General features: G+C 38.6%; 96 protein-coding genes (1 of these 96 running past the window's edge). 60 read left to right on the top strand and 36 right to left on the bottom strand.

Annotated features, from left to right (window positions below; translation table 11 throughout):
* Positions 1–256: 256 nt before the first annotated feature.
* The 4 genes from L3V46_RS17725 to L3V46_RS17710 all read left to right on the top strand — a co-directional run bounded on the left by L3V46_RS17725 (position 257) and on the right by L3V46_RS17710 (position 4170).
* Positions 257–1234 (top strand): DUF1852 domain-containing protein, encoded by a 978-nt coding sequence (locus L3V46_RS17725; protein ID WP_034610135.1) that lies wholly within the window; start codon positions 257–259, stop codon positions 1232–1234.
* A 28-nt stretch (positions 1235–1262) separates the two neighbouring features.
* Complete coding sequence (locus L3V46_RS17720) at positions 1263–2291, top strand: methionine synthase (RefSeq protein WP_004722875.1); 1029 nt, start codon at positions 1263–1265, stop codon at positions 2289–2291.
* A 195-nt stretch (positions 2292–2486) separates the two neighbouring features.
* The gene (locus L3V46_RS17715; protein WP_004722874.1) at positions 2487–2978 is read left to right on the top strand and encodes a flavin reductase; all 492 of its coding nucleotides are present in this window, start codon (positions 2487–2489) and stop codon (positions 2976–2978) included.
* A gap of 637 nt (positions 2979–3615) precedes the next feature.
* Positions 3616–4170 carry a TetR/AcrR family transcriptional regulator gene (locus L3V46_RS17710; RefSeq protein WP_239046386.1) on the top strand — a complete coding sequence of 185 codons (555 nt, stop codon included), beginning with the start codon at positions 3616–3618 and terminating at the stop codon, positions 4168–4170.
* Between the two features lie 158 nt (positions 4171–4328).
* Here L3V46_RS17710 and L3V46_RS17705 read toward each other — a convergent pair whose 3' ends face one another.
* Complete coding sequence (locus L3V46_RS17705; protein ID WP_239046385.1) at positions 4329–8264, bottom strand: hypothetical protein; 3936 nt, start codon at positions 8262–8264, stop codon at positions 4329–4331.
* A 114-nt stretch (positions 8265–8378) separates the two neighbouring features.
* Here L3V46_RS17705 and L3V46_RS17700 point away from each other — a divergent pair, with 114 nt between their 5' ends.
* The 3 genes from L3V46_RS17700 (at position 8379) to L3V46_RS17690 (ending at position 10973) form a co-directional block, all read left to right on the top strand.
* Entirely contained in the window at positions 8379–9314 is a 936-nt protein-coding gene (locus L3V46_RS17700) for a hypothetical protein (RefSeq protein ID WP_239046384.1), read from the top strand.
* A 304-nt stretch (positions 9315–9618) separates the two neighbouring features.
* Positions 9619–10131: a helix-turn-helix domain-containing protein gene (locus L3V46_RS17695; protein WP_239045450.1), complete on the top strand. Its 513-nt coding sequence runs from the start codon at positions 9619–9621 to the stop codon at positions 10129–10131.
* Positions 10128–10973, top strand: coding sequence for an IS3 family transposase (locus tag L3V46_RS17690; RefSeq protein ID WP_239045449.1), 846 nt, complete (start codon positions 10128–10130; stop codon positions 10971–10973). Before L3V46_RS17695 ends, L3V46_RS17690 begins: the two co-directional genes overlap by 4 nt.
* A gap of 65 nt (positions 10974–11038) precedes the next feature.
* Here L3V46_RS17690 and L3V46_RS17685 read toward each other — a convergent pair whose 3' ends face one another.
* From L3V46_RS17685 to L3V46_RS17675, 3 genes are all read right to left on the bottom strand, one after another.
* On the bottom strand, positions 11039–12322 hold the full coding sequence (locus tag L3V46_RS17685; protein ID WP_004722861.1) for a ribonucleotide-diphosphate reductase subunit beta: 1284 nt from the start codon (positions 12320–12322) through the stop codon (positions 11039–11041).
* A gap of 141 nt (positions 12323–12463) precedes the next feature.
* The gene (locus tag L3V46_RS17680; protein WP_004722859.1) at positions 12464–12595 is read right to left on the bottom strand and encodes a preprotein translocase subunit YajC; all 132 of its coding nucleotides are present in this window, start codon (positions 12593–12595) and stop codon (positions 12464–12466) included.
* A 99-nt stretch (positions 12596–12694) separates the two neighbouring features.
* Positions 12695–15565, bottom strand: a complete 2871-nt coding sequence (locus L3V46_RS17675) for a ribonucleoside-diphosphate reductase subunit alpha (RefSeq protein WP_081407422.1) — start codon at positions 15563–15565, stop codon at positions 12695–12697.
* Between the two features lie 555 nt (positions 15566–16120).
* On the opposite strand from L3V46_RS17675, the gene bfmR reads away from it, so the two are divergent.
* The 4 genes from bfmR to L3V46_RS17655 all read left to right on the top strand — a co-directional run bounded on the left by bfmR (position 16121) and on the right by L3V46_RS17655 (position 19606).
* Positions 16121–16834: a response regulator transcription factor BfmR gene (gene bfmR / locus L3V46_RS17670; RefSeq protein WP_004722855.1), complete on the top strand. Its 714-nt coding sequence runs from the start codon at positions 16121–16123 to the stop codon at positions 16832–16834.
* A gap of 64 nt (positions 16835–16898) precedes the next feature.
* Positions 16899–18527, top strand: a complete 1629-nt coding sequence (gene bfmS, locus L3V46_RS17665) for a sensor histidine kinase BfmS (RefSeq protein WP_239046383.1) — start codon at positions 16899–16901, stop codon at positions 18525–18527.
* Between the two features lie 233 nt (positions 18528–18760).
* Positions 18761–19135 carry a hypothetical protein gene (locus L3V46_RS17660; protein ID WP_239046382.1) on the top strand — a complete coding sequence of 125 codons (375 nt, stop codon included), beginning with the start codon at positions 18761–18763 and terminating at the stop codon, positions 19133–19135.
* A 141-nt stretch (positions 19136–19276) separates the two neighbouring features.
* Positions 19277–19606 carry a hypothetical protein gene (locus L3V46_RS17655; protein ID WP_239046381.1) on the top strand — a complete coding sequence of 110 codons (330 nt, stop codon included), beginning with the start codon at positions 19277–19279 and terminating at the stop codon, positions 19604–19606.
* Positions 19607–19931: 325 nt separating this feature from the next.
* Here L3V46_RS17655 and L3V46_RS17650 read toward each other — a convergent pair whose 3' ends face one another.
* Positions 19932–20282 (bottom strand): hypothetical protein, encoded by a 351-nt coding sequence (locus tag L3V46_RS17650; protein ID WP_004722847.1) that lies wholly within the window; start codon positions 20280–20282, stop codon positions 19932–19934.
* Positions 20283–21179: 897 nt separating this feature from the next.
* Between L3V46_RS17650 and L3V46_RS17645 the strand changes: the two genes are divergently transcribed.
* The 16 genes from L3V46_RS17645 to L3V46_RS17570 all read left to right on the top strand — a co-directional run bounded on the left by L3V46_RS17645 (position 21180) and on the right by L3V46_RS17570 (position 38981).
* Positions 21180–21728 carry an NADH-quinone oxidoreductase subunit A gene (locus tag L3V46_RS17645; RefSeq protein ID WP_004722844.1) on the top strand — a complete coding sequence of 183 codons (549 nt, stop codon included), beginning with the start codon at positions 21180–21182 and terminating at the stop codon, positions 21726–21728.
* A 7-nt stretch (positions 21729–21735) separates the two neighbouring features.
* On the top strand, positions 21736–22413 hold the full coding sequence (locus L3V46_RS17640; RefSeq protein ID WP_004722842.1) for an NADH-quinone oxidoreductase subunit B: 678 nt from the start codon (positions 21736–21738) through the stop codon (positions 22411–22413).
* An 86-nt stretch (positions 22414–22499) separates the two neighbouring features.
* Positions 22500–24287 carry an NADH-quinone oxidoreductase subunit C/D gene (gene nuoC / locus L3V46_RS17635; protein WP_004722840.1) on the top strand — a complete coding sequence of 596 codons (1788 nt, stop codon included), beginning with the start codon at positions 22500–22502 and terminating at the stop codon, positions 24285–24287.
* Positions 24288–24301: 14 nt separating this feature from the next.
* Positions 24302–24811, top strand: a complete 510-nt coding sequence (gene nuoE / locus L3V46_RS17630) for an NADH-quinone oxidoreductase subunit NuoE (protein WP_004722839.1) — start codon at positions 24302–24304, stop codon at positions 24809–24811.
* Complete coding sequence (gene nuoF / locus L3V46_RS17625) at positions 24808–26139, top strand: NADH-quinone oxidoreductase subunit NuoF (RefSeq protein ID WP_034611088.1); 1332 nt, start codon at positions 24808–24810, stop codon at positions 26137–26139. Before nuoE ends, nuoF begins: the two co-directional genes overlap by 4 nt.
* A gap of 11 nt (positions 26140–26150) precedes the next feature.
* On the top strand, positions 26151–28835 hold the full coding sequence (gene nuoG, locus L3V46_RS17620; protein ID WP_239046380.1) for an NADH-quinone oxidoreductase subunit NuoG: 2685 nt from the start codon (positions 26151–26153) through the stop codon (positions 28833–28835).
* A gap of 2 nt (positions 28836–28837) precedes the next feature.
* On the top strand, positions 28838–29851 hold the full coding sequence (nuoH, locus tag L3V46_RS17615; protein WP_004819331.1) for an NADH-quinone oxidoreductase subunit NuoH: 1014 nt from the start codon (positions 28838–28840) through the stop codon (positions 29849–29851).
* Positions 29852–29869: 18 nt separating this feature from the next.
* Positions 29870–30412, top strand: a complete 543-nt coding sequence (gene nuoI / locus L3V46_RS17610) for an NADH-quinone oxidoreductase subunit NuoI (protein ID WP_004722835.1) — start codon at positions 29870–29872, stop codon at positions 30410–30412.
* Positions 30412–30930, top strand: a complete 519-nt coding sequence (gene nuoJ / locus L3V46_RS17605; protein WP_171066894.1) for an NADH-quinone oxidoreductase subunit J — start codon at positions 30412–30414, stop codon at positions 30928–30930. Before nuoI ends, nuoJ begins: the two co-directional genes overlap by 1 nt.
* Positions 30930–31238, top strand: coding sequence for an NADH-quinone oxidoreductase subunit NuoK (nuoK, locus tag L3V46_RS17600; protein WP_004722831.1), 309 nt, complete (start codon positions 30930–30932; stop codon positions 31236–31238). Before nuoJ ends, nuoK begins: the two co-directional genes overlap by 1 nt.
* A complete protein-coding gene (gene nuoL, locus L3V46_RS17595) occupies positions 31235–33124 on the top strand; it encodes an NADH-quinone oxidoreductase subunit L (protein ID WP_004722828.1) in 1890 nt (629 codons plus the stop codon). The genes nuoK and nuoL overlap by 4 nt, the downstream gene beginning before the upstream one ends.
* A 7-nt stretch (positions 33125–33131) precedes the next feature.
* A complete protein-coding gene (nuoM, locus tag L3V46_RS17590; protein ID WP_171066895.1) occupies positions 33132–34736 on the top strand; it encodes an NADH-quinone oxidoreductase subunit M in 1605 nt (534 codons plus the stop codon).
* A 2-nt stretch (positions 34737–34738) separates the two neighbouring features.
* Positions 34739–36295 carry an NADH-quinone oxidoreductase subunit NuoN gene (nuoN, locus tag L3V46_RS17585; RefSeq protein ID WP_004819337.1) on the top strand — a complete coding sequence of 519 codons (1557 nt, stop codon included), beginning with the start codon at positions 34739–34741 and terminating at the stop codon, positions 36293–36295.
* Between the two features lie 121 nt (positions 36296–36416).
* Positions 36417–37052 (top strand): uracil phosphoribosyltransferase, encoded by a 636-nt coding sequence (gene upp / locus L3V46_RS17580; RefSeq protein ID WP_004722821.1) that lies wholly within the window; start codon positions 36417–36419, stop codon positions 37050–37052.
* A 61-nt stretch (positions 37053–37113) separates the two neighbouring features.
* The gene (locus tag L3V46_RS17575) at positions 37114–38181 is read left to right on the top strand and encodes a hypothetical protein (RefSeq protein WP_239046379.1); all 1068 of its coding nucleotides are present in this window, start codon (positions 37114–37116) and stop codon (positions 38179–38181) included.
* A 59-nt stretch (positions 38182–38240) separates the two neighbouring features.
* Positions 38241–38981: an excalibur calcium-binding domain-containing protein gene (locus L3V46_RS17570; RefSeq protein WP_239046378.1), complete on the top strand. Its 741-nt coding sequence runs from the start codon at positions 38241–38243 to the stop codon at positions 38979–38981.
* A 46-nt stretch (positions 38982–39027) separates the two neighbouring features.
* On the opposite strand, the gene gigC is transcribed toward L3V46_RS17570, so the two are convergent.
* Positions 39028–39909 (bottom strand): LysR family transcriptional regulator GigC, encoded by an 882-nt coding sequence (gene gigC, locus L3V46_RS17565; RefSeq protein WP_004722815.1) that lies wholly within the window; start codon positions 39907–39909, stop codon positions 39028–39030.
* Positions 39910–39991: 82 nt separating this feature from the next.
* Here gigC and L3V46_RS17560 point away from each other — a divergent pair, with 82 nt between their 5' ends.
* The gene (locus L3V46_RS17560; protein ID WP_239046377.1) at positions 39992–40753 is read left to right on the top strand and encodes a ferredoxin--NADP reductase; all 762 of its coding nucleotides are present in this window, start codon (positions 39992–39994) and stop codon (positions 40751–40753) included.
* 99 nt (positions 40754–40852) lie between these two features.
* Here L3V46_RS17560 and thiO read toward each other — a convergent pair whose 3' ends face one another.
* The gene (thiO, locus tag L3V46_RS17555; protein WP_239046376.1) at positions 40853–41989 is read right to left on the bottom strand and encodes a glycine oxidase ThiO; all 1137 of its coding nucleotides are present in this window, start codon (positions 41987–41989) and stop codon (positions 40853–40855) included.
* Between the two features lie 158 nt (positions 41990–42147).
* Positions 42148–43161 carry a porphobilinogen synthase gene (hemB, locus tag L3V46_RS17550; protein ID WP_016539219.1) on the bottom strand — a complete coding sequence of 338 codons (1014 nt, stop codon included), beginning with the start codon at positions 43159–43161 and terminating at the stop codon, positions 42148–42150.
* Positions 43162–43260: 99 nt separating this feature from the next.
* On the opposite strand from hemB, the gene L3V46_RS17545 reads away from it, so the two are divergent.
* The 5 genes from L3V46_RS17545 (at position 43261) to L3V46_RS17525 (ending at position 47889) form a co-directional block, all read left to right on the top strand.
* Complete coding sequence (locus L3V46_RS17545; RefSeq protein ID WP_004722808.1) at positions 43261–43794, top strand: thioesterase family protein; 534 nt, start codon at positions 43261–43263, stop codon at positions 43792–43794.
* A gap of 325 nt (positions 43795–44119) precedes the next feature.
* Positions 44120–45277, top strand: coding sequence for an HlyD family efflux transporter periplasmic adaptor subunit (locus L3V46_RS17540; protein ID WP_004722805.1), 1158 nt, complete (start codon positions 44120–44122; stop codon positions 45275–45277).
* Positions 45278–45283: 6 nt separating this feature from the next.
* Positions 45284–46810: a DHA2 family efflux MFS transporter permease subunit gene (locus L3V46_RS17535; protein WP_239046375.1), complete on the top strand. Its 1527-nt coding sequence runs from the start codon at positions 45284–45286 to the stop codon at positions 46808–46810.
* 144 nt (positions 46811–46954) lie between these two features.
* The gene (locus L3V46_RS17530) at positions 46955–47248 is read left to right on the top strand and encodes a cold shock domain-containing protein (RefSeq protein WP_004819352.1); all 294 of its coding nucleotides are present in this window, start codon (positions 46955–46957) and stop codon (positions 47246–47248) included.
* Between the two features lie 272 nt (positions 47249–47520).
* On the top strand, positions 47521–47889 hold the full coding sequence (locus L3V46_RS17525; protein ID WP_239046374.1) for an endonuclease domain-containing protein: 369 nt from the start codon (positions 47521–47523) through the stop codon (positions 47887–47889).
* A 100-nt stretch (positions 47890–47989) separates the two neighbouring features.
* Here the strand turns inward: L3V46_RS17525 and L3V46_RS17520 are convergent, their stop codons facing one another.
* Positions 47990–48991, bottom strand: a complete 1002-nt coding sequence (locus tag L3V46_RS17520; RefSeq protein ID WP_239046373.1) for a DUF2971 domain-containing protein — start codon at positions 48989–48991, stop codon at positions 47990–47992.
* Between the two features lie 223 nt (positions 48992–49214).
* Entirely contained in the window at positions 49215–52904 is a 3690-nt protein-coding gene (metH, locus tag L3V46_RS17515) for a methionine synthase (RefSeq protein WP_034611049.1), read from the bottom strand.
* A gap of 259 nt (positions 52905–53163) precedes the next feature.
* Between metH and L3V46_RS17510 the strand changes: the two genes are divergently transcribed.
* The 3 genes from L3V46_RS17510 (at position 53164) to L3V46_RS17500 (ending at position 62107) form a co-directional block, all read left to right on the top strand.
* On the top strand, positions 53164–58188 hold the full coding sequence (locus L3V46_RS17510; protein WP_239046372.1) for a YadA-like family protein: 5025 nt from the start codon (positions 53164–53166) through the stop codon (positions 58186–58188).
* A gap of 638 nt (positions 58189–58826) precedes the next feature.
* A complete protein-coding gene (locus L3V46_RS17505) occupies positions 58827–60449 on the top strand; it encodes an inorganic phosphate transporter (RefSeq protein WP_096733332.1) in 1623 nt (540 codons plus the stop codon).
* Positions 60450–60649: 200 nt separating this feature from the next.
* Complete coding sequence (locus L3V46_RS17500; RefSeq protein WP_239046371.1) at positions 60650–62107, top strand: capsule assembly Wzi family protein; 1458 nt, start codon at positions 60650–60652, stop codon at positions 62105–62107.
* 181 nt (positions 62108–62288) lie between these two features.
* On the opposite strand, the gene L3V46_RS17495 is transcribed toward L3V46_RS17500, so the two are convergent.
* Complete coding sequence (locus tag L3V46_RS17495; protein ID WP_239046370.1) at positions 62289–62735, bottom strand: GNAT family N-acetyltransferase; 447 nt, start codon at positions 62733–62735, stop codon at positions 62289–62291.
* 147 nt (positions 62736–62882) lie between these two features.
* Between L3V46_RS17495 and cysD the strand changes: the two genes are divergently transcribed.
* From cysD to L3V46_RS17480, 3 genes are all read left to right on the top strand, one after another.
* The gene (gene cysD, locus L3V46_RS17490) at positions 62883–63791 is read left to right on the top strand and encodes a sulfate adenylyltransferase subunit CysD (protein WP_171066897.1); all 909 of its coding nucleotides are present in this window, start codon (positions 62883–62885) and stop codon (positions 63789–63791) included.
* 129 nt (positions 63792–63920) lie between these two features.
* Positions 63921–65534 (top strand): sulfate adenylyltransferase subunit CysN, encoded by a 1614-nt coding sequence (gene cysN / locus L3V46_RS17485; RefSeq protein ID WP_239046369.1) that lies wholly within the window; start codon positions 63921–63923, stop codon positions 65532–65534.
* A 373-nt stretch (positions 65535–65907) separates the two neighbouring features.
* Positions 65908–66090 (top strand): hypothetical protein, encoded by a 183-nt coding sequence (locus L3V46_RS17480; RefSeq protein WP_239046792.1) that lies wholly within the window; start codon positions 65908–65910, stop codon positions 66088–66090.
* Positions 66091–66183: 93 nt separating this feature from the next.
* On the opposite strand, the gene L3V46_RS17475 is transcribed toward L3V46_RS17480, so the two are convergent.
* Together L3V46_RS17475 and L3V46_RS17470 are read right to left on the bottom strand one after the other, a co-directional pair.
* Entirely contained in the window at positions 66184–66732 is a 549-nt protein-coding gene (locus tag L3V46_RS17475; RefSeq protein WP_239046368.1) for a DUF2239 family protein, read from the bottom strand.
* 179 nt (positions 66733–66911) lie between these two features.
* Positions 66912–68399, bottom strand: a complete 1488-nt coding sequence (locus L3V46_RS17470; RefSeq protein ID WP_239046791.1) for a long-chain fatty acid transporter — start codon at positions 68397–68399, stop codon at positions 66912–66914.
* Between the two features lie 344 nt (positions 68400–68743).
* Between L3V46_RS17470 and L3V46_RS17465 the strand changes: the two genes are divergently transcribed.
* Complete coding sequence (locus L3V46_RS17465) at positions 68744–69736, top strand: NAD(P)H-quinone oxidoreductase (protein WP_239046367.1); 993 nt, start codon at positions 68744–68746, stop codon at positions 69734–69736.
* A gap of 106 nt (positions 69737–69842) precedes the next feature.
* On the opposite strand, the gene L3V46_RS17460 is transcribed toward L3V46_RS17465, so the two are convergent.
* Both L3V46_RS17460 and L3V46_RS17455 read right to left on the bottom strand, forming a co-directional pair.
* Positions 69843–70853 (bottom strand): zinc-binding alcohol dehydrogenase family protein, encoded by a 1011-nt coding sequence (locus L3V46_RS17460; RefSeq protein WP_239046366.1) that lies wholly within the window; start codon positions 70851–70853, stop codon positions 69843–69845.
* Positions 70854–70960: 107 nt separating this feature from the next.
* A complete protein-coding gene (locus L3V46_RS17455; protein ID WP_239046365.1) occupies positions 70961–71236 on the bottom strand; it encodes a hypothetical protein in 276 nt (91 codons plus the stop codon).
* Positions 71237–71363: 127 nt separating this feature from the next.
* Between L3V46_RS17455 and L3V46_RS17450 the strand changes: the two genes are divergently transcribed.
* Positions 71364–71864, top strand: a complete 501-nt coding sequence (locus L3V46_RS17450; RefSeq protein ID WP_004819381.1) for a hypothetical protein — start codon at positions 71364–71366, stop codon at positions 71862–71864.
* 101 nt (positions 71865–71965) lie between these two features.
* Here L3V46_RS17450 and L3V46_RS17445 read toward each other — a convergent pair whose 3' ends face one another.
* The 3 genes from L3V46_RS17445 to L3V46_RS17435 all read right to left on the bottom strand — a co-directional run bounded on the left by L3V46_RS17445 (position 71966) and on the right by L3V46_RS17435 (position 76149).
* On the bottom strand, positions 71966–73306 hold the full coding sequence (locus tag L3V46_RS17445) for a CitMHS family transporter (RefSeq protein ID WP_004722773.1): 1341 nt from the start codon (positions 73304–73306) through the stop codon (positions 71966–71968).
* Between the two features lie 396 nt (positions 73307–73702).
* Positions 73703–75031 carry a hemolysin family protein gene (locus L3V46_RS17440; RefSeq protein WP_034610998.1) on the bottom strand — a complete coding sequence of 443 codons (1329 nt, stop codon included), beginning with the start codon at positions 75029–75031 and terminating at the stop codon, positions 73703–73705.
* A 128-nt stretch (positions 75032–75159) separates the two neighbouring features.
* Positions 75160–76149: a LysR family transcriptional regulator gene (locus L3V46_RS17435; protein ID WP_004722769.1), complete on the bottom strand. Its 990-nt coding sequence runs from the start codon at positions 76147–76149 to the stop codon at positions 75160–75162.
* A gap of 625 nt (positions 76150–76774) precedes the next feature.
* On the opposite strand from L3V46_RS17435, the gene L3V46_RS17430 reads away from it, so the two are divergent.
* On the top strand, positions 76775–78379 hold the full coding sequence (locus L3V46_RS17430) for an isocitrate lyase (RefSeq protein ID WP_004722767.1): 1605 nt from the start codon (positions 76775–76777) through the stop codon (positions 78377–78379).
* Between the two features lie 357 nt (positions 78380–78736).
* Here L3V46_RS17430 and L3V46_RS17425 read toward each other — a convergent pair whose 3' ends face one another.
* The 6 genes from L3V46_RS17425 to L3V46_RS17400 form a co-directional block, all read right to left on the bottom strand.
* Entirely contained in the window at positions 78737–79024 is a 288-nt protein-coding gene (locus L3V46_RS17425; protein WP_004722766.1) for a PA4642 family protein, read from the bottom strand.
* Positions 79025–79246: 222 nt separating this feature from the next.
* Positions 79247–79519 carry a cell division topological specificity factor MinE gene (minE, locus tag L3V46_RS17420; protein ID WP_004722763.1) on the bottom strand — a complete coding sequence of 91 codons (273 nt, stop codon included), beginning with the start codon at positions 79517–79519 and terminating at the stop codon, positions 79247–79249.
* A 2-nt stretch (positions 79520–79521) separates the two neighbouring features.
* Positions 79522–80334 carry a septum site-determining protein MinD gene (gene minD / locus L3V46_RS17415; protein ID WP_004722761.1) on the bottom strand — a complete coding sequence of 271 codons (813 nt, stop codon included), beginning with the start codon at positions 80332–80334 and terminating at the stop codon, positions 79522–79524.
* Between the two features lie 66 nt (positions 80335–80400).
* A complete protein-coding gene (minC, locus tag L3V46_RS17410) occupies positions 80401–81120 on the bottom strand; it encodes a septum site-determining protein MinC (protein WP_004819387.1) in 720 nt (239 codons plus the stop codon).
* A gap of 140 nt (positions 81121–81260) precedes the next feature.
* Positions 81261–82262, bottom strand: a complete 1002-nt coding sequence (locus tag L3V46_RS17405) for a hypothetical protein (protein WP_085942769.1) — start codon at positions 82260–82262, stop codon at positions 81261–81263.
* Positions 82263–82349: 87 nt separating this feature from the next.
* A complete protein-coding gene (locus L3V46_RS17400; protein WP_004722754.1) occupies positions 82350–83267 on the bottom strand; it encodes an acyltransferase in 918 nt (305 codons plus the stop codon).
* Between the two features lie 382 nt (positions 83268–83649).
* Here L3V46_RS17400 and L3V46_RS17395 point away from each other — a divergent pair, with 382 nt between their 5' ends.
* The 10 genes from L3V46_RS17395 to L3V46_RS17350 all read left to right on the top strand — a co-directional run bounded on the left by L3V46_RS17395 (position 83650) and on the right by L3V46_RS17350 (position 95141).
* Positions 83650–84300, top strand: a complete 651-nt coding sequence (locus L3V46_RS17395; RefSeq protein WP_004722751.1) for an OmpA family protein — start codon at positions 83650–83652, stop codon at positions 84298–84300.
* A gap of 465 nt (positions 84301–84765) precedes the next feature.
* Positions 84766–86805, top strand: a complete 2040-nt coding sequence (locus L3V46_RS17390; protein ID WP_004722749.1) for a UvrD-helicase domain-containing protein — start codon at positions 84766–84768, stop codon at positions 86803–86805.
* A 101-nt stretch (positions 86806–86906) separates the two neighbouring features.
* Positions 86907–87359: a dUTP diphosphatase gene (gene dut / locus L3V46_RS17385; protein ID WP_004722748.1), complete on the top strand. Its 453-nt coding sequence runs from the start codon at positions 86907–86909 to the stop codon at positions 87357–87359.
* Between the two features lie 230 nt (positions 87360–87589).
* The gene (locus L3V46_RS17380) at positions 87590–89029 is read left to right on the top strand and encodes a phosphomannomutase/phosphoglucomutase (protein WP_239046364.1); all 1440 of its coding nucleotides are present in this window, start codon (positions 87590–87592) and stop codon (positions 89027–89029) included.
* 58 nt (positions 89030–89087) lie between these two features.
* A complete protein-coding gene (gene argB / locus L3V46_RS17375; protein WP_004722746.1) occupies positions 89088–89993 on the top strand; it encodes an acetylglutamate kinase in 906 nt (301 codons plus the stop codon).
* Positions 89994–90169: 176 nt separating this feature from the next.
* Complete coding sequence (locus tag L3V46_RS17370; RefSeq protein WP_004819394.1) at positions 90170–90955, top strand: GNAT family N-acyltransferase; 786 nt, start codon at positions 90170–90172, stop codon at positions 90953–90955.
* 185 nt (positions 90956–91140) lie between these two features.
* Positions 91141–91989, top strand: coding sequence for a class II glutamine amidotransferase (locus L3V46_RS17365; RefSeq protein ID WP_016539214.1), 849 nt, complete (start codon positions 91141–91143; stop codon positions 91987–91989).
* A gap of 1072 nt (positions 91990–93061) precedes the next feature.
* Positions 93062–93517 carry a bacteriohemerythrin gene (locus L3V46_RS17360; protein ID WP_004819397.1) on the top strand — a complete coding sequence of 152 codons (456 nt, stop codon included), beginning with the start codon at positions 93062–93064 and terminating at the stop codon, positions 93515–93517.
* 203 nt (positions 93518–93720) lie between these two features.
* The gene (locus L3V46_RS17355; protein ID WP_239046363.1) at positions 93721–94803 is read left to right on the top strand and encodes a hypothetical protein; all 1083 of its coding nucleotides are present in this window, start codon (positions 93721–93723) and stop codon (positions 94801–94803) included.
* An 8-nt stretch (positions 94804–94811) separates the two neighbouring features.
* Complete coding sequence (locus tag L3V46_RS17350) at positions 94812–95141, top strand: RnfH family protein (RefSeq protein ID WP_035371671.1); 330 nt, start codon at positions 94812–94814, stop codon at positions 95139–95141.
* Positions 95142–95225: 84 nt separating this feature from the next.
* Here L3V46_RS17350 and bamE read toward each other — a convergent pair whose 3' ends face one another.
* A complete protein-coding gene (gene bamE / locus L3V46_RS17345) occupies positions 95226–95624 on the bottom strand; it encodes an outer membrane protein assembly factor BamE (RefSeq protein ID WP_004722739.1) in 399 nt (132 codons plus the stop codon).
* Positions 95625–95736: 112 nt separating this feature from the next.
* Between bamE and fur the strand changes: the two genes are divergently transcribed.
* Positions 95737–96174, top strand: coding sequence for a ferric iron uptake transcriptional regulator (gene fur / locus L3V46_RS17340; protein WP_004722737.1), 438 nt, complete (start codon positions 95737–95739; stop codon positions 96172–96174).
* A 79-nt stretch (positions 96175–96253) separates the two neighbouring features.
* Here the strand turns inward: fur and L3V46_RS17335 are convergent, their stop codons facing one another.
* Positions 96254–97372 (bottom strand): PilT/PilU family type 4a pilus ATPase, encoded by a 1119-nt coding sequence (locus L3V46_RS17335; RefSeq protein ID WP_004722736.1) that lies wholly within the window; start codon positions 97370–97372, stop codon positions 96254–96256.
* A gap of 25 nt (positions 97373–97397) precedes the next feature.
* On the bottom strand, positions 97398–98435 hold the full coding sequence (locus tag L3V46_RS17330; protein ID WP_004722735.1) for a type IV pilus twitching motility protein PilT: 1038 nt from the start codon (positions 98433–98435) through the stop codon (positions 97398–97400).
* 123 nt (positions 98436–98558) lie between these two features.
* Here L3V46_RS17330 and L3V46_RS17325 point away from each other — a divergent pair, with 123 nt between their 5' ends.
* The 6 genes from L3V46_RS17325 to L3V46_RS17300 all read left to right on the top strand — a co-directional run bounded on the left by L3V46_RS17325 (position 98559) and on the right by L3V46_RS17300 (position 103691).
* A complete protein-coding gene (locus L3V46_RS17325; protein WP_239046362.1) occupies positions 98559–99251 on the top strand; it encodes a YggS family pyridoxal phosphate-dependent enzyme in 693 nt (230 codons plus the stop codon).
* Between the two features lie 122 nt (positions 99252–99373).
* Positions 99374–100207: an undecaprenyl-diphosphate phosphatase gene (locus tag L3V46_RS17320; protein WP_004819404.1), complete on the top strand. Its 834-nt coding sequence runs from the start codon at positions 99374–99376 to the stop codon at positions 100205–100207.
* 204 nt (positions 100208–100411) lie between these two features.
* Positions 100412–101215, top strand: a complete 804-nt coding sequence (locus L3V46_RS17315) for a thioesterase family protein (RefSeq protein ID WP_239046361.1) — start codon at positions 100412–100414, stop codon at positions 101213–101215.
* Positions 101216–101511: 296 nt separating this feature from the next.
* Positions 101512–102303: a hypothetical protein gene (locus L3V46_RS17310; protein WP_034610965.1), complete on the top strand. Its 792-nt coding sequence runs from the start codon at positions 101512–101514 to the stop codon at positions 102301–102303.
* Between the two features lie 167 nt (positions 102304–102470).
* Entirely contained in the window at positions 102471–103226 is a 756-nt protein-coding gene (locus tag L3V46_RS17305; RefSeq protein ID WP_239046360.1) for a hypothetical protein, read from the top strand.
* A 57-nt stretch (positions 103227–103283) separates the two neighbouring features.
* A complete protein-coding gene (locus L3V46_RS17300) occupies positions 103284–103691 on the top strand; it encodes a hypothetical protein (RefSeq protein ID WP_239046359.1) in 408 nt (135 codons plus the stop codon).
* 17 nt (positions 103692–103708) lie between these two features.
* On the opposite strand, the gene L3V46_RS17295 is transcribed toward L3V46_RS17300, so the two are convergent.
* The 3 genes from L3V46_RS17295 to L3V46_RS17285 all read right to left on the bottom strand — a co-directional run bounded on the left by L3V46_RS17295 (position 103709) and on the right by L3V46_RS17285 (position 109136).
* Positions 103709–107287, bottom strand: coding sequence for an SbcC/MukB-like Walker B domain-containing protein (locus L3V46_RS17295; protein ID WP_239046358.1), 3579 nt, complete (start codon positions 107285–107287; stop codon positions 103709–103711).
* Between the two features lie 9 nt (positions 107288–107296).
* Positions 107297–108550 carry an exonuclease SbcCD subunit D gene (locus L3V46_RS17290; protein ID WP_239046357.1) on the bottom strand — a complete coding sequence of 418 codons (1254 nt, stop codon included), beginning with the start codon at positions 108548–108550 and terminating at the stop codon, positions 107297–107299.
* A gap of 208 nt (positions 108551–108758) precedes the next feature.
* Positions 108759–109136, bottom strand: a complete 378-nt coding sequence (locus L3V46_RS17285; RefSeq protein ID WP_004722716.1) for a VOC family protein — start codon at positions 109134–109136, stop codon at positions 108759–108761.
* Between the two features lie 106 nt (positions 109137–109242).
* Between L3V46_RS17285 and L3V46_RS17280 the strand changes: the two genes are divergently transcribed.
* Positions 109243–109872, top strand: a complete 630-nt coding sequence (locus L3V46_RS17280) for a hypothetical protein (protein ID WP_004819421.1) — start codon at positions 109243–109245, stop codon at positions 109870–109872.
* Between the two features lie 40 nt (positions 109873–109912).
* On the opposite strand, the gene L3V46_RS17275 is transcribed toward L3V46_RS17280, so the two are convergent.
* The 6 genes from L3V46_RS17275 to L3V46_RS17250 all read right to left on the bottom strand — a co-directional run.
* Entirely contained in the window at positions 109913–110485 is a 573-nt protein-coding gene (locus L3V46_RS17275) for a hypothetical protein (protein ID WP_004819422.1), read from the bottom strand.
* Between the two features lie 17 nt (positions 110486–110502).
* Positions 110503–111165, bottom strand: a complete 663-nt coding sequence (locus L3V46_RS17270; RefSeq protein WP_004819425.1) for a DUF2625 domain-containing protein — start codon at positions 111163–111165, stop codon at positions 110503–110505.
* Positions 111166–111196: 31 nt separating this feature from the next.
* Complete coding sequence (locus tag L3V46_RS17265; protein WP_004819426.1) at positions 111197–111937, bottom strand: NUDIX domain-containing protein; 741 nt, start codon at positions 111935–111937, stop codon at positions 111197–111199.
* A 165-nt stretch (positions 111938–112102) separates the two neighbouring features.
* Positions 112103–113599, bottom strand: coding sequence for a nicotinate phosphoribosyltransferase (locus L3V46_RS17260; RefSeq protein WP_004819428.1), 1497 nt, complete (start codon positions 113597–113599; stop codon positions 112103–112105).
* 18 nt (positions 113600–113617) lie between these two features.
* Complete coding sequence (locus L3V46_RS17255; protein WP_096733362.1) at positions 113618–114511, bottom strand: phosphoribosyltransferase family protein; 894 nt, start codon at positions 114509–114511, stop codon at positions 113618–113620.
* 582 nt (positions 114512–115093) lie between these two features.
* On the bottom strand, positions 115094–115343 hold the end of the coding sequence (locus L3V46_RS17250; protein ID WP_239046356.1) for a nitroreductase. It continues 455 nt past the right edge of the window; 250 of the gene's 705 nt are visible here — the last part of the coding sequence; the start codon falls outside the window, past its right edge; the stop codon is at positions 115094–115096.

Raw genomic sequence — 115343 nt, 5'->3', positions numbered from 1 at the left:
TCACCTCTAAACATGAATTTGGTTCACTTTTTTGTGAAATTATATCATTTTTATTCATGTACGGATTGCGGTATAAATTACACCAAGCGCTTCACGATAGACAAGATTATCGTTGATTCTGAATTGAGCGACCAAGTACAAGTCAGAAAATACGGGAAATACTATTGACTGGATAGATCCAAAAAGAAATTGGATGGTTCAGAAAGAGCATGAAAAAAATTCAGGTTTATTTCAGAAATTAGGGTATCAGATCATCATGAGTAAAGATTTTACATTTACGATTAAGAGCATTAGTTTCGACGAAAACTATCATCCCTCTAATAATACGCGTATCACAACCAACTTTGCCAATTTAGCAAGAGGTGAGAGTCGCCATGACAATTTGCGCAATACCCTAACGATGATTGACAATCGTTTTAATGCCTTAGCGCATTGGGATAATCCAGAAGCAGATCGTTATTCTGTTGAGCTCGAAATCATTTCAGTTGATATTGATATCGAAGGCAACGGTGAGACTTTCCCTACGATTGAAATATTGAAAACCAATATTGTTGATCACAAAAATAATCAACGTATTGAAGGTATTGTGGGCAACAATTTTTCTTCTTATGTGCGTGATTATGATTTTAGCGTATTGCTGTTAGAACATAATAAAAATAAAGATCAATTTAGCCTGCCAGAAAATTATGGTGAGCTTCATGGGAAGATTTTCAACGCATTTGTAAATTCAAATGCGTATAAAGAAAACTTTAAAAAGTCACCTGTGATTTGTCTTAGTGTTTCAAGTAGCAAGGTGTATCACCGTACTGCAAATGTACATCCAGTATTGGGTGTTGAATATCTGCAAGATGAATATTCATTAACAGATGAATACTTCGGAAAAATGGGTTTGCAGGTTCGTTATTTTATGCCGCCTAATAGTGTTGCGCCTTTGGCATTTTACTTCCGTGGTGATTTGTTGAGTGATTACACTAACCTTGAGTTGATCGGTACCATCAGCACCATGGAAACTTTCCAAAAGATTTACCGACCTGAGATTTACAATGCGAATTCTGTGGCAGGTAAATCTTACCAACCAAGTTTAAAGCATCAGGATTATTCACTTACTCGTATTGTGTATGATCGAGAAGAGCGTGGTCAGTTGGCGATTAAGCAAGGGAAATTTACTGAAGAGCAGTTCATCAAGCCATACAAACATATCCTTGAGCAGTGGTCTGCAAATTACGTTGCTTAATTTACCTAGATAGACAAGATTATTGATTATGAAAATATTATTACCGACTTCAACTGCTGGCAGCCTACCAAAACCTTCTTGGCTTGCCGAGCCTGAAAAACTTTGGTCACCTTGGAAATTACAAGATGAGCAATTAATTGAAGGCAAACAAGATGCTTTACGCTTGTCATTGCAAGAGCAACAACACGCAGGGATCGATATTGTCAGTGATGGCGAACAAACCCGCCAACACTTTGTCACCACGTTTATTGAACATCTGAATGGTGTTGATTTTGAGAAACGTGAGACTGTACGCATTCGTAATCGCTATGATGCAAGCGTACCAACTGTTGTCGGTGCGGTGTCTCGTCAAAAGCCTGTTTTTGTTGATGATGCCAAGTTTTTACGTCAACAAACCAATCAGCCGATTAAATGGGCGTTGCCTGGTCCAATGACGATGATTGATACGCTGTATGATGCGCATTACAAAAGTCGTGAAAAACTTGCTTGGGAATTTGCCAAAATCCTCAATGAAGAAGCCAAAGAGTTAGAAGCTGCGGGTGTGGATATTATTCAATTTGATGAACCTGCATTTAATGTGTTTTTTGATGAAGTCAACGACTGGGGTGTTGCGACTTTAGAAAGAGCGCTTGAAGGGCTTAAGTGTGAAACTGCGGTGCATATTTGCTATGGCTATGGTATCAAAGCCAATACAGATTGGAAAAAGACCTTAGGTTCAGAATGGCGCCAATATGAAGAAGCATTCCCTAAACTTCAACAATCTAAAATTGATATCGTGTCTTTAGAATGCCAGAACTCTCGTGTGCCAATGGATCTGATTGAATTGATCCGTGGTAAGAAAGTAATGGTTGGTGCTATTGATGTGGCAACCAATACCGTTGAGACAGCAGAAGAAGTTGCCAACACATTACGAAAAGCACTTCAGTTTGTAGATGCAGATAAGCTTTATCCATCGACCAACTGTGGTATGGCTCCTTTATCTCGTGAAGTTGCAAGAGGTAAACTTAATGCCTTAAGTGCTGGCGCAGAAATCGTTCGTAAAGAACTTAGCCGCTAGTATTCAATGATATTGTGGTGTAAAAAGGGTGACCTGTTTGGGTGAATGGATATCCAAGATCCAACGGGAAACCCTGATCACAATTTAGAGAACATCAGTTCTACTGAGAAACTCATCCAGATGCAGTGCCTACATGACGGAATAGCAGGGTAATGCTAAATCTAAAAAAGTACGGTTCAATTTAGGAACAATGAAATGATTGAAGCAACAGACTTTAGAAATGCAATGTCTTTGTTGACCAGTGCAGTCAGTGTCATTACCACGACAGGTTTGTCTGGTCGTTACGGATTTACTGCGTCTGCCGTATGTAGTGTGACGGATTCACCTCCGACTTTATTGGTCTGTATGAATAAAGCGGCGAGTTCTCATGTGCATTTTGTTGAAAATAAAATTTTAACTGTAAATGTTTTAAGTGCACATCATCAGCATATTTCTAAAGCGTTTTCGTCTAAATTAAGCCCAGAAGAACGATTTAAACATGGCGTTTGGACGGAATTAGAAACTGGTGCACCGGTTTTAGATGATGCTTTGGTGAATTTTGATTGTGAGATTGAGCAAATTCAAGAAGTTGGAACACATACGATTTTTATTTGTCGTATCGTGGCTATTCAACAAAGTGAACATGATCAAAGCTTGGTTTATTTTAATCGTTCTTATCATCATGTTGGGCAGACTGAAGTTGCTTAAAGCCAGTTTGCTTATGGGTTTACGCCTTATGCCAGAGCTAAAAATAATAAGGCGTGTTGATCGGTTGAATTGATCAAATACGCTGGTTTAATATAATCATAATCAATTATTTAATTGATTGAAAAATAATAATAATTTTAATGTTTTGCACAAAATCCGACATTGACACCCGAAAAATCTCCGATTATTCTTTGCTGGCTGGCCTACATTGCCAGTCGGTTTTGACAGACCGTTGCCTAAGTGCATTGAAAAAACTTGTTTTTTTAATGTAGACTCGTTCGTCCCTCTTTTTGTTGCGGTAGGACGGGAGGGGGACGCCTTCGGGCGTGCTGATTCTTAGGTTCAGTCTGTCAACCCTCTTTCGTTCTGCCACCATAATTTTTATACATTGGCAGAATTTTGAATTGTTCAGGAGTTGGCCATGTATTTTATTCGTATACCTTCAGATTAGTGTTTAGCACGGTTTAACAGCCTTTGGGCTTTTAGGCATTGGCTGGTTATACCTCAAAAAATATCAACAATAAAACTTGAGATACACGCTGCTTACCTTTTGAAGCCTTTGATGCTTCTTTGCTTATAACAAGATCGAGTGTGGTTTTTATCTCATTAAAACAAAAAATATTTATAGGGAAGATATATGTCAAATTTAGATATTTCATTTCGAGCTTTAAGGGTACTCGATACATCTCGAAGACTCTTTAACCTATACGGTTTTCATCATGTTGGGGTAAACCGTATTATTGAGTCTGCCAGAATTCCCAAAGCCTCGTTTTATAAATACTTTTATTCTAAAGAGCGTTTGATTGAAATGAGTTTAACCTTTCAGAAAGATGCACTGAAAGAAGAAGTATTTACGATGATTTATAAACAGAAAGACTTTACTGTTTATGAAAAGCTTAAGCATATTTTCTTTTTACATGCCAATCTGGAAGGGTTTTATCATCTACCGTTTAAGGCTATTTTTGAGATTGAAAAGCGCTATCCCAATGCTTATCAAATCGTGGTTGATTATAGAAACTGGCTGATTGATGAAATTTATAAACTGCTTTTAACCAGCAATACAAATGCCTCAAAACAAGATGCACATATGTTCTTGTTTGTGATTGATGGGGCAATGGTTCAGCTTCAGGGTGAAAACAGTGTGGATGATCGAGAACGATTAGTGGGGTGTTTTTTGGGTGGGTTGGGGTAGTGTTATTTGGGGCTTATAGAGATATTTTTTCAATAGAAAGGCTGATATGGAAAAGTAATATAAGCCTGAGTTTCCTTAGATAAATTTACGATCTTTTTTAGGGTGTTATAAAAATGAGAAATTTAATAAATTTAAGTGTATGTGAAATATTATTTGTTCTACATTGTTTTGATTTCCATTACAACAATTTTAACATTCCCTTCCTGAGCTGATCGATTATTTGCAATCAACATTTCTTGTAATTCTATAGGAGTATTAGGAACTGGTTTTCCTCGACCTAACGTTTTTAGCTTTTTATTATCAGATCTCTTACCAAACCAAAGCACTAAATAAATACCCCTACCTTCGGCTCTCCAATCAGTGGTATATAATTTATCAAGTTGTTGGTCAGCTCCAGTCCAAAGGTCACGATGCCACTGACCTTTTATTTCAATTGGTAGACGGAGTTTACCTACAGAGCAAGTGATATCAACTTCTTTATCTTCTGCTACATGTGCTTCAGGTTCATATGTGATTGTATTATCACCTTGACGAAGCAAACCAATTAAATGGTCACGACATCGTTCCTCATCAAAAGGCTTACCTTGATCATTTAAAAAACCACGCCAAGATTCAGCATCGTCACTCTTGATTTTTGCCTGAACAATATTCAATTCATCTAATACAAATGTTTGTAAATCAATAATTGTTTGAGGATGTTGATCATCCGTAATTGCTTTAATTGATTGAATAGTAGGAACAGAGTAGAAGCTTTCAGCTCGCATTTGCTTTTGTTCAAATAGCATTGTTTTGATTAAATCTGTGTAGTCATCGGTAGATGAATCTTTAAGTTTTTGAAGTGTATCACAGGCTTGATCACTATGGTTTTTGGCTAATTGTTGAATAATGCAGATAATAAATTCAGAAGCATCCCATGCATTTCTATCTCCACCTGAAACACCATTAGGGTGACCTACATTAGGATAGAGTTTTCTAAAAGTTGAAATAATCCAAAAAAATAGATCTATATCTAATATAGCGTGAGATTTATTCTCTCTATACCTCCCATCAAGACGATCTCTAAGTTTCCATATTAAGTTTGGATCAATAGGCTGGGATTCCAATCTTTTTACTGTTTTGTCGAAATCAACGATAAGGTTGATTGCTATCCAATTTAGTTGTTGTTCGTCATTTGTTATTATTTTCTGAGTTCGAGTTAGTTCACGTATAGCATTAAATTGCCTTGTTTGAATTAAGCAATCTAAAAGTTCAGTTTCTATGTTTACAGGCATATCTGGATAGTTTTTTAGCCACTGTTTGGCTAGATCAGTTGCAATAGCATTGTTCTCGCTCATCCTCATTAAACGGGATAAACCATCTATATGCTCGGATCTAGCTGAAAACTGAGGTTCATAAAAAGTTTTTAATCCTTCTACAAAAATTTCTCTATGTTTAATTTCATTTTCAATAATTTCAAAAATACTTGGTATACCTGCGTGTGTATCATGACGAATATGTAGTAGTGAGTAATATCCAGCCAATAATCTTTCATTGGGAAGATCGGCTAAGCCTTTTTCTTTTCTAATACGTTCTGCTATAGCAACAATTAAAATATGGCTAGCCTCATAAAACTTTCCTTGAGGTAAAATATTTACAATATCTTGTGCAGTAACTTTTGGTGGAGTTTGCATTAGAAAAGCTTCGAAACCTTCCATACATACTTCTGATATATCAACTCCTATCCAATCAGAAATACGCTGATGGGGTGGAGTTTCTTTACTGATATCTGAAAAAAGTTGTAGGTATACTTTTGCAGGTTTGAGTATCACTCCATACTCACCATGGCGCAATCGTTCAATGTTTTGAAGATAGAATGATCTTTGTTCTGACCGTGATACTGATTTTTTTTCTTCTATTTGTTTTTTCCGTTTAAGATCATTAATCTCCCAATCTGCTTGCCGTCTGATCGCAACTTGGTTAAGCCAATTCTTATTATCTGGATCATTAATAGTGAATGGAAAACCTGCTTCTCGCACATCTTGTCCAATTTTACCATCGTGGTGTGCTAATTGAACAAATTCCTTCCATCTAAGATCATTTTTATTCTCTGTATATAACCTCTTCAGTAATACGATGATATCTTCTGATGTGACTGATAGACCTTTTGAGCAATAGTGTAGTAAGTAATTCTTTTGCCATATATTTTTTTTACTTGGTTGTTTGAGTAGAACAAGATATTGAATAGCGTGTCTTAAATCGTGATTTTTCCTAAAGTACTCTGCAAGTTTATTAATATATTCATCATGATATCCAAAGGTATTGTGGAACGGCTCAAGCCAATTCAAAAGTTTTTCTGCTGAAATATCATAATTTTCTAAAAAACGTAAAATTAAGTGACATGCAAAATTTTTAGCTTCATTCTTAATTTCTGAATCACTAGAGATATCCATCATTTCGATTCGAGAAACAAAAAAGTTTAGGACATTTTCAATTTGCTCTTTAGGTAAATTTTCTTGTAAGAACCATAATGGTCCAACGATATGATCACTCATTTCCAAGTGGGATATTGCTAGACTAGCTATTAACTCATCATTAGCTTTATCGTAACCAGTGTCTTCTAATAGTTCTATTGCCAGTCTGATAGATGATTCGTCTCCTAACTTAGAAAGATGAAGATAAATGTTATGCCAATCGATAACTTGCTCCTGAATAGCCAAAGCTTCACCAGCAGATTTACGAATTGCAAATTCTATATTGGAATCATTAACAAGTCGTTTAAGTATTTCAATAAAATCTTTTGGCAGTTGATTTCCTTTAATAACATCAACTAAAAAAACTCTAAAGCTAAAGGGTATATCAGGTTGACTTAGAATCTTTTGGATTAGTGATAATAATGTTGGTGTTGCAAATGCTCGAATGTAGTAGGTGTCTTTATTGTGAAAATTATAAAATCGAGGGTTGTTTTCAGCTAAAAGATAAATACTGTCTAGTAAAATTTTGGCTTGATCCGTTGTTAAGCTATCTACATCGCCATACTCAAGAATACCAATAGGATCTTTTTTAATTATAGCTGAAGCTAGAGCAGGATCATCCATTAACCATGAATGTAAACCACGTAAGTTAGTGGGTACAAACTCATAACTATGAAATAAGGATAAAAGACGCTTACGCTTTCGATCAGTATTTGCTTGTTTTAATAACCATTTCGCACCTAAGAACTCTCCAATTCGGCGGTGAAGGTAGCTGAAACGCTCTATTCCATTAGATCGAAAAAGACGAGAGCCTAGTATAAATTCAATTTTCTCAGTATCAGGGAGTAATTTAATCTCGCTTATAGGTAATTCACCATCAATTATATTTGCAATTGTTTTTCGAGAAATTGCTTCATTACCAGTTAAAATTAGACTTGCAAATACTGCTCCTGCAGCATCAAGTGCAATTGCACTTGGTAGTTGTCCTTCGGCTTTAAATTCTGAATGTTCTATTATTAATAACTCAATAGCTTGTTCAAATAATTGAGTAATAGATTCAGGTAGTTTTCCTTTTTTTGCAACAGCCGCAATGAAGCTAAGTGTCTGAGGATTACCTAATAATTCATTGAGTCCTCGATCTATAAAATGATCAATAATTTCCTTCGCTCTTTCTTTACTAAAATTAAATTCTAGGAATTCAATCATATCCTTTTGAGTAAAAGGCTCTAAATGAAGTTCTAAGGGGATTTCCGAGTATTGTTCTTGTATGGTTCTTAAACCAGTTGCACTTCTCCAATCTGCTACACGACAGGCTAGAATAAATTTTGGATATCCTAAAACCTCAAGTTTCTGTAATACTCTATCTACACTGTCCCCATCATTTTTAGAACTTACTTCATCAAGTGCATCAATAACTAATACATTATTGCTGCCGAGAAGAAGACTTGGATTTGCTCGATTTAGTAGTTGACCAGCAGTACAGTAAGCATAATTTTCTAAATTTCCTAGCCATTCTAAAAGGCTAGATTTTCCCATTCCTGCCTCACCTACAATAACTAATGGATTAGTTATTTCAAGTATTTCATGTTGATTAATTTTTTTTTGAGTATCATGTAACTGATACCACAGGCTTCTAGGAATCATGATCTAAATTTAATTAATATTGTGGTGTAGTGAATAGATTTGCCATAATCTTAACATGAATGATTTGTTTAATAAAAATTGATTTGAAATGAAAAATCATAAAATGGGTGATCAGTGAAATTTACTCTTTTTTTAATTCAAAAAATTAAAATGCTTGTTGATAATAGCGGATTCATTGCCAAATTTATCATCGGTATTGGTATATGTTTTATTCTTTTGTATTTTATGCATATTGAATACTTTCCTACAGATTTATCATTAGGGGATGGCCTTTTATTCTTCTTAATCACAATAAAGTTTCTATTTATCTATCTAATTTTTTTGGGTTCAAATTATGCACTTGGAAGTGTTTTTATATTTTTTCTAAAAGTAATAAAATATTTTTTTAATTTTTTGTGTTCATTAAGAATAAATCTATCTAAAGGCTTAATTGATCTGATTTTTCTAAAAATAGACTTTAAAAATATTTTTAACCAAATAGGTAAGGGTTTTATCAAACTTTTGTTTTGTATTTTTGGTCTTTTTTTTAGTTTTTTATTTTACAGTGGGAAATCCATAAATTTATTAATAATGGTGTTTCTAAGTATTTTATTGAAAGTATGTATTGATGAGTTTATAAAAAAATTAAGAGTAAATAATGAAAAATTAACCGAAGTAGAAAGTAAAGAAAAAAATATAAAGCTCTCGATGATATTACTATATATACTATTTACCCCAAGTGTGGTGTATGTTTTTTATGCAGAAAGAGAAAATAATGTTTTCATAAATAAGATATTAGGATCTGTGCGAGAGGATGAGAAAAATAGTTTGATTTTTATTAAAGCTGGATTTGAAGACTTTTTCCCTAAATCACAAATTGGGCAAAAAAAGGGTGAATATATTGAGGTTAAAGGGGCTGAAGTACTCTTAAGAGGAGTTGGTAAAAATGCTTTAATTCAATATATTACTGAAGCTGAAGATCAAATGGGAAGTGAAGTAAAAATTAAAGTTAAAGTTGAAATTCCAAATGAATCGCTTTTAATTGTAAGAAGATCTCAATATAAAGATTAATTGGGATAAGAGTGCAGTATGGATTGAATATCTATTGATTTTTTACATACTTTTTTGTAAAAAATTAATTTTAAGTTTAGATTAAAAACTAAAAATTTAGAAATGGTTTGTAATGTAGAGTTTTTCCTGAACCATTTTTTATAAAATAGTTAATACCTTTTAAAGTAATTACAGTTGGTTTTTCTCAAAATAATTGAAAATTACTAACTCTTAATATATCTAAATTCATTCTCTTTATATTAAAGAAAAACCGCCATAAATGAACTGAACCCTATAAGTTGGACACAACTTATAGGGTATTTTTATGAAATACGATTTAAAGTTTAAACAAGCAGTCATTGCTTATTATGCTCAAGGTCATTCTAGCTTATCAACAGCCAAGCATTTTTCGATTAGTGATAAGGATGTCTCTAAATGGTTGGCTCAATTCGATTTAGGTGGAATTGATGCAATAAAGCCAAAACAGAATAAGACAATTTATACAGCTGAATTTAAATATTACGTATTAAAAACTATGCAGAATGAGCGATTAAGTTTATCTAATACTGCTCTTCGTTTTGGTATTTCTTCCCCGAGTTTGATCAGTGTATGGCGTAAAATCTATCAAACCGATGGTATGCTTGGACTAGAACCAAAGTCTAAAGGAAGAGTATCCATGTCTAAAAATAAACATAAATATATTGTTGATAAACCAGATCATGAAAAAACAACTGCTGAACTTCAACGGGAACTACTCTATTTACGTGCTGAGAATGCCTACTTAAAAAAGCTCGACGCCTTGCTGAATCCACCCAAAAAGGACAACAAGCAAGGTTGATTGATCAGATGAGTACTGAGTTTGCTTTGCCATTGCTTTTAGATATTGCTGAGTTATCGAGGAGTAGTTTCTACTATCATAAAGCCAAGCTAAATGCCGTAGATAAATATGCAGAACTCAAGCAACGGATTTGCCAAATTTATGATGAGCATAAAGGTAGATATGGTTATAGACGAATCACTTTAGCCTTGAAGCAACAAGGTCTTCATCATAACCATAAATTGATTGCTAGGTTGATGAGAGGCTTTGGTTTAATTTCACTGATTCGGCGTAAAAAGTACAATGCTTACAAAGGTACATCCAATAAAATAGTCAAAAATAAACTCAAACGTAACTTTGAAGCGAAGCGACCCAATAAGCGTTGGCTGACAGATATAACCGAATTTAAAGTTGCTGATACGAAGTTATATTTATCTCCGATCTTAGACTGCTATAACAATGAGATTGTGAGCTATACACTTTCAAGACGTCCAGTATTTCAACTTGTTAAAGATATGCTTGATCAAGCCATAAGTCATTTACCAAACTCACGAAAACACAAGCTTATGCTTCATTCAGATCAAGGTTGGCATTATCAAATGAGCCAATTTAGGAGTACGCTTAAAGCGAATAAGATTAAGCAAAGTATGAGTAGAAAAGGGAATTGTTGGGACAATGCTTTGATGGAGAGTTTCTTTGGTACATTAAAATCAGAGACGATTTATCTAGAGAAACCAGAAAACATTGAGGTCTTAGAGCAACAAATTCATGATTACATCCATTACTATAACCATGAGAGAATACAAATTAAACTAAAAGGATTGAGCCCTGTTCAATTCAGAACTCAATCCAGTGTTAACTAAACTGTCCAGGATTTGGGGTTCAGTTCATAAAAAGGCGGTTTTCTTTACTGAGTCGGGTATTAATATTACCAGCTCAACGCACCACCAGTTTGATAATCAGTTACACGCGTTTCAAAGAAGTTCTTCTCTTTACGCAAGTCCATCATTTCAGACATCCACTGGAATGGGTTATTTACACCAGCAAACTGTTCAGGTAAACCTAACTGTGCCAAACGACGGTTACAGATGAATTTCAAATATTCTTCCATCATCGCTGCGTTCATACCCAATACACCACGTGGCATTGTGTCACGCGCATATTCGATTTCAAGCATAGTACCTTCAAGAATCATCTGAATGATTTCTTCTTGGAATTCAGCCGTCCACAAGTTTGGATTTTCGATCTTGATTTGGTTAATCATGTCGATACCAAAGTTCAAGTGCATAGACTCATCACGTAAGATGTACTGGAATTGCTCAGCAACACCATTCATCTTGTTACGACGACCCATAGACAAGATCTGGCTGAAACCACAGTAGAAGAAGATCCCTTCAAGTACGCAATAGAATGCGATCAAGTTACGCAGTAAGATTTGATCGTTTTCAGGTGTACCTGTTTGGAAGGTTGGATCACATAAAGACTGAGTATATTTCAAGCCCCACGCTGCTTTACGAGCAACTGACGGAACTTCACGGTACATGTTGAAGACTTCGCCTTCATCCATACCTAAAGATTCGATACAGTATTGGTAAGCATGTGTGTGAATCGCTTCTTCAAATGCTTGACGTAAGATGTATTGACGGCATTCTGGGTTGGTAATGTGACGGTAAATCGCCAACACCAAGTTGTTTGCAACCAAAGAATCCGCAGTAGAGAAGAAACCTAATGAACGCATCACGATGGTACGCTCATCTTCGGTTAAGCCATTTTCAGACTTCCAAAGTGCGATATCGTGGTTCATGTTAACTTCTTGCGGCATCCAGTGGTTTGCACACCCGTCTAGATACTTTTGCCAAGCCCACTCGTATTTGAACGGTACAAGTTGGTTTAAGTCAGCGCGACAGTTGATCATGGCTTTATCATCAACTTGTACACGTTGCGCACCCATTTCAAGCTCTTCTAAGCCAGGTGCAACATCTAACTTTTCTAAGGCGTGAGATGCTCTTGCCAACGAATCGGTTGGATTTGTTGATCTTGCTGTATAGGTTCCAGCGGATTGTGTAGTTGCCACATTCTGCGATGACTGCTTTGTATCAGATACCACTTGCGAATCAGTCGTTTTTTTCTGTTCGACGGGCGCAGGCTGGTGAGCTTGTGCAGCTTGTTTCTGTTCATCATCTTCAAAATCGTCCCAACTTAGGATAGACATCGTTGTTCTCTCTTCGTTGTTAATATCTATGTTCGACATCTCACAATGGAAGATGTCACTACTATACGCTTATTCTGTGCAAGCAAAATTAAGTTTTGCCGATAGTTGTTTTGTTCTTGTTCGAAAGAACAGATACCCACACTACTTATTTTGCTTACGCTTTTGCTGCTTACGGATCGCAAAGAATGCATAGACCGCAGGCACGTAAAAAACTAAAAAGGCTAAGATCAGCACGATTACGCCTAACTCATAGTTATGACTTAAATGGAACATTTCTTCGCCTTTTATAATTTCAGATTTTTTGAATCCCCCTAAATCCCCCTTTTTTTTAAAGGGGGGACTTTATTCCCCTTGAGGATTGGGGAGGATTACTTACTGACAAGCTTCACAATCTGGATTGTCGATTGAACATGCTTGTGGTACTGGTGCTGCTTGAGCGAAACCATCTTCTTCAGCAGGTGCTTCAGGTTTAGTTTCTTGAGCAACCGCAGCCACTGGTGCAGCAACAGTTGTTGCTTTTACTGCGTTTAAAGCACCCGTGTTAATGGTTGATTTTTCCGCAGAGGTTGCACCTAATGCACGGAGGTAATAAGTGGTTTTAAGACCACGTAACCAAGCCATCTTATAAGTGATGTCTAGTTTCTTACCATTTGCACCAGCGATATAAAGGTTCAATGACTGTGCTTGGTCGATCCATTTTTGACGACGTGATGCAGCATCTACGATCCAACGTGTATCGACTTCAAATGCAGTCGCAAAAATTGCTTTTAACTCTTCAGGGATACGTGCAATTTTTTGTACTGAACCCTCGAAGTGTTTCAAGTCGTTAACCATCACAGAGTCCCAAAGACCACGATCTTTTAACGCACGTACCAAGTACGGGTTGATCACTGTAAATTCACCAGAAAGGTTAGATTTTACATAAAGGTTTTGGAACGTCGGTTCGATAGACTGTGAAACGCCACAAATATTTGAAATGGTTGCTGTAGGTGCAATCGCCATCACATTTGAGTTACGCATACCGTCTTTTTGAACTTTAGTACGTAATGTATCCCAGTCCAAACGTTGTGTACGGTCAACTTCAAACATACGCTCTGGACGTGATTTTGCAACGATATCTAAAGAGTCGATTGGTAAGATACCTTGATCCCACAATGAGCCTTTAAATGTTGAATACACACCACGTTCAACAGCAAGGTCGCTTGATGTTTGAATCGCGTAGTAGCTGATCACTTCCATTGATTCATCAGCAAAATCTACCGCTGCATCAGAACCATAACCCATACCCAATTCATATAAAGCATCTTGGAAGCCCATGATACCCATACCGACAGGGCGGTGTTTCATATTTGAATTACGTGCTTGTTCAACTGCGTAGTAGTTGATGTCAATTACGTTGTCGAGCATACGAACAGCAGTTTTAACTGTACGCGCTAATTTTTCACGGTCTAATGCGCCGCCTTGAACATGTTGTACAAGGTTGATCGAACCTAAGTTACATACTGCGATTTCATCTTTATTGGTATTTAAAGTGATTTCAGTACATAAGTTAGATGAATGCACTACACCTACGTGTTGTTGTGGTGAGCGTAAGTTACATACGTCTTTGAATGTGATCCAAGGATGACCTGTTTCAAACAACATCGATAACATTTTGCGCCATAAGTCTTTCGCACGGATTTTCTTATGTAGCATGTTGTTTTCTTTTGCAATGCCTTCGTAGTAAGCATAGCGTTCAGCAAATTCACCGCCAGTTAAATCATGTAAATCAGGTGTTTCAGATGGTGTGAATAGTGTCCATTCAGCATCTTCAATCACACGTTGCATAAACAAATCTGGAACCCAGTTAGCCGTGTTCATGTCATGGGTACGACGACGGTCATCACCAGTGTTTTTACGAAGCTCTAGGAATTCTTCAATGTCCAAGTGCCAAGTTTCTAGGTATGCACATACTGCACCTTTACGTTTACCACCTTGGTTTACTGCAACAGCAGTATCGTTGGCAACTTTAAGGAAAGGTACAACACCTTGTGACTTACCGTTGGTACCTTTGATATATGAGTTCAAGGCACGTACTGGTGTCCAGTCATTACCTAAACCGCCTGCCCATTTAGAAAGAAGGGCATTGTCACGCATCGCACCATAGATGTCATAAAGATCATCTTGAATCGTAGTTAAGTAACAGCTCGACAATTGTGGACGTAATGTACCTGAGTTAAACAGGGTCGGTGTAGACGCCATATAATCGAAGCTAGACAATAAGTCATAGAATTCGATTGCACGGTCTTCACGCTGTTCTTCATTTAATGCAAGTCCCATTGAAACACGCATAAAGAACAATTGCGGAAGTTCGAAACGTACATCATTTGAATGAATGAAGTAACGGTCAAATAAAGTCTGTAAACCTAAATAGGTAAATTGGTTTGAGCGTTCTGGTTTGATCGCAGCTGCCAATTTTGCAAGGTCAAAGTTTAAAAGCTCAGGAGAGAGAAGCTCAAGCTCAATACCTTTGTTTAAATAAGTTTCGAGTGCATCGCCTTCAATAGTATCTGTCGCTAAACCTAAGAATTTTAAACCTGTTGCAACCAAGTCATCACGTAATAGGCGGGCAGTTACATAAGTATAGTTTGGTTCTTGTTCGATACGGGTACGTGTCGCCATCATCATTGTGGTTGAGATGTCTGACTGTTTTACACCGTTATATAAGTTTTTAACTGTTTCATCGACAATGGCTTGAACATTGATGCCTTCTAAGCCTTCACTTGCTTTTTCAATCGTGGCTTGAAGTTTACCCAAATCTAGAGGCTGAAGCTGACCGTTCGCATCTGTGATTTGTAAGGTTGGGTGATGATGAGCACCGGTTTGTTTACGTGCATCAGAACGTTGTTCACGATAGATCACATATGCACGTGCAACTTTTTGTTCGCCTGTACGCATAAGCGCCAATTCAACTTGGTCTTGAATTTCTTCAATATGAATTGTTCCGCCAGAAGGTAAACGACGATTAAAAGTATTCATCACCATCTCTGTGAGCTGAGTGATGCGATCATGAATACGGCTTGAATCTGCACTTTGTTGACCTTCTACAGCCAAAAAAGCTTTACCAATTGCTACAGAGATTTTATCTGCATCAAAAGCGGCAACATCACCAGTGCGTTTAATCACTTGTAGTTGACCAGGGGTTGTAATGGCGTTCATTGTCAGCGTAGCTCCATTGTCATCATTGTTATGTTTATGGACCATTTGAATCGGACAAACTGCAAAAATTGTTGTCACGATGTTTGAGGACTAAACACAATACTTAGTGGTTTAATTTAATTTAGAACACAAGATACGGTAATTTTAAGGGTAGATCAATATTGACATTTCAAGAATATTTTATCCCTGAAAAGTAAATTTTTATTTGCATCTTTTTACATCAAAGCGTCATTTTTCTTATATGCCTTATGAGACAAGCACATAGCATAGCAAAGACTCCGCAGAGTGCTTATAGATAAGTGTGTGGATAACTCAAAAAACGATAAACTGATGAGACAGAATATGAACAATGAAATATTTTGTATAAAAATTAGTCCAGCTATTGATTGTCTTGAAGAAATTTAAAAATGATGTGTATTGATTTTATAAAACTGCCTACAATTCAATAGTTAATAAAAATATAACAAATTGATACGCTCATGTATCAGTTTGGTGAATGAGGTCTTGTTTACATTGTAAACGTGTGTATATTGCAAAACATAGTGTGTTGAATCTGCGAGATTTGTAGCAGACTCCAAAATCAAATATAGGGGCAAATAGATGAGCCAAGAAGAAAAGTTACCAAAGATTCTGATTGTTGAAGATGACGAGCGCCTAGCTCGCTTAACTCAGGAATACTTAATTCGCAATGGATTGGAAGTTGGGGTAGAGCCAGATGGTAACCGTGCAATTCGCCGCATCATTGCTGAACAACCAGACTTGGTTGTGTTAGATGTGATGTTGCCGGGTGCAGATGGTTTAACCGTTTGTCGTGAAGTTCGTCCACATTATCATCAACCGATTTTGATGTTGACTGCACGTACTGAAGATATGGACCAAGTTCTTGGTTTAGAAATGGGTGCGGACGACTATGTTGCTAAACCTGTTCAACCGCGTGTATTGCTTGCACGTATTCGTGCATTATTACGTCGTACAGACAAAGCGCCTGAAGATGAAGTTGCACAACGTATTGAATTTGACGATCTTGTGATCGACAATGGCGGTCGTTCAGTGACACTTAATGGTGAGTTGGTTGACTTCACCAGTGCTGAATATGATCTACTTTGGTTATTGGCATCGAATGCAGGGCGTATCTTGTCACGTGAAGACATCTTTGAACGTCTGCGTGGTATTGAATATGATGGTCAAGACCGTTCGATTGATGTACGTATTTCACGTATTCGTCCAAAAATTGGTGATGATCCTGAAAATCCGAAACGTATTAAAACTGTACGTAGTAAAGGTTATTTGTTTGTTAAAGAGACTGGTCTATAAACGATGGGTCAGTCATCTAAGATGCTTGTCCATCACAGGACAGGCATAAAGAAGGTTAGTTTGCGTGTCTAAACACAGTATATTTTTGCGCATCTATGCAGGATTAGTCATTCTTGTTGTGTTGGTTGCCTTGTTTGGATATTTACTTGTCCAAATAATTAATTATCAACGTGCGCAGGAATATCGTGAGTCTCTCACAGATGGAATTTCATTTGTGATCAGTGAAGGTGTGGCACGTCAGCAAACTGAGCAGCAGCGCCTAGATTGGATTTCAGATGCGTCTGATCTATTAGAACTTCCCATTTATTATCTCGAAGCGCGCAAAGTTGACTTATCTCGTACTGAAGAAAAACGTATAGAAAGTCAAAAAGCGGTGGTGCGTTATGATGCAGAACAAGGGATTGCCTATCTGGTGATAGGGATCAGAAATGACCCTAAACACTATTTATATATCAAAGTCGATCAAATTGGCGAACGCCAAATGAAGGCGCTTCCAGTATTTATTCTGGATTATTTGGTCTATTATCCCGGTCAAGAACAAGAATATCTTAAGAAAATTCAACAACATTTCTCTTATCATGTTGGTGTGGAAAAGATTTCTCAGCTCAATCTCGATTCCGAGCAAATTGGTCGTTTAAGATCAGATCAAAGTGTGATTTTATGGCGTGACAGTGCAACTGTACGTGGTACCACCATTTCGATTGTTTCACCTTTACCAAACTCACCTACAGATGTGTTGGTGCTTGGCCCCGTTCCAATGTTTAACTGGATGCCGGTCAAATTGGCAGCCGGAATTACATTGCTGAGTATGTTCTTACTCTGTTTGGGGGTGTATGGCTTGATTGTGCCGATGCAACGCAAGTTGAAACAGGTGAATGAAGCCTTGGATGTGATGAGAACAGGGGATATGTCGCAACGTGTACCTGTTGAGGGTTATGACGAAATGGCCAGTCTAGCCACCAGTTATAACAGCATGTCTGACCATATACAGCGTTTGATTGAAGCACAGCGTGAGTTGATGCGTGCGGTATCACATGAGTTACGTACACCTGTGGCGCGAATCCGTTTTGGTATGGAAATGCTGGCAGATGAAGATGACCATGAATATCGTTTGCAACAGGTCGAGATGATTGATAAAGACATCGAAGCGTTAAATACGCTGATTGATGAAATCATGACCTATGCGAAATTAGAGCAAGGTACACCTTCATTAGATTTTGAAAAAATTGTATTGATTGATGTATTAAAGCAAGTTGCGGTAGAAACTGAAGCATTAAAAACGCAAAAGATTATCCACATCAACCCACTTTCATCTGATGTCATTGTCGATGCAGAACGTCGTTATTTACATCGTGTTGTACAAAACTTGGTGGGAAATGCGATACGTTACTGTGATCATCAAGTCAATATCAGTGGTGGTGTCAATCACCAGACCAATATGGCCTATGTCTGTGTAGAAGATGATGGTCCGGGGATTCCAGAGGAAGACCGTAAACGTGTATTTGAGGCATTTGCACGTTTAGATGATAGCCGTACTCGTGCTTCGGGTGGTTATGGTTTAGGACTTTCAATTGTTAGTCGTATTGCGTATTGGTTTGGCGGGACGATTGAAGTTGATCAAAGCTCAGATTTGGGTGGTGCAAGATTTACCATGTCTTGGCCTGTAGAGCGTTTTAAAAAGAAAAAAGCTTAACTGTTAAATCATGCTGTTAAGTATTATCAATTAAGCGCTATTTGACTTGGTTTATCAGTCATCTTTAAAGTCATTATTTAAGATAAAACAACCCTCATCCTAACCTTCTCCCAATGGGAGAAGGGACGTTCAATACAAAAATTCACTCAAAAATGTTGGATGCCTTTTGATCTATATTTTCAGAAGATTGGAATTACTCCATCCACGGCAATGCGAGAAGTTGGGAACAGAAAATGACAAATGAAAATATTTTTCTAAGAGAATTTCCAATATATAAAGAATCAATGATAAAAATATTGAATCTTATGATTTCTGATGACTATGAGGAATTGGTAAAAAATAAACTGGCCTATCCATCAACGGCAAATGAATATAGAGTTGCTGTAAATGAATTTGCGCATTTAAGTGGATTTGTGAAAATGACACAAATCCCTGACGATGTACTGGGGGATACAGAGGTTTTCTCTCTCAAAGGAGATCGTGTTAATAAACATATAATTGAGGTCCAATTATGGTTTGATGATTCTGAATCAGATTTATATGCTGTTTTTTGTGCGCCAATAAATGCAGGTAAACTATTACATTTGTATGATATTCGCGTTATGTAAAAATAACGATATCTATCGGAACATCAAAACGTACTCTTTGTCAGACCTTTCTAAACATAATTACGCAGACCAAACTAAATAGCTTGAGCATTGATGTTGATATTGATATTGATATTGATAATATTCATTAAGGAAATTTGAATGGTGAACGCTAATTTTGATACTACTATTGATCATGCATTTAATGGGAATGGGCATCCTGCATTTATAATAAAAATTGCCAACCAATTTATTGAGATTAATATTTATATTTCAATTGACCAAGTGGAAGAATTGAAAAAAATAACAACAGATTCTGTTACTTGTATAAAGGCAGGAGAATCTGCCAACAGCCCAGTTCATTGGAAAAAAGCTGATGATGGCGAGATTTATATTTTGATCGGGGAGGATTGTGAATCTTGGGATATCGTATTAACCATCAGTATTGATTTAATTGCAGAAATTATTACAGGTATTAATGATCTTATATAAAATTGAGTTTTTCAGAAGATTTTGAAGTCACTCCGAATGATCAAGGTTTATTTTTGCGTCTTCGTTTTCAAAGGCCATTGGCAGTGTTGGTCTATACTGCCGCCAGTAAACTGATCCATACCATCAACCTAGTACGCGATACTGGGTTCAAGTCATCAGCTTCGAGCACGACACCATGGGGCAGCGATCCAGTTGGGCTTCGTGTAGTGTGGAATACTGGATGAATAAGAAGAATGCTATTGTGGACTGAAGGCTTGGTTTCAAATAAAAAAACCACCGAAAATTTCGGTGGTTTTTTATGTCTGGGTGTTGCTTAGTCTAGATCTTATTGTTGAAGCGTTGCATCAGGTGCAATGATTGGCTTGCTGTCTCGCAATGCTTGTAATGCATCATGATTAAAGTCAATCAATAAGCTATTTTGTTCAGCGTCAATTTTATAACTGCTAATGATTTTTTGGTCACCTTGAATAGTATCAATACGATATTCATCCGCGATATTTAAAATCCCTTCTAGATTTGTCGTGGTTGCGGCAAGATCTTGACGGAAAAGTTCATAAACATCTCTTAGATCAAAAATTGCATTTTGTGCATCAGCGTGTTTTTTGACGTAATTTTCAATATGACGAATCAGTAATTGTGCAAATAAAAAATAGTTTGGCTTGCTGCTGAATTCCATCTTGTTTTACCCCTAAATTATTGATTTAAAGTTGTTCATATTGAATAGCATATACATAAAAGTAGTTCAATGTGTATAGGCTCTGTAGACAATTCGTCTAAGTTTGCGACAATGAACACCTTTTTTTGCAATTGGGTGTTAAATATACAATTTATTGATTTAAGTGGCGATAAGTTACTCACCTTTCAAACGGCTTTAGTTTGGCCAGTTTGGGTGAGCTTAAGTAGGTGGTATGTGCGAAAAATGACATCATTGACAGTGCTGACTATTTCGAAAATTTAAATCAGAAAATCATAAGAGGGCACAAGGTAGGTCAAAAGTAGGCATTGAACATTTGGCGCTGGATGGTTTAAAGCGGGTTATTTCACTGAAATAAGTTGGTTTTGATAATAGTAAAGTATAAAAAATTATAAATAACTTTGTAATATTTAAAAATTATCACAATAAGATAATTTTTATCACTTGGTTGATCTAATGTGACTATTTTATCACATAGAATGTAACAAAATATTTTAGATGGTAAATCCTTATATTTGTAGAAATTAGCCAATTAAATCGCAGAAAAGCATGGATAAATCGAAGCTTTTAGTTGGACTGAATCGGATTAAGCTACTGATTTGTCATTTTTAATTCATGATTAAAAAATAAACTTCGGAAAAACTAATAAGAATAGGGATAGAAATTTGATAAAACGATAAGTCAGCGCTGTATCGCTGTGAATCAGGAAAAATTATAGCTTTTGTCTAAAAAATCATCCGAAAGACTTAGAGCTATTAACTAGCAACAGATGACATCAATCGGGTACAATTGACCAGATTTATTTTGTGTTTGGTGTATTTGCAAGGCCAATACATACATTCTTTGTTAAATAATAGGCCTGCCAGGAGTTATCCCCGCATGAGTGCCATTACTCCATACGATTGGGCAATCATTGCCTTCGTGATCGGCGTGACATTTTTATGTGTCTTTATGCTCACCGTTCCTTTGCTCCTTGGGGGTAAATCATGGGGACGTGCGAAGCAAGAGCAATTTGAATCAGGTGTGGTTAGTGCTGGTGGTGCACGTATCCGCTTGTCTGCGAAGTTCTACCTTGTTGCAATCTTCTTTGTTGTATTCGATTTGGAAGCCCTCTATTTATATGCATGGGCGACATCTGTACGTGAAGTAGGTTGGGTTGGGTTTTCAGCTGCAGCTGTATTTATTTTAGTTTTACTCGTTGGTTTGATTTATGAATTATCTACAGGTGCATTGAACTGGTCACCTTCAGATAAACGTAAAATCGCAGGGATTAAACCTAAAATTGGTTCACCAAATATGGACCTTGCAGAAATTACTCGCTTCAATTCAATTGAAGAGTTGGTGATGGATCCTACTGGAACTATTCCAGCTCAATCTTCTGGTCGTGTGAAAGATAAAACACCGACCATGTCTCTGAACAAGGAGTAACTCGGGAATGAAATATACTTTAACCCGTGCGAATCCAGAAGCTGAACAATATCCGCTTCAAGATCGTCAAATTGTGACAGATCCACTTGAAGAAGAAGTGAATAAAAATGTGTTCATGACTCGCTTAGAGGATGTAGTACACACAGCTGTAAACTGGGGCCGTAAAAACTCAATATGGCCTTTTAACTTTGGTACATCTTGCTGCTACGTTGAATATGCAACCACGTTAACTGGTGTGCATGACTTGTCGCGCTTTGGTGCCGAGGTTATTCGTGCTTCGCCACGTCAGGCAGATTTGATGATCGTTGCAGGGACTTGCTTTGTTAAAATGGCACCTGTAATTCAACGTTTGTATGAACAAATGCTTGAGCCTAAATGGGTGATTTCAATGGGTGCTTGTGCAAACTCTGGTGGTATGTACGACATCTATTCTGTTGTACAAGGTGTGGATAAAATCATTCCTGTTGACGTGTACGTTCCAGGTTGCCCACCACGTCCAGAAGCATTGATTCAAGCCTTGATGTTATTGCAAGACCAAATTCAATTAGAACGTCGTCCGCTCTCTGCGGTAATCGGTGATGATCTTCAGCCAGTGTATAAGCCAAAGATGATGCCAGAACGCGACCGTAAGAACGCTGAACGTATTGCAGTGAAAAACTTACGCTCTATGGATGAAATTGAGTAATTTTTTCTGATGAGTATTTGACATATCTGATGGATATGGTCATCAGGGAATTTGACAGAATTTGTATTAAATAGGAAGCCAAGCCAATGGCTGAAACTGAAATTGCTATGCCAGAATCGACTCCAGTTGATTCCCGCCCAGCATTTGCAATTGTAGAAGATCTCAAAGCCAAATTTGGCGAGAACTTTTACGTGCAACCGACGTTTGAAGATTTTCCGACGGTCTGGGTTGAGCGCGCACGTGTACAAGAAGTTCTAATGTACTTGCGTACAGTACCACGTCCTTATGTGATGCTGTTTGACTTATCTGCGGTCGATGAACGTTTGCGTAACAACCGTGATGGTTTACCTGCATCTGATTTCACAGTGTTCTATCACTTACTTTCATTAGAACGTAATAGTGATATTCGTATCAAAGTGGCGTTGAGTGAGAACGATATTAACGTTCCAACAGCGACCAATATTTGGCCAAATGCCAATTGGTACGAACGTGAAGCTTACGATATGTTTGGGATCAATTTCGAAGGGCATCCAATGCTTCGTCGTATCTTGTTGCCAACCTATTGGGAAGGTCATCCACTACGTAAAGAATATTCTGCACGTGCGACTGAATATACACCGTACATGCAAGACAAGGCTAAACAAGATTTCGAGCAAGAACATCTTCGTTTCGTTCCAGAAGATTGGGGTCTAACACGCGGTAATGCCGATGAAGACTTTATGTTTTTGAACTTAGGGCCTAACCATCCATCTGCGCATGGTGCATTCCGTGTAATTTTGCAGCTTGATGGCGAAGAAGTGAAAGATTGTGTGCCTGATATTGGCTATCACCACCGTGGTGTGGAAAAGATGGCTGAACGTCAAACTTGGCATTCATTTATTCCGTATACAGACCGTGTCGACTACTTAGGTGGTTGTGCGCAAAACATGCCTTATGTCATGGGTGTGGAGCAACTTGCAGGGATTACTGTTCCTGATCGTGCACAATGTATCCGTGTCATGATGTCTGAATTATTCCGTATCAATAACCACTTGTTGTATATCGGTACTGCGATTCAGGATGCCGGTGGTATGACACCCGTATTCTATATGTTTGCGGATCGTCAAAAAATCTATGACGCAATTGAAGCGATCACTGGTTTCCGTATGCACCCAGCATGGTTCCGTATCGGCGGGACAGCACATGACCTTCCAAACAACTGGCAAAAACTGATTCGTGAAATTCTCGAATGGATGCCAAAACGTTTGAAGGAATATCATACTGCTGCACTGAAAAACTCAGTATTTGTGGGTCGTACCCGTAATGTTGCGCAATACGATGCTAAATCGGCATTGGCTTGGGGTGTAACAGGTACAGGTTTACGCGCGACAGGTATTGATTTTGATGTTCGTAAATATCGTCCATACAGTGGTTATGAAAATTACGACTTTGAAGTGCCGTTAGAGTATGAAGGCGATGCTTACGCGCGTGTAATGGTTCACTATCGCGAAATCGAAGAGTCGTTAAAAATCGTCAAACAGTGTTTGGATAATATGCCTTCTGGTCCTTATAAAGCGGATCATCCATTGGCAGTTCCACCACCAAAAGATAAGACTTTACAAGATATTGAAACTTTGATTACGCACTTCTTGAGCGTGTCATGGGGTCCTGTAATGCCAGCTGGTGAAGCCTCTGTAATGGCAGAAGTGGTGAAAGGTGCGTCTAACTATTACTTGACTTCAGATAAGTCAACCATGAGTTACCGTACCCGTATTCGTACACCTACTTTCACCCACTTGCAGCAAATTCCTTCCGTGATTAACGGCAGTCTTGTATCTGACTTGATCATTTATTTAGCGACAATTGACGTCGTTATGGCTGACGTGGATCGCTAAGGGGTAAACGCATTATGATGATTTTGACTGATAAAAAGCCACGTGTGAATGTTGAAGGGATTCTGACCAGCGAAGAAATCCATGAAATTGAACATCACATGGGTCACTACCCATACCCACGCGCAGCGTCTTTGGATGCTTTAAAGTGTGTGCAACGCCGTAATGGTTGGGTGGATGACGCGCAGTTACATGCAATTGCTCAATTATTGACAATTACAACTGCGGATTTAGAAGGTGTTGCAACATTCTATAACCGTATATACCGTCAGCCTGTAGGTCGTCACGTAATTTTATTATGTGATTCGATTGCATGTTTCTTGATGGGTGCGGAAACTTTAGCAGAAGCTTTCCAACGTGAACTGGGTATCCAATTTGGTCAAACGACAGCTGATGGTCGTTTTACTTTATTGCCGATCTGCTGTTTAGGGAACTGTGACAAAGGTCCAACCCTGATGATTGATGAAGATACACACGGTTTGGTTGAAGTGACTTCTGTGAAACAGTTATTGGAGAAGTATGTATGAATACCGAACCAAGACCAATTTATGGCGAAGGAAACCCTGAAACTCACCCATTAACATGGCGTTTGAGTAAACAGGAATTTGTTCGTAGTGCTGATGACTATGAAGCTTTAGAAGGCTATGCAGGCTTTAAAAAAGCGCTTTCTATGCCACCTAAAGACGTTCTTGAAGTCATCAAAGCAGCGACTGTAAAAGGTCGTGGTGGTGCAGGTTTCCCAGCAGGGATTAAATGGTCATTGATGGCACCCAATGATGGTGGTCCTCGTTACCTAATCTGTAATGCCGATGAAATGGAACCGGGAACATTCAAAGACCGTTTGTTGATGGAAAAACTTCCACATCAATTGATCGAAGGGATGTTGATTGCAGGTTATACCCTCGAAGCAACTCAGGGTTATATCTTCATTCGCGGTGAATACATTGAAGCTGCACAATACTTAAATGAAGCTTTAGAACAAGTGCGTGCTAAAGGTTATTTGGGTGACAACATCTTAGATACAGGTTGGAATTTTGACCTGCATGTGCATACCGGTGCGGGGCGTTATATCTGTGGTGAAGAAACTGCATTGATTAACTCACTCGAAGGCCGTCGTGCAAATCCACGTACTAAGCCGCCATTCCCGCAAGTTGCAGGTGCATGGGGCCGTCCGACCATCGTAAACAACGTAGAAACCTATAACAACTTGCCAGCAATTATGTTGCGTGGGCCTGAGTGGTATATCGGTTTGTCTGCGGGTAAATCTAAAGATCCAGGCACTAAAATTTATGGTGCATCAGGTAAAGTGACTTTCCCTGGCCTTTGGGAATTACCGTTTGGTACGACTGCACGTGAAGTGATTGAAGACTATGCTGGCGGTATGCGCGATGGTCTTAAACTGAAAGCATGGTTACCGGGTGGGGCATCGACTGACTTCTTAGCTGCTGAACACATTGATCTTCCAATGGATTCAGAAAGCATTATGAAAGCAGGTTCTCGTCTAGGTACATGTTTGTTAATGGTCGTTGATGAAACCCAGTGTATGGTTTCTGCAACGCGTAACTTAGAAGAATTCTTTGCACGTGAATCATGTGGATTCTGTACGCCATGCCGTGATGGTTTACCTTGGGCGGTCAAAGCACTTGTCGCAATTGAGAAAGGTGAAGGGAAGATGGAAGACATTCAACATCTTCAAGAACTGACTCGCAAATTGTGGATTGGTAAAACATTCTGTGCTCACGCACCAGGTGCGATGGAACCATTGATGGGTGCACTCAAATATTTCCGTAGCGAGTTTGAAGCTAAAGTGACAGATCGTCCTGTAGCCCAAGCCAGCCACGTAGAACAAGTTTAAGGAATTCGACTATGGCTACAATTCATGTCGATGGAAAATCGTATGAAGTCAATGGCTCGGAAAACTTGCTACAAGCATGTTTGAGTCTTGGCATCGACATCCCATATTTTTGTTGGCATCCAGCTTTAGGTTCTGTCGGTTCTTGCCGTCAATGTGCTGTTACTCAATATGCGAATCCAGAAGATACTCGTGGTCGCTTAGTAATGTCATGTATGACTCCTGCATCTGACAATACCTTTATTTCGATTGAAGACAAAGAAGCAAAAGATTTCCGTGAATCGATTGTGGAATTCTTAATGACCAACCACCCACACGACTGTCCAGTCTGTGAAGAGGGTGGTCACTGTCATTTACAAGATATGACCGTAATGACGCAACATGATCGTCGTCGTTATCGTTTTACCAAACGTACGCATCACAACCAAGAGTTGGGTTCTTTCATTGCACATGAGATGAACCGTTGTATCGCATGCTACCGTTGTGTTCGTTACTACAACGATTATGCTGGTGGTACAGACTTTGGTGTTTATGCCAATGCATCACGTGTCTACTTCGGTCGTCCAGAATCAGGCACTTTAGAGTCTGAGTTCTCTGGTAACTTGACTGAAGTGTGCCCAACAGGTGTATTTACCGATAAAACCCATTCGGCACGTTATAACCGTAAGTGGGACATGCAGTATGCGCCTAGCGTATGCCAAGGCTGTTCTTCTGGTTGTAACATCTCTCCGGGTGAGCGTTATGGCGAATTACGTCGTGTAGAAAATCGTTTCAATGGTGACGTTAACCAATATTTCCTTTGCGATAAAGGTCGTTTTGGTACGGGTTATGTGAACCGTGAAGATCGTCCACGTCAGCCGCAATTCCGTGCTGCAACAGAAGTTAAAACTGTTTCTGTTGATGTGGCGCTGGATTCAGTGATTGAAAATGTTCAAGGCAAAAAAGTCTTGGGTATTGGTTCTCCACGTGCATCATTAGAATCAAACTATGCGTTGCGTGAGTTGGTTGGCCAAGAAAATTATTCAACTGGTCTTTCTCAAAAAGAACAGAACTTGGTTGAACTTGCTGCATCGATTATGCAAGCTGAGGGTGTTTATAACCCAAGTATGCGCGAAATCGAAAGCTATGATGCAGTCTTGATCTTGGGTGAAGATTTAACGCAAACTGCACCACGTATGGCATTGTCTGTTCGCCAAGCTGCGAAAAACAAAGCCAAACAAATGGCTGCAGACCGCCGTACACAAGATTGGTTAGCTGAACCTGTAAAACGTATTGGTCAGGATGCAAATTCTCCAATCTATATCTTGGCTGCAACACAAACACGTTTGGCTGATATTGCTGAGGGTGAAGTTGTTGCTTCTCCAAACGATATTGCACGTTTAGGTTTTGCGATTGCTGCGGGTGTAAACGGGGATGCGATTCTTGGTTTAGATGATGATGCTAAAGCATTTGCACAAAGCATTGCGGATACGTTAAAAGCTGCGAAAAAACCATTAATCATCTCGGGTACTAGCTTACAAGATGCTGCCATCATGGAAGCTGCTGCACAAGTTGCACAAAACCTAGGTGGAAATGCAGGCTTAACATTGACAGTTCCAGAAGTGAACTCAATGGGTATGGCTTTGTTTGGTGGTTTAAGCTTAGAACAAGCATTTGCTCAAGATTATGAGTCAATCATTATTGTTGAAAATGATTTGTTCCGCCGTTTACCTGCTGTACAAGTTCAGGCTGCTCTAGACAAAGCGCAAAGTGTGATAGTGCTTGATCATTCTGAAACTGAAACCGTAAAAGCAGCTGATGTTGTCTTGTCTGCTGCAAGCTTTGCAGAAGGCGATGGAACAGTGGTCAGCCAAGAAGGTCGTGCGCAACGCTTCTATCAAGTTTATGACCCAAGCTATTACAAACCAGAATATGCCATCAAAGAATCTTGGCGCTGGTTACATGCCATTGAAACGGGTGTGAAAGGTAAAGCGATCTCGTGGACATTGTTGGATGACGTAATTGAGTCTGTGGTCAAAAATGTTCCAGTTCTTGAAGCGATTCAAGATGTTGCACCTGATGCGGGCTACCGTGTTCATGGCTTGAAAATTGCCCGTGAACCGCGTCGTTACTCAGGTCGTACTGCAATGCGTGCACCATTAAACGTACATGAGCCGAAACAACCTGTCGATGTCGATTCCGCATTAACATTCTCTATGGAAGGTTATGTTGGACCGCAAAATGCATCGTCATTGGTTCCATTTGCATGGGCACCGGGTTGGAACTCACCACAAGCTTGGAACAAATACCAAGATGAAGTGGGTGGTCACCTTAAAGGTGGTGATTCAGGCGTTCGTTTATTTGATCGCTTAGTAAAACGTCCTGCACGTAGCTATGTCGCGCCAACTGCGGTCGTGGCAAATCCAGAGAGTTTCCGTCTGGTTCCAATGCATCATATTTTCGCTTCAGGTGAATTTACGATTAAAACACCGGTGATGGAATCGCGTATTCCAGAAGCGACTTTTGCTGTGGGCGAGCAAGATGCAGCACGTTTGAATGTTCAAGATGGGCAACAACTGACAGTGAAAGCAGGCGAAACGACGATTAGTCTTCCTGTGCATGTGATTGAATATTTACCAACAGGTTATATCGGTTATCCAGTCGGCCAAGCACCAACAGTTTCACTTGCTGAACCTGTATCTGTAACGGTAGGAGTGTAATCATGAATGAATCTTTACGCGCACTACCGACATGGGCACAAGACTGGCCAATCGCTTATTCAGTGATTCAAGCCATCGTAATTTTGTTGGTTGTGGTTTTACTGGCCGCTTTGATGTCATTTATTGAACGTCGTTTGCTGGGCTTATGGCAAGACCGTTATGGACCAAACCGTGTTGGTCCTGGCGGGATGTTCCAGATCGTTGCCGACATGTTGAAAATCATGTTCAAAGAAGACTGGACACCAAAGTTTGTAGATAAGTTAACCTTCCGTTTAGCACCAGCAGTGGCAATGGCGACTGCAGTACTGTCATTCATGGTTATTCCTGTTTCACCTTACTTAGGTGTTTCAGACATGAGTATCGGGCTATTGTTCTTTATGGCAATGGCAGGTATTGCAGTATATGCGGTGTTATTTGGTGGTTGGGCATCCAACAACAAATATGCGTTACTAGGTGGTCTACGTTCAGCAGCACAAACCATTTCTTATGAAGTCTTTTTAGGGATTTCATTGATGGGTGTGGTGGCAATTGCAGGTTCATTTAACTTGCGTGACATCGTAGAAGCACAACGTGATGTATGGTTTGTGATTCCGCAATTCATTGGTTTCATGATCTTCGTGGTTGCGGGTGTTGCGGTAACGCATCGTCATCCATTTGACCAACCAGAAGCTGAACAAGAATTGGCAGAAGGTTACCATGTCGAATATGGTGGTATGAAATGGGGGATGTTCTTCGTTGCCGAATACGTCAACATCATTTTAATTTCAGCACTGATCGTGACTTTATTCTTTGGCGGTTGGTTAGCACCATTTAATTTAAATATTCCATTCATTCCAGATGCATTCTGGTTCATTGCGAAAACAGCATTCTTTGTAATGATGTTTGTCTTGGCACGTGGTTCTTTAATGCGTCCACGTTATGACCAAGTTATGAATTTTGGTTGGAAAGTGTGTTTACCACTTGCATTGGTCAACCTTTTGGTGACTGGTGCTGTGATTCTGATGAATCAGGCCTAGGACAGCAGGGAGTACAAAATGTATAAAATTCTAGCTGGCGTAGGATCAATTGTTCGTTCGTTGTGGATGGTGTTTAGCCATGTCACACGCAAACGCGATACGATTTTATATCCAGAAGTGCCAGCCGAACAAATCGTACCTCCACGCTACCGTGGTCGTATCGTATTAACACGTGACCCAGACGGTGAAGAGCGTTGTGTTGCGTGTAACTTATGTGCGGTTGCATGTCCTGTTGGTTGTATTTCATTGCAGAAAGCTGAAAAAGATGATGGACGTTGGTATCCAGAATTTTTCCGCATTAACTTCTCACGCTGCATTTTCTGCGGTATGTGTGAAGAAGCATGTCCAACAACTGCTATTCAGTTAACACCAGATTTTGAGTTAGGCGAATATGTCCGTCAGGATCTTGTTTATGAGAAAGAAAACTTACTCATTTCAGGACCAGGTAAATACCCAGACTACAATTTCTACCGTGTAAGTGGTATGGCAATTGATGGTAAAGAAAAAGGTCAAGCGCAACGTGAAAGTGCGCCTGTAGATGTACGGAGCTTATTACCATGATGTGGCCATTTTATTTAATGGCTCTCGTGGCCATTGTTTCGACGATTCGTGTTGTGACCAACACCAATCCAGTACATGCTTTATTAAGTTTGATCGTTTCTCTACTTGCTGTTGCAGGGATCTTCTTGATCATTGGTGCACCATTTGCAGCTGCGCTTGAAGTGATTGTTTATGCGGGTGCGATCATGGTGTTGTTCGTATTCGTGGTCATGATGCTCAACCTTGGTCAACATACAGTTGACCAAGAACGTAAATGGTTGACTTCAGATGCTTGGGCTTATCCAGCACTCATGAGCTTCTTAGTGGGCTTATGTTTGGTTTGGGTATTAGGTTCAGACTATACCCAACATGGTGCAGTACTTGGAACTCAAGTGATTGGACCTAAAGCAATTGGTCAAGCACTCTTTACCCACTATTTATTATTGGTTGAAGTTGCCGCAATGTTATTGCTTGCAGCATTGGTTGCAGCATTCCACTTAGGCAAACGTGAACCGAGTGCAGCAGAGGATAAACAGTAATGGGCAACATTCCTTTAGAACATGGTTTGATCGTCGCAACTATCCTTTTTGCACTGGGTTTTTACGGTGTAATGGTGCGACGCAACCTATTATTTATGTTAATGAGCCTTGAGATCATGATGAATGCAGCAGCATTGGCATTCGTTGTGGCAGGAAGTGCATGGGCACAACCTGATGGTCAAATTATGTTTATTTTGATCCTCACACTTGCTGCGGCAGAGGCTTGTATCGGTCTAGCGATCGTCCTTCAGTTCTATCATCGCTTCCATCATCTGGATGTAGATGCTGCTAGTGAGATGCGCGGATGAGTTATTTATATTTAACGATTTTATTTCCGCTGATTGGCTTTGTACTTTTAGCGGCAGGACGTAATAAACTTCCTGAAAATGTAGCAGCAATTATTGGTGCGGGTTCTGTTGGCCTTTCTGCTTTATTTGCATTGATTGCAGGCATGGACTTTGTTAAGCAGGGTTCAGTTGCGCAAGCACAGCATTTATGGACTTGGTTCAATGTAGGCGGTTTTGCACCGGGTGTAAGTTTGCATCTTGACGGCTTGTCATTGTTAATGATGGGCATGGTGACAGGTGTAGGTTTCCTGATTCACATCTTTGCAACTTGGTACATGCGTGGTGAAGAAGACTTCGCACGTTTCTTCTCATACTTCAACTTATTCGTTGCAAGCATGTTGGTGCTTGTATTGGGTGACAACTTAGCGTTGTTATTCTTAGGTTGGGAAGGCGTAGGTCTGTGTTCTTACCTGTTGATTGGTTATTACTACCAAAACCCTGCAAATGGTTTTGCGGCAATTAAAGCATTTACAGTTACGCGTGTTGGTGATGTATTCTTACTGATCGCATTGTTCTTGCTTTACCAACAATTTGGTACTTTACACATCGGCACGATTGTTGCCAATGCTTCACAAGTTCTCGCACTTGATCATAACTTGGCATTGATCACGTCATTGATGTTGTTCTTGGGTGCAGCAGGTAAATCTGCGCAAATCCCATTACAAACATGGTTGGCAGATGCAATGGCTGGTCCGACACCAGTATCTGCATTGATCCATGCTGCAACAATGGTTACCGCGGGTATCTACTTATGTTGCCGTATGTTCTCTGTGTTTGAAATGACACCAGAAGTGATGCAGTTCATTTCGATTACGGGTGCTGTAACATTGTTGGTTGCTGGCTTTGCGGCTTTGGTTCAAACAGATATCAAACGTATTCTGGCTTACTCTACCATGAGTCAGCTCGGTTATATGTTTATGGCTGTGGGTGCAGAAGCGTATCAAGCAGGTCTGTTCCATATGCTTGCACATGCATTCTTTAAGGCATTATTGTTCTTGTCTTCTGGTGCGGTGATCTTGGCTTACCATCATGAACAAAACATCTTTAAAATGGGTGGTTTGTTCTACAAAAACAAATTCTTATTTGCTTGCTTCGCGATTGGTGGTGGTGCACTTGCTGCAATCCCATTTATCACGATCGGCTTCTTCTCAAAAGATGCAATCTTGGGTGCTGTTTGGGCGCAAGGTCAATCTGTCGCATTGTATAACTCATTGTATTGGGTTGGTGTTGCGGGTGCATTCTTAACTTCGATTTATACATTCCGTTTAATTTGGGTTGTATTCTTCGGTGAAGAAAAAACACATTATCACGAAATCAAAGGTGCAACGTATTGGGCGCCTTTAGGTATCTTGGCTGTTCTTTCAACAGGTTTGGCTTACTTCTTAAAAGCGCCAGTGATGAACATTTTAAATGCAGCACATATCCCTGCATTTGAAGTTTCTCAAGCGATTGAAGAAGGGATGCATGGTGCAGAACACCTTGCAGTCGGTATCGCATTGGTCGGTTTAGCTGTAGGCGTGGTGTTATTTGCTTTCGCTTATAAAGCGGTGCAAGGTTTTGCAGCCACTTCATTTGGTGCTGGACTTGCAAATATCTGCCGTAATGCATTTGGTTTCGATTCTTTATACAACCTTGTATTTGTTCAACCTTATTTACTCATTGCGAAAATTTTAGGTCGTGACCCAATTGATGGTTTATGGCTGGTATTACCTGCAATCGTAAATAGTGGGAATAAATTTACAAGTACCCGTCAAACAGGTTCATTACGTGAATATGCATCAAGTATGTCACTCGGTGTAGTGGTATTGCTGATGATCTTGATCGTGATTCAGGTAGTGGGGAAATAAGATGGAAATCACAAACAATTGGATTTTACCCGCACTGATTCTTGTACCTTTTATTGCAGGTTTCGCGTGTTGGTTGGTCGATAAACTTGATAAACATTTGCCACGTTATATCGCATTAGTCGGTATGCTCGTTACATTGGGCTTAACACTGATTTTGTGGAAACAAGGTGGCTTTAGCTATGAGTTGGGGGCGAAGACTCCAACTTGGGCAGCAGAATTTTATTTACCTTGGATTAAAACACTCGGTATTAACATTCATTTGGCTGTAGATGGTCTTTCATTGCTGATGGTGGGCTTGACTGCATTACTGGGTGTACTTGCAGTTGGCTGTTCATGGGGTGAAATTCAAAAGAATGTCGGCTTCTTCCACTTAAACCTATTATGGTCTTTGGGTGGGGTAATCGGGGTTTTCCTTGCAATTGATATGTTCTTGTTCTTCTTCTTCTGGGAGATGATGCTAGTCCCTATCTACTTCTTGATCGCTCTTTGGGGTCATAAAGGCGCGGACGGTAAATCACGTGTTTATGCTGCAACCAAGTTCTTTATCTATACCCAAGTCGCTGGCTTGATCATGCTCATCGGGATCTTAGGCTTAGTGGTCTACGGTTCTCAGATGTCAGGTACGATTAGCTTCGACTATAACTACTTACTTGCTGTTGCAAACACTTTAGATGCTCAGGCACCACATATTGCCTATGCATTGATGATCTGTTTCTTTATTGGTTTTGCGGTCAAGCTTCCAGTATTCCCATTACACGGTTGGTTACCAGATGCGCATGCGCAAGCACCTACAGCAGGTTCTGTAGACTTAGCGGGTATCTTGATTAAAACTGCTGCGTACGGTTTACTGCGCTTTGTATTGCCATTCTTCCCAGCAGCATCTGCACAATTTGCCGATATTGCGATTATTTTAGGTTTGATTGGTATTTTCTACGGCGCTTGGTGTGCTTTCCAGCAAACAGATATGAAACGCCTGCTTGCTTATACTTCTATTTCGCATATGGGTTTCGTATTACTTGCACTTTATGCCGGTAATATTCTGACGTTCCAAGGCTTAATGATCATGATGTTGGCACATGGCTTGTCATCTGCTGCATTGTTCATTATGTGTGGTCAAGTGTATGAACGCTTACATACCCGTGACTTACGTTTGATGGGTGGTATTCGTGGTCAATTCCAGTATTTACCATTCTTCTTGATGTTCTTTGTCTCTGCGCTTGTGGGTATTCCAGGTCTAGGTAACTTTATTGGTGAATTCCTGATTTTGATGGGTTCATTCGCTAAGTTCCCAACATTTACCATCATTGCGGCAATTAGCTTGGTCTTTGCTGGTCTTTATGGCCTGATTCTGATCCACAAAGCTTTATTTGGTACACCAAATGAAGAGCAGAAAAAGCATTATGAAAGTCCATTAAAAGACTTGAATGTACGTGAAACAGTAATTCTATTGATCTGTGCATTTGGCTTATTATGGTTAGGTGTATATCCACAAAGCTTCCTTGATATTTCTCATTCAAGTATGGCGTGGTTATCAAATAGCTATATTCCAGTTCAAGAAGTTGTTGATGCGGCACAACAAGTCGTATCTCAACAAAATGTGGAGATCCAATAGTCATGAACTTCACTATGTCATTTTCGGGTCTCATGCCTTTAGCACCAGTTTTTATTGTTGCTTTAACCGCTGTTGTGGTGATGATCCTAACCTCGATCAAGCGTAATCATAATTTGATTGCGACTGCATCGGTGGTGGGTTTAAACCTTGCTGCAATTGATATTTTATTCATGATGTTTGGTGGTTCATTTGCACCATCAAATGTGATGAACATGTTTGTGGTTGATCCATTTACATTGTTTTATCAATTTATTGCAGTAGTTGCTGCACTCGCATGCTGTACGTTATCTCACGCTTATATTGAAACCTATAAAGATAATCGTGAAGAGCTTTATATCTTGATGTTGATCTCTGTAACAGGGGCAATGTTAATGGTGGCAAGTTCTCATTATGCGTCGTTCTTTATTAGCTTAGAGCTTTTGTCAATTCCTGTGTATGGCTTATTGGCATATACGCATCAGCGTGGAAAATCGCTAGAAGCAGGCGTAAAGTATTTGGTACTTTCTGCAACCGCTTCAGCAATCTTGTTGATGGGTATGGCATACGTTTATGCTTATACAGGTACATTGTCATTTACTGACTTCCCAGGTTTGTATGGAAATCAGTTAGCACAAGTGCAACAAATTGCGTCTTTGGCTGACTTTATTGAACAGTTAAAAGGTTTCCTTGCTCAACCAATGATTTTGTTGGGTTCAGGATTAATCGTGATTGCGATTGCGTTTAAATTATCGTTGGCGCCATTTCATAAATGGACACCAGATGTTTATCAAGGTGCGCCTGCGCCAATCGCGACCTATCTTGCAACTGTTGCTAAAGTTGCAACCATTGGTTTATTAGTCCGCTTTATTTTAAGTTCAGGTTTCATTCTTGTACCGTCTATCGTGACTGTATTAACTGTGATCGCTGTACTTTCGATTTTAGTCGGGAACTTCCTTGCATTACGTCAAGTCAACTTAAAACGAATTTTGGGTTATTCATCAATCGCCCATTTCGGTTATTTATTGATTGCTTTGATTAGTTTAGGTTATGCAAGTTTAGGCAGTGTAAGTGTCTATGTGGTGACTTATACCTTAACTACGATTGGTGCTTTTGGTGCTGTCGCGTTAATGTCGAGCCCATATAACAATGTTGATGAAGCTGAGTCGCTTGCGGATTACCGTGGTTTATTCTGGCGTCGTCCAGTACTGACTGCGACCTTAACAGTGATGATGCTTTCTCTTGCAGGGATTCCATTAACCGCTGGTTTCATCGGTAAGTTTATGGTGGTGATTGCTGCTGTAACCACAGAACATTGGTTCTTGGCTGCTATGGTCGTGGTGGGTAGTGGTATTGGTTTGTATTACTACTTACGTGTGATGATCGTGATGTATATGACTCCACCAGATAATCCTCGTATTGATGCGGTTGATCATTGGGGACAAAAAGTGGGTGGTTTGATGGTGCTCGGCGCTGCTGCTTTGGTATTGATCATTGGTGTTTATCCAGATCCAATCATCAACTTGGCGTTAAAATCAGAAATTTTATCTCCTTTACATTTCTTGATGAGCCAACAACACTAATCGCAATAAAATCCTGCTATTAACAAAAAAAGCCCTCATTCATTGAGGGCTTTTCTTATCTCTGATATAAAAAACATTTATAATAATGGAAATTTACTTTTATCCTTTTAGGTGTCCTCCCGTGTCTATTCAAGAAATTCGTCATCCACTTATTCGTCATAAATTAGGTTTATTACGCCGTGCTGACATTAGTACTAAGAATTTCCGTGAACTCGCTCAAGAAGTAACCATGCTTTTAACTTATGAAGCAACCAAAGATTTACCTGTGTGTGATCATGAGATTGATGGCTGGAATGGTAAAGTCACAGTAGACAGAATTGCGGGTAAAAAAATCACTGTAGTGCCGATTTTACGTGCTGGTATTGGCATGTTAGAAGGTTTTTTAAATCTTATCCCAAGTGCTAAAGTTTCAGTCCTCGGTTTAGAACGTGATGAAGAAACTTTGGAAGCACGTACTTATTATAAAAAATTGGTTCCAGATGTACAAAATCGTTTAGCCATGATTATTGACCCAATGTTGGCGACAGGTTCATCTTTGGTTGCTGCGATTGACGTGTTAAAAGCAAGTGGCTGTAAAGATATCCGTGTTATGGTTTTGGTTGCAGCACCTGAAGGGATCAAACGTGTTGAAGCCGCACACCCTGATGTGACGATTTTTACCGCTTCAATTGATCAAGGTTTAAATGAACAAGGTTATATCGTGCCAGGTTTAGGTGATGCTGGAGATAAAATTTTTGGTAGTGTGCAAAAAGATTAAAATTTAGTATCATCGAAGGAGGCTATAGGGGGCCTCCTTTTTAATGATAAGAGAATAAAAAATGTTCAGAAAAGGGACTGTTACCTTTTTCGATAATGATTTAGGACAAGGTCTAATTGAATTAAATGATCATCAACAAGTTGTTTTTAAATTAGAAGATTTTTCAAATCAGTTGCTTCTTCCTCAAATTGGTGAGCGGATTAAATGTGTCGTTTTAGAGCAAGATGATGGTTTATTCGCCAAATTTATCGTGCGTTTAGATCATAAAAATTATGTGAATGATCAAAACAAGCCCTCCGTTCCACATCTTTATTCAGAAAATGCCTATGAGCATATTAGAAATGTTCGCAAAGCGCTGAAAAAGAGAAGGGGATTGGCTGATGAAGGCTTACAAAACCCTCAAACCAAAATTCACACTGAACTAGGCATTTTACCTGACGCTATTCCAGATATTGACTTGGTTGCACAACAACAAGACATCTTTGTCGAGCCCATTCAAACAACAATCAATGACCCAGTGCTTGAAGAATCGGACGGAGATTTAAATCAAGCCAAAGAGATTGAACCTGTAGCGCAAACACAAGTTGACCTTTCCACTAAAGTTATCCAGAATACTGAATTGCAAGACCAAACTCATACAGTTGATAACATTAAACCCATTGAAGAAAGTGATGCTAATACTGTTGTTGATGTGGGGGGAGTGGGTCGAAATATTGAAATCGCTGAGGGCAATCAGAGCGCAGTGTTGCTTGGGTCCTTAGAGGTGATAGAAGATAGTCAAAATTTTAAAGGGGATGATTTATATTTTAACAGCCAAATTGATCGGCAGTTGCTTGAAAAGCATATGGATTTAACTGCATTTCAACGTTTAATTCAAAAGTTGAAAGTTAAATTTTTATATTCCAAACGCAAACAAGCTGTAAAGAAAGTTCGATTTGAAAAACGCAGGACGTTGAACCCTTGGGTTGTGATCGTCGCGGTGGTGATATTCATTGCGGTAAGTTCTGTGATGTATGCAATGGATCGTTATAAGCAGTACAAAGTTGAGGCGGAAATGAGACTTCAACAATATCAACAAGAACAAAAGGACAAGATTAAACAGCAGAAACGAAAGGCATATTCACACTAAACATCTGAAACGAGTTGAATATATTTTACGATTCATACTTATTTTAAAAGAGAAGTTATATGTTTTATTTGGGGCAAATCATTGAATATCATCATGATAAAGGTTACGGACTTTTATTGGATCATAATTCAGCGCAATCTGTAATATTTTACATCGCTGATTTTCCAAAAGAAGGTGGTCAGCCGAAAAAAGGGGAAACCATAAAATATGTAATCATCAATGCACATGGAACATTGAAAGCACATCAAATGATTCGTTTAGATGTTGCGATGAGTAATGACTTAAAAAATAAAAAGATCAATATTGATAAGCAAAAAAATATTTTAAGACGAAGTAAAAATGAAGGGCAGAAATTCGGTTTTATGTCTGTGGTGATTTTGGTGATTGTTTTTGGCTTCGTTTATTTTAGTTTTGCCACATGGAATCAATACCAAACCTATCAGGAAGAACAACATGCTAAATTTGCACTGTTAGAGCAACAGCAGAAGCAAATCGTTGAGCAACAGCGCAAAGAGATTGGTTATGTTAAACCGGTAAAGTTTAGTGAAAAATCCCAAAATGCTTTAAACAGTCATTATCATTCAGTGCAAAAACAGAATGAAGCAGAATCCGTACAAAGCAACATAGCTGTATCGACAACAGCATCAACGGCAAAATCACCTTATCAATGCGATGGTCGTACCCATTGCAGCCAAATGACATCTTATGATGAGGCGGTATTTTTTATTAAAAATTGCCCCAATACACAAATGGATGGGGATCATGATGGTCGACCATGTGAACGGCAATTTGGTAAATAGCTTTTAAGTTAAGCGTTATAAAAAAGCTCCAAGAGGAGCTTTGGTTTTAACCATTTTCACAAAATTTTAGGAAGGCTCTTAAGCCCGGTCCTTGGTACTTTTGACGATGTACCAGCATATATAGCGGGCGAGCAAGTTGCCAGAATGGTGTATTTAAAATCACCAATTGTCCTTTGTCGAGCAAAGGCTGAATTGCCAATTTAGAAATACATGACATTCCTAGACCTCCAGCAACGATTTTTAAAATCGCTTCATTATGACCTAGGGTTAAGCGGATATTGGCATCTTCAAGATCTTTTAGAATGGCATTGTCAAAGACTTCACGTGTTCCAGAACCTTCTTCACGTAAAATCCATTCAACATGCTGGAAGTCAGACTGCTTTAATTCACGATGTAAATTTGCCAGTGGATGATTAGGCGAACAACATACCGCGAGTTCGTCATCGCGCCAGTGAATGCATTGAAGTTGTGGTAGGAAGCATGAACCTTCAATCAATGCCAAATCGAGTTGGAATTGGTTGACCGCTTCAATCATTTGGCGGGTATTACCAACTTGGAGCTGTAAATGCGCTTGAGGTTGAACTTGTAAAAAGTTTGCCATTAAGTCTGGCATTAAATAATCACTGATGGTCAGTGTTGCACCAATCCGTAAATCAATACTTTGTAGTTCACCTTTGGCTGCTTGTTCAAAGGCTTCACAGCGACCTAAGATTTCTAAAGCTTGAGGAAGTAAGAAACGACCAAGATCATTAAGCTGTAAGCGCTTACCAAGACGATCGAAAAGCGGAGCACCCAGTCCATCTTCTAAATCTGCCAAAGCCATACTTGCCGCACTTTGAGTCAACCGAACCGCATCACTTGCTTTGGTCACGGTACCTTCTTGAGCGACAGCAACAAAAACCGCCAACTGGCGTAAAGTCATTCGCATAAGTAGAGCCTTAACATTTTAATATTCATAGATTATATAGTCATGCTACCATGAGGACTATGTTTCATGCCACGAAGAAATCATGTCAATTGAAAAATTTAGCATAGAAAAGGTTTTGTCTGTTCAGCGTTGGACCAATACACTTTTCAGTTTCACCATGACTCGACCTGCCCATTTTAAGTTTACCGCAGGGCAATTTGCTCGTATTGGTTTAAAAGTGGGTGATGATTTGGTGGTAAGGGCATATTCCGTGGTTTCATCCCCATTTGATGAAACACTCGAATTTTTTTCAATCGTTGTTCCTGATGGTGCATTTACCTCCAATTTACAGCATCTACAAGTTGGTGATGCGCTTTATTTGGAAAAAATCCCCTATGGATTCTTAACTTTAGCACGTTATCAATTGCCGCTGCCTAAAGATTTGTGGTTGTTGGCAACGGGCACAGGTCTAGCGCCTTTTATTTCGATGCTACAAGATTTTGAAACTTGGTCAAAGTACGAAAAAATCAACTTGGTGTATAGCGTAAGAACTGAATCTGAATTGGCTTATGTCGATCGGATCCAAGAGATTGCCCAGCTTTTTGGTGAGGGGCATACAGGTTTTAAATTTATCTCGATTGTTACGCGTGATCCCAATGCAGCCTTACATGATCGCTTACCAATTTTGATTGAAAATGGTGAATTGGAAAAAGCCGCTGATTTAAAATTCAATGCAGATACCACTCATGTCATGCTATGTGGAAACCCACAAATGGTAGATGACACCAAAGCCGCATTAAAAGCCCGTGGTTTAACGATGAATCGTCGCGGTGAAGGCAATATTGCTGTAGAGAATTATTGGTAAATCACTGGCTAGGCATCAGCAATTGTATCAATCGTTTTAGATGAGAGACGCAGCTAAGCGTCTTCTCTTAAATTCTTTCATGCCAGAACCAAACACTTTTTAGCTAAAAGATGATTGCTGAGTGAGTGGAGTATATGCTGTTAATCGCTCGGTTGAATAAGCTTTTGCATCAACACGTGTATCTTGATTGAGCATCAATTGTCTTAATAACTGTGCTGAAGCAGGTCCCATACATAAGCCATTACGGTAATGTCCAAAATTTGCCCATAAATTATTCAGTTCAGGCATTTTTCCAATATATGGAATGCCTGTTGGTGAGCTTGGACGTAATCCTGCCCATTGCTTAACGATGGGGAAGTTTGCCAATTCAGGCACCATTTCGATACAGGCTTTATAAATATTTTGCTGTGTTTGTACATTTGGACGCTTATCAAATCCGATATGGTCCATGCTTGAACCGCATACGATATGACCATCTCGGCGTGGGATCAAATACATCACATTGTTCATACACATGGTGGGTAGCCAGTTTTCCGGAGTTTTAAATAACATCATTTGCCCCTGAACGGGTTCTACTGGGATCGAAAGCTGTAATTGTTCTGCCCAGCAATTTGACCATGCACCCGTTGCAATCACAAATTGGTCTGCGACAAAACGTTGTCCATTGGCACTTTCAACAGACTGAATTTTTTGATTTTGAATATTAAATTTTTCGATCCATGTATTTTCATACACTTCAACTTGAGGATGTTGTTTGAGATAGCTGATCAGTGATTTAAGAAGTCGCGGATTTCTAACATTGGCTAGATGTGGAAAATAAATTGCATGTTGAAACTGTGCTGAAATATGGGGATTGACGCTTTCAAGCTGCTCTCTTTGCAGGTATTCACAATGCTGCATCGGTTCTTGATGTTGGTCTTTATAATTCAGTCCAAGCTCAAAATCTGCTTCGTCAAAAATTAACATTCCTGTGTCATGGATTTGAAAGTCTATCCCTGTTTTAGGTTGTAGTTTCTCATTCCATTGTTGGTAAAGTTGTTTGCCGTGTTGTGCCAGATGATTGACTTCATTGGGATATCTCCACGGATACATGGGTGACAGAATACCGCCACCCGCCCATGAAGCAGCATGTCCAGCATGTTGTTGATCGAACAGAGTGATGGAGCAGCCTTGTTCAACAAGCTCAAGCGCGCTGAGTAAGCCACTTACTCCAGCACCAATAATGGCGATATGCATTGTGTATTCTGTACCAATTTAGATTTTTAATCCCCACCTGCAAAAGCAATACTGCTTATCTTTTGAAAGAGGGGACTTTCCACTCACGACTGAATCAGTAATGGGTTCCTCCCTTTTTAAAAGGTGAGGAACCATGAGTTCAGTAAGGGAGGGATGATTTACTTCATCTCTTTTAATTGACGTGCTGCATCTTCTGCATAATAGGTCCAAATACCATCTGCACCTGCACGACGGAAGCACATCAAGGATTCCATAATCACGCTTTCAGATAACCAGCCATTTTGGATGGCTGCTGCAAGCATGGCATATTCACCACTGACTTGATAAACAAAGGTCGGGACACCAAAGGTATCTTTAACTTCACGTACCACATCCAAATACGGCATACCGGGTTTGACAATCACCATATCCGCACCTTCTTGAATATCAAGGGCGATTTCATGCAGTGCTTCAGCACGATTACCGACATCCATTTGGTAGTTATACTTATTACCACCTTTTAGGTTGGATGATGAGCCAACTGCATCGCGGAAAGGACCGTAGAAACTAGACGCATATTTTGCAGAGTACGCCATGATGCTGGTATAAATAAAATCGTTACTTTCTAAAGCTTGGCGGATTGCACCAATACGGCCGTCCATCATGTCACTTGGCGCGATCACATCTGCACCTGCTTCAGCATGGCTTAAGGCTTGTTTGATCAGGCATTGAACCGTTTCATCATTTAATACATAACCTGTATCGTCAATAATGCCGTCCTGACCATGTGTGGTATAAGGATCTAATGCACCATCCGTGATGAGTACCATCTCAGGCAGTTCTTTTTTTAACAAACGTAAAGTATTTTGAACTAAACCATCTTCATGCCACGCAGCTTCAGCTGTTAAACTTTTGTCTTGTTGTGGTGTAACAGGGAATAAGGCAAGTTTTGATACACCAAGTTCTAATAGGGTTTCTGCTTTTTTCAACAATAAGTCTGCTGACAATCGTTGAACATTTGGCATACTTGGTACATCTTGGCTTTGGTTTTGTCCCGGAAGTACAAATACTGGATAAATGAGATGATCTGCTGTGAGTTGAGTCTCTCTTACCATTGCTCGAAGCTTATCGTTTTTACGGATACGGCGCATACGAGTAGCTGGAAAAGCAGGACGATTGAACGTATAAGTCATAACAATCTCGATGTTCAGTATTAAACTAGGCATATATTGTAGCCCTTTCATATATTTTTTGGGAAAAAGCTGAAAATTTTTCTCAATATTGGTTTCGAAATGATGATGAGTGATTCTTCTAAAACTGATTCTGCGCCTAGCGAATCGCAAAAAAAGTGGACTGGTAATTTACATTTAGGTGCGAAAGCAGATCTAAATGTGGTGCTTAACCAACTCACTAAAGCGTTTAATGGTTCGCCTTATTTTTCACATAACAATATGCAAATGCGTGTTGTTAATGATGAGATTGAAGGCTATATCGAAATGAAACCGTATTTGATTGGCAATGTCGCATTTCAAATTTTACATGGTGGTGTGGCCGCGACATTGTTGGATAGTATTGGTGGAATTGTAGCAATGGGGGAGTTGTATAAACGTGCAGAGCCAGACCAGTTGCCAGACACATTAAAGAAAGTTTCTCGTTTAGCGACAGTTGATATGCGTGTGGATTATCTTGCACCTGGGCGCGGTGAATACTTTATTGCCAAAGCTGAAACTTTGAGAATGGGGCGAAAAGGTTGCACCATGCGTATGACCATGTTCAATAATGAAGGTAAGGCGATTGCGACAGCCATTGCTTCTTATGCCTATTGATCAAGCTGATTAAGTGTACTAATCAGTACACTTTTGTATTCATTGTGTCAATATAAGCCAGTAAAATACATATTTTGCTGGCTTATTTTTTTTCAAAAAATATGAATATCAATAAGATTGACCTCTTTTATAAAGATAAACTATAGAGTAATATTTTTATTCTCATAATATGATTTTTACCTGTAAAATTGGGCACCACTATTTTAAGAAGTTGACTTATTCAACCATCAAGCAACGTCATATAGATATGATTAAGCAGTTTTTCAGTTTATATCTCCAAAATGCAAAGATGTTTTGACAAGTCCAAGTAAGCTAGGAACATGCGATGACTGACGCGCAAACGACGAATGCCTCTCCAAATGATGAAAATCAAGCGCAAGCGGATTTGGAAGCCAAACAAAAACGTAAAAAAATGCTGAAGATTTTTGCCATTATTGTTGTTGTAGCTGCAATTCTATATGCAATTTGGGCTTTTATTTTTGGCAACATTGTTGAAACGGACAATGCCTATGTCGGTGCTGAAACTGCTGAAATCACCTCAATGGTCAGCGGACAAGTTGCTGAGGTTTTGGTCAGTGATACTCAACAAGTGAGAAAAGGCGATGTACTTGCGATTATTGATAATCGTGATGCAAAAATCGCTGTTGCAGAAGCTGAAGCGGCGTTGACCAAAGCCAAGCGTCAATATACACAAAGCTCGGCAAATAGCAGTTCATTGTCCTCACAGATTTTAGTCAGTGCAGATGATATTAACAGTGCCAAAGCACAAGTGGCGCAAGCCGATGTGGCGTATCAACAAGCACAGCAAGAGTTTGCCCGCCGTCAGCAGTTAAGCGCGACAGGTGCAATCTCTAAAGAAGAATTTAGCAAAGCACAAAGTGCTTTAAACAATGCTAAAGCAAATGTCGATGTGGCAAAAGCAGCATTGGCGCAAACAGAATCTAAACGTAAAGCTGCACAAAGTAATTTAGATGCCAATGAAGCTTTAATTCGGGGGACCTCACAAAGTTCAACCCCTGACGTATTGGTGGCTCAAGCCAAACTTGATCAAGCACTTTTAGATTTACAACGTACAGAAATTAAAGCGCCGTTAGATGGTGTGATTGCCCGTCGTAGTATTCAAGTGGGGCAACGTATTGCACCTGGGACAAGTTTGATGAAAGTGGTGCCTTTGGCTGAACTTTATGTGGATGCAAACTTTAAAGAAAGTCAGTTGCAAAACGTGAAAGTTGGTCAGAAGGCAACCCTTACTTCAGACCTCTATGGCAAGAAAGTAGAGTATCACGGTACGGTGATCGGCTTTTCAGGTGGTACAGGTTCAGCATTTGCGTTGATTCCTGCACAAAATGCGACAGGTAATTGGATTAAAGTGGTTCAACGTCTACCTGTACGTATCAAACTCGATCCTAAAGAGTTGGCTGAGCATCCATTACGTGTGGGTTTATCCATGAATGCTGAGGTTGATACCTCTTCAGCGAAGTAATCACTTATGAATACAGCAACGTTTCAAAGTGAGCTTAAAGGTGGGCGCTTACTTTTCGCCGCCTTCTTTTTAGCACTTGCCAATTTTATGGTCGTACTGGATATGACCATTGCCAATGTTTCTGTGCCCCATATTACCGGAAGTTTAGCAGTATCAAGTTCTCAAGGGACTTGGGTGATTACCTCTTATGCCGTTGCTGAAGCCATCTGTGTACCTTTAACCGGTTGGCTTGCAGGACGTTTTGGTGCTGTTCGGGTATTTACCATCAGTCTGATTGGCTTTACCACATTTTCAATTCTTTGTGGCTTATCCAATAGTTTGGCGATGTTAGTGATCTGTCGTATCGGACAAGGTTTATTTGGTGGTCCAATCATGCCACTTAGTCAAACTTTGTTGATGCGTATTTTCCCACCCGAAAAACATTCCCAAGCAATGGGGATGTGGGCAATGACGACGGTTGTTGGACCGATTCTAGGCCCTATTTTAGGTGGTACGATCAGTGATAACTGGTCATGGCATTGGATTTTCTTTATCAATATTCCAGTGGGTGTGATCTGCGCTGTTGGGGTGATGCGTCTATTAAAAGTTGCTGAAACACCAATTGCTAAACTCCCGATTGATACCATTGGCTTAACGCTGCTGATCGTTTGGATTGGCGCACTACAGTTAATGCTCGATTTGGGGCATGAGCGGGATTGGTTTAATAACAGCTTTATTTGTATTTTGGCTGTGATTTTGGTGGTTGGATTTATCGCCTTTTTCATCTGGGAATATTATGAAAAACATCCCATCGTCAATATACAAATTTTCCGATACCGTGGCTTTACCATCGCAACAATCTCATTGGCTTTTGCTTTTGCGGCATTCTTTGGCAGTATTGTGCTTATTCCACAATGGTTACAGATTAACTTGGGTTATACCGCATCTTGGGCAGGTTATCTGACTGCGACAATGGGCTTTGGTAGCTTGATGATGTCGCCTGTGGTTGCCAAACTTGCGACTAAATATGACCCAAGAGCCTTGTCCAGTTTTGGGCTGATGATTTTGGGTGGCGTCACATTAATGCGTTCATTTTGGACCAGTGATGCTGACTTTATGGCACTGGCATTACCACAGATTATCCAAGGTTTTGCGGTACCATTCTTCTTTATCCCACTGTCTAATATCGCTTTAGGCGTGGTACGCCCAGATGAAGTGGCTTCTGCTGCAGGTTTGATGAACTTTATGCGAACCATGGCAGGCGCAATTGGCGCATCTATTGCGGTGACCATTTGGGATGATCATACCAAGCTGGCACGCAGTGAAATCGTGTCGACTATGCATGTTGAGGAAACACAACGTAACTTGGTCAACAGTGGCTTTAGTCCTGAAATGGCGTTGGGTACCATTTCCAACTTGGTGGATAAAGAGGCTTTAACGCTTTCGGTTAATCATGTGTTTTTGATTTTTGCGATGATCTTTATTTTTGCAGGATTGATTATTTGGTTATGTCCAAAACCGAAAGGGAATGTCGGCGCAGGGCATGCACATTAGAATTTAAGTTGTATAGAAGCCTACTGAAAAGTGGGCTTTTTTATGGCTGTAATTAAGATGAAGCGAGACTATTTTTTGCCATTTTATCTATTGATCAAGATCAGGGTATAATACAGCGATTGTGTACCGCGATGAGTAATATGTATGAAGCCTGAATTCCAGCAAGGAAAAATTAAACAATACGATGCCGATAGAGGCTTTGGCTTTATTGGTGGACTTGAGCAAGATATTTTCTTTCATATTTCTGATTTTCCGCTTGCAGAGGGTGAGCCAAAGCGAAATGAGAGAGTTAAATTTATCGTTGTTGAAAATAACGGCAAGTTAAAAGCAACCAAAATTGAGCGTGTTGAAGATCAATCAGCAAAAGCCAAAAAGACCAGAATTGTTGAAAACAATAAGTCGATTACCAATAATTTATTGTCTAATTTTAGAAAGTAATAGGCGTATAGATTTAGGCCATTTTATTTTTGGGTTATTGGATTGTAGTTTTTTAGATAAATCCCTTTAATTGAAGGGATTTTGTATGAGGGGAATTGGTTTTTTAATATAAAAATATTCCATTACGCTGCTAAAATCTCAGTTTCCCTTTTTTTAAGAGGTGAATGTTGCAAATTTTAGATAGTATTGGATTCGCAATATTGCTTGCTGAAAATGAAGTGCAAGAACGGGCAATTGGAAAAGATTAAATAAATTTAAAAAGAAGAACAGCAATGCAACCCTACAACAAAAACTTAAAACAACTGTCTCGTGATCTTAGAAATAATATGACGGATGCAGAATTATTGCTTTGGTCAAAGTTACGGCGTAAGCAAATTTTAGGTTTACAGTTTTATCGTCAGAAACCGGTTTTAAATTACATCGTCGATTTTTACTGTCCTGCTATAAATTTGGTGATTGAATGCGATGGTGGGCAGCATTATACAGATGAGGGTTTAGAAGCTGATCGTATCCGTGATGAAGCATTGACTCAGCAAGGCTTAGTTATCTTAAGATTTGATAATGGAAAAATTTTGCTGGAAGTTGATAGTGTGATTTCGAAGATTTTTGATGTGGCGAGTCAGCATTTAGAATCCCCCTAAATCCCCCTTTGATAAGGGGGACCTGCCGTGAATTGGATGATGGTCGTCGATTCGAGCTATTCCTCTCTTTTTAACGGGAGGTTAGGAGGGATTGAGTATTTTAGAGATCATCAATCAACTTAAACTCTTCATCAATTTCCTTTAAAGAATAATGTAATGTTATTAGAAGCCCATTTTCTTTAGTTTTATACTGAGCAAAAAAGATAGGATTAGCTAAAGTACTTTTAGTGTGACTAAGATCAATATAACTAACTTCATCGCAATCAGGCTCTCGGCGAATAATTTCCGCTAACCTCTGTAAATAAGGTGAGTATTGTTGATATTCTGATCTCAATGTTGATGGATCAACAGCTAAATGACCAATAGATGCTATTGAATATTTGTATTTTATATCAGTTGGAAACTTATCCTCTATTTGTATCACTTTGAAATAAAAAGAATTAGATTTTAATTCTATTTGAAAGTATTTAATTCTTCGCCCTTGTAATGTTTTCATTACTTGCTCTATTTCATCTTTTGGAGTTTTTAATCCAAAATAAATGGCTTTTACTGCTCTGTAGTCATATGTATTTAAGCCTTGATTTTCTGTAATAATTCGCAATTCATTTTCATATTCCCATCTTTGCGATTTGAAACCTAACATGATTTTAATTAAAGCATCAGGATTATTCTGATCTAAAATTTCTGAAAAATTTAGGGCAGGAATTTGAGTTGAATATTGGACATCAAAAAATTTATGTTTTGTATTTTGCTTTGAGATCAACCTTTCTAAATCATATTCAATACAAAAACCTTTATGGCTATCTGCATAATGTGCCCAAAGAAGTTCATCATCATAACGTTTACTTAAAGAAAGTATTCCAAGCTTAGTATCTTTCATACTTATAATGTTTTTTAAACTTTGTTCAATTAAAGTTATATTAGTACTTTGCTGAGAAAAAATATTTTTAAAGTTATTAATTTGTTGTTGATAATCTTTAATAGATATAAACCCTTCGCAAGGATCATTGAGTTGCTTGGTATTTGAAGCCCAAAACTCATTATTCATTAAAGATTTTAAATCTCTTTCAAATGCCCCACCACGATATTTGTATACAAGCATACGTTAATTTCTTTTAGATTATATAATTCGTATTTATATATTTGTTTTGTATGAAAATACAAGAGTAGTATTTGTTGAAATCTACTCCTTACAATCTCCCTTTCTTACACTTCGTTTTAAAGTAATACTTTAAAACTTGTTCAGGGACGAGCTTTCACGTAATTCAATCGAGACGCGCAGTTCCCCTCTTTGAAAAGAGGGGTTAGGGGAGATTTAAATAAATCTAAGCAATCGAATCATCCAAATTCGGCGCTAACCAACGTTTGGCTTCATCCAAAGTCCAATTCTTACGCTTTGCATAATCTTCTAGTTGATCTAACGCGATTTTACCCACGTTAAAGTATTCAGACTGTGGGTTGGCATAGTAGAAACCACTGACACTTGATGGTGGCCACATTGCAAAACTGCTGGTCAATTGCGTACCAATCTTATCTGTGGTGCCTAACCAATCAAACAAAGACGCCTTTTCAGAATGCTCAGGGCAAGCTGGGTAGCCCGGTGCAGGACGAATACCGACATACTTCTCCTTAATTAATTCTTCATTAGAGAGTTGTTCATCTGCCTGATACCCCCAGAACTCTTTACGAATACGTTCATGTAAATGTTCTGCAAATGCTTCAGCAAAACGATCACCCAATGACTGAGCAAGAATGGCGGAGTAATCATCCCCTTTGGCTTTATACTCATGCGCCATTTCTTCCGCACCAAAAATTGAAACGGTAAAACCACCCAAGTAGTCTTCGGCTTGTGCTTTGGTTGCAACAAAATCAGCCAAAGACAAATTCGGTTTACCTGTGACTTTATCTGATTGCTGACGAATATGCTGGAAGGTATGGGTTACAGATTGACCATCTTCATTAAAGACCTCAACAGAGTCTGCGTCTGAACGATTTGCAGGATAAATCCCAAAAACGGCACGCGCATCGAAACGTTTATTGTCAATAATGTCTTTTAACATCGCCTGAGCTTGATTATATAAATCAGTTGCAGCTTCACCAACAATCTCATCGTGTAAAATTTTTGGGAATTTACCCGCCAAACTCCAAGAAATAAAGAATGGTGTCCAGTCAAAATATTCCACCAATGTATCAAGTGGATAATGGGTCAAGGTTTGCAAACCAATAAAGTTTGGTTTTACTGGTGGATTGGCGGCAAAGTCAATTTTTAGACCATTTTCAATGGATTCTGTATACGACAATTTAGCTGCTTTCGGTTGCTTATTGGCAATACGCTCACGTACTTTTTCGTATTCAGCACGATGTTCATCGACAAATTTAGGTTTCATTTCAGGAGACAGTAGGGTGGTTGCAACACCCACCGCACGAGAAGCATCGGCAACATAGATCACTGCATCATTTGAGTATTGCGGATCAATCTTTACTGCGGTATGTGCTTTCGATGTGGTTGCGCCACCAATCAACAGTGGGATTTTAAAACCTTTGCGTTGCATTTCTTTTGCAACAAATACCATTTCATCAAGTGATGGGGTAATCAAACCTGATAAGCCGATAATATCGACTTTTTCATCAATCGCAGTTTGTAAAATTTTCTCGCAAGACACCATGACACCAAGGTCAACAATGTCATAACCATTACACCCCAGTACAACACCGACAATGTTTTTACCAATATCGTGTACATCGCCTTTTACAGTCGCCATCAACACTTTACCTTTGGATTGGCTGCCTGTTTTCTCAGCTTCAATGTATGGGTTTAACCATGCTACGGCTTGCTTCATCACGCGTGCAGATTTGACCACTTGAGGTAAGAACATTTTACCTGAACCAAATAAGTCACCGACCACATTCATACCATCCATCAATGGACCTTCAATCACATCAAGTGGACGTTTGGACTTTAAGCGGGCTTCTTCAGTATCTTCATCGATAAAGCTGGTAATCCCTTTGACCAGTGCATATTCAAGGCGCTTTTCAACAGGTTCATTACGCCATTCAAGGTTTTCAACTTGTTTTTGAGCGGCACTTTGACCACGGTACTGTTCAGCAACTTCAAGCAATTTTTCTGTTGCATCTTGACCGCTGTCACCTTGATTTTGGTTAAGAATGACATCTTCAACAGCGGCTTTCAGCTCTTTAGGAATATCATCATAGATGGCCATTTGACCCGCATTGACAATTCCCATGGTCATGCCTTGTTTGATGGCATAGTAAAGGAATACAGAGTGAATGGCTTCACGCACAGGTTCATTGCCACGGAAAGAGAACGATACGTTCGACACACCACCAGAAATCATGGCATGTGGTAAGTTTTGTTTAATCCAGCCTGTTGCTTCAATAAAGTCCACAGCATAGTTATTGTGTTCTTCAATCCCTGTTGCAACAGCAAAAACGTTCGGGTCAAAAATAATGTCTTCCGCAGGAAAACCGATTTCATTCACGAGCACATCGTAAGAACGCTTACAGATTTCACGTTTACGTGCGGCAGTATCTGCCTGACCGGTTTCATCAAATGCCATCACAATGACAGCTGCACCATATTGACGACACAAACGTGCTTTATGGACAAACTCGTCATAACCTTCTTTTAAGGAAATCGAGTTAACAACAGGTTTACCTTGTACACATTTTAGCCCTGCTTCTATGATTTCCCATTTAGAGGAGTCAATCATGATCGGTACTTTAGAAATTTCAGGCTCAGATGCAACCAGATTTAGGAAATGTACCATCGCATTTTGCGAATCGAGCATTCCTTCATCCATATTGATGTCGATGATTTGTGCGCCTGAAACCACTTGTTGTAATGCAACATCAAGTGCTTCGGCAAAGTTTTCTTCCCGGATTAAACGGAGGAATTTTTTAGAACCCGTGACATTGGTACGTTCACCGACATTGACGAACAATGAGTCGTCATAAATATTAAATGGCTCTAAACCACTGAGGCGACATGCAGGCTTGATGTCAGGGATTTTGCGTGGTGGGATGTCTTTAACCGCATTATAAATAGCACGAATATGGTCAGGCGTAGTACCACAACAGCCACCAGTGATATTGATCAAACCACTTTCAGCAAATTCTTTTAAGAAAGCTGCTGTTTCTTCTGGTGTTTCATCATAGCCACCAAATGCGTTCGGTAAGCCAGCGTTTGGATGCGCTGAAACAAAAACATCGGCAACATCTGATACCGTTTTGACATGTGGACGCATGGCATCTGCACCCAAGGCGCAGTTAAATCCAATCGACAATAAATCGCCGTGACGCACAGAGTTCCAGAATGCTTCTGCAGTTTGTCCTGTTAAGGTACGACCAGAGGCATCGGTAATTGTGCCGGAAATCATCAGTGGTAATTCACGGCCAAGCTGTTTAAAGACTTCTTTTACTGCAAAAATTGCTGCTTTACAGTTTAAGGTATCAAACACCGTTTCAATGAGAAGGATGTCTGCGCCACCTTCAATTAAAGCATGCGTGGCTTCAATATAATTTTCTTTGAGTTCATCAAAGGTAATGTTACGAAATGCTGGATCATTCACATTTGGTGAGATAGAGCAGGTACGTGATGTTGGCCCCAATACCCCAGCGACAAAACGTGGTTTGTCAGGGGTTGAGTATTTTTCACAAGCAGCTTTGGCAAGACGGGCAGCTTCAAAGTTAATCTCATGGACTAAATCTTCCATGTGATAGTCAGACATTGAAACCCGTGTGCCGTTAAAGCTATTGGTTTCAATAATGTCAGCACCAGCATCTAGGTAAGCTTCATGAATGCCTTGAATAATTTGTGGCTGAGTTAACACCAAAAGGTCATTGTTGCCTTTTAAATCAGATGCCCAGTCAGCAAAGCGCTCACCACGGTAATCAGCTTCTTCCAGTTTATGGCGTTGGATCATAGTTCCCATTGCACCATCAATAATTAGGATGCGTTTGGCAAGAAGCTCTTTTAACGTGGTAAGCGTGGACATTAAAACTCTCAATAAAATCGGATTTTAAAAATAGCCGATATGTTATCAGAATGTAGACTTTCAAGGTACCAATCTTGACACACTTCCTGATGACAGATTTTTGATCTAGACAATTTAAAAAAATTCAAATAATTCATTCTAAAAAATCATGCATTTAGGGTAATACATGATTTTTTTGCACAAGCCTAAAAAAATGTTGAAACTTCAAGTTTAAGTGTTAACTTAATCACATAATTTATTATAAATGTGAGATAAAACTATGAATAAGGTCTATAAAATCGTTTGGAATGAATCTTTAGGCACTTGGTGTGCGATTTCTGAGGTATCTAAGACACGGGGTAAACGATCTTCTGCTAAAACAAATGTTGCAGGTGCGTTATTGGCAGTTTCAGCATTGACTATGTCAGGTATGACCGCAGCGGCTGACAATTATGTGAGTGTCAATGATGGTGGTACGCAAAGCGGTAATTATAATAATGATGGAGCTGTTGCGAGTGGATCAGTCGTCATTGGACCTGATTCAAGCAGTATTGGAGCTTCAGGTGTAGCAATTGGAAATAATGCCGATGTGACGGGTTTACAAGGTGTTGCGATTGGTAATAATGCGCAAGCAGGTTACCAAAGTATAGCATTAGGTTTTGATACTGTAGCTACAGCTTTTAATAGTATGGCACTCGGTAATCGAGCAATTGCCTATACTGACGGTACAACTTTGGGGCAAGGTACTTATGCCAATAAATTAGCCACAGCAATGGGTAATGGTGCATTGGCAGTCGGTCAGGAAAGTACAGCCTATGGTTATAGTGCACTCGCAGGTACAGATTCTTTTAGTCAACCTTCAGCAGGTACTGACCCAGATACGATTGGTAAAGCTTATGCCACGGCTATGGGATCCAGAGCCAAAGCCAGTGCTCAAGGTTCTACAGCAGTAGGCGCAGGAAGTGTGGCTGAAGTTGATAATGGCATTGCTCTTGGAGCAAATTCAGTAGCAAATACTGGAGCCGGTGTAGCAGGTTATGTGCCAACCAGTGCAAATCAGTCACAAAAAGATGCAATAAATGCAACTCAATCTACATTGGGTGCAGTCAGCGTAGGTAGTGTGGGTAATACACGTCAAATCACAAATGTCGCTGCTGGGACAACAGATACTGATGCTGTAAATGTAGCACAACTGAAAGCGGTTCAGTCAGCCACAGAAACTCATTATTTTAGTGTTAATGATGAGGGTACTCAAGCTAACAATTACAACAATGATGGTGCGACGGGTAAAAATGCTTTAGCTGTGGGCATTGGCGCTAAGGCGGTTGGTGAGAATGCAATTGCTATTGGTAATGTCACCAGCGATGCTGCAAATAGTATTGCGATTGGTAATAATAATTCCCTAAGTAATAGCGCAAGTTCTAGTACTGCAATTGGGCACAATAACAATGTTACAGGTAATGAAGCTATAGCTTTAGGTGCTAACAATACTGTAAAAGATTTCTCTGGTGTTGCAGTAGGCAGTTATAACAATGCCGAGGGATATCGTTCTATTGCAGTCGGTGCGGAAAATAAAACTAAAGGTCAATGGTCTTCTGCATTTGGTGTTTGGAATATCGCTGAGGGAGAGCGAGCTACAGTTTTAGGTGCCAATAATACAATCCAAGGTCGTCGTGCTCTAGGTATTGGTGTCGCTAACGAGATTTCAAGTGCAAGTGAATATAGTTCAGCTGTTGGTGCATTTAATAAAATTATAGACAGTATGAAGTCTCTGACTGCGGGTTTTGGTAATACGGTTACTGGTGGTGAGAAAAATAGTGTTCTCGGGAACGAAAATACACTGAATAATGCCAAGAATACGACTGTATTAGGCAATAAAAATACAGTTGCTCAAGAGAATACTCAAGTCCTCGGTAATAATGTCATAACAACTCAAGCCAACAGCGTTGTCTTGGGGAATGAATCGACTGACCGTGCTGCAACTACTATAGATAAAGTGACGATTAATGGCGAGGATTATGCCTTTGCAGGTGTGGGTTCAGCAGCCAATGGCGTCGTCAGTGTGGGTAAAGTGGGTGGTGAACGTCAAATTATCAATGTTGCTGCGGGTGAAGTTAGCGCGAGTAGTACGGATGCAATCAATGGCTCACAACTTTATGCTACTAATAAAGCTATCGCAGACAGTCAAACCCACTATGTCAGTATCAATGATGGTGGTACGCAAACTGGAAATTATAATAATGATGGCGCAAAAGGGAAAAACTCGTTAGCCGTCGGGATAAATGCAACTGCATTTGGTGAAAATTCTGTGGCTGTGGGAAGCAATAATATATCTAATGGAAATAACACAGCTACATTAGGTTCGAACAATAAAGCTACATCAGGTAATTATACCAATTCATATAGTGTTGCATTAGGTGTATTGAATGAGTCTGATAATGGTACTGCTGTAGGATATAACAATAAAGCAGGAATGGGGGACGTCGCACTTGGAGCAAATAATGTATCAACAGGTGGGGATTCGATTGCTGTTGGATATTATAACTCAAGTCTAGGCAACCAATCACTCAGTGTTGGGATGTATAATAATGTTACAGATGGACAAAGCTTTGCGACTGGTTTTGGTAACCGTATTGAAAATAGTGCTGCAGTAGGAGGATACACTGGTAGTTACAATGTTATATCTGGTATGTATAACAGCATATCTGAAGGTAGTCGTAATAGTGTTTTGGGGAGTAATAATACATTAAAAGATATCAAAGATACTTCTATATTGGGTAGTAATGTAACCGTTACTCAAGATAATAGCGTCATATTAGGAAATGAATCTACAGATCGAGCAGCGACTTCTGAATCTAAAGTAACCATTCTTGGTCAGGACTATGCCTTTGCGGGTGTAGGTTCTGCTAGTAATGGTGTGGTCAGTGTCGGTAAAGTCGGTGCTGAACGTCAAATCATCAATGTTGCAGCGGGGCAACTCAGTGCAACCAGTACCGATGCAGTGAATGGTTCACAACTCTATGCGACCAATCAGGCAATTACCGAAGTTGGAAAATCGGCAGCGACAGCAAAAACTGAAGTTGTAGAAGGTGACAACATTGTTGTGACCGAAACTCAAGGTAAAAATGGTCAAAGTATTTACAACGTTGCAACTGCGAAAGAAGTGAGTTTTGACAAGACTACTGTGGGTACGGTGATCACCGACAGCGCAACAGGTAAAATCACAGGTTTAACCGCGGGTGAAGTCAGTGAGACCAGTACAGATGCAATTAATGGTTCACAACTTTATGCAACTAATAAAGCCATCGCAGACAGTAAAACCCATTATGTCAGCGTCAATGATGATGGTGTACAAGCAGATAACTACAACAATGATGGTGCAACTGGTAAAAATGCACTGGCGGTCGGTGTAGGGAGTAAAGCAGCAGGTGAAAATGCTGTAGTGATTGGTTATAACAACAATGTTGCACAAGACAAAACGGTTGCATTAGGCAGTTCAATCACTACGACCCAAGCCAACAGTGTGGTCTTAGGTAACGCATCCACAGATCGTGTAGCTACTGTTGTAGATAAAGTCAGCATTAATGGCGAGGATTATGCCTTTGCAGGTGTAGGATCAACAGCCAATGGTGTCGTCAGTGTCGGTAAAGTCGGTGGTGAAAGACAAATCATCAATGTAGCTGCAGGTGAAATTAGTGCCAGTAGTACAGATGCTATTAACGGTTCACAATTACATGCCACAAACCAAGCGGTTGAAAAACTTTATGCTGGTGCAGGGGATACGACTCATTATGTGAGTATCAATGATGCTGGTAACAAAGCGGGTAATTATAATAATGATGGTGCAAGTGGAGCGCTTGCTGTAGCAGTAGGTGTTGGTGCGAGTGCAAAAGGAGATGGTGCTACTGCGCTTGGTCTTAATTCATCAGCCAAGAGTAAAGATGCGGTTGCGATTGGAACGGATACACGTGCCGAGCTGGAAGGTAGTGTTGCTCTTGGTAAAGGCTCAGTTGCTAATACTGCGGCGGGTATCGCTGGCTTTGATCCATTGACAGGGTTTGGTTCTAGCAATACTGGGAGTACATGGCGAAGTAGTGCAGCAGCATTTTCTGTGGGAGATGTCTCAAGGGGGATCACTCGTCAAATTACTGGTGTAGCAGCGGGTACGGCAGATACAGACGCGGTCAATGTTGCACAATTAAAGGCTGCAATGTCTAAAGCCAATGAAGCTAAAGGTTCTACAGAAACTGTAAGTGCAGGTAAAAATACTGAAGTAACCAAAACCACTAAGGCAGATGGCTCAACCGATTATCAAGTTGCAACCAAAGATGATGTCAGTTTTGATTCGGTCACGGTGGGTAATATTAAGGCTGATTCACAAAACAATACCATCAGTGGTTTGGCTGACGGTAAGGTGAGTGCTGATTCTGATCAAGCCATTAATGGTAGTCAATTGCATGACACCGCTGAAAGTGTTGCAAATGCATTGGGTGGAAATGCAAAAGTTAATCCAGATGGAACGATCAAAACCAGTAATATTGGAAATACAGGTAAAGACAATGTACATGATGCGATTGCTTCAATACATGGACAGGTTGCCGGTGCTAAAACCAGCGTGTCTGCAGGTAAGAACACGGTTGTAAACAGTAGCACCAATGCGGATGGTTCAAATAACTATCAAGTGGCTTTAGCAGAGGATATTCAGTTAAATTCTGTTACTGCGAATCAAGTCACAGCACAGCAAGTTACAGCGAATAAGGTCAGTGTGGGTAAAGTCACGATTGATGGGACAACAAATAAAGTCAGTGGTTTAGCAAATGGTGAAATTAGCTCAAGCTCTACGGATGCTATTAACGGTTCACAATTACACCAAACCAATAGCAGTGTGGCGCAACACTTAGGTGGCGGTTCCACACTGAACAAAGATGGTTCGATTGGTGCACCGACCTACAATGTCGCAGGGGGAACCTTCCATAATGTAGGGGATGCCTTGGGCGCTATAGATACTCGGGTAAGTAATCTGGAACAAGCTTTCTATGACACCAATAAAAACATGGATGACTTGCGTAACGATACTTATGCAGGTATCGCAGGTGCGATGGCGGTAGGTAACTTACCACAACCCACTGAAGCGGGTATGAGTATGGTTAGTGCGGGTGTTTCGGGTTACCGAGGTGAAACTGCTGTGGCAATCGGGGTGAGTGCCATTACTGACAGCAATAAGATCGTCTGGAAAATGGGTGCTTCTGCTGACAGTCGTAGCAATATTGGTGGTGCCGTGTCTATGGGTTATCAGTGGAAATAATTTTAATTAGACACAAGTATTCAATTTACATTCAGGATCAGCTTTCGGGATGGTCTTAAGTCAAAAACTCAGTGTTTACAAAACGCTGAGTTTTTTATGCAACTTAGACATTGAAAAGTACACGATGGATTGGTGTGTTAATGCAAGCTTTTCACAATGTGTGAACCTTTGTTCGGATGATCGCTTTATGGGACTGCCACATGCAATGAAAGGCGATTTATTGCTGATGTTGGGTACTTTAGCGAAAGGCAGATTGTTGGGGTTAAACTTGTATAGATTTGATAAATAGGGTTTATGGGAAAATATTTAAAAATAAACTTAACAGCATGTTTGTTTTTTCATCAATTTGTCATAAATTTCATGAAAAATAGCAATGCCAAATGATGAATAGCTTAAATTGGTCTGAAATATTACAAATATTATTTCAGTCTGAAATATAATATTTTGTAAAAATTGTATGGATTTTCTTGGTGTAAGATACTAATTATAAATAATAAAAATATTAATTTTGTCGCTTGTATAGCGAAATACTGAAGTGAAATAATTATAAATTTCACTTCATATGACATCTATTTGTCATATAATTGTCACAATTTAATTGAACAATAAGCGCATTCTAATATTCGCTAACTTTCTGCATGAATTCGAATTTACCTCCCGTCTCAGATTCTGCACAATCGTCTCAAGCTGCTAAATCGACGAATGTCCATGTACCTACACCGAAATTTTTTATGCCGGTGTTTCTGACGATTATCATTGCTACCTTGATTTATATTGGGGTGCAAGTTAGTGCAGATTTAGCACATGTTCCACCGTTAAGCCTTTATTCAGTGATCCTTTTAGCGACAGCGTTATTCATCGCTTTGGGTTTTGAGTTTGTAAATGGTTTTCATGATACAGCCAATGCTGTAGCAACCGTGATCTATACCAATGCATTGCCTGCACCTGTAGCAGTGATGTGGGCAGGCTTTTGTAACTTCCTTGGGGTAATGGTTGCCAGTGGTGCAGTTGCCTATGGAATTATTGCCTTACTTCCTGTTGAATTGATCATGAATGTAGGCAGTGGCGCTGGTTTTGCTATGGTTTTTGCCATGCTGATTGCGGCGATTCTGTGGAATTTAGGCACTTGGTTCTTAGGTATTCCGGCATCAAGCTCTCACACCTTGATTGGCTCAATTTTGGGTGTAGGCATCATGAACTACATTTTGCACGCTTCAACGGGTGCAAGTGGTGTAGACATGGATCAAGTGCTTAAAGTGGGTAAAGCATTACTGTTTTCTCCTTTGATTGGTTTTGCATTTGCAGCAATTGTATTTTTGATTGTTAAAAAAATATTTAAGAAACAACTTGAGTTGTTCCAACCCCCTGAAGGCAATAAACCACCACCACCTTTGATTCGTGCGATTCTGATTTTCACCTGTACTGGTGTAAGCTTTGCACATGGTTCAAATGATGGTCAAAAAGGTATGGGCTTAATCATGCTGATTTTGATTGGTATTGTGCCTTTAGCTTATTCGTTGAATAGAGGTTTAGACCAACAGCATTTACAGTCATTCTCACAATTGTCTGGTCAAACTGCCACAGCAATTTATGCACAGCATGCCGATATTCCAGATGAACAAGCACGTGTAACCATTACTAAATTTATCCAAACCAAAGAAATGAATCCTGAAGTTGTTCCTGCATTGGCCAGTTTGACTGATCATTTGGGCGAGCGTGTTGGTAAATTTGGTGATCTCAAAGATATTCCAGAAGCTGAAGTATCTTCATTACGTAATGATATGTACTTAAGCACCACGGCTTTTAAACGCTTGGATAAAGCGGATCAACTTCCAAAAATGGATGAAGCTCAAGGCAAAGTGGTAAAAGAATATCGCAAAAACTTAGATTCTTTCCTCCAATATATTCCAAACTGGGTAAAAGTTGCTGTGGCATTGGCACTGGGTTTAGGAACAATGGTGGGATGGAAACGTATTGTGGTTACTGTGGGCGAGCGTATTGGTAAACATCATATGACCTATGGTCAAGGGATGTCTGCTGAACTTGTGGCAATGTCGACAATCGCTGCTGCAGATGGTTTTGGTTTACCCGTTTCAACGACTCATGTACTCAACAGTGCGGTTGCGGGAACCATGGTTGCCAATAAAACTGGATTGAATTTTGCAACAGTCAAAACGATTCTTTCTGCATGGATTTTTACCTTACCTGCAACGATTTGTTTATCGGGCGGTTTATTCTGGTTATTTTTAAAAGTATTTTAATTTAAAAGTTAGTGATGGCGATTATTTTAAAAGCTAAATGATCGTTATTATCTGAATTTAAAAGAAAATGAGTGCACTTCGGTGTACTTTTTTCATTTGGATAATGGAATTTTAAAATATGAATAACACAATTTCACCATTGAAAAAAACTTATAAAAAAATTAAGGTGTGGTTGTAAATCAAACTTGAGAAAAATGAGCATGTATTTAAGAAAATCACTTTGTGCTGCTGTATTACTTGGAATGTCTTTACCTGTATTTGCACAGGGAATCGTATTAAATAATGAAGATCTTCGCACAGATTTGAACTGGTTAAATCAGCAAGGTGTGATTCAAATCAGTACATCGACTTGGCCAATGAGTGGGGATGAAATTCAACGTGCCTTATCTCAAGCAAAAGTTTTAAACAATACACAACAAAAAGTTATTGATTCAATTCAAAATGCATTAAAAGCGGATAATCAAACCGCAAAATTAGGTTTATTTGCCGAAACCGATCAAAAAAATATTCCTCAAGCTTTTGGGGATCGTGCAAAAGCACAGTATGTGGGTTCATTAGAATTTAATGCAGGCGGTGAAAACTGGGATGCAAAGCTTCGTGTGAATGGTGAAAAAGATCCGCACATTGACAATGGTCATGATGTCAATGTGGAAGGTTCATATATTGCAGGGAAGTTGTGGAATCAATGGGTTATTGCGGGTCAAATCCCAACATATTGGGGGCCAGGACATGATGGTAGTTTGATCCGTGGTGATGCCAGCCGTCCAGTTTATGGTTTTACAGCACAGCGTGCTGAACAAAAGGCTTTTGAATCTAAATGGTTGTCTTGGATTGGTCCTTGGCAATATCAAGCATTTGCTGGACAGTTAGAAGATTATAAAGCAATCCCAAATGCTAAACTTTTGGGATTCCGCTTAACAGCGCAACCATTGCCATATTTAGAATTGGGTGCTTCACGTACTTTACAATGGGGTGGTGAGGGACGTTCACAAAGTTGGGATTCATTATGGAATGCTATAAAAGGGAATGATAACTTTGAAAATGGTGATGATGACAAATCTAATCAGGTTGCAGGTTTTGATGGGCGTTTAAATTTACAAACGTTATTAAATGTACCCGTCAGTGTCTATGGTCAATATGTTGGTGAAGATGAAGCAGGGCTATTACCTTCGAAAAAAATGTATTTGGCAGGTATGGATTATTCGACAAGTTTTAAAAACATGCCAGTTCAGCTTTATGCTGAATGGGCAGATACAACAACAAATGGTGATGTTAAAGCTATTTCTTATAATCATTATATTTATAAAGATGGTTATTACCAACAAGGTTTCCCATTGGGACATGCAATGGGTGGTGATGGTGAAATGATTTCTGTCGGCGGCGATATTCGCTTTGATGTGATGAATCGTTTATCTGGTCGTGCACTGTATGCCAAAGTTAACCAGTCAGCCGCTTTCTTTGGTGATAAGCAAATCAACTTAGCCTTCCCAGAAAAAGACAAAATTAAAGCATTAGATTTAACTTGGACACATTATATTAAACCGACCATGCCATTAAAAATTAATGGTTGGGTGAGTGATTCTGATTTACATGGCAATGATGCAGGTGCTTCTGTAGGAATCGAAATTCCTTTAGATAAAGCATTATTCGGCCATTAAGACCTGAGTTGTCGGGCTGTATATATCTAATTTTAAGCATATACAGTTTGATAAGTTGGGACTAAGCTAAAATCGCTTCTTTAAATTCTAGAAGCGATTTTTAGTTTTAAATTGTTGGTTGAGTCATTGGATACGCAGATCTTCAATTTTTTAAAGGCTGACTTGAAAAAAGTGAGCTTTTTTATGCTAATGCTTTTTTATATTGGATAAATCCTGTTTTACTCGCAATACGATCATAAAGGTGTTGGGCGCTAATATTTGATTCTTGAGTGAGCCAATAAACACGGTCAAACTTTGTTGCGCAGACCTGATAACAATGCTCAATTAATTGTCGTGCTAAACCTTGATTCCTAAAAGCTTCATCCATAAATAAATCTTGTAGATAACAATAGGGTAAATCTGTCCACATGCTCATATGTGCAATCAAATGTACAAAGCCAACCACTTGACCATTTACTTTGATGGCAAAACCAAACATATCAGCTTGTTCAGGATTTGTGATTCGCTTCCAAGTTAATCTTATTTGTTCGTCACTGAGTTGTGATTTATAAAATGTTAAATAGCCGCGCCAAAGTGGAAGCCATTGCTCAAAATCAATCTGTTCTAGTGCAATAATTTGTGTGGTCATACCGATCTCTTGTTGTTGCTTATGATGTTTTTATATATGAATATAAAAAAACAAGCAAAAGGGTTGATGTGTAAATCACTATAATGAATATAAATTTTAATATGTGTAATAAGTACACGTTTTTGTGAGCTGGTGCTGTCAATGCCTATATCTGAGGAAAGACTTACTCATCTAAAACAGCTTGAAGCTGAGAGTATTCATATCATCCGTGAAGTTGCTGCTGAGTTTGAAAATCCAGTGATGCTTTACTCAATCGGGAAAGACTCAGCTGTCATGCTGCATCTTGCTTTAAAAGCATTTTATCCTGCTAAACTTCCTTTCCCACTGTTGCATGTCGACACAGGCTGGAAGTTTAAGGACATGATTAAATTCCGTGACAACATGGCAAAAGAACACGGTTTTGATCTGATCGTGCATCAAAACAAAGAAGGTAAAGATGCAGGCGTAAACCCATTTGATTATGGTAGCTCAAAATATACCGATATTATGAAAACCCAAGGCTTAAAACAGGCATTGGATAAATATCAGTTTGATGCTGCATTTGGTGGTGCACGCCGTGATGAAGAAAAGTCACGTGCAAAAGAACGTGTTTATTCTTTCCGTGATGCTAAACATCGTTGGGATCCTAAAAACCAACGCCCAGAGCTTTGGAATCTTTATAACGGTAAAGTCAATAAAGGCGAGAGTATCCGTGTATTCCCATTGTCAAATTGGACTGAGTTAGACATTTGGCAATATATCTACCAAGAAAGTATTCCTTTGGTACCTTTGTATTTAGCAGCTGAACGTCCAGTTGTTGAACGTAGTGGTACGTTGATCATGGTGGATGATGAACGTATGCGTTTAAAAGAAGGTGAAGTTCCACAAATGAAATCGGTACGTTTCCGTACTTTGGGCTGTTACCCGTTAACAGGTGCAGTTGAATCAACGGCAACAACACTGCCTGAAATTATCCAAGAAATGCTTTTAGCCACCAGCTCTGAACGTCAAGGTCGTATGATTGACCATGATGAAGCAGGTTCGATGGAAAAGAAAAAGCAAGAAGGCTATTTCTAAGTATTTTTTATATGCATCTCCCCCTAACCCCTCTTTATAAAAGAGGGGGAACTCCAGCAAGAAAACGGAGGACTTAGGAGGATTTAAAGATATAGCAACCGATTTCAAAATATTGTGGAGCTTTGAGCAATGTCTCATCAATCAGAATTAATTAGCCAAGATATCTTGGCATATTTAAAACAGCACGAAAATAAAGACCTGTTAAGATTTTTGACTTGCGGTAATGTGGATGATGGTAAATCAACGTTAATTGGTCGTTTACTTTACGATTCAAAATTGATTTATGAAGATCAATTACAAGCAGTAACCCGTGATTCTAAAAAAGTGGGCACAACAGGTGATGCACCTGACTTGGCCTTGCTTGTCGACGGTTTACAAGCTGAACGTGAGCAAGGTATTACCATTGATGTGGCTTATCGTTATTTTTCTACTGAAAAGCGTAAGTTTATCATTGCTGATACACCAGGGCATGAGCAATATACCCGTAACATGGCCACAGGCGCATCTACCGCAGATCTTGCAATCATCTTAATTGATGCTCGTTATGGCGTACAAACACAGACTCGTCGTCATACCTTTATTGCGAGCCTATTGGGTATTCGCAATATCGTAGTTGCGATTAACAAAATGGACTTGGTTGAATTCTCTGAAGCGCGTTTCAATGAAATTCAAGTTGAGTACAATAATTTTGTTAATCAATTGGGTGAGCGTAAACCTGCCAATATCATCTTCTCGCCAATTTCTGCATTGAATGGCGATAACGTTGTAAATAAATCCGAAAATACGCCGTGGTATCAAGGTAAAACCTTGATGGAAACATTGGAAACTGTTGAAATTACTCATGATGTAAGCAAACATGAATTTCGTTTTCCTGTGCAATATGTGAACCGTCCTAACCTCGATTTCCGTGGTTTCTGCGGTACGATTGCTTTAGGTGAAGTGAAAGTTGGCGATGAAATTGTGGCTTTACCGTCTGGTAAGAAATCAACAGTGAAAGAAATAGTCACTTTTGATGGCAATTTAGCACATGCAATTGCTGGTCAAGCAGTGACTTTGACCTTGAATGATGAAATTGATATTTCGCGTGGTAATGTCTTGGTCAAAGCAGGTGAGCAACCGCTCATTTCACGTTCTGCTCGTGCAACAGTCGTATGGATGACTGATCAGCCTTTAGTGTTGGGCAAACTTTATAATGTGAAGTTTGGTACACAAACCATTCCGGCTAAGGTTGCGAAGATTAATTATCGTACCAATGTCAACACATTGGAAAAAATGCAAGTTGAGCAGCTTGATTTAAATGCGATTGCAGATGTAACGATTGAGTTTGATGCGCCAGTGGTATTTGACCGTTATCATGACAGTCGTTATACGGGTTCTTTTATCTTTATTGACCGTTTAAGTAATGTGACTGTTGGTGCGGGTATGGTTGAAGCTGCGGTTGAATGGACTGCACACAATGAACCTGTCACTGCTGAAGCTCGTGCTGCACGTTTAGGTCAAAAGCCTGCTGTGGTTGCTGTATCTGCTCAAGTACTTAAACATGCACAATCTCTTGAAAGCTTGTTGATTCAACAAGGTGTTGTTGCAATTGCAAAAGCAGGTTTATCAAGCGACCAAGTTGCATTGCTTCGTCAAACTGGTGTTGTGGTGGTGACGGATGTTGAACAGGGTGCTGATGTAGCGTTTGCTCAAGAAGCAGTTGAAGAATTGGCTGAAAAAATTGTGGAATTGGTTCGTCTTTAACAGATTGGATTGATTGAGAGAAGCCCACCATAAGGTGGGTTTTTTTGATGCAAAAAATTTAATATATACAAGATAATACTAACCAACATCATATAGATTAAAGCATTTTTAATTTTGCATTGTTTAATACTTAGAGCATATATCTTATTATAAATAAAGGGGTTTTAAGATTTTTATCCTCTGCAAGAGTCAACTAGTACTTTTTTGCAGTGCTCGACTGAATCTATTTAGAATTTCAATGAACGGTACCGTTGTGAAAGCTTTAAAATAAGAAGAATTAACATTGATGGAATACGATCAAAACAGACTTGCAACAGTACAAGCAATAAAATTTAGCTTTAATTCAAGTTAAGATTTAATGGTAGGTCATGTAATGAAAACATTTTTCCTGATAGGAATTACAAGCATATTGGCCGCTTGTGCCTCAAACCAACCAAGAATACAGGAACCGACCAAAGAATGCCGAAACTATCATGCAATGATGACGGCACCTATGGATCCGATGGCAATGCAACGTTTAAAACAAGCGTGTGATGAGTCCGAACAACAAAAATAATTTAATGATCAATCGTGTGCCGATCATTATAAAAAATGCGCTAATCCCAAAGGCTTAGCGCATTTTATTTTTATATAGTTGCGAATATTGTAGTTAAAAAGCATGTTGCGTTTTTAAAATCAAATACGTCCGTAAATCGTTTGGATAGTCGTGAATCAATTCTAAAAACAGCGCTTGATTACCTTGATATAAAGCACGAGTGGCTTCCTCATAATTTGGCATATTGCCTGACATTGCTGACATAAAACGATCAGTTGCCTGTTTTGCTAACATTTTATTGCTTGCTGAATCGGGGTTATTTAACTCTTGGTCAATCAATTTTCGAATCACAGCAGATGCACTAGAGCTTTGTTGATCTAACCAATCCCAATGTTTTTGCTGCAAAGTGATTTCACGAGAAATTACCCCTAATTTAGGACGTCCAACTTTTTTAACCGCTTCAGGTTCAGCATAACGTTGTTGAATATCTGCTGTAGATCCGATGGTATTAACATCAATGGCTTGGCCCGTTTGATCATTAAAAATCAACACAGGTGTGGAGGTATTTTGTTGAGTCTTGATGGTTAATGCCACGTTTAACAAAGAATCAGTGATTAAACAGTCATTACCAATAAAGGCAGTGTAGGTGTTTTCAGTATTCATTTTAAAACCTTTGAATATTTTTATCTGGGTAAAACTAATTTGTGCTTGAATATTATCAGGGTAAAATTAAATTAGCAAACAAAAAATGATCAATATGATTTTTGATGCTTAAAAATGGTAATAAAAAAGCATCTAAATCTTTAAGAATTAAATGCTTACTTGCAAAAAAATATAATGAGTTAAAAGTGATAACCTATTTTTAAACCATAAGCGAGTGCATGGTTATCTGTAAAATCAGCAACATAACTTGTTTTACCTGACTGTGAAGCGATTTGCCCTTCAGCATCACCCAACCAAAAATATTTAACACCACCAGCAATAAAGGTCTGAGCTGTAGGGCTAAATTGAGCACCAATACCCACATTCCAATAGCCTTCAGTTGGTCCAAGTGCTGTAACTGGATTTCCTGCACCAGAGTCCCAGCCTACAGAAACATTAGTCATCCATTGTTCGGTAAGTTTACGTCCTACACCAACATTGGCAGACCATTGATCTTTAGAATACGACAATAAATCAAACCCATTGGGTTGTGCGACAGAAGGCAGCTGTCCGACGATTTTAGAAATTGCACCAAATTGAACGGGTTGAATCCTAAAATTTTTCCAATTCACCCAGCGCACATTGGCAAAGGCAACAGTGTCTTTCATGATGCCACTTTGTAAATCTAAATTCACCGATTGAGGTGTGGTGATTTTAGATTGACTATTGCTACTGGCAATTTTATTTGCCACAGCATCAGAAATGACACCAAGTTTAACCAGTGCGGGTAAGCTTGAGATATTTTCAGTCGTCGCGGCTTCATGGTCGATTTCAGAACGGTAAGTTATAGAGGTTTTGAAGGCAATTTCAGGAATTTGATAAGCGATACCTGCGAGCCAGCCGACACCAGTATCTTTTTTCATGGTGGCATCATAACCATTGTATACACTGGTGGCTTGACCTCTTAAATGCAGTTCTCCTTCAATGGTTTGATAAACACCTCCTGCATATAAATTTAAATTTTTTATAGGTTGATAACCAAAAATCATACTGAGACTTTCTGAATCTACTTTAGCTGATGTATTACCTTTACCAAGATAAGCTTTAGTGGCATCGACTTGGTTGCTAATCTCTGCTTTAACACCAGTATTAATCTGGTTTTTTACCGTTTCATTGGTGTTGTATGCATTAAGCGTTTGATTATACTTGATTTGACCTTCGGTCGAATTTAAGTTAACCCCTTGAGCTTGCAATGTTAACGCGACTTTTTGTTCCGAACTTAAAGCAGAAAATTTTTGATCAATCATTGAATTAAGTAATTTTTGATCTAGTATCGTCGTCTTATCATCTGTGACAAAAATATTATTGCCAGCGTATTTTACTTTTGCCCCAAAGGGTTGATCGTATAACAAACCAAATGAAACTTTGTCTGCGATTTGCAATTTGATTGCTGCATTTGGAAAATAGTAGTCATCTCCCATATCTTGAATATTACGACGAGTCGCTGAAACATCTGCTTCTTTACCCGTCACCGTTGGATCTAGTATTGAAATTCCTGCTTCAAAATAATGATTGGGTTGAAGGAATGCAGAAATAGATTGTCCTGATCTATCCATTGCTGCTGCATAGAGTGCTGAACTCGGTATATAAATCGAGAAGAGCGCAAGCAGTACTTTGTTGATTTTCATCATTATCAGCTCCTTGATAATATGTTTTATTGAGATTATTTTTATTTCAAATTATAGGTTGAAGCTTAATCACATACGCTATGATTGGTATGACCATAGCAAAAATACAATTTGAATCAAGTGCTAAACTGGACATTGTGACTAAATGTTTATGTCATTTATGCAAGTCTTTATTTTAAAGCTGTTTTAGCCAGCTTTTAGCTATATAAACAATTGAAAACTATATTTTTGTAAGGATACCCACGCTATTTTGTAGACATTGGTGGCGAAATATTTGCACATGCACTGGTTTATGTTCAAATACAGAAAACATGAAAAGTAATGAATGGAATAGGAAAGAAAGTATGTCTACAAAGAATATGCAACAGGTCATTATTACAGAACCCGGTGGTATAGAAAAACTGGCTTATGAAACGGTAGAAATTCCTCAACCCAAAGCAGATGAAGTTTTGGTTAAAGTCCATGCATTTGGGATTAATCGGCCTGATATTTTACAGCGTCAAGGCTTATATCCTATGCCAAAAGGGGTGACACCTGTTCCCGGTTTGGAAGTTGCTGGAGAAGTGATTGCAGTAGGTGAAAATGTCACTTTATTCACAGTGGGGGATAAGGTTTGTGGATTGACCAACGGTGGTGGTTATGCAGAATATTGTGTCGTGCCAGAATCTCAAACTATTAATATTCCAGAAGCTGTAAGTTTTGTTCAAGCTGCAGCAATACCTGAAACCTTCTTTACTGTATGGGCCAATGTTTTCCAAATGGCGCATGCCAAAGCAGGTGAAACACTATTGGTACATGGTGGCTCAAGTGGTATTGGTACAACCGCGTTAATGTTAGCGCAATCATTCGGTTTGAAAAGCTTTGCAACGGTAGGTTCTGATGAGAAGATTCAAGCCATTCGCCATTTGACCGATGCGATTAATTATAAGACTCAAGACTTTGAACAAGTCATTTATGAAAAGACCCAAAATGAGGGTGTCGATATTATTCTTGATATGGTTGGGGCGCCTTATCTAGATCAAAATCTAAACCTACTTCGTAGAGACGGGCGTTTGGTTTATATCGCATTTTTGGGTGGTGCAAAGGCCAAAGAAGTAAAATTAGGGCAGATTATGATGAAACGTCTTACTATTACTGGTTCAACAATGCGTGCGCGTACAACTGCTGAAAAAGCTGAAATTGCCAAAGGTTTGATGGAAAAAGTCGTTCCACTGTGGGCAAAAGGTGAATGTTTACCCATGATTTATAAAACATTTAAGTTTGATCAAATCCAAGCTGCACATGCCTGTATGGATACAGGTGAGCATATTGGTAAAGTTGTGGTGGAAGTGATTTAAGCTCACATTGTTATACAAAGCTTTAAACTTTTACCTTTGTTTATAAATATGTAGGGCGACTTCAATCTAACTCATACAGATTGAAGTCGCCATTAAAAACCAGCGATTAAAAGCCTGCTAATACGATCTTACCAATGCTTTTACCTGACTCAATCAGTGTATGAGCTTGGGTTATATGCTCAACATTGATTTGACCGAGGTTTTGTCCCAAAGTGGTTTTGATTCTTTGGTCATCAACTAATTTTGAAACTTTATTTAAAATATCACCTTGTCGGCTGAGATCTTTGGTTTGGAATGTAGAGCGGGTAAACATCGATTCCCAATGAACAGAAACAGACTTAACTTTAAACGGGTTAATGATAAAGTTTTCAGGATCATCAATTAAACCAAAATGACCTTGGGGTGCAATCAAATTGGCTATTGCTTGTGTATATCGCCCTGTACCATTAATTGAAAAAATATAATGAGGTAGCCCAATATTCAAGTCTAGGATTTGCTGTTCTAATGGTTGGCTATGATCCACAATATAATCTGCGCCAATTTCAGTCAGCCATGCTTTAGATTCAGGGCGAGAAGCTGTGGCAATAACAGTAAATTCAGTCAGTACTTTTAACAATTGAACCGTAATAGATCCTACACCGCCTGCAGCGCCAATGACTAAAATCACAGGTTTTTCAACTTTGGTGTCTTGGATTTTTAAACGGTCAAATAACATTTCATATGCGGTGAGCGACGTTAATGGTAAGGCTGCGGCTTCTGCATCACTCAATGATTTAGGTTTTAGTCCAACGATACGTTCATCGACCAATTGGAATTCAGCATAAGAACCTTGTCTTTGATTTGAACCCGCATAAAAAACTTCATCACCCACTTTAAAATTTTGAACTTTTTCTCCGACTGCTTTCACGGTCCCAACCGCATCATGACCCAAAATTTTCCAAGTATCATTGTCTGGCGAAGTACGCTGTCGCATTTTGATATCGACTGGATTGATTGAAATGGCTTTGACCTCAATCAGTAAGTCATGACCTGTTGCAACTGGCTGTTCGATTTCGATTTCGGAAAAAACATTGGCTTCTGAAATTGCGAATGGTTTTTTATAAGCAACAGCTTTCATAAGGTTTCACTTTTTATTGGCATATCAAATCAATAGCAAAAAAAACTCAATTAAGAAAGCAAAAAATTGTCAGTTTATGCTTATTGATAAGATTTTATCGAATGGTCTTAATCAAGAAATTTGGACAGTAACAAGCGTATAGGCAAGATAAACAATTGCCAGCATGTGTAAAGCGGCAAGGTCAGCCAATTTCCATGATTCAAGGTGCGGTTAAAAGTTTGTCGTTCCTTTTGATAAACCGCAGGAGTAATTTGGTAAGCAAATACGAATAAAATCACTGCCAGCACAAGGAACAGAGGTCGTGGTTGTTGAGCAAAATAAAAATAGATGAGATACAAGGCGGAATAAAAACTGGTACAAGCGAGTAGGGCTAAAACAGACATTGAAATATCATCCTTTATTGTTATTTGATCAGGTAGAGATACATCGCAGTAGAGTAACATTATCTCTGACTTAATTTTAAAATTGTGCGAAAATAGAGTTTCTATTTATTTTTGTTTTAGGACTCCCATGACAGATTCTTCTGCTTCATTAAGTGATATTGAAATTTTAGACATTCTTCAGTCGATGAAATCGGATGAACTGAATGTTGAAGCACAAAAAATCATTCGTGATGGTGGAAAAGCAGGGCGTCAAGAAGCACATAAACAGGCATTGGTTGCTTTACATCAAAGCTTTGAAGACAAACTTGTTGAAGCAGTGACTTTGGCTTTAAATTTAAATGAAGCGCAAGCCAAGAAAATTCGTTATAAGAAAGATCGTGTTCGTATTTTAAAAGCTAAAGGTATCGATTATTTAGCCATTGATGGTGCAGAAACTGCTCAAGTGCTATCGCAAGTTGCTCAAGCGATTATTCGTGAAGATGCCACCGTGACGCGTGACCTGCATAATATTTTTCCTTTCTGGAAAGAAGGCTGGCCAATGGTGCAGTTCGATAGTGCCTATAAAATTTTAGAAGATGACATTTCAATTCATTATCAAGCGTTGCTCGATGTCTTGATTCATCCTTAATTGGATTTGATTGTAAATAAATCATTATTTTAAATAGATGATGATGAAAATAATCTATTTAAAATGAAAAAAAAGCCGATATAAATATCGGCTTTTGCCTATTAGTGGAGTGTTGAATAGAGTGGGAATACACCGAGCAGCATGGCTGCAACCAGCATTACCAAGCAGGTCAGAATTGCCCATTTAATGGTGAACTTCTGATGCTGTCCAAATTCGATACCAGCCAATCCACATAATAAATAGGTAGAAGGAACCAATGGTGACAGTAAGTGCACAGGTTGGCCGACAATTGAAGCACGTGCCATTTCTACAGGTGTAATACCATAATGACTTGCTGCTTCTGAAAGGATCGGTAACACCCCATAATAGAAAGCATCATTCGACATAAAGAAGGTCAAAGGCATACTAATCACAGCAGTAATTGGTGCTAAGAAAGGCCCCATACTTTGTGGGATAATCGCCACCAATTCTTTCGACATCGCATCAACCATGCCTGTCCCTGAAAGAATCCCAGTAAAAATCCCTGCAGCAAAAATAATACCCACAACGTTTAGGGCACTACCTGCATGATGAGCAACCAAAGATTTTTGCATATCGACGTCTTTATAGTTCACCACCAATGCAATACAAAGTGCGATCATAAATAAGATCGGTAAAGGCAACACACCTTTCACCAAACAGATCATCAGTACGACGGTTAATAAGCCATTGAACCATCTTAAGTGTGCACGATTCGCTTCTGGATTACTTGAAATTTGAATGTCATCACCATGACTAACATCAAGTTCAATAATACCTAAGCGTTTACGTTCCATGCGACCATACATAAAACCGACAAAATAGAGCCAAAGAATTGCAGCCAGCATTGGTAAAACCATAGGCACAAAGATTTCACTCGCCTCTACATGCAGCGCACTTGCAGCACGTGCCGTTGGTCCACCCCAAGGGGTAAGGTTCATGATTCCGCTTGCCAGCATCATTAAACACGCCATAATCAGCGGACTCATACCTAATTTTTTATAGAGCGGAAGCATTGCTGCCACACAAATCATGTAGGTGGTTGAACCATCACCATCAAGAGAGACGATGAGTGTCAGGGTAATAGTACCAATAACGACTTTAAGGGGATCACCTTTGACCAGCTTTAAGATGAACTTTACAGAAGGATCAAACAATCCCGTGTCAATCATGATGGCAAAATAGAGAATTGCAAAAAGTAGCATTACGCCTGTTGGTGCAAGTTTCTTCACACCATCAAGCATCATTTCACCAAGCTGTTTGATTTCTAAATGCCCAAGGCTGTCGAAATAGAAGCTAAGACCGTAAGCGATTAATGCAAATAAAATTGGAATAAGTGTGAGTGCTGCAAGCGCAGTCATTCGTCTAGACATGATTAAGTACATAAAGCACAAAATCATGCCCAAACCTAATACGGTTAGCATAGTTCGATCCTTGAATGAGACTTTTTTAACAGAAGTCTTTTAGTTTTTTAAGCAGAAGCATGCTAATAGTTATTTGATTAAATTAAAATATCCTTGTAGAAATACTGAATTCAGTACTATTTTTTAAATAAATAGAGTATTCAAAACAGATATTTAAAAATGAATATTATTTTTGCACCAAAATGGTTATAAAATATAAGATATTGAATTGTAAGTATATTGTTGTTTTTGGTTTTTAAGAATTGAGTTCATGTTAATTTTCATATTTTTAAAATTTATAAATCAAAAGCGCATAATCTAATCAAAGACGCTCTGGGACTTTTAATATTGAAGCACTGCTTTGCATAAAAAAAGCTTAGCAAGGTGATTGCTAAGCTTTAAATACGCTAAAGAAACTTACTGTGAAGAATCTTCTGAGCTTGATGGTTCTGCTTTTTCAAGTAATCGAGTGACTAGTAGCTGGTCAATTTTAAAATGATCTACATCGACCACTTCAAATTTATAACCACCAAAAATCACCGTGTCAGCTGGTTTGGGAATTTTTCTTAACTGATACATCATAAAACCTGCCAGTGTTTCATAGTTTTCTTCATCTGGCATTTCATCAATGGCTAAAGCATGCTTCATGTCTTCAATTGGGGTGCTCCCATCGATCAACCATGAGTTGTTATCCCGTTTAATGATTTGTAGCTCTTCATCCATTGGTGTAACCCAGTCGCCCATCACAGTGATCATGATATCTGACAGGGTAATAACACCAACCACAAGTGCATATTCATTAAATACCACCGCAAATTTTTCTTTGCTTGAGCGGAAGCGGTCAAGAAGTTCAGAAAGGGTCAATGAGTCAGGAATGGTTAATACTGTACGAATGGTTGATTCGTGTAGCTGATTAATTTTTTGATTATTCAGAATACGTACCAAAATATCTTTGGCATCTACATAGCCAATCACTTGGTCAATGGTTTCGTTACAAACCAGGAACTTTGAATAAGGGTATTCAGCCAGTTTTTGGCGGATACTTTCTTCTGGTTCTTTTAACGTAAAAAACACCACGTTTTCACGTGGGGTCATACTAGATGGAACATTACGTTCTTCAAGTTCAAATACATTTTCAATAAAATGATGTTCTTGCTTTTGTAAAACACCTGCCTGAGCACCTGCATCCATCACCGCTGAAATATCATCAAAGGTAATGTTGTCTTCACGTGTTGTATTGACTTTAAACAAGCGGAACAACAAATTAGCCACCGCATTGATAAACCAAGCTAAGGGTTTACAGACCACGATAAAGATCTGGATGGGATTAATGACTGAAACCGCAATTTTTTCCGGTGCAATCATTGCCATACGTTTTGGCATTAAATCGGCAAAAAGAATAAACAGTGAAGTGACTAAAGTAAATGAGAGGACAAAGCTAATGGTTTCCGTCCAATTTCCGACATAGAAACGTGAGACAAATTCAAGAAAATAAGGGCGAAAGGCACCTTCACCTAAAATACCGCCAAGAATAGCAACAGCATTTAAACCGATTTGGGATGCGGCAAAGAAATCGGCAGAGTTTTGCTGTAAGTCGAGGACTTTTTGTGCTCGCTCATCGCCAGATTCGGCAAGAATTTTGAGTTTAACTTTACGCGCACCTGCAAGGGCGATTTCAGTTAAAGATAAAAAACCAGCTCCTGCGATGAGGACAGCGATGATTAGGATATTCTGGAACAGGCTCACGAATCCACCTATGGATCATCATTATTATGAGATATTTTTAACACATAAAAGGGGGTGGTAGTGAGTAACACACTACCGATCTGGAATTAGTATAAGCTTGAAATGATAAGAATTTAAGAAAATTCCTATTAATATTGAGAAAAATGCGAATTATTTTGCATAAATTCACGATTTTCTTCTTCAATCATTTGACGTGCAACATAAAGAATCAATTGGCGTAACCAACGATGTGCAGGATGATGATGAAGTAACGGGCACCATGCCATTTTTAATTCAAATTCTGGAATATAAAAAGGCGGATCTTTAATGAGTAAATTTTGGCTTTTGGCTTGTAAACGGGCGATACGGGTTGGTAATGTTGCAATCAAATCGACATTTGAAGCCAACAATGCTGGCATTTGATAATGACGAGTAAAGACTGAAATTTTACGCTTTTGACCAATTCGCTCTAAAGCTTGATCAATCCAACCCAATCCTGCTTGTTTCTCAGGATTCACACCAAAACCGACCCCCATACCTGTTTTTGATACCCAGATATGTTGCGCATCTAAATAACTTTTAAGATTTAAATTACTCGAAGCGGGATGTTTGTTGTTGAGTAGACAAGAGAAACTGTCACGCCATACTAAAACTTGGTGAAAGCTTTGTGGGATTTCATTAAAACGGTTAATGGCTAAATCAACTTTACCTTGTTCCATGTCACGATATGACACGTCACTTGGTGTTAAAAAGTCGAGTACAACATTCGGTGCTTCTGAGCGCAACGCTTTGACTAGACGAGGAACAAGTGTCGCTTCGGCATAATCAGAGGTCATAATACGGAATACACGGTTTGAAGTATAAGGTCGGAACTCAGTACGAGGTTCCAAAATCATCGATAAATCAGACAGTGCGTCACGGATGCGGGGTTGTAATTCTAAAGCACGTTCTGTTGGTGTCATACCTTCAGAAGAACGAATTAAAAGAGGGTCATTAAATAAATTACGAAGACGACGTAAAATATTACTCATTGCGGGTTGGGTAACACCAAGCTGTTCAGCAGCACGAGTCACATTTTTTTCACGTAAAAGAACGTCAAGGTAAATTAAGAGGTTGAGATCGACCCGCTCCAGATTCATAAAAAAAATACCGAAAATAAAATTTAGAAATCACAGGGGATTATGCCATAAGGAAATGCTTTTGTGTAAAAAGTAGATAAAAAAACAGCAGGCGATTTATTGTTATAGAAGGATCAAGATTTATTGTCTTGGTTTTAAATTGAGATGCATGCTTGAATAAATCCTAATCTCCTCATTATACATCAATACCAGCAGATTTTTGAGCAACAGCATTGTTTCTCAATGGATGAATTCGGCGATTATACTTTGTGTGATTATTGATCATTCAGAGTATTTTTATATCAAAAAAATCCAGTTCTGGTTTTTTTGTTACAAGCTCAGACTTAAGTCTAATAGCGATAAAATCATTAAATTGTCTGCTATTTAAGCAAAAAATAGATGAGTGGATTTTGTGTAAGATTTTATAAATTAAAGGTTTAGAGATTTCTTATATAATTATAATACGACTTTGATCTACATATTTTTTAAATAAATACTGAAAATTAACTCAGAATATTGGATTAATTTGAGGAGTCAATCTAAGCTAAGACCATAACAACGAAGTGTTCTAAATCTGTACAAACAAATACCGAGTGGATTTAGCTCTTCGATTGATGAAATCCTAATATTATTACAGGAACATATCATGACTACATACCAAACAGCGATTGATGCAATCCGTGAATTAAAAGCAAAATTCGGAAGCACATGGCGCGATATTAGCCCAGAAGATGCTGCGCGTATGCAAATGCAAAACCAATTCAAAACTGGTTTAGATATCGCTAAATATACAGCTGCGATCATGCGTCGTGATATGGCTGAATATGATGCTGACTCTAGCAAATACACTCAATCTTTAGGTTGCTGGCATGGTTTCATTGCACAACAAAAAATGATTGCGAACAAAAAATATTTCGGTACTACAAGCAAACGTTATATCTACCTTTCTGGTTGGATGGTTGCTGCACTTCGTTCAGAATTCGGTCCACTTCCTGACCAATCTATGCACGAAAAAACTTCTGTACCTGCTTTAATCGCTGAAATCTATACATTCTTACGTCAAGCTGATGCGAAAGAACTTAACGATTTATTCCGTGCACTTAAAAAAGCAAACGAAGCTGGTGATACTGCTAAAGCTGCTGAAATCACTGCTCAAATCGACGGTTTCCAAACTCACGTTGTGCCAATTATTGCGGACATCGATGCTGGTTTCGGTAACGAAGAAGCGACTTATTTACTTGCACGTAAGATGATTGAAGCTGGTGCTTGTGCACTACAAATCGAAAACCAAGTATCTGATGCTAAACAATGTGGTCACCAAGCTGGTAAAGTAACTGTTCCACATGAAGACTTTATCTCTAAAATCCATGCATTACGTTATGCATTCTTAGAAATGGGTCTTGATGACGGTATCATCGTTGCGCGTACTGACTCTGAAGGCGCTGACTTGACTCAAAAAATCCCAGTGGTTAAAGAGCCAGGTGATATTGCTTCTCAATATATCAGCTACTTAGACACAACTGAAATTGACATTGCTGATGCTCAAGAAGATGAAATCTTGATTAAACGTGATGGTAAATTACACCGTCCTAAGCGTTTAGCTTCTGGCTTATATCAGTTCCGTGAAGGTACTCAAATTGACCGTGTTGTACTTGACTGTGTGTCTAGCTTACAAAACGGTGCAGATCTTCTTTGGATCGAAACTGCGACTCCAAACGTTGAAGAAATTGCACACATGGTTAACCGTGTACGTGAAACAGTTCCAAATGCGAAGCTTGTTTATAACAACAGCCCATCATTCAACTGGACTCTAAACTTCCGTCAACAAGCTTACGATCGTTGGGTTGCTGAAGGTAAAGACGTTTCTGCTTATGACCGTGCTAAATTAATGAGCGCTGAGTACGATGCTTCTGAATTGGCTGCTGATGCTGACTCGAAAATCCGTACATTCCAAGCAGATGCTTCTCGTGAAGCTGGTGTATTCCATCACTTGATTACACTTCCGACTTACCATACTGCTGCGCTTTCTACTCATGAGCTTGCACAAGGTTACTTCGGTACTGAAGGTATGTTGGCTTATGTTGCTGGCGTACAACGTAAAGAAATCCGTGGTGGTATCGCTTGTGTTAAACACCAAGCAATGGCGGGTTCTGACATCGGTGATGATCACAAAGAAATCTTCTCTGGTGACAATGCACTTAAAGCGCATGACGATGCTAAAAACACAATGAACCAATTCGCTGCTCACTAAGCACTGACTTGATTCGAAGAACCCAGCGTAAGCTGGGTTTTTTTATGGTAGATGATAAGTTAACTGTAGGATTTAGTTTACACAGCATATTGTTGTTTGAATTAAATCGAGATCGGATGATGTTAAAACATCGTTAAAGACTGAATCAAATAGCGGATTTTAGCAAAGTTTATTCATGTTGATGTGTATAAGTATTTAAATTATTGTATTCAATAGTGATGACTCTACGTTAGAGAGCCTTGAGATATACATTGAGAAAAAGAGGGTTATATAAAATAAAAATGCCCAATGAAATTCATCAGGCATTTATTGATTAACAATATTGAGTTGTATCGTGTTATTCGCGTATTTTAGTCGTTAAGCAAACTTAGCCAATACGTCTAAGAAACCTTCTTTTTGACGCGGATACTCTGCGATCACATCATGAATACGTTGACCTTCAGGATTGGTTGCATTGATGTCTCGGCCATCAGCAACAAACTTGGTCAACAAGCGTTCATAGTCAAACGGACGCATATGTTTAAATGCATGATAAAGTACATGAAAATCTGTATTAGTACCTTCAGGAGGAAGTTGATCTAAGTAGGCAAATACACGCTCGTCTGACCATTCTTCATTGAACGTTGCTGGCTGTGAAAGTGCCATAACAGCATCTCCTCAAAATAAAATAATTCTAAATCAAATGATTGATTTGCAGCATTATATAAACCTTATTGAGCTTTTGTTTAATAAGGATAAATACAATATTTAGCTGAAAAAAATCTAAAATAAAAAGGGCAAAATATATTTCATGAGTAAAAGCAATGCTTTTTGACTCTGCCTTATATTTTGCCCTGAATCAATTCACTTGACTAATCAATAATGAAATTATCGTTCTTCAGGTAAATTGATATTCATTTCCAACATTTCAATGTTGGCTTCAGAACGAACTTGCATTTGAATATGCTGTTCATCCACACCACGGACATAACGATTAACCACTTGCATGATTTCTTTCTTCATTTGGTCAATCTTGTCTTGGCTTAAACGTTTGCCCAAACCGTTTTCAGAAGCAACAATAACTTTTAAGCGGTCTTTAGCAGTTTGGGCGCTAGATGGTTTGTCATCATTGCTAAAAAGTTTACTCCAAAATCCTGCCATTTCTACGCTCCAAATAACCGTGCTAACCAACCCTTAGGTTTCACTGTAATATGTCGATAAGGACGTTCCTCACCCAAGAAACGCGCAACTAAATCATCATATGCTTGCCCAGCAGATGCTTCTTGGTAAAGAATGACAGGTTTACCTTCATTCGATGCCTGAAGTACGCTAGGGCACTCTGGAATGACGCCTAAAGTTGGTACACGTAAGATATCTTTTGAGATATCATCAATGGTCAACATTTCTTGTTTATCGGCACGTTCAGGGTTAAAACGCGTAATACATAAATGCTTACGAACACGCCCTTCGTTGTTTTCTACTTTTTTCGTCTTGCTGTCGAGCATACCAATAATACGGTCTGAATCTCGAACAGAAGAGATTTCTGGGTTTGTTACAATAATTGCTTCATCTGCATGATACATGGCTAAAATCGCGCCACGCTCAATCCCCGCAGGTGAGTCACAAATAATATAATCGAACTCTTGCGAAAGCTCATCGATTACACGAGCAACACCATCATCGCTCAACGCATCTTTATCACGGGTTTGTGATGCAGGTAAAATATATAGATTTTCAATATCTTTATCACGAATCAATGCTTGTTGTAAGCGAGCTTCGTTATTGATGACATTAACAAAATCATACACCACGCGGCGTTCACAGCCCATGATCAAATCTAAATTACGCAAACCCACATCGAAATCAATCACAACAGTTTTATGACCACGTAGGGCTAATCCTGTTGCAAAAGATGCACTCGTCGTAGTTTTACCTACGCCACCTTTGCCTGATGTAACGACAACAATTTTGGCCACCGAATCCACTCCTGTTATGGTCATTTTACCCGATTAAACGAGTTTTATATGGTGTTAATTTATACCTTAAAATTGCAAAGCTTCAAACACTAGCTCTTGCTGGTCATTCAAGTAAATATGTACAGCCTTTTTAATGACATCTTGAGGAATGTCATCTGCCACACAATATGTTCCTGCAATAGAAACCAATTCGGCTTCTAGTGAATGACAAAAAATTCTTGCAATGGTGTTACCACCTGCACCTGCAATGACTCTACCACGAACACTGCCATAGATATGTATATTTCCTGAAGCAATCACTTCCGAACCACTGTTAATACCAGCATTCAGTATGATGTCCCCATGATCTTGAACCAGACATTGTCCAGTTCTTAAAATTTCATCATGATATGAGGTTACATGACTCAATGTTTTAGGCGCATCTACGCTTGCATTTGGTGTTGCTACAGCGGGTGCTTTTACTGGTGTTTCAACCACTTGTTCTTTCGTCGGTTTAATCCGTTGCAAAGGACGATCGGCAGGCAAGACTGGGAATTGAATTGCACGTGCTTGATCACCCAATAAACCATCAATCACAGCCATAGGCTGTAAATCTAGACTGATAATGAGTTGAATCAGGGCAATAAGCTCTTGTTCAACTGTGGTATCAATAATGACCAAAGCCCCTTGATAAGAGGTTTCACTCATCATTGAAGTTAATTGCTGGCGGATGGCATCATGATCATTAGTATCGAAGGTTAATCGGGTAAAATTAACCATTCTGCCTGTAATCCGTATATCAGCCATAATTATTCCTTAAAAGGCGTGTGACCTAAATTTTTCTATCTAAGCGTCAAAAATTGTGAAATAGGGCAAATGCTAGAACATATTGAATGATTTCTCTAGCAAAGATACAAATATTTTCAATGAATTGCTTATTCTTTGAATCACTCATCTTTTACTTGATCATTTTTTTCTAATTCAAGCTGCCATTGTTTTACTTTCACTTGTTTCCTTAACGATTCTAAACTTTCATAGACTACAGATTCAACTAGTTCTTCAAGCTTCTGATTTTCAATATTTAACTGGCTTAATTTGGTTGAAATTAGTTGATAGGTCGCGTTTGGATTGTGTAAATTGCCTTCAGTGAAAGGTTCCACCAATCCTTGGGTAATATTCTCACCTAACTGTTGCCCAATATTTTGAATCTGATTTTCAATCATACTGCCTGCAATTGGGATCATGCGCAATAATTGAGTCAATTGCGGAGTATCTTCAATGGCTTGACGTACAATCTGTCCAACATTATGGCTAATCACATGACTTTGTGCTTTTAATTCAGTGGCTAAAGACTCTTGTAAGACTTCCGCTAAGGTTTGTGCAAAACGCTCTCTATGATGGTCAATCAAATCATGAATGATTTTCTTATGACTGGAACTTGTATCTAATTCATGTTTGATTCCGTCAATGACTGTAATAACCACGCGGTCAGACAATTCTTCCATTACCACCCGATAATAAAATAGCACACGTTTTAGAATGTTGTCGGGAATGACCTTATAACCTAACTCATGAAAATGGTAAGCAATAATACCGACCCGAATTAAACGTAAAAAACGTAAATAAGGAATAATCGCTAAAATTTCATACCAGTGAATAAATGGAAAGAAAAACCAACGCGCATGGTGTTTGTTGATGATTGCGATGAGCCAGCGAATGCCCAATTCAACAATCAAAAAGGTAATAAACCAGCTTTCGGTTTTAATCACCCATGGGTGCAGATCGGTTTTGTAATACTGTAAAACTTGCGGTAAATGAATTTCATTGAAAAGCCAGTCACCAAAATTACTCATTAAAAAAGCATTGGCACATAAACAGAATAAGTTAAAGATGATAATAAACATCATAAAGATGTCATAACCAAAAGCGATCCACCATCCTCGTGACATATCGTTTTTCGTTTCTGTACTATTTTCGAGTGGTGGAACTTGCTCTGTCATATCCATCCTATTCTGTGGTTTTTCTTCAATTGAAAGTTAGTGGTTATATTTTTGTTTTATGGTGCTAATCAGTTGATCTTTTTCAGTCCATAAATCATCAACCCAGTTTTGAAAGCGTTCGCGATATTCTGCATCATCTTCATAATTGCCGCCCAGTACCCATTCAGGAATCTCAATTTTACGCATATTGACTGCAATTCGAGGGACTTCGCCTAACCAAAACTCGCCATAACCAGGTGCACCATCTGGATACACAATGGTCATATCCACCAGTGCATCAATCTTATCACCTAAGATACTTAAAGCGAGTGCGAGTCCACCAGCCTTAGGTTTAAGTAAATTGGTAAAAGGTGATTGTTGTTGAGCATGTTTTTCTGGGGTAAAGCGAGTTCCTTCAAGATAGTTGAGTAGCGTAAAAGGCTGGCTTAATAACTGCTCACAGGCTTTACGTGCTTCTTCCATATCACGTGTTTTGAGTTCAGGATTTTTTGCAATCTGCTCTTTTGTATGGCGTTTCATCATCGGAAAGCCCAGAATCTTAAAGGCTTGCCCGACAAACGGTATAAAGATCAGTTCCCATTTGGTGAAAAAGCGGGTGAGTGGCATGCGTGTTAGGCCAAAATATTGGTTTACGGTGGTATCGACCCAACTTTGATGATTACAGGTCATTAAATAACGACCTTGCATATTTAAATCCAAGTTTTCATCAACGGTAATGTCCCATTGTGTTTCTGGAAGAACATGATCAATCAACCAATTATTGACGCTTAACCAACTATTGGTGATGTTGATATTGGTTTCATCCACCTTTTTTGACTTTTTAAATAATTTGGTCAAGCCTAAAGCTAAAACAGGCGGGCCGTGAAAAAAAGTACTACCAGTAATCACTGAGCCAACGGTTAAACCTTTCGTAATTTTTTTTAAAATAGGTTGCTTCTGCTGTTGAGATGACATAGAACAGTCCTAATGATTTATTGTGAGTGCCAGTTCAAGCGACTAGGATATTTTTTACTATCACGTTGCGGCCTTGAAAAATCATGTTAGTCTTGATTTAGCATAACTAGATTTCGGATTTGCTGCCTCGTATTCGCTAAAAAATATACATCGTTGTAAACATAGACGAATTGTCCACAGACTCTAAATATAGTCGTTACAATGCAATTAAAAAAGACACATTTAATGACTATGTATAAATTATGATGATCACTTTTGTAAATTTCATTGTAAATATTACAAAATGTAAAAAAATACGTGATTGTTAACAAAACGCCTATAGTGGTGCTTTGTTTTTTATACCAAAATTAAGCTAACAAAAAACACAACTTGGAGGCATGCAATGCGTGCACTATTAATTACAACACTTACAGCAGGGGCTTTAGTACTTTCTGGCTGTCAAACAACTGGTAATAACATCGGTGGTATGGAGTACGACAAATCTGCTATTGGTGGTTTGATCGGTGCAGCAGCGGGCTATGGTTTGTCTCGTGGTAATGCAAACTCATCTGCACAAAACAATCGTGCAGCAGCAATTGGTGCGCTTTTAGGTGCGGGTACTGGTCTTTATTTAGACAATAAAGAAAAGAAATTACGCCAACAAATGCAGGGTACTGGTGTAGAAGTTAACCGTAATCCAGATGGTTCTGTTGCTTTAATTATGCCTGGTAGCATCACGTTTGATACCAACAAATCAACAATTAAGCCGAACTTCTACGGTACTTTAAATAAAGTTGCTCAAACTTTAATGGAAGATAACAAGAGTGTAATTCTTGTTACGGGTTATACAGATAATACGGGTAATGATTCAATCAATATTCCATTGTCTCAAAACCGTGCGTATTCAGTTGCAAACTACCTTAAAGGTAAAGGTGTAGCGAGCCGTATTGATACTCAAGGTTATGGCTCACAAAACCCAATCGCAGATAACTCAACTGCTGCGGGTCGTGAACAGAACCGTCGTGTTGAAATCAGCATTTATGCAGCAAACTAATATCTGACAAACTAAGAAATCGTAACAACAGTAACGATTTTTTTAGTTGAAGGTATTGAGTTTAACGTATTGAAAAGGAGTCATGGTTCGCTATGATTCCTTTTTTTATGCTCCAAACTTTTATTTAAACCGCATCAATCTGTTTAAGGTTGCGATTCAGATTTTTTATCATTAAAACCAGCGTTGATGCTATAACGGTCTTTCTTCTTGCTGCTATTTGCTAGCCGTTATGATGGCTTTGGGGGAATAGTTTTTGGTTATGCTTTAGCCACTTGATCACCAGCCAACTGAATAACAACAACTCATAACAAAATAGAGTATTGAAATAAGAAGGTTTGAAACTAAAGCAGAATTTAACTGAAATTATTTTTATCTGGTTTTTATATTGGAAAAATTCAAATTAAGCATTTTGCAACTCTACTTTAGATGACTATAATCGAGCTCGAAGTTTTTAGAGGATGAACAATGTCGAAAGCAAGTCAACTGAATGACAAGCAACTTGAAGCCATGAAATATACTCAAGGACCCTTGTTAGTACTTGCAGGGGCGGGTTCAGGTAAAACCTCAGTAATTACAAGAAAAATTGCATATTTGGTTCAACAGTGTGGGATTCCTGCACATCGAATTACTGCAATGACCTTTACCAATAAAGCTGCACGTGAAATGAAAGAACGTGTCGGTAAGCTATTGGGCAAAGAAGAGGGCAAAGGGCTTTCGGTTTCAACCTTCCATACCTTTGGTTTAAATTTATTACGAATTGAGCTGAAAAATACCCCACTTAAAAATAATTTCTCAATCCTTGATGCCGATGACTGTAAGCGTATTCTTATGGACTTGATGCATCGTGATAATTTATCGGGTGCTGAAAGCAAAGAATTGATTGCTAAAGCCATGAAAAAGATTTCAGATTGGAAAAATGATTTGATTGTGCCTGAGCAAGCACATACGACTTGTGAAACACCAGAAGATGTGCAGTTTGCCCACTTGTATCAATTATATGAGCGAAATTTACGGGCTTATAATGCTGTAGATTTTGATGATCTGATCGTAATGCCAACACGTCTCTTACAAGACAATGCTGAAGTTCGTGATCGCTGGCAAAACCGGGTTCGCTATCTACTTGTGGATGAGTATCAAGATACCAATACCGCGCAATATATTTTGGTAAAATTATTGGTCGGTGTGATGGGGCAGTTCACCGCTGTAGGCGATGATGACCAATCCATTTATGCATGGCGTGGTGCAAAGCCTGAAAATATGGCATTGCTCAAAGAAGATTTTCGTAATTTAAAAGTGATTAAGCTGGAGCAAAACTACCGCTCTACCAGTCGTATTTTAAAAGCCGCGAACCATGTCATTGAAAATAACCCACACATTTTTGATAAAAAGTTGTGGAGTGATAAAGGCCATGGTGAAGTCATTCGAATCATCACCTGTCGTAATGATGATGATGAATCTGAACGTGTAGTAAAAGACCTGCTCACGCATAAATTGATGAATGGCAAAAACTGGAAAGATTATGCGGTGTTGTATCGCGGAAATTTCCAAGCACGTGTATTGGAAACTCAGCTACGTCAAATGCAGATTCCATATAAGCTCTCTGGTGGTCAATCTTTCTTTGGTCGGGCAGAAATTAAAGATGTGATGAGCTACTTGCGTATCATCATCAACCCTGAAGATGACAGTGCTTTCCTTCGTATTATCAATACGCCTAAACGTGCAATTGGCCCTGTAACACTTGAAAAGTTAGGTCTTTTTGCCCAAGAAAATCATTTATCACTGTTGGCTGCGGCAAGTGATCAACGCTTAACTATGGTAATGCCGAAAAAGGCCACCACACAATTGGCTGAGTTTGCTGGCTTTATCAATGATTTCACTCGTGAATTGTTAGATGACGATGAACCTGTTCCTAAAATTCGTCAAATGATGAATGATGCAGGCTATATCGATTATTTACGTGAAACTGCGGCAACGCCTGCACAAGAAAAAACCAAGATTGATAATGTGGAGATGCTCTATACCAGTATTCAAAGCTTAATCAATCGTGCTGAAGATGTAGATGAAAAGAACATTGAAAGTGTGATTCGTAAAATGGTGTTGCTGGATATGCTTGAGCAACAGCAGGAAGATGAAGACACCGATAAGGTCAACCTGCTGACATTACATGCATCTAAAGGTCTGGAATTTCCATTTGTTTATATTATGGGCTTAGAAGAAGAGCTTCTGCCACATAAGAACTCCATTGCCGCTGAAACGATCGAAGAAGAACGCCGTTTAATGTATGTAGGTATTACCCGTGCACAACAAGGCTTAACCTTAACTTTGGCTGAGCAGCGTAAAAATGGTGGGCAAATGAAACAAATGACCCCAAGCCGCTTCTTGGATGAATTACCACAAGATGAGTTGGATTGGTTAGGGCGTAAGAAAAAATTAGCTGAAAATGTTGATCCTAAACAACAGGCACAGCAATATTTACAAAACTTAAAAGCGTTATTAAAACGTTAATTTTTTAAATCAGTTCTTTTATTTTTCTTTCGATTTGCTTTTAAACAGATCGAAAGACATAGAAGAACCTTTAACAGCTTTATTAAATCAAGGATTTCAATATGAAAGTTCAAGTAAAAGTACTTGATCAACGTTTAGGTCAAGAATGGCCAATGCCAACATATGCAACAACAGGTTCAGCGGGTTTGGACTTACGTGCATGTGTAGAAGAAGCGATTCAAATTGAACCTGGTCAAACTGTGTTGGTTAAAACAGGTATGGCCATTTATATTGAAGATACTAATTTTGCTGGTCTGGTTTTACCACGTTCGGGCTTGGGCCATAAGCATGGGATCGTATTGGGCAACTTGGTGGGCTTAATTGATTCAGATTATCAAGGCGAATTGATGGTTTCTGTTTGGAATCGTGGTCAAACCACCTTTACTTTAGAACCAGGTGAGCGTTTAGCACAGTATGTTTTAGTGCCTGTAGTTCAAGCGCAATTTGATATTGTAAGTGAATTTGAAGCGACTGAACGTGGTGCTGGTGGTTTTGGTCACACTGGGAAGAACTAAGTTTTTCTCATCATTTTTAAAGCCTGATTTATCAGGCTTTTTTAATGTTATATTGAATTGTAACAAAAAGTATGTATAACGCTGTATATAAAATTGAATATATTATCAAGAGTTTTTTAGTATATTGCATTTGACCCGATATAAATATTCTCATATAAATGAATTGCTTGCTTATCATTAGAGCGATAAAGCTGACGAAATAAAGGGTTAAGCAAATAGAAGTTTTGCTTATGAAAAAGATGAACGATTTTCCTTTTCAGATTTTCCGCGCTTATGATATTCGTGGAAAAGTTGAAATGATGCCACCTGAATTGATTCAGGCAATCGCATATGCTTTAGTTGATCAACTGATTGAAAAGGGTCAATCAAAAATTACCTTGGGATACGATGCTCGATTAAGCAGTCCTGCGTATGCTCAAATTATCAAACAGGTATTTCAAAATAAAGACATTGAAGTCACTGAAATAGGTTGTTGTGCTACCCCACAATTGTACTTTGCCGCAAGAAATACGCAGGGCAATGGCATCATGGTCACAGCCAGTCATAATCCAAAAACTGACAATGGTATTAAATGGATCATGCAGTTTGAGCCACCGTCTCCTGAAATGATTCAAAACATAGGCATTCAAGCAAAAAATTATCTGCAAAGTCAGCAGTTGTCATGGATTGATGCAGAATCTGTGATTCCAAGCGCGACTCATCAAATTAAATCTGAATTTTGTCTGTCCTATCAGTCTGCGTTATTAAAAGATATTCAGTTAACCCGACCACTCAAAGTCGTGATTGATGGCTTAAATGGTTCAGCAGGCTATTGTGCCAATCTTGTTTTAAAAAAATTGGGTTGTGAGGTGATTGCATTACGCTGTAATGCTGATGGAAACTTCCCCGACCATGCACCAGATCCTTCACAAGCCACACACTTAGAATTATTACGACAAAATGTACTTAATCATCAGGCAGACATTGGTATTGCTTTAGATGGTGATGGCGATCGTGTGGTTCTATTGGATGAAAATGCCCATATTATTTCAGCGGATCGGCTTTTAGCATTGTTTGCCCAAATGTGTTTAAAAGATCATCCACAGCATGAAATTGTATTTGATGTGAAATGTTCATCTATGGTACGTCAAGTGGTTGAACGTTTGGGCGGTCGAGCCAAGATGATTCGGACTGGTAGTAGTTTTTTACGCAAATACATGTCGCAATCAAAAGGCCAAGCTGTCTTTGGTGGTGAGTACGCAGGTCATTATGTATTTAATGATGGGCGTGGACTTGGTTATGACGATGGTCTATATGCGGCTTTACGTGTGATGGAATACTTATGTTGTTTTCCTCAAGCAACATTGTCTGAAATCTTAGCCTGTTATCCTGACCGTTTTTATACTGAAGATACTTATATCAGTACCCATCGAACTGATCCGAAAATTGTTTTGAATGAGATTGAAGAGCTCAGTCAACAATTTGGTGCCGAGCTGAGTAAAATTGATGGTGTTCGCCTTGATTTTGAGCATGGTTTTGGCATTATTCGGGCATCAAATACAGGTGAATATTTTACCGTACGTTTTGATGCAGATTGTCCAAATTGTTTAAATGAAATTCGTCAGACATTTGCGTCTATGCTCAGTGATCGTTATCCTATGATCGCCCAAGATATTCTACAGGCACACTGATTTCTTGCATCATCCATATTCATCAGTCTAATTCCTACAGCTCACTAAGGAGAGGCGAATGCCACATCAGCATACTGGCATCGACAAAGCGCAAATATTGACAGAGGCTTTGCCATACATTCAACGATTTTCAGGTAAAACACTCGTTGTAAAATATGGTGGCAATGCAATGACTGATCCAGAGTTGGAAAGCTCATTTGCTCGCGATATCGTTTTACTCAAAACTGTAGGTTTAAATCCGATTGTCGTACATGGTGGTGGTCCACAAGTAGATTCATTGCTTAAACAGTTGGGGCGTGAGTCTGATCGTATTGATGGAATGCGGGTAACGGATCCTGCAACCATGGAAGTGGTCGAGATGGTTTTAGGCGGGAGCGTCAATAAATCTATCGTTAATCTGATTAATCAGCATGGTGGACGTGCCATTGGTTTAACGGGTAAAGACGGTAATTTATTACGTGCTCAAAAGCTCTTGATGGAAAAGACACTTGCTGATGGTACAGTCACGCAAATTGACTTAGGTCTGGTCGGGGAAGTGACTGGGGTTAAAACTGACGTTTTAGAAATGTTTACCCAAAGTGATTTTATTCCAGTGATTGCGCCTTTAGGTGTAGATGAAGACGGTCAAACTTATAATATCAATGCAGACTTAGTCGCAGGTAAAGTGGCAGAAGCTTTAGGTGCGGAAAAATTGATTTTATTGACTAATATATCAGGTGTTTTAGATGAAAATAAAAACCTCCTAACGGGTCTAAGTACTCAGGAAGTCGATCGTCTTATTGAAACTGGGGTGATTTACGGGGGGATGATTCCTAAAGTGGGTTGTGCCTTAGATGCGGTTAAAGGTGGGGTTGTGAGTGCGCACATTGTAGATGGTCGGGTACCTCATGCAACACTCTTAGAAATCTTTACCGATCATGGTGTAGGAACCTTAATTACCAATCGGGCCAAGCCTCAGAAATAATTTTTAATCAGTACATTATTTTTTTAAAAATGCCAGTGTGAAAACATTGGCTTTTTTGTTTTGCCGATTTTATTTCAAATTCACCATTCATAGCGTGTTTTTAAACGGTCATTTTTTCGTCATATAAGTGTCATCGGGATTGCCTAGTGTAAGTAAAAGCTCAAGGAGTCGAAAATATGTTCGCAAAATTAAATCAGTATCGTCAGAACTTCCAGAACTTAAATTTACCCTTACCAAAACCTAAAAAAGCACAATCACAATATAAATTTGAATGGGTTGAAGACCTGAAACAACTCAAAGAAGTACAAAAATTTCGTGCAGTACAATTCGCAGATCAGTTTGGCATTACATTTGAAAATGGATTAGATCAAGATTTATATGACCTTGATTGTGAGCATGCGGTATTACGTGATAAATGGAGCAATGAGATTGTTGCCTATACACGCCTGAAGTTGATTCAGGGGCATGAGCTTGCACGTAGTTATAGCGCACAAGAATTTGATGTTTCTCAACTTTCACATCTATCTAATATTGTGGAAATAGGCCGTACTTGTGTACATCCGCGTTATCGTAATGGACGTGCATTGTCGATGTTGTGGTTAAATTTGGTTCCGACAGTGCTATGGAAAATGAAGGCAAAACACTTAATGGGGTGTGTCAGTATCCGTTTGGAAGACAATAAGGCGCGTGCTTACTATACACATCAGCATTTGAAGAAAATGACTGCCAAACAGTCGATTGATATAAAGGCAAATCTCGCTTTTGAACCAAGTCATCCAGAGTATAGTTTTCCACAAGACGAACGAATTCCAAAGTTGTTTGATGTCTATTTGAAAATGAATGCGCGTTTATCGAAACAGGCATATCACGATGAAGCATTTAATTGTTTAGATTATTTTGTCTTTTTAGATGTCAATGAAATTGCCAAAAATTTTGTTTTAAACAAAATGGTTAATCGCTGAGTGTCCGAAAAATAAGGGGACTTAGAGTTTGATCCGCGAATAAGTACCCAATTATTCTGCTGATCTATGTTAAGTCATTGGTCTAATATGCATCTGTTTGCAGTTATTTTCAGTTATTGAGATTTGCAAGCAGATGCGTAGTCATGCACAATATTCTTATAAATAAAATGCTGTATGAATACACTATGTGCCAATTGCTTGGAATGAACTGCGCTGCTCCCACTGATATTACTTTCTCGTTTCGTGGGTTTTCTCAACGTGCAGGAATAACCTCTGATCATTCTGATGGGTTTGGTATTGCCTTTTTTGAAGATAAAGCATGTCGTTTATTTGTCGACAATCAATCTGCAGTCTTATCACCGATTGCTGAACTGGTACGTAACTATCCAATCAAATCGCGGAATGTCATTGCGCATATTCGTAAAGCAACTCAAGGTAAAATCACCTTAGAAAATTCTCACCCCTTTATTCGTGAGTTATGGGGCAGACAGTGGATTTTTGCGCACAATGGTGATTTACATAACTTTCATCCACATTTGTCGGGGCGTTTTACCCCTGTAGGCAGTACCGACAGTGAACTGGCATTTTGTTATTTGCTTGAACAACTGGTTTTAAGATTTGGTTATTTTGAACCGAGTTTAAATGATGTATTTGCCTTGCTTGAAGAAATTTCACCTAAAATTGCAGAATATGGCACTTTTAATTTTTGCCTCTCCAATGGACAAGCTTTGTTTAGTTATGCGACAACGAAGCTGCATTGGATTGTACGTGAGTATCCATTTACATATGCACGCTTAGTCGATATTGATGTTGATATTGATTTTAGTCAATTTACAACAAAAGAAGATCGTGTTGCCGTGATTACCACAGAGCCATTAACTCAAAATGAAGTTTGGACTGCATACCAGCCTGGTGAGATGATTTTATTTAAAGATGGTCAAGTGATAAAAACAGCAACAACACATGTCGAAAGACTTGCTCGTGAGGCTGCTGATCCAAGTTTGGTTAGAGTCACCAAGGCAGATCAATATTAGTTTGATCTGAATGAATTCATATGAGATTGGGGGAAGGTGTTATTCGCTAACTCCATGTTTTTTTAAACATAAAACATTGTAAAAATAAAAAATAATTCAATTTATCTAGCCCATTCAGGTTTTTATAGGTGCTTTTGCACCAACCATAGATGCAAGAATTATCTTAGATTGATAGCAATTTCCTTATCATTCGTTTGCAGGCTTTTTCACGATATCCTGTAAAAATTACTTCGGATTATTTATTGTAAATCGCATTATTTTGAATGATCAAAGTCTCATATTAAATTGTATAGGATGGTCATCTTTGAGACTTAACAGAATATTTTGATGTTGTTAAAGCAAAAAGAAGATAATGAAATAATAATGTTTAATTATATTTTATTGAAAAAAAAGAGTAATAATATTGCTGTAATTGTTTAAATATTAAAGACCTTTCATAAATCAAAAAATGATGATGTGGCGTGAATCATATTGGTATTTAAAGTTCCTTCTCCCTTTGGGATAAGGCTAGGATGAGGGCGCTTTTATGTCGATTTATGGTTTTAAAAAGGACTTGTGAAAGAAGTCTATTATATAAAATTGCCGTGATAAAATTTATATTTCAGCTCTTTTAAAAGTGGATCATGAAATAAGTGGAATTAAAATAACACATATAAAATAATTTTCACTTGAATAAAGAAGGTATTTAAAAATATAACAAAATCACAAAAGAATATTTTTTCTTATTTTGCAAAAATGATTGAGTAGTTTTATCACGAGTAATTGTATGAAGAAGTGCAAGTAAAATATCATTTGAGGTGGTTGTTTTAAATTTTTAGATTACACAGGCATAATCATTTATTCATGCTAAATAATAAATATAGACAATCAGTAAAATTATTTAAACTTAATAATTGGTTAAAAAATATCTTACTCTTTTAGTGCGGATTAAAATATTATCTAAGTATAAACAATAACTTAATTTATTTCATAGTTTTTTTAATGAATCCCGACTAATACAGTTCATTTTTATTTAGAGAGATAGCCGTTAATATGGTTGCTGAAGGTCAAGACATTATTTTAAGGTGATCGTATGAAGATGAGATGGATTCCAGAATATAATACGGGTATCGATGTGATCGACGATCAACATAAACGGATTTTGGATTACATCAATGAAATTGATGAAATCGGTATGGCAACGGATCGCGCTCGTATTAAGCAAATTCTTGATAATATTATTGACTATACACAATCCCATTTCACGTTTGAAGAAAGCTTACAAGAAGAAGCGGGTTATAAATACCGTGTTCCTCATAAACGTGTACATGACTTATTTATTAAACGTATCGAAAGTTATCGTACCAGTTTTGAAGAAGGGCATTCTATAGAAAAAGAATTGCATGAGGTGTTGTCTAAATGGTTAATTAATCATATTCAACATGATGATGCAGATTATGTAGGGGCTGTAAAATTAAATATGATGGGGATCATTAAAGAAAACGAAAAGAAAAAAGGCAAAAATTGGTTTGCAAGATTTTTTTCATAATTTACAGGCATTTTATGATTGTGAAATTATGGGAATCACCAGCTCTCTAACTAAAAAAATTCAGAGGGGATAAAAAGAAATAACAAAGATTATAACAAGATCTAGCGCAGCAAATCATCGAGGGGTGATTTGCTTTTTTCTTTTAAGCTTTGATTTTCAGCATCGACAAAGGCAAAATAGCAGAACTTTTTACGAAACACCTCATGCAGGATTATTCTATGTCACGATGGTTATCGCCGCTCATGGCATTTTGTTTATCATTTATGATTATCGCAGGTTTGGCTCCAAGTCTAGGTATTCAAATTGATCGGCAAATTGATTTTTGGATATTGTGGTTAGTGTCAATGCTGGTGTTGGCATTGCCGATTACTTATTTAGAAGTTGCTTTAGCAAAGCGTTCTAAAACAACTGCACTCAATGCCTTGTCTAGCTTAACTCGTGATGCTGACGCATCTCAATCGTGGCGTATTGTGGGTTGGCTGGCTGTTATTTTTATTCCATTCTTAGCGGGTGGGATTTTATCGAATATCAGTCAAAGTGCTGTGCAGATTGCGAATTTACCGATAGAAGACCATCTGTTATTTGCAGGTGCCGCTGTAGTGGCTTTTGCTTTGTCTTTTGCGCCTCGTCAAATTTTAGTGGGTTTGATCACGCTAGGCGTACTGCTTTCTTTAATCCTTGCACAGGTTTTCGGTACACACTTGTCCGCTTGGCATGTTACTCCTGTAGAGTTTAAAGAGTGGGGCAATGCAACGATTTTAGCCCTTGTGGCCACAGGTCTCGGTTTAGGCTTGTATTGGCAAACCAGCTTGTTGAATGTTCAACAGAATAATGAGGCATCTAAAACAGCTTTACCGATTTGGATTGCGCAACTGGTTGCTGTGATTGCCTTTGGTTTTTTTGCGGCTTCAGCACAAATCCCTGCCTATACTTTATTATTTACTGCAGTCATTTCAGCCGCGTTATTATTACAACTAGGCAAAGAACAGTTAGCTCAACGCCAAGTCGCAATACTTATTCAATTTGTGGTGTTGTTGGTGGCATTGTTCATTTGGGCAATTCCAAACATTGCAGTGCTGTTTAATCCATTGCTGATGATTTGGGGCTTGGTCATTTGCTTGATTTATTCGATCTTTGTGGGTTGGATTATGAAAATCAGCCATCTACGTAAAGCAATCAATTTTAGTTCAGAAGCGTTTTATAATATTTGGCGTATTGCGGTACGAATTGTTTTACCTTTGAGTATTGTGTTGGCATTGGTATCCTATATTGGACAGTTAATTTAAGGGTCAAGGTGAATCTCGTGGCAAAGATTTGGGTGGCATATGCTGCCGAAAAGCAACAATTTCACATTGAGTTACAATTTTCTCAAGGCATGACGATTGCCGATGCTATTGCGCAAAGTGGATTGGCGCAACAAGTAGAATTGCCTGAAAATTTTAGTTTTGGTATTTTTGGAGTGAAAATAAAAGCGCAATCGCATTTGCTACAAGCAGGTGATCGTGTTGAAATTTATAGAGCTTTAACGATTAATCCAAAAGATATTCGTCGCAATCGCGCAAAAGCAAATCCTGTCGGACGTTACTGCCGTGGCAATCGCTATCAACAATTGTTATTTAAATAAGGCGTTATTTACAATAATCGCTTTAAACAATTGAATGCATATGAAAAACCCCTCATTGAGGGGTTTCTTTTTATCGCAAAGTGTCTATAGTGGGGGCGCATTCAATATTGCTTCTTTAGAAGCAGGTAAACCAGGTTGAGACTCAGGAATGGTTTCTAAACCTTCAATTTTGTTTACGACACCTGATTGATCAAAATAAACCTTTAAATGTTGGCCATGTGCTGCGGGAATCTTCGCTTTTTTCGCGTAAGTTCCTGGGATATAGTTGTAAATGTAATCCCATCGTCCTGGATTCAATGGATCTGAGACTGTTGGGCTACCCAACAAGAATTGTACTTGTTGGTAGGTCATACCGACTTGAATTTTTGAAGCTTGAGCTTGGGTTAACGGTGTTCCCTGAGGAATATCGACTTTGTATACTCCAAATACAGAACAACCACCAAGTAAAGAAGCGACGAATAACGTCAGCATGATTTTTTGCATTTTGCTACACTATCCCAAATTAATTATGATGCAATTGATCCAAGGATAGATCATACTGCATCTCAACTCTGTTGCATATTCCAACTTAAAATTTGTTGAGAGACCTTTTTATATGCCTATTTCAAATCAAGATTTACGCAAAGCTGGACTTAAAGTTACCCTACCACGAATCAAGATTTTGGAATTATTAGAAAATTCAAGACAACACCACTTGAGCGCGGAAGACATTTATAAAACATTACTCGAACAAGGTGAAGATGTCGGTCTAGCGACCGTATATCGTGTGTTAACACAATTTGAAGCTGCTGGAATTATCCAGCGCCATCATTTCGAAAACAATCATTCTGTTTTTGAAATTATGCAAGAAGATCATCATGATCATTTGGTTTGTCAAAATTGTAACAAAGTCGTTGAATTTACTAATGAAACCATCGAACATGAGCAGCATTCGGTAGCTGAGAAACACGGCTTTCAATTGACTGGACATTCTTTAAATCTGTACGGTTATTGTGATGAACCTGCATGTCAGGAAGCTTATCGTAAGCGCTAGAATCACATAAATACAACAAATGAAGAGGGGGCTTAACCAAGCCCCCTCTTTTTATATCAGCTTATTTTTTTCTTTTGAACTACTGTCCATCAAAGGTGAGTTTGCTATTTGAATTGAGTAGCTGTGCACCACCTTCTTCATCCAATTTGATTTGTAGACGTAAATCATTTGGAGAGTCGGCATGTTTAAGTGCGTCTTTATAGGTAATTTGTCCTGCTTTATAGAGGTCAAATAAAGCTTGGTCAAACGTCTGCATACCCAATTCACGAGAACGCTTCATCAAATCCTTAATTTCATGGACATCACCTTTACGGATTAAGTCTGAAACTAAGGGTGAGTTGATGAGAATTTCAATTGCAGCACGACGAGAATTACCGTCTGGGGTTGGAATCAATTGTTGTGCAACCATGGCCTTGAGGTTAAGTGATAGATCCATAAACAACTGGCTATGACGGTCAGACTCAAAGAAGTGAATAATCCGGTCAATTGCTTGGTTAGCATTGTTGGCATGTAGTGTGGCAAAGACTAAGTGACCTGTTTCAGCAAAAGCGATGGCATAGTCCATGGTTTCACGAGAGCGGATCTCACCAATCAAGATCACATCTGGTGCTTGACGCAAAGTATTCTTAAGCGCAATTTCAAAAGAATCTGTATCAATTCCGACTTCACGTTGGGTAATAATACATCCTGCATGTTCGTGTACAAATTCAATTGGGTCTTCTATGGTGATGATATGACCTTTAGAATTTTGATTACGATAACCAATGATGGATGCAAGCGAAGTTGATTTACCTGTCCCTGTTGCACCAACAAAGATAATGATCCCACGTTTGGTCATTGCGAGATCTTTAAGGATAGGCGGCAATTTAAGCTCATCCATAGTCGGAATTTGAGTTTCAATACGACGCAAAACCATTCCAGGCATATCACGTTGTTGAAAAGCGCTGACACGGAAACGCGCAGTTTTATCGCGATTGGTAATGGCAAAGTTACATTCACGGGTCTCAGCAAATTCTTTACGCTGCTTTTCACTCATAATAGAGTTAAGCAATTGCATAATAATTTCGCCGTTTAACTTGGTTTTTACCACAGGAACAATTTGACCATTAATTTTCATTGATGGTTCAACATCGGCGGTAATAAATAAGTCTGATGCTTTTTGCTCAATCATCATGTTGAGCAAGTCATTAAAGTCCATCTTTTTTAAACCTCAATAATCCATTTTATAAGAATGATTCTGGTTGTTTTGCTACATTTCTTGCAACTTGAGGACTAATAACACCTTTGGCGACCAGTGTTTTTAAACTCTGATCCAATGTGGTCATACCATAGTTTGCACCGGTTTGAATTGCTGAATACATCTGTGCAACTTTGTTTTCACGGATTAAGTTACGAATTGCAGGAATACCGATCATGATTTCGTGTGCTGCAACTCGTCCGCCACCATTCTTTTTCAGGAGGGTTTGTGAAATAACCGCTTGTAATGATTCTGACAGCATGGCACGGACCATGTCTTTTTCTTCAGCTGGGAATACGTCAATCACACGGTCAATGGTTTTTGCCGCTGATGTGGTGTGTAGTGTACCGAAAACCAAGTGACCTGTTTCTGCTGCTGTTAAAGCAAGGCGAATGGTTTCAAGGTCACGCATCTCACCAACCAAGATAATGTCAGGGTCTTCACGTAACGCAGAACGTAGCGCTTCATTAAAGCCATGTGTATCACGATGCACTTCACGCTGGTTGATGAGACATTTTTTAGATTGGTGTACAAATTCGATTGGATCTTCGACCGTTAAAATATGGTCATAGCGACTGTCGTTAATAAAGTCAATCATAGAGGCCAATGTGGTTGATTTACCAGAACCTGTTGGACCTGTTACAAGGATCAAACCACGGGGTAATTCACAAAGATCTTTAAAGATTTGTCCTAAACCTAAATCTTCCATGGTCAATACTTTAGAAGGAATGGTACGAAATACAGCACCCGCACCACGGTTTTGATTGAATGCGTTGACACGGAAACGGGCAATACCTGGAACTTCAAATGAGAAGTCAGTTTCTAATTGTTCTTCAAAATCACGACGTTGTTTATCATTCATGATGTCATAAACCAGTCTGTGAACTTCTTTATGTTCCAATGCTGGTAAATTGATACGACGGACCTCACCATCGACACGAATCATCGGTGGCATACCTGCTGAAAGGTGTAAGTCAGATGCACCGTTTTTGACGGAAAACGCCAATAATTCTGTAATATCCATAATGTCCCCGAATAAAAACCTATTTGCTTAATTATTTTGTAGAATAATAAGGCCTTTCACTCAGCATAACCAACAATTTCATTGCTTGGAAGCTGAAATTTTTATGAAATGAGAACCTTGTCAATGAATGATCTAAATCAAGCCCGAAATCATGTACTCGCGCAAATTCAGCAGGCCTGTTTGGCTGCAAATCGAGATGTGAGTCAGGTACAGTTGTTGGCAGTTTCCAAAACACATCCAAGTACGTTATTAAAAGAAATGTATGCTACGGGGCAGCGTGCTTTTGGGGAAAATTATTTACAAGAAGCGCTGGAAAAAATTGAAGATTTAACAGATTTAGAGATCGAATGGCATTTCATTGGTCATGTACAGCGCAATAAAACCAAGCATCTTGCTGAAAAGTTTGCGTGGGTGCATGGTGTTGATCGTTTTATCATTGCAGAGCGTCTCTCAAATCAACGAGAAGCGACTCAAACGCCATTAAATATTTGCTTGCAAGTCAATATTGATGCACAAGACAGTAAAGACGGTTGTCAGCCTGATGAAGTTGCAGATCTGGTGAAACAAATCAGTCAATTAAAGAATTTAAAGTTGCGTGGTTTAATGGTGATTCCTGCACCTGATCATCCGCAAGCATTTAGTGATGCAAAGCAATTGTTTGATCAGGTTAAAGTTCATCATGCGCATGCTGAAGATTGGGATACGTTAAGCATGGGGATGTCTGGAGATATGGTGGAAGCCATTGCCGCAGGGGCAACCATGGTACGTATTGGGACAGCTTTGTTTGGTGCACGAGATTATTCAAATCAGCGTTAAAGGTTGTAGCGAAATCGGCGAGAAGGCTGAGTTAATTTTCGCTGGGTTTAAGTTTAATTTAATTTAGATTTAATGCTGTAAACGTATAAGACATCAATAATTCTAATCCATTGAGATTGTTGATGACTATTTTTCATGTACTTATTCTTGCCATCATACAAGGGTTTGCAGAACTGCTGCCTGTATCCAGTTCAGCGCATGTGATTGTGGCTGAAAAATTGATGGGTTTTGACCCATCAGCGCCTGATATGACGTTTTTATTGGTGATGCTACATACAGGAACCATGTTTGCGGTCATTGTGTATTTTTGGAAGTCTTGGCGCACAACCTATTTTTCGTCATGGGATCGCTTTAAAAAACAAGCATGGTTTGTGATTGTTGCAACAGGCATCACGGGCGTACTCGGATTAGCACTGCAATCGATGATCAAACATGTTTTTTTTGCTGGGGCAAGCCACTTTGAAATTGAGCAATTGTTTAGCAACTCAAAATTAATGGCTGCTGCTTTAGCTTCTGCTGGTGTATTGATTATTTTATCCTCTCGATTAGATCGTGGACAGGTTGGTGATGTGACGGTGAAAAGTGCGGCATGGATTGGCGCTGTTCAGGCTTTATGCTTGCCGTTTCGTGGTTTTTCACGTTCAGGTGCAACAATTTCAACAGGATTATTTTTAGGTGTTGCTCGCCAAAAAGCGGAAGAGTTTAGTTTTGCCTTGGCAGTGGTGTTAACCCCAGCGGTGATTGTAAAAGAGCTTTATCGATTGCTACATGCCGAGAATTTTCAAAATATCCATTTAGCTCAACTGCTTTTACCTAGTATGTTTGGGATGCTGTTTAGCTTTATTGCAGGTCTTGTTGCTTTAAAATGGCTATCGAGTTGGCTTGAACATGGTCGTTGGCATTTCTTTGGTATTTATTGTCTGATTTTCTCTGGCGTCGTTTTACTCATTGGTTAAATCTAGGCTTTCAAACACTGACTTTTCAATATATCACTCTTTTCAATATCTCACTTTAAATCTAAGCGTTCAATCCTGTGTAAAATATTGAACGCTAAGGGTCATTTTTCCTATTAGTATTAGACTTCTTTGCTTAAGTCGAGTACAAAAATAATGCGGGATTATATGTATAGCGAATGATTTTTAAGAGTGATAGGGAAGTTTATGTCTGCATATTATCAATTGATTCAGCGTCATACCGATAAACAGGGTGTAGTGACTGCACATTATCAATCGACACATCATGCTCAAGGGGCTTGGAATGCGCATGAGCAACATATGGCACCAGCGACAGGGGTTATTTGTGCTGAATTAGAGCAGTTTTCACCTCGAAATGATGTTCGAATTGGTCGTATAAGTTTAGATATTCTTGGATTAATCGCGGGTGGCGAATTTTATATTCGGACAAAAGTAATTCGTGCTGGCAAGACCATTGAACTGATTGAATCCGAAATGGTTACACAAGGTAAAATAAGTATTGTGGCGAGAACTTGGCGCATGATGACCAGCAATAGTCAAAGTGTTGCAGGTTTAGAGGATCAATCTATTGGAACGCCTGAACAGTTACCGATTTGGCATGAAATACGTCAATGGCCTGGTGGATATATTCATTCGATTGAAGCAAGGACTGAGCAACGTCGACAGGGAGCTGGTATTGTATGGCTTAGCAATACTTTTGATATGGTTGAAGGTCGACCGACATCTGCATTTGTGAAGTTAATGGGAATGGTCGATACTGCAAATGGTGTCGTGGCGAGACAAACAGCACCTTTTAATTGGGGCTTTCCAAACTTAGATTTACAAATTCATTTATATCGTTTGCCCCAAGGTCAATGGTTAGGTTTAGAAACCGTACAGCAGTATGGTGAAGATGGTATTGGTTTAACCAGTTCCATCTTACATGATATTTATGGACCATTCGGACGTAGTGAACAGATTTTAACTCTAAGACCTGTACACTCTGAGTAGTTGCTGGTATGAAATCAAAAACTGTATTTCTACATACAGTTTTTTGATTTGTATTGATATTTATTCTTTTAAGAAATAAGTATATTTTTCACATTGGCTAAGATAAATCACTATAAAAAACAATTCTATGTACTGCTAAAATGAAGCTGATGAGTATCCGTTTAAGCATTTGGAATTTACTTTAAGGTAAACTATTCAGTTAAGTTTTTTAAAATATACTCAACAATTCTAGATGTAATATGATCGTCAATTTGACTATACTGATTTGAATAAGATTTAAAAACTGGAAATAGAATATGTATAAATCCAAGCTATTATTATGGTTATGTCTTTGTGCTTTAATCAGCGCTTGTAGTACTGCAAAATATTCTTCAACGCAGGATGCTACTTCACAAGAAATCGAATCTGCACCATCACCTACCTCAGCAACAGCTAAAGCTGCACCAGCGCCTATTTCCAATCAAAATCGAGTAAAGTCAGAAGAGCGTTTGGGAACGAAATGGGGAGATGACGTAAGTTCATATGTGACTCAAGTTGATTTAAAACGTTTGAGTAGTCATCCTATTGACGAAACTCAAATTCGTTATGCCAGTAAGCAATTTTCAGGACGCAGTATTAACAGCATTTCTTTAGCCGCTGGAAAAATTAGCTTTTCTGTTGTGGATGATCGTGGGCGAATTTTACCGCTATATCGTGATGGCGAGCGTTATTATCTCTCTGCCCGTGATGGACAAAGCTATCAATTGCGTTATGCCAATACCAGTAGCCAAACCTTTGAAGTTGTTGCAAGTGTCGATGGTCTAGATGTTCTCAATGGAAGTAAAGCTTCACGTTCAAATAGCGGTTATGTGTTAAGACCTTATAGCTCATTTGCGATTGAAGGTTTTAGAAAGAGTAACTCATCTGTAGCTTCATTTATTTTTAGTAAGCCAAATGATGCTTATGCTGCCAACTCTGCCAGTGGTTCTATTCAAAATACTGGTGTGATTGGTACAGTGGTGTATGAGTTAAAAGCCCCTAAATACGATCTACCCAAAAAATCTAAGGATACTTATGCGCCTGCACCAAATGCCTTTCCTGCGGATTAATTAAAAATATTAAGAAGTGAGAGGGATCACATTATCCCTCTTATTTTTTGAGATGTTATAATGTTACATAATTGCAATAATTTAAAAATAGCGCAGTCAAAACAGCTACGATATTATGACTTTGATAATAATCTATGTAACTTATAAACTTTAAAATAGGTTTTATAATGAAAAATATAAATATATTTCTCTGCCTTTTGTTGTGTATTTTTCTAGCTGCATGTTCGAAAAAATCAGATGAAAGCGCATCACCATCCCAAACCGAAGCGACCAGTGCAGATGCAGCCGCTGAAGCAGCCAACAATCAAGTTGCAGCTGACGAAAAGTTAGGCACAAAGTGGGGCGATGAAATTGACTCTCATGTGACTGAAGTGCAGTTAAAGCGTAAATCTGATTCACCTCTTGCTGAAACTATCGTGCAATATGCAGATAAGAACTACAAAGGTAAAACGGTCAATTCAATTTCTATTGCCGCAGGAAAAGTGAGTTTTTCTGTTGTAGATGATCGTGGAAACCGAATTCCAATGTATCGTGTTGGACAAAGCTACTATTTGTCAGGGCGTGAAGGGCAAAGCTATCAACTTCAGTATAAAAATAACACAGCGAAAACCTTTGAAGTGGTTGCCAGTGTTGATGGTGTAGATGTTATTGATGGCAGTGAGGCGTCCCGAAGTAATTCTGGTTATGTCTTACATGCTCATGATTCATTGAAAATTGAAGGTTTCCGTAAGAGTGAATCTGCTGTTGCTTCCTTTACTTTTAGTAAGCCTAAAGATGCGTATGCTGCAAACTCAGAGAATGGTTCAATTCAGAATGCTGGTGTAATTGGTACGGTTTTATATGAGTTGGAAGCACCAGAAGATGAGGCTAAACCCGTGAATAAATATGCACCTCCACCAAATGCATTTCCCGCAGATCGATAAAGAATAAAGTAAAGAAGTGCTTATAAGCACTTCTTTTTTTAATTGTTTGGAAGAATAATGAAAAATATTAAATACTTACTGTCGATTCTATGTTTATTGGTTACATCTTTAATTCATGCAAATACAAGTGCAAATCCTGAGCTGAACAAAGCGATTGTTTCAGAGCAAAAGACTTATCAAGCGTTTAAGGAGGTTTTTGAATCCCTTGTTGCATCTCTCGTGGATTCAATTGCGAATACGGCTCAAGATGATAATATAATGAGCGCGCATAGGAGATGTGTTCATCAACAGCAAATCGTTAAAATGCTGTTGAATAATCAAAAGTATAAAGAGCAATTCGATCAAGAGTTTGCTGAAGATCAGCGTACATTTGATGAAGCTTTGAATGGTTTTAAAAATTCAGTGACTGCAATGAAACCTTATTGCGATAAGATACAAGCAGAATACGATAAAAATTTAAATTAAGAAGTGTGTGTTAAACACTAACTCACCACATCAATCATACTTGCACCCGCCCCTAAAGGACGCACCTGAATTTGCACAGGAATACGTTCATGCATTTCCTGTATATGTGAAATCAATACAACTTTACGCCCTTGATTCTGCAATTGATCTAATGCATTCATGACCATATGTAAAGAAGATGCATCTAATGTACCAAAACCTTCATCGATAAAGAGAGATTCAATTTTCATTGAACCTGATGCCATATTGGCAATTGCCAAAGACAAGGCAAGGGCAGTCAAGAATGACTCACCCCCTGAAAGTGAGGCAACAGAACGGGTTTCACCGTCCATATCATGGTCAATGATGGCAAGACTAAGTGAGTTATCTAACCGCTTTAAGGTATAACGTTGAGACAACATCGCCAATTGTTGGTTGGCGTGTTCGAGTAAAATATCCAGATTATACTGTTGTGCATAATCACGGAATTTCTTACCGGTCGCATCTCCCATTAAGCCTGAAATCTTGCCCCAGCGATGTTCTTCCTGTTGTACTTGTTGAATCTGATCAGCAAATTGCTTTTGCTTAGCAACATTTTGCTGATGCAATTCAAGTTTGAGTTTTAACTGATCACGGATTTCAAATTGGGTTTTTAGCGTATTCGCATTATCCAAAATCAATTGTTGTAGCTGTTCAAAATCAATTTCAGGTTGATGAAGCTTATGTTCGGTTAATTGCTCTTGTAAGGTGTTAAGTGCTGAGTTGGCCTCATTTAACATTCGTTCAGCATGTTGCAGTTGTTGGCGAATCTGTTGTTCTTGTACCGCCGTGATTTGAGCCAAGTGCTCTAAATCATCAGGCTGAAAAGCTGGATGCTGAGAGAGCCATTGCTGAATATCTTGATTCACTAGATTGAGGTTATTCTGATTGTGTTGTTGCTGGGCTTTGAGTTGTTCGAGCTGACTTTTTTCCTGCTCAAATTGATTGCGTAATTGATTAAAGCTTTGCTTCTGTTGTTGGTAAAGCGTCTGAATTTTCTGATATTCATGCTCATACTGCGTTAACCATTCATTCGGTTTAACTTCGGTTAATCCTGTCATGTTTTGAATGAGTTGATTTGCCAATTCTGTGTTTTGTTGTCCTTTCAGTTTTATCTCGTTCAAGCTATGGGCAGTTTCAGAAATTTGTTTGGCTGCATTCGCTATATTGAGTTGAGCAGTATTGAGTTGCTGTAGATATTGATCATGCTGTTTCGACAATGACTCAAGCTGTTCAAGCTGTTGTGTACGTGTATTTAATTGGCTCAAGATATGTTGTGCTGTGGTGATACTGTACTGTTGCTCAGCTAAGCAACTGACAATATGCTGAACTTGATTGTGTAGGTTATTGGCATTTTGCAATAGATGTTCAGTGTGTTGAATGCTTTGAGTTAATTGTTGCTGAATTTTGATGCTTTGAATCCATTGCTTAGATTGTGCTTCCAATTGTTGAATATCAAACTGATATTGCTGGGTAAGTTGCTCCAATTGTTGCTTAATTTCAGATTGTGTCTGAGTTAAGTTCAGCGGGATTTGGGCTGATTGACCTTGTTCAATACACAGCTGTTGTATGACGGTTATTTTTTCAGTCACATTTTGAAGAGTGGTCTTAAGTTGTTGCTGTTCGACACTCAATTTGGTCAAGTCTTGTTGAGCCGCTTGCCAAAGGTTAAAGGTTTCTTGTTCCTTGAGCGTGGCTTGTTGTTCCTGTTGCTGTTGTAGCTCAAATAGTGCTTTAGATACAGCAGAATCATCACGGTGATAGGGATGAGTTGTGCTTCCACAAACAACACAAGCTTGACCATCTACTAATTCAGCTCTTAAATGTTCTACATTTTCAGCATGTAATAAGCGTTGCTGTTGTAAAACCTCTTGCAGTTTTAAGCGAGCTTGTTTAGCTGTTTGGAAATCTTGTTCAGTCTGTATTGTGGTTTTTTCAAGTTGTTGAAATTGCGCTGAGCAACGTTTCAATCGGTCATTAAGCTGCTGAGATTCAATCTTTAATTCAAAAAACTGGGCTAATTTTTGCTGTAACGTCGCCAATTGGTTGAGTTGGCTTAGTTTAAATTCACGTTGTTGACGCGTTTGTTCAAGCTGAGTTTCAAGTTGCTCCGCAGTTCCAAATTGATGAATTGAGTCTTGTAATTGTGTTTTTTGCTCAATTAATTTCGTTTCAGCCTGAGATACATTTCCTAATTGATTTTCAATAGATTGATAGTGCTGAATAAATTGAGTTAACTGTTGCACATGTGCAGTTAAACCTTTATCCAAACTTGAGAACTGTTGAGTGTCTGCAAGTTGCTGATTTAAAAGATTTCGTTTTTCTGTAATCTGCTGAATATGATGTTCAAGTTGTTGTTGTTGATTGAGTAGTGGGGTTTTAGACGATTCTAAATCATTTAATCTGGTCTGAATTTTCTTAAACTCGACTCCAATAAAATCCCGCTCCTGAATACATTTTCGTACTTCACTCAAAGACTCACGATGAGTATTCTCAAAATTCTGCTGAACAGTTAAAGCACTTTCAGTTTGGAGAAAACGGGTTTGTTCAGTGTCAAATTGAACTTGTAATGTATCAAAAAGCTGTTGTTGTTTTTGAATTTGTGGTGCGAGTTGCTGTTCGGTTTTTATCAGTTGTTGCTTTTGAAAAATACTAGAGCGAATCTCTGAGAATATTTCTAAACGATTTAAACGTTCACGCTCAGGGATTAAGCCTTGTTGCGTCTGTAACTGTGTATCAAGCAACTGTTGCTTAACGACAATTTCATCATTCAGTTTTTGTTTACGCTCAAACCATTGCTGCTGTTTTTCAAGTTGCGATTTTTCATCTTCAAGCTTTTTATAGTCTTGATTGATGTGTTGGAATTGTATGTGTAATTCAGCGGCATCTTCCTCAGAGAGAAGTTCAATATGGCCGAGAAGATTTTCCAATTCCTTACGTTTTGATGCTACCAATTTGGTTTTTTCATAGGCCAATTGGCCGACTTTTCCAAAAATAGATGAATTGGTTAAATACTCAAGTAATTCACCACGTTCATTGTCACGTGCTTTTAAGAAGGCTGTAACTTCGGACTGTGCCAAAAGAACTGCACGGGTAAATTGCTCAAAACTCAGTTGGGTAATTTTATAAATCGCTGATTCAACGGCTTTGGCTTTATCTGCTACTACTGTTCCATCGGTTAAGCATTTTAAATAGCGTTGGACACTTTGTAGTTTTCCATCTGCTTTTTCACGTGAACGTTTAAGTTCCCAGCGTGCCAAATAATGCTTTTGGTCTTGTGCCACAAAACATAATTCAGCAAAGCCGTGTGCGGTACCACGGCGTAGTACAGTCAGTGGTGAGTTGGTTAAAAGTTCAGAGCCATCAACATCCTGTAATTTACCATCACTGTCTTTTAAACGTGGGATTTTATTAAAGAGAGCAAGGCTCATGGCATCCAAAATGGTTGATTTTCCTGCCCCTGTTTTTCCAACAATCGCCACTAAACCTGCTGAAGCTAATGGTTCAGATTCAAAATCTATAAAATGTTCACCCGAAAGAGACGCGAGATTTTTGAGTCGTATAGATAAAATTTTCACAGCAAACTCCTATGCGTCATGTTGATTTTCAAGCGTTTTTTCGGCTTCTTGTAATAAGCTTAAAAAGTCTTTCAAGACCGCATCATCATTGGTATAGCCATTTTTTTCCCAAAGCTGTTGAAAGAGTTTTTCTGGTGTCGGTGGTTCTAAATTGATTGAAGTAATTTCATCGTTATTTTTTTCTGATGCGAAGTATTGTCTTGAAATGCGTACTAAGCGGTAACGACTTTTGGGTAAGGCATCTTCAAATTGCTGGCGCAAATTGGGCGGAGGTGGAACATCGGTATGGTATTCAATATCGACATATTCACGCTGATCAATATTTTCAATTTCACCACTTGCTAATGCCTTTAATTTGGCTAAAACTTCGTTCAATTCCCCTTTAATTTTATGCAGTTGTACACTACGGGGAATAAATACACTTTCAAATGAAACCCGTGACTCATCTGTTTTAAGCGGATCAATATTAACGTCGACAATTTGGTGTTTATAGTTGATTTCACTAAAGGATAATGGGATAGGTGAACCACTATAACGGATATGTTCCTGACCAACTTTTTGCGGTTTATGTAAATGCCCGAGTGCAACATAATCAATGCTATCTTCAAACAATGTGGTAGAAAGTGCTTCCTCATTGCCAATGATAATAGGCCGTTCAGAATCAGAGGTTTCTCCACCTTGCATATGGGCATGTGACATTAGAATGAGTGCTTGATTATCTGTCTTTCTTTTTCGTGCTTCAGAAATCACCTGTTGATGTAAATAGGCAATGGCATTTTGACTGTTATTGGTTTGTTCATTAAAGCCAGTGATTTCGGCTGGGCGCAGAAATGGTAAACTTAGACACCAAGCAATAATATTTTTTTGTTCATCATAAATTGGAATCAGTAAACGATCTAAATCAATTTGACCAAGCTCGTTTTTATGAATCACACCGACTGTTTTGGCGTGATATTTTTCAAGCAGGGGCTCAACTTGTTCAATGCGATAACCTGAATCATGATTACCTGCAATCATTAAGGTTTGCATATGTGGAGCAAGCTGATATGCATTGGCTAGGAATTGATAGAGCTGTTTTTGTGCAGCAGATGCAGGATTGATGACATCGAATATATCGCCTGCAATCAATAGGGCATGGGGTTGCTTTTCCTTGATTTGAGCTAATAACCACGCTAAAAATTGCTCATGTTCATACTGGCGAGAATGGTTATAGAAGAATTGTCCCAGATGCCAGTCTGAAGTATGAAGAAAGCGTACAGTCATTAGTTGGATAAGCCTTACAGAATTTAAAATTAAGGTAGCACAAATTGAATGCTTAAATCAGCTGTAAGGCCTTAATCACTTAATATGATCTGTATTTTTTATAAAAATTCTTAAAAAATATTCGCTATCTTTTAATCTCAACTGTTTCATGCAGCCGAATATAGACTGGTTTTCTCAAACATTTATTTAGATTTTTAATCAATCAAGCTTATTTTGCATTGGGATCAACTTGGACTAATCCAAAGGTATTATGATCTGCATCTAAAAAATAACCTTGCCAACATTTATTGGGAATAGCAAATTTCTCCATTGCTACTTGCCCACCCAAAGCTAAAATCTTTTCAGCAGTTGTATCAAAATCTTCAACTTCAAAGGAACAGGTAAAAGCATTGGTTCCGCAATGGGTGGGTGGTGTTTGAGCTGGACGCTCCAATAAGCCACCATGTATGTTGGCTGTTTCAATTTGAAAATATTGAATGGGTAGACCTTCAACTTTACTAAATTTCCAACCGAAAACTTCATGATAAAATTTAACTTCACGCTCAGGATTTGAAGACTGAATTTCAAAGTAGCTTAGTGCGTTCATTGTTATTGTCCAATTTTAAATGTTTTGATTAAGATAATAGAATTTGCAAAGTTGTGATGTATAAATATTGAAAATAAAAGAATGAGGCAATTAAAAGTGGTGTGTTATGGATAAAGAAAAATTGTATGAATTACGCACAAAAATTACCATTTCAATCGCAGATGCTTGCGCTTTATTAAAACAATATGATGAGATAGCACATTGCATACAAGTTTATCATCAGCAGAATATTGAAAAAATTTGTGCAGCAACAGATTGTGAGGCGGAGCTTGCTCAAGAGTATTATGATGATCCTAGATATCATCACAATCTTGAAAAAATCATTCAAAAAATTAATGAATTTAATCAACGCACAATCAAATTGAGCATAGATGAAAATCCAAAATATGTTGATAAAGTGGGTTTCTTTATTTGGGCAGAAGATGAAAACTTAGAGAGGATACAAAATAAAGGCAATAGAACTTATTTTATTCCGCAAGATGATTTTGCTTATGTCATTAAAATATTTAGATCTTTATTTCCGTTGTTTAGCCCACTGAGAAATGAATTTGAGTGTAGTTTTGATCCTTGTTCAGATAACTATTTTGATCAAAATGCCATACAAGACATTATCTTAAAAATTAAAGATCTGCATTTTAACGATAGAAAAGTGATGAGTTTTTTAGAAAAACTGGTTTGTTGTTTAGAGGAAAAAATAAAAATAGGAACTTATGTCGTTATTTTTGGAAATCAATAAATGAAATTGAAACGGCAGTTAGAAGTCGATGTGAAGTGATTTAGTGATGTCGATAAGTTAAGACAAAGCTTTTAAGCTTATTTAAAATTTTATAACCAATAAAATCGTTAAAATTTAGATATTTAATCCGATAATACTCATTCCAATAGCTGACAATTCTACTTTGAGTCGTTTGGTCATATTTTGGATTTTGCAGCATAAATGCTGCAAAAAGTCCTTGATTATTTGCATCTAGAATCGGTTCAATGGCCTCTAAAATTTCTTGAACATATTCACCCAATAACTGAAAAATGAAAGGGATCATAAAACTTGTAAGGTCAGTTTTAAGGAGTCTTTCGAGCGCTCTTTGCCGAACAAAACCATTGTGATGGCGAGTAAGAATACACCATAGAATTTGACGTTGTGTTAAAGAAAAATTATGAAACTCAATACATTGTAACTGAGTTATATAGATCCTTGATGGTACAACGATATGTTCGTGATGAATCAACACTTCGCATTGAGAGCTTTCATGAATTTTTATTTTTTTACTTTCTAAGTATTTTGATATTACTAAAACATCATCTAATAGAGCTTTAGGAAAAGCTCGGATTAACTTTAGATGATTGCTCACGGATTTGCTGCTCTCAGTTATTTTAAAGTCGGTGCAAAATGAAAATCATAACTTTCAGAAATAGGAATAATTTTTTTATCCACTTGTTCGATATCCTTACCTTCTTTGGTAAATAACATGGGCATAAAACTAAAGACTTGGTTGCCATTGAGACTTTGAAGATCTATCTGCCAGTTTTGCCAACGGAATACTTGATAAAACTGAGCAATATCTCCATTGAATGCCCAAGTCAAAAATTCTGAATAGCTCACATCAAGATTTTCCCATACCAATGTATCTGGGGCAAAATAGTAAATCTTTCCAATTGCTTCACCTAATTTTCCATTATTGATAGCAAAGTAACCCCCTAAAACATCATCAGCAATCAGTAGATAGGTTAGCTCCTGATCAGATTGATGAAACGTTTTATGATGATTCCATTCAGTAATACCACGATCTAATTTTGGATGTCCTGAAGCTAAAATTCTCAACCATCCATGATCAATCAGTATTCCACCTGTTTCATAAATAATTGAACCCATAGGTGAACGTGTTGTGACTTGAATGTTCAGTAACTCTTGTTCAGCTCTTAATTTGTTCTTGGGTAAAACTTCAATATGGTTGGTGGCTTGAGTCATCCATTCTTGTACCAATATCCAGCCTGAATCTTCAATATTGATTAATTGTTCTAAAGTTTTCATTGTTTGCTGTTATCCAAATAATACAAAGCGCTTAAGTGGTTTCCCTCGGGTACTCTAAAATTCGAGGAAAATGGAAATCATAACTTTGTAGCGCAAATTTATATAATTGAGCAGGGCGTTTGCCCGCAATTTTAGTTTGGTTTGTTTCCTCAACTGCGCCAGCTTCAATCATACGCCGTCTAAATGACTTCTTTTCTAAGCTTTGTCCCAAAATAATTTCATAAATCTGCTGTAGCTCAGTCAAAGTAAACAATTTGGGCATCAAACTGACGGGTAAGGCTGTATAACGTGCCTTACTACTTAAACGGTCAACAGCCATATCTAAAAGCTGTAAATGATCAAAAGCCAAGTCTAATTTTTTTGCCTCAGCAATTGAAATCCACTCGCTATATTCATTTTGTTCAGTGGCAATCTTTTGAAACGCTTTGAAATCAATCAGGGCAAAATATAAAGCTGTTACAGCCCATCCACGAGGATCACGTGTTGCATTGCCAACCGTTGCAACTTGTTCCAAATGCGGTGATTGAAGTCCAGTTTTTTCAACCAATTTACGATGTGCTGTTGCCATCAAATCTTGATCTTTAGACAAATCGACAAAACCACCTGGGAGTGCCCATTTATCTTTTTGTGGGAAATTAGAACGTTTAATCAATAAAACCTGTAGTTGACCCGCATCAACAGAAAAAATCGCCATATCCACTGTAAGTAATGGGGATTCATAGTCCTTTTTATTATAGTTAGAGAGAAATTCCTGTTCAGAGTTAAAGGTCACTGTAAGGCTCACTTAATTTTATTAAAGTAACGGATTGTGTTGGATTATTGCAGGGTGGAAGAGATTCGCCAAGTAGAAAATATGTTTAGCAAGAATGAGATTGGCAATGGTGCAGCTTAAGCGTAGAAACCTTGCGATAAAAAGCAAGGTTTCTACAAATGGTTGTTATAACTGATTTGCCAATCGCTCCCGAATTTCATTCAAACGACACGCTCGAATCAATTGCCCATTTTCAAACACCGTTTTTAACTCACCTTGTTGCTCTTGTTCCATGGTTTGCTGATCAAATAACACAAATCCATCTTCAGTTTTTTCTACACGAAGTAAACCTTTGGCAGATTTCTTTATACCAGAATCAGTGATCGGATCTTTAAATAATTCACGTGGAACACCGTTGACTTGTCCCCAAGTGGCTTTAACTGCAAAACCAAATGTGTCACGTGTTAAATAGTTATAAGTATAACTACCGATGCCAAAGACCAGATTATTTGAAGCATAGCCCTTCGCTTCCAGCCCTTGAACAATATTTAAAGCACGTTCCAAAGTAATCGAGTCACCATAAATCAAACCAACACGCTCATTTAAAACTTTATAGCCTTGATCTGTTTCGGTTCCACCAAAGATTTCCCATAAACATTGCACAGCGCCTTTATAAGCTGGACTGCCCATTTCAGCTTCAGGGTCACCGCAAATGATTTTTACAGGATCACCAGAGTCAGGACGAAAAACCAATTTAGCCAAACCTAAAGCATTTGGCTGGCGAGCTAGAATTTCGTCTTTTAACTCCACAGTAAATTCTGTAATCACTCGCCAAAAATCCCAAGTATCCGATACGATACTGACCACACCTGATGGATAAAGCTCAGTGATTAAACCTCTAAAAGTTTCAATTTCATTGTCTTCACTGCCCATACACATCACACTATGTTCGGTTGCTGGAACTGAAACACCTACAATGCCGTCTGCATCGTAATATTCTTCTGCATAATCAATCGCTGAAACTGCGTCTGTACCGATAAAGCTGGTTAAATGTCCTACACCATTTTGTGTGGCATCATAAATCCCACTCATGCCGCGACTGCTAAAATCATGGCCTTGTACAGCAACGAAGTCTAAAGGTGCACCTGTTTTAATCGCATATGCTGTCAGTAAGCGTTTGTATTCAAATGCAATCGTTGCTGTCGTACAACTTTTCCATAATTCAGCACTGAGTACTGTTTCTAAGTAGTTGGTTAACCAAAAGAACTCAGGTAGGGTATTTACAATAGTGAGTACAGGTACTTTTATATTGACACGGCTGCCTTCTTCTAACGCCTTGATTCGGATTGGTAAATAGCCTAAGTCATATAAAGCTTCGATATGATCGACTGGTACTGCGCCGTCACCCAATGCGTTATCCATTCTACGTTTATATTTAGCAATGACTTTTGCCTTATCTTGTTGGAAAAAACCTTCATTCCAAGTCTCAATCAAAAAGTGTTTGATAAAGCCTTGTAAGCCAAAGAACACGATTTTATCGTCGAAGTTAGGCAACATATTTGCTAAATGAGAAGAGCGTGGGGTGAAATTGGCATAAACATATTCTGTGCCAACAGGATACTGGCGTCTGTGATCTGCTTTATAAAAGTCAATTGCATTCAGTGGATTGATTTTTAAGCTCATTCTTATTCTCCAAAATAATTAAAATGAATTGAAACGACTAAATGAAATGACGTTTAGATTTGGGTGTTCAGTTTGTGGAAAGCTCGTCGTGGTAAAAATTTGGTCAACCAAGCCTTCAAATACGTGCATACCTTTACTAAAGATCCCGTGAGTCACATACAAAATCACATGTTGGCAATTTAATTTTTTTAACTCTTGTGCAATACCAATAAAAGTTGCACCACCATCACAAATATCGTCCGTGATCACAGCTGTTTTGCCCGTTAAATCAGTTGCATTGACTTGAGCATTCTGAATTTTTCCTGTGATGGCATCACGTTTTTTTTCACAGTAGACCATTTCGATTTCGTGATCTCTTAAGCTATTGATGACTTTGGCAATCGTTTTGGTCCGTTGTTTTGCACCTGCATCTGGACAGATTAAAACGGTGTCTTGAGCAATTAAAATGTCTTGTAACTTTGAATTTTGTAGAATGATTTCACTTGGTTGAACATTCTCAATCTCAAAAAAATGGGTGTTTTCATTTAAAAGTTTTTCAGTAACACAACTATGTGCATCCCAAACTTTGATTGATTTACGTTGTTGTGGAAATTGTTCAGTATTGATATTTAATAATTTTGTCATCAGTTCTAATGAGAATGCCTGTCCCATCGCACAGATTCGATCTTGGCGTGCGTATGGAAAATAGGGGATTTCTAAATCAATTTCTAAACCTTGATTGAGTAATACATTTTCAATTAACAAGTAATCCATCAAATCTTGCGTGTTACTGATTTTGGCTTGAATCTGAATTTGCCCTTTCAACGTTTTTAACGTATCTGCTGAAATTTGAACATGTCGTTCACCACCCGCAAACTGAATATTTTGAATAGGGATAATATTGTTGTTTGAATCTTTGACTTGGATAGACATGTTGATTATACCTATAAGGTGGCTTATTGCCAATACATATATAGTGTCATAAAGCCCATTTAACTATCAATATTAATTTACAAAAGATTACAAACCTGAGTCTTAGATGCTTTTTGATTGGATTTTATTTAAGTAATTGTTTTATTTTGTAATATTTAGTACGTGAGAGCGTGCTAATTTTTTAATGCTGTCTATTATTCGAGATTTCACAGGCTTTAATCCCTAGACATTTATTATGTAAGAAACAGCAGGGGATCGCTAAAAGACGATAGCTATATAAAGACAGCTACGATAAAAAGCCCTTACTATAAGAAAACATGTACTTTAACAAGGCAGGGGGGATGATTCATTCGTTGAAATATTCATGTTCAACTGATACAGAACAATAGATCTTTTAAAAATCAAAAAATGCTCCTGTGGATTAAATCATATTGGTATTGAAAGTTCCTTCTCCACCTTTCGAGAAGGTTAGAATGAGGAACTTTTATGTTGAACTCAGTTTTAAAAAGGGCTTTTGAAAGAAGCCGAATAAAAATATTTTAAAATGACTTAAATTATTGAAGGCAGTTAAATAAAGTCGTTCTAATCCAAGAACATGGTAAAGCTTTCAACAGGTTCACGCGGGGTAATAAATGTATTTACAATATGATCTGGATCGGCATAGCCCAATACAACAGCACAGACTAACTCCTCATCATCAGGCGCATTGAGTACCTCTAAGACAATACGATGAAAATGATTCCATGCAGCTTGAGGACAACTGTCTATACCTCGTGCTTTGGCTGCAATCATGACGTTTTGCACCATCATGGAAATGTCCATTTTAGCGCCA

Origin of the sequence: Acinetobacter sp. AG3 (assembly GCF_022343575.1) — a bacterium.
Lineage (GTDB): Bacteria > Pseudomonadota > Gammaproteobacteria > Pseudomonadales > Moraxellaceae > Acinetobacter > Acinetobacter guillouiae.
Note: the sequence above shows the minus strand (reverse complement) of the source record. Positions and strands in the feature narration are given on the sequence as shown.

Coding starts and splice junctions, on each gene's coding strand:
- L3V46_RS17495 (WP_239046370.1), bottom strand. CDS start 62,735: ATGACCACACAAATTATTGCACTAGAACAGATTGATTTTGAGCAATGG.
- L3V46_RS17380 (WP_239046364.1), top strand. CDS start 87,590: ATGAAAAAGATGAACGATTTTCCTTTTCAGATTTTCCGCGCTTATGAT.
- L3V46_RS17685 (WP_004722861.1), bottom strand. CDS start 12,322: ATGTCTATCCTAAGTTGGGACGATTTTGAAGATGATGAACAGAAACAA.
- L3V46_RS17530 (WP_004819352.1), top strand. CDS start 46,955: ATGAAGCCTGAATTCCAGCAAGGAAAAATTAAACAATACGATGCCGAT.
- nuoI (WP_004722835.1), top strand. CDS start 29,870: ATGTATAAAATTCTAGCTGGCGTAGGATCAATTGTTCGTTCGTTGTGG.
- L3V46_RS17640 (WP_004722842.1), top strand. CDS start 21,736: ATGAAATATACTTTAACCCGTGCGAATCCAGAAGCTGAACAATATCCG.
- L3V46_RS17680 (WP_004722859.1), bottom strand. CDS start 12,595: ATGTTCCATTTAAGTCATAACTATGAGTTAGGCGTAATCGTGCTGATC.
- nuoE (WP_004722839.1), top strand. CDS start 24,302: ATGATGATTTTGACTGATAAAAAGCCACGTGTGAATGTTGAAGGGATT.
- L3V46_RS17475 (WP_239046368.1), bottom strand. CDS start 66,732: ATGAATACTGAAAACACCTACACTGCCTTTATTGGTAATGACTGTTTA.
- L3V46_RS17390 (WP_004722749.1), top strand. CDS start 84,766: ATGTCGAAAGCAAGTCAACTGAATGACAAGCAACTTGAAGCCATGAAA.
- L3V46_RS17360 (WP_004819397.1), top strand. CDS start 93,062: ATGAAGATGAGATGGATTCCAGAATATAATACGGGTATCGATGTGATC.
- fur (WP_004722737.1), top strand. CDS start 95,737: ATGCCTATTTCAAATCAAGATTTACGCAAAGCTGGACTTAAAGTTACC.
- L3V46_RS17290 (WP_239046357.1), bottom strand. CDS start 108,550: ATGACTGTACGCTTTCTTCATACTTCAGACTGGCATCTGGGACAATTC.
- L3V46_RS17460 (WP_239046366.1), bottom strand. CDS start 70,853: ATGAAAGCTGTTGCTTATAAAAAACCATTCGCAATTTCAGAAGCCAAT.
- L3V46_RS17510 (WP_239046372.1), top strand. CDS start 53,164: ATGAATAAGGTCTATAAAATCGTTTGGAATGAATCTTTAGGCACTTGG.
- L3V46_RS17520 (WP_239046373.1), bottom strand. CDS start 48,991: ATGCTTGTATACAAATATCGTGGTGGGGCATTTGAAAGAGATTTAAAA.
- L3V46_RS17465 (WP_239046367.1), top strand. CDS start 68,744: ATGTCTACAAAGAATATGCAACAGGTCATTATTACAGAACCCGGTGGT.
- nuoH (WP_004819331.1), top strand. CDS start 28,838: ATGAATGAATCTTTACGCGCACTACCGACATGGGCACAAGACTGGCCA.
- nuoK (WP_004722831.1), top strand. CDS start 30,930: ATGGGCAACATTCCTTTAGAACATGGTTTGATCGTCGCAACTATCCTT.
- hemB (WP_016539219.1), bottom strand. CDS start 43,161: ATGACTTATACGTTCAATCGTCCTGCTTTTCCAGCTACTCGTATGCGC.
- nuoN (WP_004819337.1), top strand. CDS start 34,739: ATGAACTTCACTATGTCATTTTCGGGTCTCATGCCTTTAGCACCAGTT.
- L3V46_RS17370 (WP_004819394.1), top strand. CDS start 90,170: ATGTTCGCAAAATTAAATCAGTATCGTCAGAACTTCCAGAACTTAAAT.
- L3V46_RS17255 (WP_096733362.1), bottom strand. CDS start 114,511: ATGTCTATCCAAGTCAAAGATTCAAACAACAATATTATCCCTATTCAA.
- L3V46_RS17445 (WP_004722773.1), bottom strand. CDS start 73,306: ATGCTAACCGTATTAGGTTTGGGCATGATTTTGTGCTTTATGTACTTA.
- nuoJ (WP_171066894.1), top strand. CDS start 30,412: ATGTGGCCATTTTATTTAATGGCTCTCGTGGCCATTGTTTCGACGATT.
- L3V46_RS17425 (WP_004722766.1), bottom strand. CDS start 79,024: ATGGCACTTTCACAGCCAGCAACGTTCAATGAAGAATGGTCAGACGAG.
- L3V46_RS17270 (WP_004819425.1), bottom strand. CDS start 111,165: ATGAAAACTTTAGAACAATTAATCAATATTGAAGATTCAGGCTGGATA.
- L3V46_RS17505 (WP_096733332.1), top strand. CDS start 58,827: ATGAATTCGAATTTACCTCCCGTCTCAGATTCTGCACAATCGTCTCAA.
- L3V46_RS17540 (WP_004722805.1), top strand. CDS start 44,120: ATGACTGACGCGCAAACGACGAATGCCTCTCCAAATGATGAAAATCAA.
- L3V46_RS17645 (WP_004722844.1), top strand. CDS start 21,180: ATGAGTGCCATTACTCCATACGATTGGGCAATCATTGCCTTCGTGATC.
- L3V46_RS17365 (WP_016539214.1), top strand. CDS start 91,141: ATGTGCCAATTGCTTGGAATGAACTGCGCTGCTCCCACTGATATTACT.
- L3V46_RS17395 (WP_004722751.1), top strand. CDS start 83,650: ATGCGTGCACTATTAATTACAACACTTACAGCAGGGGCTTTAGTACTT.
- L3V46_RS17545 (WP_004722808.1), top strand. CDS start 43,261: ATGATGATGAGTGATTCTTCTAAAACTGATTCTGCGCCTAGCGAATCG.
- L3V46_RS17535 (WP_239046375.1), top strand. CDS start 45,284: ATGAATACAGCAACGTTTCAAAGTGAGCTTAAAGGTGGGCGCTTACTT.
- L3V46_RS17500 (WP_239046371.1), top strand. CDS start 60,650: ATGTATTTAAGAAAATCACTTTGTGCTGCTGTATTACTTGGAATGTCT.
- L3V46_RS17405 (WP_085942769.1), bottom strand. CDS start 82,262: ATGTCACGAGGATGGTGGATCGCTTTTGGTTATGACATCTTTATGATG.
- L3V46_RS17450 (WP_004819381.1), top strand. CDS start 71,364: ATGACAGATTCTTCTGCTTCATTAAGTGATATTGAAATTTTAGACATT.
- minC (WP_004819387.1), bottom strand. CDS start 81,120: ATGGCTGATATACGGATTACAGGCAGAATGGTTAATTTTACCCGATTA.
- nuoF (WP_034611088.1), top strand. CDS start 24,808: ATGAATACCGAACCAAGACCAATTTATGGCGAAGGAAACCCTGAAACT.
- dut (WP_004722748.1), top strand. CDS start 86,907: ATGAAAGTTCAAGTAAAAGTACTTGATCAACGTTTAGGTCAAGAATGG.
- L3V46_RS17660 (WP_239046382.1), top strand. CDS start 18,761: ATGACAAATGAAAATATTTTTCTAAGAGAATTTCCAATATATAAAGAA.
- metH (WP_034611049.1), bottom strand. CDS start 52,904: ATGTCCACGCTTACCACGTTAAAAGAGCTTCTTGCCAAACGCATCCTA.
- L3V46_RS17675 (WP_081407422.1), bottom strand. CDS start 15,565: ATGGTCCATAAACATAACAATGATGACAATGGAGCTACGCTGACAATG.
- L3V46_RS17335 (WP_004722736.1), bottom strand. CDS start 97,372: ATGGACTTTAATGACTTGCTCAACATGATGATTGAGCAAAAAGCATCA.
- nuoG (WP_239046380.1), top strand. CDS start 26,151: ATGGCTACAATTCATGTCGATGGAAAATCGTATGAAGTCAATGGCTCG.
- L3V46_RS17260 (WP_004819428.1), bottom strand. CDS start 113,599: ATGAGCTTAAAAATCAATCCACTGAATGCAATTGACTTTTATAAAGCA.
- L3V46_RS17305 (WP_239046360.1), top strand. CDS start 102,471: ATGAAAAATATAAATATATTTCTCTGCCTTTTGTTGTGTATTTTTCTA.
- L3V46_RS17470 (WP_239046791.1), bottom strand. CDS start 68,399: ATGAAAATCAACAAAGTACTGCTTGCGCTCTTCTCGATTTATATACCG.
- thiO (WP_239046376.1), bottom strand. CDS start 41,989: ATGCATATCGCCATTATTGGTGCTGGAGTAAGTGGCTTACTCAGCGCG.
- L3V46_RS17300 (WP_239046359.1), top strand. CDS start 103,284: ATGAAAAATATTAAATACTTACTGTCGATTCTATGTTTATTGGTTACA.
- bamE (WP_004722739.1), bottom strand. CDS start 95,624: ATGCAAAAAATCATGCTGACGTTATTCGTCGCTTCTTTACTTGGTGGT.
- L3V46_RS17480 (WP_239046792.1), top strand. CDS start 65,908: ATGAAAACATTTTTCCTGATAGGAATTACAAGCATATTGGCCGCTTGT.
- L3V46_RS17655 (WP_239046381.1), top strand. CDS start 19,277: ATGGTGAACGCTAATTTTGATACTACTATTGATCATGCATTTAATGGG.
- argB (WP_004722746.1), top strand. CDS start 89,088: ATGCCACATCAGCATACTGGCATCGACAAAGCGCAAATATTGACAGAG.
- L3V46_RS17315 (WP_239046361.1), top strand. CDS start 100,412: ATGTCTGCATATTATCAATTGATTCAGCGTCATACCGATAAACAGGGT.
- L3V46_RS17325 (WP_239046362.1), top strand. CDS start 98,559: ATGAATGATCTAAATCAAGCCCGAAATCATGTACTCGCGCAAATTCAG.
- L3V46_RS17720 (WP_004722875.1), top strand. CDS start 1,263: ATGAAAATATTATTACCGACTTCAACTGCTGGCAGCCTACCAAAACCT.
- L3V46_RS17400 (WP_004722754.1), bottom strand. CDS start 83,267: ATGTCATCTCAACAGCAGAAGCAACCTATTTTAAAAAAAATTACGAAA.
- L3V46_RS17455 (WP_239046365.1), bottom strand. CDS start 71,236: ATGTCTGTTTTAGCCCTACTCGCTTGTACCAGTTTTTATTCCGCCTTG.
- bfmR (WP_004722855.1), top strand. CDS start 16,121: ATGAGCCAAGAAGAAAAGTTACCAAAGATTCTGATTGTTGAAGATGAC.
- L3V46_RS17710 (WP_239046386.1), top strand. CDS start 3,616: ATGTCAAATTTAGATATTTCATTTCGAGCTTTAAGGGTACTCGATACA.
- L3V46_RS17330 (WP_004722735.1), bottom strand. CDS start 98,435: ATGGATATTACAGAATTATTGGCGTTTTCCGTCAAAAACGGTGCATCT.
- L3V46_RS17285 (WP_004722716.1), bottom strand. CDS start 109,136: ATGAACGCACTAAGCTACTTTGAAATTCAGTCTTCAAATCCTGAGCGT.
- L3V46_RS17575 (WP_239046379.1), top strand. CDS start 37,114: ATGTTCAGAAAAGGGACTGTTACCTTTTTCGATAATGATTTAGGACAA.
- L3V46_RS17570 (WP_239046378.1), top strand. CDS start 38,241: ATGTTTTATTTGGGGCAAATCATTGAATATCATCATGATAAAGGTTAC.
- L3V46_RS17435 (WP_004722769.1), bottom strand. CDS start 76,149: ATGAATCTGGAGCGGGTCGATCTCAACCTCTTAATTTACCTTGACGTT.
- L3V46_RS17280 (WP_004819421.1), top strand. CDS start 109,243: ATGGATAAAGAAAAATTGTATGAATTACGCACAAAAATTACCATTTCA.
- L3V46_RS17650 (WP_004722847.1), bottom strand. CDS start 20,282: ATGGAATTCAGCAGCAAGCCAAACTATTTTTTATTTGCACAATTACTG.
- L3V46_RS17705 (WP_239046385.1), bottom strand. CDS start 8,264: ATGATTCCTAGAAGCCTGTGGTATCAGTTACATGATACTCAAAAAAAA.
- cysN (WP_239046369.1), top strand. CDS start 63,921: ATGTCTCATCAATCAGAATTAATTAGCCAAGATATCTTGGCATATTTA.
- minE (WP_004722763.1), bottom strand. CDS start 79,519: ATGGCAGGATTTTGGAGTAAACTTTTTAGCAATGATGACAAACCATCT.
- L3V46_RS17310 (WP_034610965.1), top strand. CDS start 101,512: ATGTATAAATCCAAGCTATTATTATGGTTATGTCTTTGTGCTTTAATC.
- L3V46_RS17430 (WP_004722767.1), top strand. CDS start 76,775: ATGACTACATACCAAACAGCGATTGATGCAATCCGTGAATTAAAAGCA.
- L3V46_RS17320 (WP_004819404.1), top strand. CDS start 99,374: ATGACTATTTTTCATGTACTTATTCTTGCCATCATACAAGGGTTTGCA.
- L3V46_RS17715 (WP_004722874.1), top strand. CDS start 2,487: ATGATTGAAGCAACAGACTTTAGAAATGCAATGTCTTTGTTGACCAGT.
- L3V46_RS17725 (WP_034610135.1), top strand. CDS start 257: ATGAGTAAAGATTTTACATTTACGATTAAGAGCATTAGTTTCGACGAA.
- L3V46_RS17525 (WP_239046374.1), top strand. CDS start 47,521: ATGCAACCCTACAACAAAAACTTAAAACAACTGTCTCGTGATCTTAGA.
- L3V46_RS17560 (WP_239046377.1), top strand. CDS start 39,992: ATGTCAATTGAAAAATTTAGCATAGAAAAGGTTTTGTCTGTTCAGCGT.
- nuoL (WP_004722828.1), top strand. CDS start 31,235: ATGAGTTATTTATATTTAACGATTTTATTTCCGCTGATTGGCTTTGTA.
- L3V46_RS17355 (WP_239046363.1), top strand. CDS start 93,721: ATGCAGGATTATTCTATGTCACGATGGTTATCGCCGCTCATGGCATTT.
- gigC (WP_004722815.1), bottom strand. CDS start 39,909: ATGCGAATGACTTTACGCCAGTTGGCGGTTTTTGTTGCTGTCGCTCAA.
- nuoC (WP_004722840.1), top strand. CDS start 22,500: ATGGCTGAAACTGAAATTGCTATGCCAGAATCGACTCCAGTTGATTCC.
- L3V46_RS17695 (WP_239045450.1), top strand. CDS start 9,619: ATGAAATACGATTTAAAGTTTAAACAAGCAGTCATTGCTTATTATGCT.